General features: G+C 70.3%; 72 protein-coding genes and 1 pseudogene. 40 read left to right on the top strand and 33 right to left on the bottom strand.

Annotated elements, in window-relative coordinates; genetic code table 11:
- Positions 1–301: 301 nt before the first annotated feature.
- The 3 genes from HC031_RS32645 to HC031_RS25440 all read left to right on the top strand — a co-directional run bounded on the left by HC031_RS32645 (position 302) and on the right by HC031_RS25440 (position 3,008).
- Positions 302–1,102, top strand: coding sequence for a MarR family transcriptional regulator (locus HC031_RS32645; protein WP_205863235.1), 801 nt, complete (start codon positions 302–304; stop codon positions 1,100–1,102).
- A gap of 960 nt (positions 1,103–2,062) precedes the next feature.
- Complete coding sequence (locus HC031_RS25445) at positions 2,063–2,260, top strand: hypothetical protein (protein ID WP_167927933.1); 198 nt, start codon at positions 2,063–2,065, stop codon at positions 2,258–2,260.
- 79 nt (positions 2,261–2,339) lie between these two features.
- Entirely contained in the window at positions 2,340–3,008 is a 669-nt protein-coding gene (locus tag HC031_RS25440) for a hypothetical protein (protein WP_167927932.1), read from the top strand.
- Here the strand turns inward: HC031_RS25440 and HC031_RS25435 are convergent.
- The gene (locus HC031_RS25435; protein ID WP_167927931.1) at positions 2,974–3,672 is read right to left on the bottom strand and encodes a DivIVA domain-containing protein; all 699 of its coding nucleotides are present in this window, start codon (positions 3,670–3,672) and stop codon (positions 2,974–2,976) included. The two genes, HC031_RS25440 and HC031_RS25435, sit on opposite strands and share 35 nt — an antisense overlap.
- Positions 3,673–4,113: 441 nt before the next feature.
- Between HC031_RS25435 and HC031_RS25430 the strand changes: the two genes are divergently transcribed.
- Positions 4,114–5,190 (top strand): NAD-dependent epimerase/dehydratase family protein, encoded by a 1,077-nt coding sequence (locus HC031_RS25430; protein WP_167927930.1) that lies wholly within the window; start codon positions 4,114–4,116, stop codon positions 5,188–5,190.
- Here HC031_RS25430 and HC031_RS25425 read toward each other — a convergent pair.
- Together HC031_RS25425 and HC031_RS25420 are read right to left on the bottom strand one after the other, a co-directional pair.
- Positions 5,111–5,668, bottom strand: a complete 558-nt coding sequence (locus HC031_RS25425; RefSeq protein WP_167927929.1) for a GNAT family N-acetyltransferase — start codon at positions 5,666–5,668, stop codon at positions 5,111–5,113. The two genes, HC031_RS25430 and HC031_RS25425, sit on opposite strands and share 80 nt — an antisense overlap.
- Complete coding sequence (locus HC031_RS25420) at positions 5,665–7,083, bottom strand: NsdA family TPR-like regulatory protein (protein ID WP_167927928.1); 1,419 nt, start codon at positions 7,081–7,083, stop codon at positions 5,665–5,667. The genes HC031_RS25425 and HC031_RS25420 overlap by 4 nt, the downstream gene beginning before the upstream one ends.
- Positions 7,084–7,425: 342 nt before the next feature.
- On the opposite strand from HC031_RS25420, the gene HC031_RS25415 reads away from it, so the two are divergent.
- The 4 genes from HC031_RS25415 (at position 7,426) to fxlM (ending at position 13,187) form a co-directional block, all read left to right on the top strand.
- On the top strand, positions 7,426–7,587 hold the full coding sequence (locus tag HC031_RS25415; protein WP_167927927.1) for an FxLD family lanthipeptide: 162 nt from the start codon (positions 7,426–7,428) through the stop codon (positions 7,585–7,587).
- 72 nt (positions 7,588–7,659) lie between these two features.
- Entirely contained in the window at positions 7,660–10,716 is a 3,057-nt protein-coding gene (locus HC031_RS25410) for a lantibiotic dehydratase (RefSeq protein ID WP_205863234.1), read from the top strand.
- On the top strand, positions 10,713–11,891 hold the full coding sequence (locus tag HC031_RS25405) for a lanthionine synthetase LanC family protein (RefSeq protein WP_167927926.1): 1,179 nt from the start codon (positions 10,713–10,715) through the stop codon (positions 11,889–11,891). Before HC031_RS25410 ends, HC031_RS25405 begins: the two co-directional genes overlap by 4 nt.
- 87 nt (positions 11,892–11,978) lie before the next feature.
- Positions 11,979–13,187 (top strand): methyltransferase, FxLD system, encoded by a 1,209-nt coding sequence (gene fxlM / locus HC031_RS25400; RefSeq protein ID WP_167927925.1) that lies wholly within the window; start codon positions 11,979–11,981, stop codon positions 13,185–13,187.
- Positions 13,188–13,282: 95 nt separating this feature from the next.
- Here fxlM and HC031_RS25395 read toward each other — a convergent pair whose 3' ends face one another.
- Positions 13,283–14,764, bottom strand: coding sequence for a protein kinase domain-containing protein (locus HC031_RS25395; protein WP_205863233.1), 1,482 nt, complete (start codon positions 14,762–14,764; stop codon positions 13,283–13,285).
- A 363-nt stretch (positions 14,765–15,127) separates the two neighbouring features.
- On the opposite strand from HC031_RS25395, the gene HC031_RS25390 reads away from it, so the two are divergent.
- The 11 genes from HC031_RS25390 (at position 15,128) to HC031_RS25340 (ending at position 31,845) form a co-directional block, all read left to right on the top strand.
- Positions 15,128–15,805, top strand: coding sequence for an HAD family hydrolase (locus tag HC031_RS25390; protein ID WP_167927924.1), 678 nt, complete (start codon positions 15,128–15,130; stop codon positions 15,803–15,805).
- A gap of 4 nt (positions 15,806–15,809) precedes the next feature.
- Positions 15,810–16,643 (top strand): aminotransferase class IV family protein, encoded by an 834-nt coding sequence (locus tag HC031_RS25385; protein WP_338090830.1) that lies wholly within the window; start codon positions 15,810–15,812, stop codon positions 16,641–16,643.
- A 784-nt stretch (positions 16,644–17,427) separates the two neighbouring features.
- A complete protein-coding gene (locus HC031_RS25380) occupies positions 17,428–18,318 on the top strand; it encodes a replication-relaxation family protein (RefSeq protein ID WP_167927923.1) in 891 nt (296 codons plus the stop codon).
- Positions 18,319–18,708: 390 nt separating this feature from the next.
- Positions 18,709–19,704: a DUF2637 domain-containing protein gene (locus HC031_RS25375; RefSeq protein WP_167927922.1), complete on the top strand. Its 996-nt coding sequence runs from the start codon at positions 18,709–18,711 to the stop codon at positions 19,702–19,704.
- A gap of 1 nt (position 19,705) precedes the next feature.
- On the top strand, positions 19,706–20,032 hold the full coding sequence (locus HC031_RS25370) for a hypothetical protein (protein WP_240942950.1): 327 nt from the start codon (positions 19,706–19,708) through the stop codon (positions 20,030–20,032).
- The gene (locus tag HC031_RS25365; protein WP_167927921.1) at positions 20,029–21,504 is read left to right on the top strand and encodes a tyrosine-type recombinase/integrase; all 1,476 of its coding nucleotides are present in this window, start codon (positions 20,029–20,031) and stop codon (positions 21,502–21,504) included. Before HC031_RS25370 ends, HC031_RS25365 begins: the two co-directional genes overlap by 4 nt.
- Before the next feature lie 262 nt (positions 21,505–21,766).
- Positions 21,767–23,146 carry an AlbA family DNA-binding domain-containing protein gene (locus HC031_RS25360; protein ID WP_167927920.1) on the top strand — a complete coding sequence of 460 codons (1,380 nt, stop codon included), beginning with the start codon at positions 21,767–21,769 and terminating at the stop codon, positions 23,144–23,146.
- Between the two features lie 470 nt (positions 23,147–23,616).
- Positions 23,617–25,176 carry a DUF2397 domain-containing protein gene (locus tag HC031_RS25355; RefSeq protein WP_167927919.1) on the top strand — a complete coding sequence of 520 codons (1,560 nt, stop codon included), beginning with the start codon at positions 23,617–23,619 and terminating at the stop codon, positions 25,174–25,176.
- On the top strand, positions 25,173–26,393 hold the full coding sequence (locus HC031_RS25350; RefSeq protein ID WP_205863232.1) for a TIGR02678 family protein: 1,221 nt from the start codon (positions 25,173–25,175) through the stop codon (positions 26,391–26,393). Before HC031_RS25355 ends, HC031_RS25350 begins: the two co-directional genes overlap by 4 nt.
- The gene (locus HC031_RS25345) at positions 26,390–30,550 is read left to right on the top strand and encodes a TIGR02680 family protein (RefSeq protein WP_167927918.1); all 4,161 of its coding nucleotides are present in this window, start codon (positions 26,390–26,392) and stop codon (positions 30,548–30,550) included. Before HC031_RS25350 ends, HC031_RS25345 begins: the two co-directional genes overlap by 4 nt.
- 119 nt (positions 30,551–30,669) lie before the next feature.
- Entirely contained in the window at positions 30,670–31,845 is a 1,176-nt protein-coding gene (locus tag HC031_RS25340; RefSeq protein ID WP_205863231.1) for a TIGR02679 family protein, read from the top strand.
- A gap of 34 nt (positions 31,846–31,879) precedes the next feature.
- Here HC031_RS25340 and HC031_RS25335 read toward each other — a convergent pair whose 3' ends face one another.
- Complete coding sequence (locus HC031_RS25335; RefSeq protein ID WP_167927917.1) at positions 31,880–32,038, bottom strand: hypothetical protein; 159 nt, start codon at positions 32,036–32,038, stop codon at positions 31,880–31,882.
- Between HC031_RS25335 and HC031_RS25330 the strand changes: the two genes are divergently transcribed.
- From HC031_RS25330 to HC031_RS25320, 3 genes are all read left to right on the top strand, one after another.
- A complete protein-coding gene (locus tag HC031_RS25330; RefSeq protein WP_167927916.1) occupies positions 32,037–36,575 on the top strand; it encodes an AAA domain-containing protein in 4,539 nt (1,512 codons plus the stop codon). The genes HC031_RS25335 and HC031_RS25330 overlap by 2 nt on opposite strands.
- Positions 36,572–37,411, top strand: a complete 840-nt coding sequence (locus HC031_RS25325) for a phosphoheptose isomerase family protein (RefSeq protein ID WP_167927915.1) — start codon at positions 36,572–36,574, stop codon at positions 37,409–37,411. Before HC031_RS25330 ends, HC031_RS25325 begins: the two co-directional genes overlap by 4 nt.
- 94 nt (positions 37,412–37,505) lie before the next feature.
- The gene (locus HC031_RS25320) at positions 37,506–37,775 is read left to right on the top strand and encodes a hypothetical protein (protein ID WP_167927914.1); all 270 of its coding nucleotides are present in this window, start codon (positions 37,506–37,508) and stop codon (positions 37,773–37,775) included.
- A 525-nt stretch (positions 37,776–38,300) separates the two neighbouring features.
- Here HC031_RS25320 and HC031_RS25315 read toward each other — a convergent pair.
- The gene (locus HC031_RS25315; protein ID WP_167927913.1) at positions 38,301–38,693 is read right to left on the bottom strand and encodes a winged helix-turn-helix transcriptional regulator; all 393 of its coding nucleotides are present in this window, start codon (positions 38,691–38,693) and stop codon (positions 38,301–38,303) included.
- Between the two features lie 110 nt (positions 38,694–38,803).
- On the opposite strand from HC031_RS25315, the gene HC031_RS25310 reads away from it, so the two are divergent.
- Complete coding sequence (locus HC031_RS25310; protein WP_167927912.1) at positions 38,804–39,652, top strand: SDR family oxidoreductase; 849 nt, start codon at positions 38,804–38,806, stop codon at positions 39,650–39,652.
- 154 nt (positions 39,653–39,806) lie between these two features.
- Here the strand turns inward: HC031_RS25310 and HC031_RS25305 are convergent.
- Positions 39,807–40,226, bottom strand: a pseudogene (locus HC031_RS25305) (asparaginase domain-containing protein); the annotation flags it as partial.
- A gap of 650 nt (positions 40,227–40,876) precedes the next feature.
- Here HC031_RS25305 and HC031_RS25300 point away from each other — a divergent pair.
- On the top strand, positions 40,877–41,329 hold the full coding sequence (locus HC031_RS25300; RefSeq protein ID WP_167927911.1) for a hypothetical protein: 453 nt from the start codon (positions 40,877–40,879) through the stop codon (positions 41,327–41,329).
- Positions 41,330–41,995: 666 nt separating this feature from the next.
- On the opposite strand, the gene HC031_RS25295 is transcribed toward HC031_RS25300, so the two are convergent.
- From HC031_RS25295 to HC031_RS25275, 5 genes are all read right to left on the bottom strand, one after another.
- The gene (locus HC031_RS25295; RefSeq protein WP_205863230.1) at positions 41,996–42,973 is read right to left on the bottom strand and encodes a hypothetical protein; all 978 of its coding nucleotides are present in this window, start codon (positions 42,971–42,973) and stop codon (positions 41,996–41,998) included.
- 701 nt (positions 42,974–43,674) lie between these two features.
- Positions 43,675–44,457, bottom strand: a complete 783-nt coding sequence (atpB, locus tag HC031_RS25290; protein ID WP_167927909.1) for a F0F1 ATP synthase subunit A — start codon at positions 44,455–44,457, stop codon at positions 43,675–43,677.
- 159 nt (positions 44,458–44,616) lie between these two features.
- Entirely contained in the window at positions 44,617–46,077 is a 1,461-nt protein-coding gene (locus HC031_RS25285) for a sialidase family protein (RefSeq protein WP_240942949.1), read from the bottom strand.
- A 165-nt stretch (positions 46,078–46,242) separates the two neighbouring features.
- Positions 46,243–46,776, bottom strand: coding sequence for a hypothetical protein (locus tag HC031_RS25280; RefSeq protein WP_167927908.1), 534 nt, complete (start codon positions 46,774–46,776; stop codon positions 46,243–46,245).
- A gap of 81 nt (positions 46,777–46,857) precedes the next feature.
- Positions 46,858–47,532, bottom strand: a complete 675-nt coding sequence (locus tag HC031_RS25275) for a cyclase family protein (protein ID WP_205863229.1) — start codon at positions 47,530–47,532, stop codon at positions 46,858–46,860.
- Between the two features lie 310 nt (positions 47,533–47,842).
- On the opposite strand from HC031_RS25275, the gene HC031_RS25270 reads away from it, so the two are divergent.
- Positions 47,843–48,367, top strand: coding sequence for a DUF2269 family protein (locus HC031_RS25270; RefSeq protein WP_167927906.1), 525 nt, complete (start codon positions 47,843–47,845; stop codon positions 48,365–48,367).
- A gap of 120 nt (positions 48,368–48,487) precedes the next feature.
- Here the strand turns inward: HC031_RS25270 and HC031_RS25265 are convergent, their stop codons facing one another.
- Both HC031_RS25265 and HC031_RS25260 read right to left on the bottom strand, forming a co-directional pair.
- Positions 48,488–49,486: a hypothetical protein gene (locus HC031_RS25265; RefSeq protein ID WP_167927905.1), complete on the bottom strand. Its 999-nt coding sequence runs from the start codon at positions 49,484–49,486 to the stop codon at positions 48,488–48,490.
- Positions 49,487–49,544: 58 nt separating this feature from the next.
- On the bottom strand, positions 49,545–53,987 hold the full coding sequence (locus HC031_RS25260; protein WP_167927904.1) for a cation-translocating P-type ATPase: 4,443 nt from the start codon (positions 53,985–53,987) through the stop codon (positions 49,545–49,547).
- A 371-nt stretch (positions 53,988–54,358) separates the two neighbouring features.
- Here HC031_RS25260 and HC031_RS34550 point away from each other — a divergent pair, with 371 nt between their 5' ends.
- The gene (locus HC031_RS34550; RefSeq protein ID WP_167927903.1) at positions 54,359–55,174 is read left to right on the top strand and encodes a cellulose binding domain-containing protein; all 816 of its coding nucleotides are present in this window, start codon (positions 54,359–54,361) and stop codon (positions 55,172–55,174) included.
- Positions 55,175–55,211: 37 nt separating this feature from the next.
- Here the strand turns inward: HC031_RS34550 and HC031_RS25250 are convergent, their stop codons facing one another.
- On the bottom strand, positions 55,212–55,646 hold the full coding sequence (locus tag HC031_RS25250) for a hypothetical protein (RefSeq protein WP_167927902.1): 435 nt from the start codon (positions 55,644–55,646) through the stop codon (positions 55,212–55,214).
- A 74-nt stretch (positions 55,647–55,720) separates the two neighbouring features.
- The gene (locus tag HC031_RS25245) at positions 55,721–56,392 is read right to left on the bottom strand and encodes a class I SAM-dependent methyltransferase (RefSeq protein ID WP_167927901.1); all 672 of its coding nucleotides are present in this window, start codon (positions 56,390–56,392) and stop codon (positions 55,721–55,723) included.
- 147 nt (positions 56,393–56,539) lie between these two features.
- Between HC031_RS25245 and HC031_RS25240 the strand changes: the two genes are divergently transcribed.
- The 3 genes from HC031_RS25240 (at position 56,540) to HC031_RS25230 (ending at position 61,355) form a co-directional block, all read left to right on the top strand.
- On the top strand, positions 56,540–57,745 hold the full coding sequence (locus tag HC031_RS25240; RefSeq protein ID WP_167927900.1) for an ROK family transcriptional regulator: 1,206 nt from the start codon (positions 56,540–56,542) through the stop codon (positions 57,743–57,745).
- Between the two features lie 421 nt (positions 57,746–58,166).
- Positions 58,167–60,416 (top strand): glycoside hydrolase family 3 N-terminal domain-containing protein, encoded by a 2,250-nt coding sequence (locus HC031_RS25235; protein ID WP_205863228.1) that lies wholly within the window; start codon positions 58,167–58,169, stop codon positions 60,414–60,416.
- A gap of 135 nt (positions 60,417–60,551) precedes the next feature.
- On the top strand, positions 60,552–61,355 hold the full coding sequence (locus HC031_RS25230) for an acyl-CoA thioesterase domain-containing protein (RefSeq protein WP_205863227.1): 804 nt from the start codon (positions 60,552–60,554) through the stop codon (positions 61,353–61,355).
- Between the two features lie 3 nt (positions 61,356–61,358).
- Here HC031_RS25230 and HC031_RS25225 read toward each other — a convergent pair whose 3' ends face one another.
- Complete coding sequence (locus tag HC031_RS25225; RefSeq protein ID WP_167927899.1) at positions 61,359–61,688, bottom strand: DMT family transporter; 330 nt, start codon at positions 61,686–61,688, stop codon at positions 61,359–61,361.
- A 3-nt stretch (positions 61,689–61,691) separates the two neighbouring features.
- Positions 61,692–62,228: a TetR/AcrR family transcriptional regulator gene (locus HC031_RS25220; protein WP_167927898.1), complete on the bottom strand. Its 537-nt coding sequence runs from the start codon at positions 62,226–62,228 to the stop codon at positions 61,692–61,694.
- A 116-nt stretch (positions 62,229–62,344) separates the two neighbouring features.
- On the opposite strand from HC031_RS25220, the gene HC031_RS34075 reads away from it, so the two are divergent.
- Positions 62,345–62,479, top strand: coding sequence for a hypothetical protein (locus HC031_RS34075; RefSeq protein WP_277349798.1), 135 nt, complete (start codon positions 62,345–62,347; stop codon positions 62,477–62,479).
- Positions 62,480–62,481: 2 nt separating this feature from the next.
- On the opposite strand, the gene HC031_RS25215 is transcribed toward HC031_RS34075, so the two are convergent.
- The 6 genes from HC031_RS25215 to HC031_RS25190 all read right to left on the bottom strand — a co-directional run bounded on the left by HC031_RS25215 (position 62,482) and on the right by HC031_RS25190 (position 68,309).
- Positions 62,482–62,751: a hypothetical protein gene (locus HC031_RS25215; RefSeq protein WP_167927897.1), complete on the bottom strand. Its 270-nt coding sequence runs from the start codon at positions 62,749–62,751 to the stop codon at positions 62,482–62,484.
- Positions 62,752–62,798: 47 nt separating this feature from the next.
- On the bottom strand, positions 62,799–63,668 hold the full coding sequence (locus HC031_RS25210; RefSeq protein WP_167927896.1) for a pentapeptide repeat-containing protein: 870 nt from the start codon (positions 63,666–63,668) through the stop codon (positions 62,799–62,801).
- Positions 63,669–63,802: 134 nt separating this feature from the next.
- Complete coding sequence (locus tag HC031_RS25205; RefSeq protein ID WP_167927895.1) at positions 63,803–65,188, bottom strand: heterodisulfide reductase-related iron-sulfur binding cluster; 1,386 nt, start codon at positions 65,186–65,188, stop codon at positions 63,803–63,805.
- A 1-nt stretch (position 65,189) separates the two neighbouring features.
- Positions 65,190–66,404 (bottom strand): FAD-binding oxidoreductase, encoded by a 1,215-nt coding sequence (locus tag HC031_RS25200; protein WP_167927894.1) that lies wholly within the window; start codon positions 66,402–66,404, stop codon positions 65,190–65,192.
- Positions 66,405–66,425: 21 nt separating this feature from the next.
- The gene (locus tag HC031_RS25195) at positions 66,426–67,946 is read right to left on the bottom strand and encodes an FAD-linked oxidase C-terminal domain-containing protein (protein WP_240942947.1); all 1,521 of its coding nucleotides are present in this window, start codon (positions 67,944–67,946) and stop codon (positions 66,426–66,428) included.
- Between the two features lie 207 nt (positions 67,947–68,153).
- Positions 68,154–68,309 (bottom strand): DUF6131 family protein, encoded by a 156-nt coding sequence (locus HC031_RS25190; protein WP_167927893.1) that lies wholly within the window; start codon positions 68,307–68,309, stop codon positions 68,154–68,156.
- A 446-nt stretch (positions 68,310–68,755) separates the two neighbouring features.
- Here HC031_RS25190 and HC031_RS25185 point away from each other — a divergent pair, with 446 nt between their 5' ends.
- The gene (locus HC031_RS25185) at positions 68,756–69,163 is read left to right on the top strand and encodes a PadR family transcriptional regulator (RefSeq protein ID WP_167927892.1); all 408 of its coding nucleotides are present in this window, start codon (positions 68,756–68,758) and stop codon (positions 69,161–69,163) included.
- Here the strand turns inward: HC031_RS25185 and HC031_RS25180 are convergent.
- Together HC031_RS25180 and HC031_RS25175 are read right to left on the bottom strand one after the other, a co-directional pair.
- Positions 69,158–69,847 (bottom strand): YdcF family protein, encoded by a 690-nt coding sequence (locus HC031_RS25180; RefSeq protein WP_338090829.1) that lies wholly within the window; start codon positions 69,845–69,847, stop codon positions 69,158–69,160. The genes HC031_RS25185 and HC031_RS25180 overlap by 6 nt on opposite strands.
- 91 nt (positions 69,848–69,938) lie before the next feature.
- Positions 69,939–71,534, bottom strand: coding sequence for a tetratricopeptide repeat-containing diguanylate cyclase (locus HC031_RS25175; RefSeq protein ID WP_167927891.1), 1,596 nt, complete (start codon positions 71,532–71,534; stop codon positions 69,939–69,941).
- Between the two features lie 157 nt (positions 71,535–71,691).
- On the opposite strand from HC031_RS25175, the gene folP reads away from it, so the two are divergent.
- Positions 71,692–72,603 carry a dihydropteroate synthase gene (gene folP / locus HC031_RS25170; RefSeq protein WP_338090828.1) on the top strand — a complete coding sequence of 304 codons (912 nt, stop codon included), beginning with the start codon at positions 71,692–71,694 and terminating at the stop codon, positions 72,601–72,603.
- A 64-nt stretch (positions 72,604–72,667) separates the two neighbouring features.
- Here the strand turns inward: folP and HC031_RS25165 are convergent, their stop codons facing one another.
- Positions 72,668–73,573, bottom strand: coding sequence for a pyridoxal-phosphate dependent enzyme (locus HC031_RS25165; RefSeq protein WP_167927890.1), 906 nt, complete (start codon positions 73,571–73,573; stop codon positions 72,668–72,670).
- An 88-nt stretch (positions 73,574–73,661) separates the two neighbouring features.
- Here HC031_RS25165 and HC031_RS25160 point away from each other — a divergent pair, with 88 nt between their 5' ends.
- Positions 73,662–74,483: a hypothetical protein gene (locus HC031_RS25160; protein ID WP_205863225.1), complete on the top strand. Its 822-nt coding sequence runs from the start codon at positions 73,662–73,664 to the stop codon at positions 74,481–74,483.
- A 13-nt stretch (positions 74,484–74,496) separates the two neighbouring features.
- Entirely contained in the window at positions 74,497–76,983 is a 2,487-nt protein-coding gene (locus HC031_RS25155) for a RodZ family helix-turn-helix domain-containing protein (protein WP_205863224.1), read from the top strand.
- Here HC031_RS25155 and HC031_RS25150 read toward each other — a convergent pair.
- Complete coding sequence (locus tag HC031_RS25150; RefSeq protein WP_167927889.1) at positions 76,980–77,939, bottom strand: NAD-dependent epimerase/dehydratase family protein; 960 nt, start codon at positions 77,937–77,939, stop codon at positions 76,980–76,982. The two genes, HC031_RS25155 and HC031_RS25150, sit on opposite strands and share 4 nt — an antisense overlap.
- A gap of 167 nt (positions 77,940–78,106) precedes the next feature.
- Between HC031_RS25150 and HC031_RS25145 the strand changes: the two genes are divergently transcribed.
- Positions 78,107–81,307, top strand: a complete 3,201-nt coding sequence (locus HC031_RS25145) for a bifunctional diguanylate cyclase/phosphodiesterase (RefSeq protein ID WP_167927888.1) — start codon at positions 78,107–78,109, stop codon at positions 81,305–81,307.
- A 32-nt stretch (positions 81,308–81,339) separates the two neighbouring features.
- Here HC031_RS25145 and HC031_RS25140 read toward each other — a convergent pair whose 3' ends face one another.
- Positions 81,340–82,779 carry an NAD-dependent epimerase/dehydratase family protein gene (locus HC031_RS25140; protein WP_167927887.1) on the bottom strand — a complete coding sequence of 480 codons (1,440 nt, stop codon included), beginning with the start codon at positions 82,777–82,779 and terminating at the stop codon, positions 81,340–81,342.
- A gap of 323 nt (positions 82,780–83,102) precedes the next feature.
- Positions 83,103–83,651 (bottom strand): GNAT family N-acetyltransferase, encoded by a 549-nt coding sequence (locus tag HC031_RS25135; RefSeq protein WP_167927886.1) that lies wholly within the window; start codon positions 83,649–83,651, stop codon positions 83,103–83,105.
- A 482-nt stretch (positions 83,652–84,133) separates the two neighbouring features.
- On the opposite strand from HC031_RS25135, the gene HC031_RS25130 reads away from it, so the two are divergent.
- The gene (locus HC031_RS25130; protein WP_205863223.1) at positions 84,134–84,841 is read left to right on the top strand and encodes a hypothetical protein; all 708 of its coding nucleotides are present in this window, start codon (positions 84,134–84,136) and stop codon (positions 84,839–84,841) included.
- 91 nt (positions 84,842–84,932) lie between these two features.
- Positions 84,933–85,877 (top strand): pirin family protein, encoded by a 945-nt coding sequence (locus tag HC031_RS25125; RefSeq protein WP_167927885.1) that lies wholly within the window; start codon positions 84,933–84,935, stop codon positions 85,875–85,877.
- 98 nt (positions 85,878–85,975) lie between these two features.
- Here HC031_RS25125 and HC031_RS25120 read toward each other — a convergent pair whose 3' ends face one another.
- Together HC031_RS25120 and HC031_RS25115 are read right to left on the bottom strand one after the other, a co-directional pair.
- Entirely contained in the window at positions 85,976–87,445 is a 1,470-nt protein-coding gene (locus HC031_RS25120; RefSeq protein ID WP_338090827.1) for an MFS transporter, read from the bottom strand.
- Positions 87,446–87,918: 473 nt separating this feature from the next.
- Entirely contained in the window at positions 87,919–88,446 is a 528-nt protein-coding gene (locus HC031_RS25115; RefSeq protein ID WP_167927884.1) for a MarR family transcriptional regulator, read from the bottom strand.
- A 143-nt stretch (positions 88,447–88,589) separates the two neighbouring features.
- Here HC031_RS25115 and HC031_RS25110 point away from each other — a divergent pair, with 143 nt between their 5' ends.
- Positions 88,590–89,066 (top strand): RidA family protein, encoded by a 477-nt coding sequence (locus HC031_RS25110; protein ID WP_338090826.1) that lies wholly within the window; start codon positions 88,590–88,592, stop codon positions 89,064–89,066.
- Positions 89,067–89,181: 115 nt separating this feature from the next.
- On the top strand, positions 89,182–90,444 hold the full coding sequence (locus HC031_RS25105) for a serine hydrolase domain-containing protein (protein ID WP_167927883.1): 1,263 nt from the start codon (positions 89,182–89,184) through the stop codon (positions 90,442–90,444).
- Positions 90,445–90,654: 210 nt separating this feature from the next.
- On the opposite strand, the gene HC031_RS25100 is transcribed toward HC031_RS25105, so the two are convergent.
- Positions 90,655–90,930 (bottom strand): isoamylase early set domain-containing protein, encoded by a 276-nt coding sequence (locus HC031_RS25100; protein WP_167927882.1) that lies wholly within the window; start codon positions 90,928–90,930, stop codon positions 90,655–90,657.
- A gap of 836 nt (positions 90,931–91,766) precedes the next feature.
- Here HC031_RS25100 and HC031_RS25095 point away from each other — a divergent pair.
- On the top strand, positions 91,767–93,230 hold the full coding sequence (locus HC031_RS25095; protein WP_167927881.1) for an alpha-amylase: 1,464 nt from the start codon (positions 91,767–91,769) through the stop codon (positions 93,228–93,230).
- The last annotated feature ends 165 nt before the right edge of the window (positions 93,231–93,395 follow it).

Genomic DNA, 93,395 nt, shown 5'->3' with positions numbered 1-93,395 from the left:
GCCGCTCGCGTTGAGATCATCTTTCGGCGCGCCGCTTTGTCCGTGTTGCCGCGCTTGCGATCGGCTCTTCGACTGATCCTGTGAACAGTGATCACGAAAATCGGCCCTCAAACCCCGGTTTGTATATGTGGGCGGTTTACCGGAGCCCGAGGTAGCGCCGCCGGACGATTCGCCAGCCACCCGACATGGCTAGGTGATCTCTCGCGACGGGGAGCCTCCGCGCTCGCTGTGACTACGGTTCGTGACGGCCGCTGTCGATGCTGAGGTGTCGCGCATCGATCCCGGCGGAGACGATGGGTATATGGGGGAGCCCGCGGTCGACCGGCGGCTGTCGCCGCGGCGATGGCGGATCCTGTCGTTCCTGGCGCTGCACGGCGGGGCCGCCGTGCAGGACGTGGCACTGGTCCTCGGCGTGGCACGCCTGACCGCCCAGCGGGAGCTGGCCTGGCTGTACCAGGCCGGCCTGGTCGACCGGTTGCGGTCGAACGAGGACCGCACGCACACCTGGATCTACGACATCACGCCCGACGGCACCGAGCTACTCCGCGAGACGTTAATCGCCGCCGGGCGGCGAGTGCCGCTGCAGCTCGGTCACAGGACCTGGGGCGCCGCCGATCACCGGCTGTTCCTGCCGATGCTGGAGGTGTCCCGCCAACAGCCCGGCCGGTGTGAGTTATTCCAGTGGCTGACGACGATGGACACGTCGGTCTGGCTACGCGCACACGATCTAGCACACCTACGGGCCGATGGCTATGGCGTCTGGCTTGAGGACGGACGCGCGCTGCGGTTCCTGGTCCACGTCGATCCCGGCCTGTCCGGCGACGCGGTCACCGAACACGAGCGTCACATCTCCGGACTGGATGCCCTGCTGGCCGCCTACCGGCGTACCGATCGCGCGGTACCCGTCGGTGCGGTACTGGTCATCGCCGACACTCCGGAGCGCGAGGAGCATCTGCTGGCTGACCTGGTCGAGCAGCCGGTGCGCACCCCGATCGCCACCAGCAGCAAGGAGTTGCTGTACCGGCAATGGCCGAATGAGTCGCTGTGGCGAGTGGCGGGAGCGGGCGACGATCGCCGCCGGCTGATCGATCTCGCGCCCTGAACCAAGTGCTTCAATTGGCGCTCTTCGACGGTCGGAAGCCCGATCCAGCGCATCGCCGAACGTGCGCGTGGACACACCGACGAGGACCGTTCCGCGGTGAGCGGCGCGACCGAGAACCAGTCGTCGCGTGTCGACCGGATGGGCGGACATCCCTTGCCGGCCGACAGGGGTTGCGCTGGCGGTCGCCGGTCCCCCCTCGGGCTTACGTGCCGCGACCGCCAGCCCTCTGCTGGAGGACCCCAACGCTGGCCCAACGAGTCTCTGTGGCGGGTACGCGGCGAGAACGACCACAACCTTCGCTTAATGGACCTAGGGTCTCTGACTCCGTATCTGCAGGGAATACGGTGCAGCGTGAGTAGTTGTCGACCACGCGTGCGGCGTCTCGCCTGATCCTTGCGGCGGCATCCGTCCCATGCGGACGCACGTTCGAGCGGCCGGAGACGGGCTCCAAGAAGTGCTCGTCGCCGCTGAGGTTGCAGTTGTCGCTTGACGGACGACTAGCCCAAGGGCCCTCCCTTTACGGGCAGAACTTCTGGCAACCCACACAAACCTCTGCAGACGAGGTGCCGATCGGGACCATCGGTTTGACAATGAGGGTGTCGTGGTGGCCCAACAGATCTTTGAGGCGATGGCCCGGTTGTCATCCTCGTGGCCGGGAGCTACGGCGCAGCGGTGCGCCACATCCAGCCACAGCAGACACTGTGGTCGATTGAACCGGACTGTGTGGCTATGCGTAATCACTCAGATAGAGAGTTGCTGCAACCGGCAAGATGTCAGCTTTGGCCAATGAGAGGAGAAGACGCTGCCTAACAAATGATCAATTTCAGATGCTGAGATTATTTGGCAGAAAAGTCCGTTACGTTCCGCGCAATCATTAGTAACGGGGGGTAGCAAGAGTTGAATGGTATGCCTAGCATGGGGCATGACCAACCAGGCCCACATCCGCCCTGGGAGGATCCGATGACCATCGCGCCAACGCACGTGCCTGGACCGACCGTCACCGAGATGAGCCCTGCCGAATGGAAAGAAGCTGTGCAACACGAGCTCAGCAAGTTGCAGCTCACTTACGAACAGCTCGCCGATATGGCTCAACGGCGCCAGTTCAGTTCAATGGAGGCCCAGAAGTTGTGGGTGTCCATTGGTGACTCGAAGCCGTGACAGTCTTGCATCTGAGGCTCGCCGGTTTGCCGGCGTTATGCAGGATCTTCTAAACAAGACAGTATGCGACTATGCTCAGGTGGGAGGCAAGCTTTCGCCTGACAATCAGGCCATTGTTGGCACGCGACTCCAGGGGTTAAGGTCACAGCCGGTCCGAATGCGGTCGGCGGGCCGTACCGATATATGGGTCGACGTACATTGCCGGCTCGCGTTCGATGAGCACGAGGGAAAGTTCCTTGCCGTGCAAGGTTCGGTATGCGGTCTCTATATTGGATATGAGCCGCCCGAGCTTTTGCTGCACTATGACTTTGAGCGCGATAAGGAACGTTACGCCGAAGCCCACATCCAGGTTTGCGCGAGGCATTCAACCTTTGAGCGATACCTTGTTGAATTGGGTCGCAAAGAGGTTAATGGCCTACATAAGATACATTTGCCTGTCGGGGGACGTAGATTCCGCCCGTCGCTCGAAGATCTGCTCGAATGCCTAGCCGTTGAGGGTCTCGTTGATCCAAAACGTGGCTGGGAGGACGTCTTGGAGAAGTCCCGCCGCGAGTACAGACTAAGGCAAGTCGCCGCAGTTGTCCGCCGCAACGTAGGGACTGCTGTCCGCGAATTGGAACGGCTGGGTTACACGGTCAATCCGCCCAAGGAGAAGAACCTAGTTGCGCGGATCCGGAACTTAGTTGCCTCCCGGCAACGCGACGAGGAGGACATCAAGAAGGGTCGGCGTCCGGTGGCCAAGCGGTGATGCGAACCAGGGCTGGGGTCCCCGCTTGGCTCATCGCCACCGTTGGGGACATGGATGCGGTGGCCCGGCCAACATAGCTGGTAGCAGTCCAAGGGCCGGTGAGCGCAGCTAGTTCGGCGGCGAAGGCATCGGTGGTAGTGCGCACGCGGGCACTGGCAGCGTCCAGTTGGGTAGTGGCACCGTCAACGGTGGCGAGGATCGAACGGCTCAGCGCGGTGAGGCGTTCCGCCTGATCGCGGCTGGCGATGAAGGCGGCACCAGCGCGGACGCGGTCGGCCTCCTGCCGTGCGCTGGCGACGATCGCCTTAGCGTGGGCTTGGGCGTCGGCGATGAGCTGATCAGCGCGGGTTTGCGCGTGGGTCAGCACGGTGATCGCCTCGGTTGACTCCTGTCGGGCAGCGGTCGCTTCGGGATCGATGTGGTTGTCCCGGAAGTAGTTGCGCAACCGGGCGATCTCGTCGGCGGCCGCTGCGTACGCGCTGCCCCACCGTTCCACCTCGGCGGCGACCTGGTCGATGAACAGGTCCACTTCGTCCGGGCGGTAGCCGCGCCGGCCGAACCCGCTCTCGCCGAAGGCATGCTGACGGATCTGGTCAGGGGACAGCGGTCTCCAGAACCGGGCCGTGCTCGCTGCGCCGACGTGATCGCTGGTCTGTCCGCTCATCGCCTGGCCGCCTCCTTCGATGCTGGGTGTAGGTCGTGGTGGGAATCGCCGATGTCGTCCTTGCAACGGCACGCTTAGCGGGGAGCCCGGTGGATTGCAGCGCGTCGCGGTGACGATGGCCCTCGCTGTGGTGCCGCATGCCGCTCAACTCCTCTCGCTATCTGGCGTTGAAGGGCACCGAGGCGGGCGGGGACCTCGCCGTCCCGAGCTCTGGGAGGGATAGCCCGGGCGACGCCGCACCCGCCCCGGGCCGGCTCGTCCGTGCCACCGCTCGTCCGCATCGGGTGGGCGGTGGCGCTCGATCACCAGTCGACCAAGCCTCGGCCACAGACGGAACGGTGGCCAGCCGTGAACAGCGGGAACGTTCCAACGTCCCTGTGAACTCCGTGAACCTCGCCTGACGGGATCGGTGGCGGCCCCGCCGGGAGTGAGAATGATCGGATGCGGTTGCTGGTGCTGGGCGGCTCGTGGTTCGTCGGTCGCGTCCTGGTGGCCGAGGCCGTGCAGCGCGGCCACGACGTGACGGTGTTCAACCGAGGCGCGTCACCGGCACACCTGCCGTCGGCCGTCCGTCATGTGCGTGGAGACCGGGAGTTGATCGACGACGTGCGGGCCCTGGCTCGGTGCGGTCCGTGGGACGTGGTCGTCGATGTGGCGGGCAGCGTCCCTGCGGTGGTCCGCCGCTCGGTGGAGATCCTGGCTGATGTCGCGCAGCGCTGCGTGTTCGTGTCGACGATCTCGGCGTATCGGGACTGGCCGCACGCGCCGGTGGACGAGGATTCGGCGTTGTGGGATGGCGACCCGGATTTCGATCCCGGTACGCGCCGGTGGGATCCCGACGCCTACGGCCCGCTGAAGGTGGGATGCGAGATCGCCAGTCGGGACGCGTTCGGGCCGGAGCGCCTGCTGGTGCTCCGGCCGCATGTGGTGCTCGGCCCGCACGAGTACGTCGGGCGGCTGCCGTGGTGGCTGACGCGGATGCGGCGCGGCGGGCCGGTGCTGGCTCCGGCCCCGGACCGTGGCATCCAGCCGGTGGACGTGCGGGACCTGACCGGGTTCCTGCTCGATCAGGCCGAATGGCGGGGGACCGGCGTTTTCAATGTCGCTCCGCCGGCCACCCGCGCTACGTATGGCGACATGCTGCGCTCCTGTATCGAGGTCACCGCCGATGTCGCCGAGCGGTCGGCACGGTTGGTGTGGGTGGACGAGTGCTGGCTGGTCGAGCAGGGCGTGACGCAGTGGACCGAACTGCCGTTGTGGCGTAGCGCGGCGGCGCCGTGGGGCATGAACGCCGATCGAGCCCGTCGGGCGGGCCTGCGGTGCCGGCCGCTGGCCGAGACCGTCGCCGACACGTGGACGTGGCTGTGCGAGGGTGGCCGGCCCGTGACCCATGAACGGTTCGCCGAGCACGGCATCGCCCCAGAGAGGGAGGCGTCCCTCATCGCACGGTGGCTCGCCGAACATCCTCGGCAATCGGACGGGGCGTCGGAGCCAGCACCTTCGCGAACGCCCGGTTGATCGAGGGGTCGCGACCGGGGACATAGCGCGTCACCGGCTCGTAACCGTTGCTGGTGAACAGGCCCAGGGCGGCCGTGTTGCGGACTCCGGTCTCCAGGATGGCGTAGCGGGCACCCCATGCCAGCGCCTGGTCCTCCAGCCATGACAGCAGCGTCCGGCCGACCCCGTGCCCTCGTACCTTCGGCGCAAGGTAGGTCTTCTTGATCTCCACCGTGCCGTCGGCGTGGTCGAACCAGCGACAGGCGCCGCAGCCGACCGGTTCGCCGTGCTGGTAGATCACGACGAAGACCCCGTTCGGCGCGTCATAGGCATCCGGGTCCAGGTCGACCGATTCGGCGAAGCCGTACCGGTCGACCTGCTCGTCGTAGAACGCGCGCAGCAGCACGGCGGCGTCGGGGTGGTCGACCCGGCGCGGCACCAACTCGGTGTCGCCGGTGCGGTGAGCCGGCAGCGCCGGGCCGGGACGGTCGATGGTCATGGAGTCGATAATGCCGCATCGAACTCCGGCAGAAACTTGCGGACGATCGAGGAACGCGACCGGCGGGCCAAAGCCGGTCGGAGGGTGCGCAGGTAATGGCGCCCGCGTGGCGACTGCACCAGCGGAAGCAGCCCGAGCCCGGCCCGCATGGTCGCGACCGCCTCGCCCAGATCGCCACACAGCAGATGCGCGCGGGCGAGGAACGTGCTGTGGAGCAGACCCGAACGCGCGTAGAGGGGTTTACCGTCGTTGCTCGCGCCGAGCATGTCGGAGACCGCCGTGGCCAGCACGTCGATGCCTTCGCCGAGCAGCCGGTCACGGCTGGTCGTGGTGCGTTCGGCGAGCACCACGAGGGCTTGCCCGGTCTCGGCGGCGAGCTGTGCGGGGTTGAGGTAGTACAGGAAGGACGGCCTGTCCTGCGCGTGGCAGCTGTCGAGCAGCGCGTTGGCCTGGTCGGCGCACCGACGGAAGCGGGCCAGGTCGCCGTCGGCCGCGGCGGCGGTCGCCTCTCGGCCCATCAGCCTTGCCTGCAGGACCAGGTCGCTCGAGCGGCACTCGGCCTTCGCGGCGTCGGCAAGCCGCACCGCCTGCGGGCCGTGACCGGCGAAAGCCGAGACGTAGCTGAGCATGCCGATGACGTTCGCCGCGCGGTCGTAGTCCGCCAGTGCCCGGCACATGCCGACGCTGAGCAGCAGGTAGCGCTCGGCCGAGCCGTAGCGGCTGGAGTCGAAGTGCAGCCAGCCGAGCAGCTGGGCGAGGTCGGCCACGATCGTCATCAGGCGCCGGCCGGTCACCACGTCGTAGTTGGCGTACTCCACCAGGTCCATGACGCTTCTCAGCTCGGCGGTCACGTACCGCACGCTCAACGCACCGCCGCCGTGCCGATCGTCGAGTCGCCGCAGCGCGGCGACGTGTGAGGCGATCGCATCGACCTGCTCGGACAGGACGTACTCGTAGCCGGCGCGGGTGCGCGCGGCGAGCACCGCGCCGTGGAGCTGGTCGAGAACAGCCGCGGTGAGGTCGGCGCCGGAAGCATCGCGGATGGGGCTCTGCGGTGTGACGGCCGTGGTGGCGAGATGAGCAAGCTCCCGGACGAGGTCGTCGACGTGGGTCACGGCGTCCAGGCCGGTGGCGGCCGACCGTTGCTCGCTGGCGGGGCCGGTGCGGCCCGGCCAGAGCTGGTCGACCGTGACCGGGACGCCCAGCCGCTCGGTCAACACCGCCGCCACGAGATCGGGGATCGGGGGCCGAGGCCGGAACCCCCGCCGCACCCACGGGTAGGCGGCCGTCGGGTCGAGACGGAGCTTGTCTCGCCCCTGCCGCGACAGCCGCGCGTTGACCGCTGCCACCAGCTGTCGCGGCCCCCACTCGGCCAAGTCCAACAGGTCAGCCAACGAGGATGGCTTGTCGGTCATCGCCGCCTCCTCATCGATATAGGTCGCACAGTAGCTGCCAGGTGACAGCGCGGGGACCCAACGGTCGGGGGCGGTGGGAAGTTCACGGGGTTCACGGGAACCTGGTGGCAGTTCCCACAGTTCACGGCAGGAGCCCCTATTTCGGCGGCGCTGTCGCTGGTGCACTCGATGGGGACGGCCGGCTTCGACCGCCCGGGCCGCTGCAGGGTCCTGTCCGGCGACCCACCCGTCGCCGGAGTCCTTGCTGAATACGGCCGTTATCGCGAAGCTCCCGCCTCCTGGGCGATCCGGCCCGGCGTCCGGGGCGGGGCCGGAAAGTCCCCTCGGAAGGAAGGCAGAAGTATGCCCGCAACGTTGGAAGCGATCGACATCGAGGAGATCTTCGACCTCGACGTGGTGGTCATCCCCGATGCCGATCGGGTCGACGCGCCGGTGGCGTGCGGCACGAGTGACGGCTGCGCGGCGACCTGTGCGTCATCGTGCGTTAGCCGGGGTGCGAGCTGACAGGTCAACCGTGACGGGGGCCGGCCCGTCCGGCCCCCGCCCCATCCTGACGACGAAGAGCCGGAGGCTGTGATGCAGATGGTTGATCTCCAGTCGCCGTACCGACACGGCGGTGTCGCGCTCTTGCGGGCGGCAGCCGTGCCGCTGAGCGCAGGCCAGCGGTGGTGGCCCGATCTGGGCGACCGGCAGTCATGTGAGGCGTGGCTGCGGGAGATGTGGTCGTGGCCCGGGTTCGCCGACGCTGTGCGGCAGGCCAGCCCTATCCTCGCCACTCGGGTAGACGCCCTGTGCGCCGGCCGTGCGCTGTCGGACAAGCAGATTCGGCGTGCGGCCACCGCCACGGCCCGATATCTGATGCGTGCCACCGGCCGCCCAACACCGTTCGGCCTGTTCGCCGGCGTGGCGCCGGTGTCACTTCGATCGACGTCGGGCATGCGCTGGGGCGAGGGGCACCGCGCCACCGCCCGGGTCGACACCCAGTGGCTGGCCGATGTCATCGACCGGTTGGAGGCGCACCCGGAACTGCTGGAGCGTCTGGACGTGGTGTTCACCAACCTCGCCGTACAGCGTGGTAACCGCCTGGAGGCACCGTTCGGTCCGAACCGGGTCAGCGTCCGGTACACCGGCGCGGTGCGCGCTGCCCGGGAGGCGGCGGCCTCACCGGTGCGCTTCGGAGACCTGACGGACAAGATCGCCGAAACCTTCCCCGCCGCCAACGGTTCGATGGTGTGCGGCCTGCTCACCGACCTGGTGCGCCAGGGGCTCCTGATCACGTGCCTGCGCGCGCCGCTGACCGTCGTCGACCCCCTCGGCTACCTGATTGATCAGCTTCGGGCGGTGCAGGCGGACACCGTCGAGGCTGTCGGGGCGCTGTACCGCGGCGTGCTGGCCGTCCACCGCGATCTGGAGCAGCACAACCGCCAGGCCACGGCCGGCGCCGGGCAGGCCCGTGTCCGCACCGCTGTGATACAGCGGATGGCCGGGTTGTCGCGCGCCGGGCGCACCCCGTTGGCAGTGGACCTGCGCCTGGACTGCGAGGTACGGCTACCGGCCAGCATTGCCGACGAGCTGCAACGGGCGGCCTGGGCGTTGCTACGGATGACTCGCCGGCCGACGGGCGGAGCCGCCTGGCACGACTTCCACGCCGCATTCTGCGACCGGTACGGCACCGGCACCCTCGTTCCGCTCACCGAGGCCGTCGACCCGGACACCGGGATCGGCTTCCCAGCCGGCTATCCCGGCAGTCTGCTGCCGGCATCCGCCGAGGCGATGTCGGAGCGCGACGAGCGGCTGCTGGCCCTGGCCTGGCAGGCGCTGGCCGACGGTAGCCGGGAGATCGTGCTGACCGACGAGACCATCGCGGCGGTGACCGACGGCGACCGGTTCGACGCCCGCTACATCCCGCCGCACCTGGAGCTGGCCGCCCGCATCCACGCCGCCAGCGTCGCGGCGTTGCAGCACGGCGAGTACGGCCTCGTCGTGTCACCGGCCCGCTCCGCTGGGACGCTGACCTCACGGTTCACCCCGACCGCGAGCGGATCCGGCCTGCAGGACGTGTATCGGAAGGTGCCCACCATCGTCGAGGGCGCGCTGCCGGTGCAGCTGTCGATGCCGCCGGTCTACCCGCACTCGGAGAACATCAGCCGCATCCCGGCGTACCTGCCCCACGTGTTGTCGCTGGACGAGCACCGCAGTCCCGACGAGCACACCATCACCCTCGATGACCTGGCCCTCACCGCCACTCACGAGCGGCTGTACCTGGTCAGCGTCTCCCGGCAACGCGTCATCGAGCCGCAGGTGTTCCACGCGCTCGCGCTGGACAAGCAGCTTCCACCGCTGGGACGGTTCCTGGCCCACCTGCCGCGTGCCTTCACCGCCCGCTGGCACGAGTTCGACTGGGGGCCGCACACCCATCGCATGCCCTACCTGCCCCGGGTCCGCTACGGGCGCGCCGTGCTCGCCCCGGCCCGGTGGCGGCTGACCACCGACGACCTGCCTGCCGGCGACGCTGTCACCGACGAGTGGCGGCAGGCTCTGCACCGGTGGCGGCAGCAGTGGCGCTGCCCCGACACGGTCGAGCTCCGCGACGCCGACCGCACCCTGCGACTGACCTTCGCCGAGCCGGCCCACCTTACGATCCTGCACGCCCACCTGGGCCGCCACGGCGACGCCACCCTCACCGAAGCGGCACCGGCGGAGGCGTTCGGATGGATCGACGGTCGCGTCCATGAAGTCGCCGTGCCGCTGGCCATCACGCACCCTGCCGCACCGGCACCCCGTCTTGCCAGCGCACCGCAGCTCGCCAGCCGGGAGACCGGTCAGCTGCCCGGTGCGGCCGACGCCGCTTGGCTCTACGCCAAGATTCACACCCATCCCGAGCGGTTCGACGAGATCCTCGCCGACCAGCTGCCCCACCTGCTCGCCACCGTCGGTGCCGACCCGACGTACTGGTTCGTGCGCTACCGCAGCCCCCACGAAACCGATCACCTGCGGATGCGCATCCACATCCCGAGCGGTACGCCGGCTGGCGCACTCACCGTGGCGGTGGGGGAGTGGACGCACCGGCTACGCCGCGACGGCGTCGCCGGCCGACTGGTCTTCGACACGTACTATCCCGAGGTCGGCCGCTACGGCAACGGCCACGCCATGCGTGCCGCTGAGACGGTCTTCGCCGCCGACTCCCACGCCGTCGTCGCCGGGCTACGGCACCGGCTCACCGTCGACCCGACCGCCCTGGCCGCGCTCGGCCTGGTGGATCTCGTCTGCGGCTTCCTCGGCAACCGCGCCGACGGGATGCGATGGCTGACCAGCCCTGCCGACCCTGTCGCGCCCCCGGCCGACCGTGCCGTCGCCGAGCAGGCCATCACCCTCGTCAGAGACGACGTGCTGCCGAACGTGCCCGGGTGGCCGTCCGAGGTCGTCGAGGCGTGGCAGACCCGGGCCGCAGCCCTGGCCGCCTACCGCCGGCAGCTCCCCGCTGACGCCGATATCGACGCCGTCCTCGAATCGCTCCTGCACATGCACCACAATCGTGCCCTCGGCATCGACCCCGAGCGCGAAGCGACCTGCCGACGTTTGGCCCGCCACGCCGCCCTCGCCTGGCAGGCCCGGAACGGACACCACCGGTGACCCGGCCCGGCAACCCGCAAGGCTCGCGTCCTCCCGGCTGGGCGCACTGCCTGGGCACCGGCGCGGCAGGCATCGCCCTGCGGCACATCCATCGCGCCCGCGCAGGCAACGGATCGTGGCGCACCGTCCAGCACTGGGCGGTCACCATGACCGGTAACCCCATCACCACACCGCCGCATGCCAGCAGCCTGTACACCGGCGCGCCCGCCGTCGCGTTCGCCCTGCACAGCGCCGGCCAACCGGCCTACGCTGCCGCTCTCGAAACTCTCGACCACCACATCGCCGCAGCCACCCGCCAGCGCCTCGACCGGGCGCACGAGCGCATCGACCGCAGGTGCCTGCCCACGCTTCGCGAGTTCGACCTGATCGGCGGCCTTACCGGTCTTGGCGCCTACCTGCTGTACCGCCACGGCGGCGGTGAGCTACTGCGCGACGGGCTGTCCTACCTGGTGCGGCTGAGCAAACCCATCGAAGTCGGCGGCGAGACGCTGCCGGGGTGGTGGACCGGCAACGGGCCGGCCGACCAACGCTCTGCGCACTGGCCCGGCGGGCACGCCAACTTCGGCATAGCCCACGGCATCGCCGGCCCGCTGGCATTACTGTCCACCACGATGAGACGCGGCATCATGGTCAGCGGCCAAGCCGACGCGATCAGCGATCTGTGCACCTGGCTGGACCGCTGGCGTTGCGGCACCAACCACCGACCTTGGTGGCCGGAAATGATCTCCCTGCCCGAATGGCGCAGCGGCACGGTTCGCCAGCGTGGCCCGCACCGGCCGTCCTGGTGCTACGGCACCCCCGGCCTGGCCCGCGCCCAACAGTTGGCCGCCGTGGCCATGGCCGACCCGGCACGGCAGCGGCACGCCGAACGTGCCCTCGTCGCGTGCCTCACCGACGAACACCAACTCGCCCAACTCGGCGACGTCTCGCTGTGTCACGGCTGGGCCGGACTCGCGTTGACGACCTGGCGAGCCGCCACCGACAGCGACACCGACCTCGCCGCGCACATCCCGCGCGTGCTCGGCCGACTGGACCAGCACCTCGCCCGGCACGGGCTGCCACCCGGCGACGGGCTGCTGGAGGGCACAGCCGGCATCAACCTGGTTCGCGATACCACCACGGCCACCACACCACCCGCCTCGACGTGGGACGCCTGCCTACTGATAAGCGGCTAACCACGACCACCGACAGCCCGACACCCGCACATCAGGATCCGCCCTACGCGCCCCGCCCAGCCGGGCCGAACTCCACGGAAGGACACGATGGACACCACCACCGACTGCACACCCGAGGTGTTGCGCACCCGCATGGTCGACCAGATCGTCGGGGCCCGCGCCACGTCGGCACCCGTAGAGGCGGCCCTGCGGGCGGTCCCGCGGCACGCGTTCGTCCCCGAGGCAACCCTGGACCAGGCGTACGACGTCGACCTGGCGGTCATTACCAAACGCTCCAGCGACGGCACGCCACTCAGTTGCGCCTCGGTGCCCTCCCTGGTGGCCACCATGCTCGACCAACTCCAGGTCGCGTCCGGCGACCGCATCCTCGAAATCGGCGCCGGCACCGGCTACAACGCCGCCCTGCTGGCCCACCTGACCGGGCCGACCGGGCAGGTCACCACCGTCGACATCGACCCGGACGTAACCGCTGGAGCCCGGCGTACCCTCGACGCCACCGGCCACCGCGATGTCCACGTCATCACCCGCGACGGCGCGCTCGGCGATCCCGAGCGCGCCCCTTACGACCGCATCATCGTCACCGTCGGCGCCTGGGACATCCCCACCGCCTGGACCGACCAACTCGCCCCGGGCGGGCGCCTCGTGGTGCCGCTACGCTGGCGCGGCCAGACCCGCTCGGTTGCCTTCACCCACGACGACGGCCGGCTGGTGTCGGACTCCGTCGAGCTGTGCGGCTTCGTGCCCATGATCGGCCAGGACGGAGAACGCTCCGGCCCGATCGACGCGGACGGCCAGGTCATGCTGTACTGGGACGCCGATCAGCCCATCGATCCGGCTGTCTTGCAGGGCGTCCTCGACCAGCCCCAGCACAGCGTCTGGTCCGGCGTGACCGTGGTCGCCAACGAGCCCTTCGACGGGATCTGGCTACGCCTGACCAGCGTCGAGCCTGGCACCTGCCGCATCACCGCCACTCCGGCCGCCATAGAATCCGGCCGCTGCGACCCGGCCATTCCCAGTCGCAGCCCCGCCCTCGTCGAGGACGCCTCCCTGGCCTATCTCACGCTCCGCCGACACACCGACGACGGCGACGAACGCCGGTGGGAGCTGGGCGCGGCCGGCCACGGTCCCACCGGTCCGGAGCTCGCCGACCGCCTCTGCGACCAGATCCGCGCTTGGGCCCACGACCGTACCGCCCAGCCTCTCATCACCGCGTACTCAGCAGGCGACTCTGACGACCAGCTACCCAGCACAAACACGATCACGAAGCCGTGCGTCCGGCTGACCGTTGTTTACTGACCAACAACCGATGCACGACGGCATGAATCCGCTATGCAGCTACCCCGGCTCGGGTCACGTCCCGCGAGCGGGGTAGCTGCATAGCGAACGCGGTGCTATCGCCGCCAGCTTCCCTGTGGGTTCTGTTCGGGTATTTGGGTCGGATGCTGCAGCGCGCGCTGCGCGCCAGCGGCGAACCATCCTGCCCACCGGTTGATGAACTCGCCTAGATCATCTAGATGGACCTCCGTGAACGGCCATGCAACCTGGAACTCTGCGATCCCGTTCCAGATCGCCTTTGCAGCCTCAATACCGGGCGGTCGGGCAAACGGGACGCGCGCCGTGGTGCGTGCCTGAAACGGTGAAAGCATGAATGCGGTCTCGAACCAGTGGTAGCGGCCATCCTCTTGGGCATCGCAGTACCACAGGGAGTGGCTCCGGCCTTTGTAGCCGTACCTATCCATCGGAATCGTGACGCCGATGGCGGCGTGGGCGACAACGTCGAAGGCGGGCGGCTGCCAACCGCCCCACGGCTCAAGGGCAGTTTTCGTGGCCAGCGTGAACTCCAGCTCCGCTTCGTTCAAGGTCAGCGTCCAGCCGCCACTGGGCCAGACCTTGAGAGCGGCGCTTGGCGCTGCCTCCATGACCGCATCCTTCAGCGCGTCCCCGATCCGTGTGAGTATCCTGCCAGCCGCGTCGGCGAGATCCGCTCGCCGCTCTGCCGCAGATCGAGATGCGGAAGCGGCGCGATCGGTCGCCGACCGACGCGCGATCTCCGCCCGGTTGGCTTCCTGTAACGCCGCGATGCCGCTGTTGGAGGTGACGCTAACAGCACGCTCCAGTCGCACGAGGAGATTGGCAGCGCTCGGACGCGCCGCCGGCGCCTTGAACAGGCACTCCTCGACCAAGGCTGCCAAAGCCGTTGGATGCCCGGTGAGGGCGGGCGGTGCCGCGTGCAGATGCTGCTCGCGGAAGTCATGCCACTCCGGTCCCTGAAAGGGGCGGTGACTGGCGAGCATCTCAAAGGCGATGATCCCGAATGCGTACACATCGGTAGCCGAGGTGGCGCGCTCAGCGCGCCACTGTTCCGGTGCGGCGTAGGGGGCAGTCCAGGCGAGCTTTCGAGTATCGGGCGCCGTCGTCGCCTCGGCATACCGTGAGATGCCGAAGTCGGCCACGCACCAGCGACTATTGAGCAGCAGTATGTTGGCCGGTTTGAGATCGCGGTGCACCACTCGACCGTCGAGGTTCGCCAGAGCGGTTGCTACGTCGGACAAGACGGCGACCGCGTCTTCGATCGGTAGGGGAGCCCCGTACTCCCTGATGTGGGCGAGAAGCGACTTTTTGGCGCGCGGCATAATCAGGACCCAGTCATCCTGCGTCTCGCCGCTCTCGATGATCGGTACTACGTTGCCCACACCGTCTAGGCCATCAGCCAACAACAGTTCACGCTCGGCTCCAGGCATCTTGGGCACGAACTTCGCCACGGCGTCGGGGTAATCAGCCGAGCTGGCCCTGAAGACCCTGCCGAAGCCGGCCGCATCCCCGATCGGTTCACCGATCACCCATTCTCGTTGCAAGCTGAGGTGGTTCGTCACGTCGTCTCGGCGCCCTTCGCTACGGTGGAGGCATCGGAGATCAGTTTGATACCGCCGCTCTTCTGCGCCAACGGGGTACCACCTTGTCCGTGTCGCTGAACGCGATGGGCATGGCTGGGGCGTAGGGGTGGCGGCCCATCTTCATGGGTATGGGTCTCCGGCCCAGGCCAACTGCCGTCGGCGTCCCGACCGGCTTTCAACCTGGTGCCATAACCAACGAGTACGCCATCGCGGCTGACAGCCTCACACGCAGGCTATGCCACTGTGGGCGAGCGGCTGCGCGGGTTCCGCACCCCGGCTGCGGCCGTGGGACGATACCTCCGCCGTCCGCACCTTCGATGAGAGATTGGCCGAACTGACCGCATGAGCGACCATGCCGCCCAGCAGCCCATCCGCGCCGTCTACTTCGACGTCGGCGAAACCCTGATCGATGAGTCCACCGAGTACGGCACCTGGGCCGACTGGCTCGGCGTGCCCCGGCACACTTTCTCGGCCGTCTTCGGCCAGGTCATCGCCCAGGGCGAGGACTACCGGCAGGTCTTCCAGCACTTCCGGCCCGGCTTCGACCTCGCCGTCGAGCGCAGACGTCGCGCCGAAGCCGGCCTCGCTGAGCATTTCAACGCCCGCGACCTGTACCCGGACGTGCGCGAGTGCCTCGCGGCGCTCAAGGCCGACGGCTACTTCGTCGGCGTTGCCGGCAACCAGACCGCTCGTGCCGGTCGGCTGCTGCACGAGTTGAACCTCGGCGTTGACCTCATCGCTACCTCCGACGACTGGGGCGCCGAGAAGCCGACCCCGGCCTTCTTCGCCGCGCTCATCGAGTCGGCCGGATGCGAACCGGCCGAGATCGCGTACGTGGGGGACCGGCTCGACAACGACATCCTGCCCGCGCTCAACGCCGGTCTCACCACCGTGTTCATCAGGCGCGGCCCGTGGGGCTACTACTACGCCACCCGACCCGAGGTAGAGAAGGCGCACATACGCATAGACAGCCTGTCGGAACTACCCGAGCGGCTCCGCAAACTCAATAGCACACGCTGAGCACGTGGCCGGTCGTCGCAAGGTGACCGGTGTCAGGATGGCCGACATGATGGAGTTGGACGGCGTTCCGGTCACTCCCGATGACCTGAGCGTCTTGGCACTGGTCAACTACGGTCATTTCACCTCGATGCGGATCGACGGCACCCGGGTCCGCGGCCTGGAGCTACACCTCGACCGGCTGGTACGCGACTGCCGGACCGTCTTCGCCGCCGACCTCGACCCCGAACGGGTCCGGACGCTCGCCCGGCGGGTCGCCGAAGCCGCCCAGACACCCGCGATCATGCGCATCACGGTGTTCGACCCCGATCTCGGTCTCGGACATCCGGCCGGCCAGACGCATCCGCGGGTCCTGGTCACCCTGCGACCCGCCGCCGTCGACGTGCCACCACCGATCCGCCTGAAGTCGGTCCGCTACGCCCGCGACCTGCCCGGTGTGAAGCACACCGGACTGTTCGGCACCGTCTACCACCGGCGCGCGGCCCAGACCGACGGCTTCGACGACGTCCTGTTCGTCGGGCCTGACGGTCTCGTATCGGAGGGCGCGACCTGGAACATCGCGTTCGTTGAGGACGGGCGGGTGACCTGGCCGGCTGCCGAATGCCTGCCTGGGGTGACGATGAGGCTGCTGGATGCCGCGATGGGCCGCCTCGGGGTCGAGGTGCGGACCGCGTCAATCGCCATCAGCGGTCTGCGCGCTTCCTGCGCTGCCTTCATCACCAACGCCGCGGTCGGGTTGCGATCGGTCCGCAGCATCGATGACGTTGAGCTGGCAGGGGCAACAGGCCTTGTGGAGGCACTGCGCAAGGAGTACGACGCGATCGAGGGAGACCCATTGTGAGGTGTCAGCGTCGCGAGGGCGGAGCTTTCGTCCACGGGCTGCGCACGATCGCGCGATGGATCGACGCCATCGAAAAGTCTTGACATCGGCACTCCGGTCGAGCGGTACTGGAGTCACGTTCCCCGTGCGGCGGTCTCGTTCGCCGGGCCACATACGGTCGATGGGTGGGCGCTCCGTAGGGGCGCTCGCTGTCGTTATGGCTCGGTGTTTGGGCCGGGTCCGTCGGCCGGGTTCCGGAGCGAGCGACAGGAGGGCCGCGATGGAGGATCTTCTTCCAGCGGGTTGAGCCGACGCGTAGTCGTCCGCGTTGGCGGATGACCGCAGGGGAGCGCCCTGTCCTGGGCTTGGACAGACCCGGGTGCCGGTGCCGGGCACACTGCCCGCTGGTTCGCGTCGCCGTCGTCGTCCATCTCCGCCTGCGCGGCCGTGACCATCAACGGTCGTGGCGATGGCTGCTGTCCTTACCAGCCTCAACGCCGCTTCATCGCGGCAGCGTTCACGTCTTCGACAAGGAGTTCCGTTGTCTTCCCATCGCTTCACATCGCCGCCACGGTCACTGGCCGGTGGCGGTGACAGATTCCGGCTTGACCCCGGTTCGGGTGTCGGTCTTGGCGTCCGGGTTGGGGTCGGCCTTCAGCCTGACCCCCGAACTGACCCCCGATGTCGGCTCACACCGCAGGTGGTGGCGGCTGTCACGGCCTGCCGGTTGTCCTGCGAGAGACCCCTCCTGGTCTCGGGTCTCTCCCCAGGCGGCCCACATGAGAGAAAAGGGAGGTGACACCGGATGGATGATCCGGTCCTTCGCGTGCAGTACCAGCTCACCGATCGGGACCGGGTGCTGCTGGGCTGGTTGTATGACCACGGGGTGCTGACCTCGGTCCAGATCGCCCACGCGCTGTTCCCCACGCTGGACTTCTGCCAGCGCCGGCTGCGGAAGCTGTACCGGTTGGGGCTGGTGGGCCGGTTTCGGCCGCAGCGCGCCGAGGGTGGCTCGTACCCGTACCACTACGTCATCGACCAGCTCGGTGCCGAGGTCGTCGCCGCCGGCCGCGACGAGCGCCCACCGCGCCGCGATCACGCCCGGGCCGAGCGGCGGCGGTGGACCTCGAGCCGCACCCTGGCCCACCGGCTCGGGATCAACGGCTTCTTCACCGAGCTGGCCGGCTACGCCCGCACCCAACCCGGCGCGGAGCTGCGGGCGTGGCTGTCGGAGGCGGCCTGCGCCCGGGTTGGGTCGTTCACGACGGCGGACGATTCGGCACTGGTGCTGGCCTACCGGCCGCGGGTACGTCCGGACGGCTACGGCGTGTGGGCCGAGGACGGCGTCGCGGTGCCGGTGTTCGTGGAGTACGACACCGGGGGTGAGCAGTTGTCGGTCCTGGTCGACAAGCTGACCGGGTACCGCGAGCTGTTCGCCGCGATCGGGCGGGTGTGGCCGGTGCTGTTCTGGCTGCCGTCGGCCGCCCGGGAACGCCACCTGCGCCGCCTGTTCGCCGACACGCCGCCGCCGGTGCCGGTCGCCACGGGCAGCCGCGACTACGCGGCGTCGGCCGGCCTGTGCCCGGCGGAGGCGGTGTGGGCGGCCGGTCCCGGTGACGGTCAGCGGTATCGGCTGGTCGACGTCGCCGGCTACGTCGCCGATCTGCGCCATCCCGTCGACGGCGCGGCGGCATGAGCCGTCCGTTCCGTCGGAATGCGGGTGCTGTACCTCGCCGATCCGGCCGGACAGCACGAGGAACGGGCTGGCACCGGGCTGTCCCGGACCGATCTGTCAGCGCTGACAGAGCCGCGACAGATACCGATCCCTTCTCACAAGGCCGCTCGCGGGGTACCGTCCCGCGCTCCTCGCCGGACGGCACAACCTCATGTGCGCCTGTCCACGTGAACACCGCACCGAGAGGAACTGACATGACCCTTGTCCACGCACAGGCCATCCCGTCAACCGGCGGCGCCGACGCCCCTACGGTCCGGTCCGAGGAGGTGTTCGGTTACGACCACACCGCAGCCAGATACGGACGGTCCCCGGCGGACCGGCCGGGCTGAAAGCGCCGTCCAGATCCTCATCATGCTCGCCATCGGCGGGGCGGCCGGCGCGGCGAGCTTCACCCACGTCCACAACGTCGCCGCCGCCCACGGCCAACCCGGATGGCTCGCCTGGGCTGACGCCATCGTGCTCGAGCTCATGTCGATCGCCTCCGGCCTCGAGCTGCGCCGCCGCAAACGGACACGATTCTCGGTGCGGTTCCCGGCGGCCGTGCTGGGCTGCGCGGTCACGCTGTCCCTTGCGGCGCAGGTCGTCGAGGCCGAGCCGTCGCCGGTCGGGTGGATCGCCGCGGCCGTCCCGGCGCTCGGGTTCCTCGTCATGGTCAAGGTCGCCCTCGGCTACACCGGCACCGCGACCCGGACCAGCGCGACCCGGTCGGACGGCTGTGCCGCGGACCGGACCGCGCCGATCACGCACGAGGCCGGACCGACCAAGAGGGACGGACCGGCAGGGGAGCGGTCCGCCGCTCGCACCACCCGCCCGTCCGCCGCCGCGCACCAGCCCGGCGGGCCGGACCGCCGCACCAAGCTGGACCGTGGACGGCCCGCATACCGGTCCGCGGACGTCGACGAGCTGCTTCCCGCCGCGCGACGTGTCCGCGACCACCTGGCTGCCGAAGGACGGGCGCTGACCCGGGGAGCGCTCGCCGAGGCGCTCCGAGCCGCCGGGCACACCGTCTCCAACACCCGGGCATCGCAACTGCTCAAGACCCTCAAAGCCGAGTCGCCCTCGGCGGAGGCGCCGCACCACGACCAGCTTCCAGAGGTCGCGAGCCCGGCACTCTCGACGCAGCCGAGTCCGCAGCACGCGGCCGACACCGCCGCGTCGGCCGACCAGGCCCCAGCACCGCAGACCAGCACCACGGCGACCGCGCACCTCGATCCCCAGACACCACCAGCCCGATCAGGAGAACCCAATCATGAGCACCCACCCGAACCCGACAGAGCACACGTACGAGACCGCGGCGGCCACCGCACCCGCCGCTGCAACCGCCACATCCGCGTCGACCTTCGGTGAGGTGTGGACCGTCGACCGCGTCCGGGCCCTCGGCGTGACCACCACCCTCGCCACCGCCGCCTCGGTGCTGGGGATCAGCCGCTCCCAGGCGTACCGGCTCGCCGTGGCCGACGCGTTCCCCGCACCGCTGATTAGGGCCGGCAGCCGCATCATCGTCCCGGTCGCCGGCCTGCTGCGCCTTCTCCTGGTCGACACCGACCCGGTGCCCGGCGGGCGGCGACTTGATCCCGGCGGCGAGGTGAGCGTGGATGCAACGACCACGCCACCAGCGGACTACGCCCACCACCGCTGGCGGCACCACCCCGAGCACCCGGGAGACGATGAGTGAAGGGCACCACCTTCAAACGCTGCAGCTGCCGCGACACCGCCTCGGGCCGGCGACTGGGACGCTCCTGCCCCCAGCTTCGCCGGCCCGGCGGCGGCTGGTCACGCAGCCACGGCCAGTGGCACTGGCAGATCGAACTCCCCGCCCGCGCCGACGGCACCCGCCGGCCGCTGCGCCACGGCCCCTACCCGACCCAGGCCGACGCCGAGGCGGCGCTCGACCGCATCCGCGCCGCGCTCGCCGTCGTCGACCCCACCGACCCGCACGCAACTGTCAAGACCGGCGACCTGGTCGAGACGGCCATCAAAACGGGCGCTCCGATCCCGACCCCGGACCAGGTCCGCCGCGCGCTGCACCTCGACATCACCCCGACCGAGCTACCGACCGTGGGGGAGTACCTCACCGACTGGCTCGCCGGCCGCAAGACCATCAAGAAGGGCACCCTGCGCTCCTACGAAGGCCACATCCGGCTGTACCTGATCCCGTACCTCGGGCATCTGCGCATCGACCGGCTGCGCCCCGGGCACATCGACGCCATGTACGATGCCATCGACGAACGCAACATCACCATCACCACGCTGCGGGCCAGCCGGGACCCGGCCACCCGCGACCAGGTCACAGGCCAGCGCACCGTCGGGCCGGCCAGCCAGCACCGCATCCACGCCACCCTGCGCAAGGCCCTCAACGACGCGATGCGCCGCCACCGGCTCATCGACACCAACCCCGCCCTGATGGTCGAGCTACCTCCGGCCCGGCCACCCAAGCCGACCGTCTGGACCGACCAACGCGTCCGCACGTGGCGCGACACCGGCAAGATCCCCAGCCCTGTCATGATCTGGACCCCCGAGCAGACCGGACGCTTCCTCGACCACACCCACGACGCCGGCGACCGGCTCTACGCCCTCTACCACCTGATCACCTTCACCGGCCTGCGCCGCGGCGAGGCCTGCGGGCTGCACTGGGACGACCTCGACCTCGACGCCGCCACCCTCACCGTGCGGTGGCAGCTCGTCCAACACGGCTGGGCCACCGCCATCGACACCCCCAAAACCGCCGACAGCGAAGCCGCCGTCGCCCTCGACACCGAAACCGTCGCCGTCCTGCGCGCCCACCGCGCCCGCCAACACCGCGAACGCCTCGCCGCCGGCACCGCCTGGACCACCACCGGCCTCGTCTTCACCACCCCGACCGGCGGACGCCTGCACCCCGCAGACGTCACCGACCACTTCCACCACCTCGCCACCCAGACCGGCCTACCCCCGATCCGGCTGCACGACCTCCGCCACGGCGCCGCCACCATGGGGCTGGCCGCCGGCGTCCAGATGAAGGTCATCTCCAACCGGCTGCGGCACTCCAGCCCCCACTTCACCGCCAAGTTCTACGGCGACGTCCTCCCCGAGCTGTCCCACGCCGCCGCCGAAGCGACCGCCGCCGTAGTTCCGCGACGGCGGGGTAGCGGAGCGCAGTCGGCATAGGGCAACACGGCGTATGCGAACACTGACAGCGCTCATTCACGGCGCAATGCTTCTTCGTGCAGCGTAGACCCCTTGTGAGCCTCTATCCGCGGATGGTCGGCGAAAGTGCTTGCCGAACTACTCGGCATCCCACCGCCCACCACCCAACGACTCTTGTCTCTTGCCCGCACTGCCGTAGAGCGCCCGTGAACAGCGGCGACGCCGACCGCGCCGCCGCCTTCGCATGACCGTGAAGACGTACATGTGGCTCTATCGTGGACTCGTGGTCCTACAGATCGACACCTCCGAGCCATTACTACGCCCGAGCCAGCTCAGCGCCCTCGTCTGCGCCGTGCGCGACGCTGACCCCCACGATGAGCACCGCTGGATCGAGTGGAAGTCCAGCCTCGACCTCACCACGCCCGCCGGGCAGGGGCACATCGTCAAGCACGTCCTGGGGCTGGCCAATCGCGACCCCACAGGCGCATCCCGCTGGGCGGGCGGCTACGGCTACCTCCTCGTCGGCGTCGAGCCCGGCGCGGTCAACGGCGTGACGTCGGTGGACCCGGAGGTTCTGGTCGGTCAGGTCCGCGCCTTCGTCGGTAGCACGGTGCAGTGGACACCGGAACTCGTCTCGGTCGATGGGGCGCAGGTGCTCGTGGTGATCGTGGATCCGCCCCGACCCGGTGACCCGATCCACTGCCTACGTAAACAGCTCGACAAGTTTCCGCCCGGCACGATCTTCGTCCGGCACACCGGCCGCACTGACCCGCACACACCTGGAGACCTGGAAATGTTGCAGGCTCGGTTGCTGGAACGCACCCCGAGTCTGCAACTGACCGTGGCGCCCGTCTCGCAGACCATCGAGACGACGCCTGACATCATCGGCGCCGCCGACAAGTGGGTCAAGCAGCGCCGGCCCGAGCTGCTCGCCGCCCGTCACCAACCCACCTCCCACCCGCCGACACTAGGGGACATCAGGTTTCCGGTTCGGAGCGCACTCAACGCTTTTCCGCCAAAGGTCCGTCCCGACACGCGCACGGAGGAGCAGTACGCCGACCAGGTGGAGAAGTTCCTCACGAAGGCGAAGGGCACCCTTGTGGACCGGGGTATCTGGGACCTGTACCGGCACAGCGCCGCGCTGTTGCAGATGAGGGTGAGTAACCCAACTGATCTGGGATACACGGCAGTCCGGCTAGTCGTACACATCCCGGGGAGAGTGAAGGGCTATTCGGACGCGATGGTCGAGGTGGCCCAAGATGACCGGCCGAACTTTCCGCGTCCACCCAAGCCGCTCGGCACACCCACGGTCACCGACAACGAGTTACTCGCCCGGTTGGCCAGCGGATACGGCAGCCTAGTGCCGCCAGTCTCATTTCCGGACCTGGGCCGGAGCCTCGGTCCCGGCCCTGGGTACACGGTCAGGGACTCCGGCTCCGTTGACATCGAGTACCGCGAGTTCGAGCTGCGTCCCGGCGAAATAATGACCTTGGACTCGGTGCCGCTGCTCGTACGCGAAGATCCGGGCGTCACATTGACCGCCACTTGGCACGCCACCGCAGCTGGTGTCCGAGGCCGGCTGACCGGCGAGTTCGACCTCGTCATCGCCGAGAGCACGTTTGACCTCGCTAACCTCAATCGTGACGACGAGGCCGATCAGTAGGCGCAGCAGACAATCTGCCGGGGTCGTGAAGGCGTCGCTGGCTTGCGCGATCGGCGGCCCCTTCCGGCCCTACTCCGCGCCATCGTCAGGCACAGGTACTGCAGGACGCCGCTGATGTCGGTCCCATGGGTGGCGGGGGTACGCATTAAGACGTCGTATGTGTCGCCATCAACCATGACGGTGTATTTGCCTGCCATCATCTCCACGAGGGCGGCCCGCTGCTGTCACGGCAAATTATCTGACCGATCGGCGCGGGCTGCCTGCCCACAGCCGGACGAGATGACATTTGGGCTTTTGTCCTGGTATCGCGCGACCGCAGATTAGTACCTTGACCGAAACATAACGGATTTTCGGGCATAGGGCTCCTTGCGGGCTGGCACCTATCGTTACTCGACAAAGGTGCCGTCGCTCCCCAGATTGTCGGATGGTCCGGCTACCGTCGTTCTCCAGGCGACTTCAGGAGGAGGCGTATGACCGACGAGGAGGACGAAGGAACGCACGGTTTGGCCGCCGATGTCACCGTGCGCGATACGTCGTCCCAGCGCGCGCTCTTCTCGTATCTGACTGCCGACGTTGCGGACGAGTACATCGCAATCATGCGGCTGTTCACCAGTACGCTTCTTGCCGACCTGTCCGCAGCCGAGGTGGCCGCGCAGCTCGCCGAGCGAGGACTGACGCTGGACCCGGACACTGTGGAGAACCGTTGCCAGCAACTGGTCGACTGGGGCAATCTGGTCCGATCGGTACGCGAAACCCGGGTCCCAACCGTCGCCGCGTACCACCGGTCCCGCTCGCGGTATCAGGTCTCCAAGCTGGGTGGCCGGCTGCACCGAGAGGCTGAGGAGATCCTACGGGCGGCGGACGGCGCTCGTGAGGTGGCGCGTGAGCTGCTGGCTCGGATCGTCGAAAGTCTCAACCAGATCCTGCTGCAGGTGGGCAATGTCAACCGGTCCATCGATGGCGAGGCCCTTGCCGGCGCGGTGACGGGCGCCTTCAACGATCATCAGATGTTCACGGAGTCGGTTACGGACTTCTACGCGTACCTGGCTGGCGTGTTGAGCCGTTACGACCTGGCTGGGGAGGAGTACGCCCAGTTCAAGGGTTTGCTGCTCGATTACGTGGACCTCATCAGCGCGGATGTCAACCGAAACGCTCCGGAGATCCTGGAGCGGCTGCGCATTCTACTCAAGCTGATCGATCGTGTGCTGGACAATCTACCCGCCGTGCCTGTCCTCGCTGGCGAGATGATCGCAGTGGATAGGCTGCCCGGCCGTACTCGATCGGATTGGGAACAGCTTGCTGTCTGGTACGGGGCTGGCAATGTCCGTTCCGGTCCGGACCAGCTACGGGCGGCCGCCCGGCAGGCGCTGGGCCAGCTCATCACTAATGCGCGCAGGATGCTGGCCGCATCTGGTACTGGCCTGTCTCGGCGGGCCGATCTGCTCAAGCTTGCAGCGTGGTTCCACAATGCCGATAGCGACACCGCACACCGCCTGTACGACGCGGCATTCGGCTGCTATCCGGCCCGGCATCTGCTGATTGGACCTGACGAGCCGGACGTGTCGGCGGGACCGAGTACGTCTTGGTGGGATTCGGCACCGGTGGACGTTCCGGTGTCGCTGCGTGAGCGGGGCGACCGGGCGGCCCGCGGCCGTAGTTCGCGGGTACCGGATCCGGGCGCAGACGCCCAGCGTCTGCTGGCCCGGGCGCGCCGGCAGAGTGAGGCCCGGCATGCGGCTGCGGCCGAGCTTGTCGCCGTCGGTTCGCTGGACGGCAGTCGCCTCAGTCGGGCCGCACGGGACCTGCTGTTGGACAAGCTGTCTGCCGTGTTTGCTGCCGTCTCCATGGGAGGCATGATGGTGGAGCATCGCGACGCCGATCTCGGGCTCTTGCTTCGGGCGATATCCACCAGAGGCGAGGCGACGGTCGTGGCCGGCGATGACGGTGCGGTGACGATCCACGACGTCAGGCTGGTGGCCCTGCCGCTTGGTGCTGCCGGGCGGGACACCGGGTTGGCGGTGACGGCGTGAGCCCGCGAATCACGGGTACCGCATCGCAGACGGCCCGGGAACGTATGGACGCGGCTCGGGCGCTGCTGGCACGCCCGTTGCTCACCGCAGCCTATTCTGAGGAGTTGGCGCTCGTGCGGCTGCACGCACCGGCGCTGCGCAACATGTTCAAGACGATGCTCGGCTACAGCCTGATCGTCGAGTCAACGTTTGCCCGGCTGATCAAAGGTCCGGTGAGCCCGGACGGACCATCCCGACCGGCACGACGCCCCGACAACAGCACGTTCATCCCAGCGACCTACACGCATCTGGCACTGTTGTGTGCTGCGTTGCTCGCCCCTGGTACCGGTGAGCAGACGCTCATCTCCGCCCTGATCGACCAGGTGCGCTCCGATGCGGCGACTATCGGCGTGCAGATCGGCGACACGCTGCCGGAGCGCCGTGCGCTGGTGACCGCGATCGGCCACCTGATCGGCTGGGGCGTGTTGTCGGAGACCGACGGTACGGCGACCGGCTGGGGTGAGCGTCACGACGAGGCACTGCTGACCATCCACCGAGCCGCCTTGCCGCACCTGCTCGCCCGGCCGCTGTCCGGCATGAGCCACCCCGACGACCTGCTCGCGTCCGACCCACAGTTGGTCGACCAGCCACGCCGGTCGCTGCGACGCAAGCTGGTGGAAAACCCGCTCGTCCGAAGAGAGGACCTGACCGACGCCGAACGCGACGTACTGTCTCGCGAGCGTAGCGAGCTGACCCGGCTACTCGCGGAGAATTTCGGGCTCACCGTCGAGGTACGCGCTGAGGGGGCGCTCGCGTACGACGACACGGGGAGCCTCACCGACGTATCGTTCCCGGGTAGCGGCACTGTGAAGCAAGCGGCATTGCTCCTGCTGGCGGAGCTGATCGACCTCCGGCAACCTACCGCGGGCACCACCGCGGCGCTGGGTGACGGCCGCGTCGTTCCGGGCGCCACCGCCACGTGGGACGAGGTCGACGGCGCTCTGGCCAGACTTTCCGCGCAGCACGGTCGGGCGTGGGGCACCACGCTCGTCGACCAACCTGACCGACTACGGGAGGAGGTCGTCATGCTGCTCTCCGATCTCGGCCTGGCCACCGTTACCGCTGCTGGTCTGGTGATCCACCCAGCGGCTGCCCGGTACCGGGCGCAGCCACACGCGGCGCCGCTGACCCGCGCCGCCCGGCGTCTGGTCGACCAGCTCGAACTGGAGATGCCATGACCGACGCGTTCGACCACACGCCGCTACGGCAGCACCCGTACCGGTGGCGGCTGTCCCGGGCCGGATTCGTCAACGTCTGGCACTACTACGAGAACACCTTCGACATCTCCGGTGGTCGGCTGATCCTGCGCGGTACCAACGGATCGGGCAAGTCCCGCGCCTTGGAGATGCTGCTGCCCTTCTTGCTGGACGCCGATAGGCGCAACATGGGTACTGGCTCGTCGGTCCGGATGGAGGACCTCATGAGTGCGGGCGCAGGCGAGCAAGGCAACCGGCTCGGGTACATGTGGCTGGAAGTCCGCCGCGACGCTGACCCGGTCGAGACCGACGAACCGGGGCCGCGGTACCTCACCCTCGGCGCGTTGGTTCGCTTCGCGGTCAGCACCAAGGAAGCGAAGGTCTGGTACTTCACCACACCGCTACGCGTCGGCGCTGAACTTCCGCTGCTGGGCGTGGACCGGCAGCCGTTATCTCGCCGCGACCTGGCCGAGCTGATCACCGAGGAGCGCATCACCGACGTACCCGAGAAGCACCGCGAGCGTGTACGCAGTGAGGTGTTCGGACTCACCGGGCAGCTGGGTAAGGAACGCTTTGACGGCCTAGCCAAGCTGCTGCATACGCTGCGTTCCCCGGATGTCGGCAATCGGATCGAGGAAGGCCGGCTGCCGGCCATCCTCGCCGATGCCCTACCGCCGCTGTCCGAGGACGCGCTCACCGATGCTGGCCAGCAGCTCGACGGGCTCACCACGACGCGGGAGGACCAGCAGCGGCTCGAAGCGGCCCGGGAACAGGTACGGACGTTCCTGGATGTGTACCGCAAGTACGTAATCGGTGTACTCACCGGCTCCCTTCAGACGGTACGAACAGGTGCCACCACGGTTCAGGACGCTGTGCGGGAAGCCGAACGGCTGGCCGCGCACACGCAGGCGCTAGAGGCGGAACTCACCGGGAGACGTGGGCGCCTGAGCGAGTTGACCGACGAGGCCGAGCAGCTCGATGCGACACTCCAGGGACTACGCGAGTCCGAGGCGTACCGCAGCATCGAGGAGCTCCGCCAGCTAACCACCGTCGTACGGTCCCTGGCTACCGCGGCGGATGCAGCGTTGACGAGGGCCGCGGATCTGCGACGCGAGGAGGCTGGAAAGGTCGCCGATGCCGGACCATTGGCCGACGACGTCAGTCACGAGGCCGCCACGGTGTCCGAGGAGATCCGGAATACGCGTGATCTCCTGGTGGCGATCGGGCTGACCGAGCACGAGCTCCCGGCGCAGGTACGGGTCGACCGACGGGCGGGCCCGCGCTCCTCCGACGTGGTACGGACGTCCCGAGAGGGGGAGCCTGAGGAGCTAGCGCGGCCAGTCCCCGATGTCCTAATGCTGGTACCCGCGGACCTTTCCCTACTTACTGACGCGGCGCGGCGAGTGGAGGGCGCCGCTCGTACCCGATCAGCGCAGGCGGCCAACCGTGCGGCAGACGCCCGCCTGCTAAGCGAGGAGCGGCGCAAGGTCGACCGGGCTGCAGACGAGGCGGCCGGTGCGGAGACGCGGGCCGAGGAGGACGTGCAGGTGGCGCAGCAGGCCGCGGAGCAACGCGACGACGTCGCGCTCGGGCTGGTCGACCGGTGGCGTACCTGGATGGCCGATCCCGCCACCACCGACCTGCTTGGCATCGCAGACTGGTCCGCACACCCGATACTCGGGCTGCTTCTCACGGACCGGACTTCGCTCTGTGGTGACGGCGACGGCGGGATCGCGCTGCTCGATCTCGACGGCGCCGCCGACGATGCGGCAAGTACGGCGGCGGCGGCCTTGGCCGCCGCGCTGGGCCGGCTGGACGACGCCGATGCTGCCGACCGCAAGCGGCTGGAGGAGCTCGGCGCTGAGCAGGCCCGGCTCCAGGCGGCCCACGATCCGGATCCGGCCCCTCCCGCGTGGGTCGCGATTTCCGATGGAGTACCGCTGTGGCGGTGCCTGGATTTCGCCGACCACCTTGGCGGGGAGCACCGAGCGGGTATCGAAGCCGCGCTGCTAGCCTCGGGCCTGTTGACCGCGACCGTAGACGGCGGCGGTCGGCTCACCGCAGCGAACGGGCAGCTGCTGGTATCACCGACCGGCGACCCAGTACCGGCGCCACTGTCTGCCGTCGTCACGGTGGACCCGGCCAGTCCTGTGCCTGCCGATGCGGTGCTGGCCATCCTGGACCGGATCGGGCTCGACGACCGTACCGCCACCACCTGGATCGCCCGCGACGGCAGCTGGTGCAGCGGGCCGCTACGGGGTCGGTACAGCGTACCCGCGGCACGGCACATCGGTGCCGCCGCACGAGCAGCCGCACGAGCCGCCCGCCTCGCCGAGATCGAGGTCGAACTGGCTGCACTGGCCGACGCCGCGCAGTCCCGCCAGTGGGAACGGGAGCAACTCGAAGGACGCCAACGGGCATTGCGCGAACGCCAGCGATCGGCGCCGCGATCGATGGCGTTGGCCCAGGCGCGGACCCGGGCCACCGAGGCGGTACGGCAAGCGGCACGATCGTCGGCGGACGTCACGCGTTTGCGAGCTGAAGCCGACAAGCTGGCCCGTGCCTGGGCGGAGCACGACCGTGACCATCGTCGGGCGTGCTCAGAGTTCGGCCTCCCGACCGACGAGGATTCGCTACGGAGGCTGCAGGACAGCGCTGACCGCGCGGCGGCGGGATGCACCGCTCTGGGTGCCCGCGCCGATGCCGTCGATAGGGCGATGAACCGGTACGGGACCGCAGTCGAAAAGATCCGCGAGGTCGCCGGACGCCGAGCCGAGGCCGAGCACAGCGCCCTTGCCGGGTGGCGGGATTGGCAAACCGGCGCGACGAAACTGCAGACGCTGACTGAAACGGTGGGCGCGGCCGCAGCCGAGGTGCAGCGGCAGGTAACGACGACTGAGTCCCTGCTGACGCGAACCAAGGAGGCCATCGAGACCGGGTCCCAGGCTGTGGCGGAACTCTCGCGCGGCGCGGGCACGGCCGGGGCACAGGCGCAGGCGGCGATCAGCCGCGTCGCCGACCTGCGCAGCGAGCTGGCCGGGTACGTCAACACCGTACTCGATCAGCTCAGCCAGCCCGGCATCGCGGACACCGCCTTCCCCTCCCCGCCGGGACCGCTGTTCACCGACCCGGCACCTGAGGCCGTCATCGCCGAGGCAGACACCCTACTTGGCGCCATGCGCCGCGGCAGGTCCGACGAGAACGCCCTGCTCCGGGCCCAGCAGACATTCGAACAAGGCATCTCCAGCAGCTATGACGTGTCGGCCACCATCGCCGCCGGCGTACGTCTCTTCGAACTGGTCGACGCCGAGGGTCGTCGACCGCTCGCTCAGGCAGCCGTGGAGATCGACCGGCAGTGCGAGGTCGGCCGCGCCACCCTGACGGAACGGGAGCATCAAATCTTCAGCAAGTTCGTGCTCGGCGAGGTCGGCGAGGAACTGCGGCGACGGCTCAGCCAGGCGAACAGCTTGATCTCGGCTATGAACACCAGCCTGAAATCGATCCGGACTAGCCACGGCATCGGGGTACGGCTGACTTGGAGGCTCGCCGAGGACGCCAGTGGAGACGTCGCCCAGATCAAGAAACTGATCGCTACCGCCGCCGCTATGCGTACCCCCGCCCAGGACACCGAACTGACCGAACTGCTGTCGGCCCGGGTCGCCGCTGAAGCCGTCAAAGACCCGACCGCCGGGTACGCCGTCCATCTGCGCGGCGCGCTGGACTACCGGGCCTGGCACACCGTCGAGGTCATCATCACCGGACCAGAAGAAGGGCGGGAACGTCGGATCAGCCGCCGCGCCAAGCTGTCCCAAGGCGAGACCAGATTCGTGTCGTACGTGACGCTCTTCGCCGCCGTCGACGCCTACCTGTCCGGCCTGGACAGCACCGCGACGTCACTTCGGCTAATCCTGCTCGACGACGCGTTCGCGAAGGTCGATGAGCCGACGATCGCCGAGCTGCTCGGCCTGTTGGTACGCCTGGACGTGGATTTCGTCATGACCGGGCATGCGCTATGGGGCTGTGTACCCCAGGTACCGGCTCTGGACATCTACGAGATCTGTCGGGAGGACGGAACACCCGCAGCGACAGCGCACGTCCGCTGGGACGGCCGCAACCGGCACTTCCTGCACGCCACATGAACGGAATACCGCAACCGCTGCCACCGCGGCTACGCGCCTATCTGTCCACACCCGAGCTCGCTCAGGTTTGGGTTGCTGCCCGTACGCGCCTCGAACGCAACGGCCTGCACGTCACCGGCGTGCTTACCCTCGACCTGAACGAAGCCGCCGCCGAACACTTGTCCGGGCTGTTAGGTCGACCGCTGGAGCCGGGCGCCGCTCGTCGAGTGAAGCTGGCCGAGCTCGATATCGCCTTGCGCCGTTCCGCTGCCGGGCAGGGCCTGGTCTCAGTCCTGGAAATTCTCGACGAGCGCCCGGTGATCGACCGCGCTGCCGCCCGCCGGGACGCCCAAGCGCGGTGGGACGAGGTCTGGCAACGGCTGGACACCGCGCTGGCGGCGGCCAGCCTGGCCGACGCGGCGTGGGTACCCGAATGGATCGCCGGTCTGCGTCGGACGGGCGTACTCACTCGCGCCGGTACCGCCGCCGCGACCCGGGCGCTCGGCCACGCCGTCTCCGCCCTTGGGATCCTGCTCAAGCCAACGGAGGAACCACCCACCGGCTGGGAGCTAGCAGCCCTGGCAACCCGGGTCGCCGGGAACGCCCACGGCTTCGACGATACGTCGCTCGCATCCGTCGTTCTGCTCCGAGCTGCGGCGCACGCCTTCGGCCAGCCAGTACCGGAGTCCGCCGCCGACCGGCGGGCGTTGTGGCAGACCCTTGGCGTCGCCACCGACGCGGTTTCCGGCACCGTACTGGCGTCGCAGCTTCGCCCACCGGGTGCCGACGGATGGTCACGCATGATGCGTGACCGCGCAGACCTCGGGCTGGTCACTCACCTCACGCTGCACGAGCTTGACCGGGCGGGCTCAGTGGAGTTGACCATGCCCGGACAGACCGTGTCCGTCTGCGAAAACCCGCAGGTGCTCCAAGCCGCCGTACATGCCCGAACAGAGATGCCATTGCTGTGCCTGTCCGGCAACCCCGCCAGTGCCGGTACCCAGCTGCTGCGCTCGCTGATCGCCGCTGGAAACCCGATCCGATACCACGGAGACTTCGACTGGCCCGGCGTGGCAATCACCGGTCGGATGTGCGCACTTGGCGCGGCACCCTGGCGTATGTCCGCCGCAGACTACCGAACGGCCGTCGCTCACCTCGATGCCGACCATGCGGTTGCCCTCACGGGCAACCCAGTGCCGACCCACTGGGACCCGTCCTTGGCAGTGGCCATGTCAGCACACGGTTTGGCAGTGCACGAGGAGTTTGTGCTCCCCGAACTCCTCGCCGATCTCCGCGGACGGCACCACGACGCCTGATTCGACGCCTTGCAGGACACGGGCCCAACCAGTTCTACGGAACGGTGCGATCAGCGGCCCTATCGCGGTTGTACCCGACGATCGCCGCTGAGAGAAATTCATTCATGTCATCTATCGCGATCACCTCTTGTCCTTCACTCGCCGCATCGGCATTCTGTTCTGTTGCTTCCCGCCGAACGAGGAAGGTGTCCATGGTCGCGAACCGTGATGCTGAGGCCCTGCGCAAGACAACGAAGCTCATGGATTACCTTGCCGAGGTTACCGCCGCGGCCGAGCGCGATCCCGTTCGGGACATCCTTGCTGACGAGGCTGGGGTTCCTGATCCGATCATTTGGCTGGATGGAGTACCTGACGGCGTTCGACTGGTGCCAAACCCTCGCGATGACGTCTTGCTGCGCTTGCGGCCGCAGCGACCGGTTCCGGCGCCCAGCCCGGCGGCCCTGCTGAAGGGGTGGGTTGAGCCGGAGGTCTGGGACGGCGAGGGCCCTGCGCCTCAGTTGCTGGACTTAGGGCCGACGACGGAAGCGGTGGACTTGCGTACAGAGCCGCCGAGCGCGGTGGTGCGCGCCTTCGAGGCGTGGTCGTCGCAGTGCCGATCGTGGGCACGGGAGCAGGAGAAGACCCGGCGGCGTCGGGCACTATATGAGCAGTTGGAACAGGCCGCTAAGACGTTGGAACAGCAGGATGACGAGTTCGAGTTTGTGCTCGCCGTCGGCCTGCTGCGATGGGACGCTCCTGATGGGGAGCGCATCTGCCGCCACTTGGTGACCGAGACAGTGGTGCCAAAGCTTGATCGGGCGACCGCCGAGGTGAGCGTGTCCTTTGCGGGTGGCCGCCGCCGATTGGAGGAGCGAGAGGTCCTCGGCGATCAGGAGGGCTTTCAGCCGGATCGGGGACGCCCTGTGCGGCAGTCAGTCCTCGACGGTGATGTACCAATGCTCGATTCGGTTCTGATGACCCTCCTGCAGGAATGGGTGGGCTACAGCCTTGACGTGGCCGTCGAGTTTCGAGACGAGCGTGTGCCGCCTGGTAGGCGGTTGCCAGGCAAGCCGCTGTTGACGGCATCGCCAGCACTGATGGTGCGGCCTCGTAGCCGCGTTCTGCTCGCAGAGGCATACCAGAAGATCGCAGCCGCGTTGCGGCAACCTGATGCGCAGGTGCCGGTCGCGTTGGCCCAGTTGGTGGTCGACACCGAGCGCGACCAGCGTGACACGTGGTTGCGACAGCAGGGGGCGGTCGCCGGTGACGTACTCGGCGACGACCCGCTGTTTCCGCTGCCCACCAACGATGAGCAGCGACGGGTGATCGAACTGCTGCGGTCAGAAACCGGGGTGGTGGTGCAGGGTCCGCCAGGCACTGGGAAGACACACACCATCGCCAATCTCGTGTCTGCGCTACTGGCCCGCGGTCAGCGAGTCTTGGTGACGAGCCAAAAGGATCAGGCGCTCAGGGTGCTGCGGGACAAGATTCCGCCGCAGCTGCGGCAGCTCTGTGTCCTGCTGGCGGGCGGGAGCAAGGACGCGGCGAAAGAGTTGGAGCGCGGGTTGGACGCGCTGTCCGCGGCGGTGGCGGCGCCGGATACCGCCGGGCTCGGGCAGCGAATCACCGCCCTGATCCAGGAGCGGCACGCGTTGCGCTCACGGTCGGCGGAGCTCAACGAACGAATCCGTGAACTTCGTGATGTCGAGCATGCCGCCTATGAACCACTGGTGCCTGGCTTCAGCCCAGACCGGTACCGGGGCTCACTGGGTGAGATTGTGCGTGAGGTACGTCGCGACGCTGACGTGCACGGCTGGTTTCCGCGACTGGATGCTCAGGCACCCGACCAGCCGCCACTGTCCACGGCGGAGGCACTGGACCTGCTGCGGCTGCTACGCACAGACACACCAGTTCGGCAGGCACGAGCACGACAGAGCATTCCAGAGCCAGCGGATTTGCCGCTTCCTGCCGCGCTCGCGGACAGTTTCACTGCGGAACGCCAGGCCCGCGCGACAGCTAACGAGAACACCAGCGAGCTGATCCGCTGGCTGACCGGTACCGGCCGCGACGCCCTACGCACGATCGCGCCTCTGTCGGATCAGGTCACTCAGGTCCTCGCCAGGTTGGGATTCGACGAGCAGTGCCGGCTCCCGCAGGGACGGGAATGGGTTGGCCGTGCGGTCGAGCACCACCTGGCTGGTCGGCATGCGGGGCTGTGGGGTCATCTTGTAGAGGTCGGTGGGGAGGCGCGTCGCCTGCAGCAGGCGCTGCGGGTCCGCGGAGTCAGCTTCGTCGTCGAGCTTTCCCAGCCGGTGTCCGAACTGGGTGTAGGCGCGGCACGGGGAATGCTGGCTGCCGGTCGGGAGCTGCACGCGCACCTAGCTCGCGGTGGAAAGCTGCGAACCGGGCGGTTGTTGCCGCAACCGGCCGTACAGCAACGGGCCGCGGGGCTGTTGGCGACCATGCGGGTCGACGGACAACCGCCGAGCAACGCTGACCAGCTGGCCGCGGCCCTGGAATACCTGGAAGCAGAGGTAGCTGCGACCCAGCTCGTCCAGAAATGGGCCGACGCGCAGGTGGACGTGCCGCCCGGCCGGCTGACCGCGATCTTGTCCGAGCTGCAAGATCTTGACCGCATACTCGAAGATGTCCGCGCGCTAGCGGTACTGCACGGCCGGCTTCTGCAGGTACTCAGGCAGGCCGGGCGACCGGTCGAGCTGCCCACGCTCGCGGAGTTCCTCCGGGTCCTGCGGGCGGTGCCACCCGCACTGGATCACGCCGAGCTGGAACTCGCCCGCACTCAGGTCGATCAGCTGTACGCCCGGGTTCGGCAGTGGGCGTCGAACCCAGACGCCTGCCCCGAACTCGGCCTGCTTCTGGATGCGATCGGCAGCCGTGATCTCGATGCCTACCGGCGCGGACTGCAGGCCATCGAGGCCGTGCGTGCCGATCGCGCGGCGCAGCTGCGCCAGGGCGAGTTGGCCGGGAGGCTGGAGGCCGTTCATCCGCGGCTGCTCGCAATGCTGCGCGACACGGCGACCGACGCCGCTTGGGATGGGCGGCTGGGGAATCTGGCTGCAGCCTGGGCTTGGTCAAAGGCCGATCAGCTTATCCGCCAATGTCGTACCGCCGACGAGGAGCGTCGCCTGATCCACGAGTTCGACGAGGTCGAAGACCAGATCACTCGGGTGACTGCGCAGCTCGCCGGCTGCGAGGCGATGCGCGCCTGTATTACGCGGATGACCGATAACCACGTCCGAGCGCTGCGTACCTATCGCGAGCACATGGGCCATATCGGCGCGGGTACCGGCCGTAAGACCCGCGAGTTCCGTAAGGCTGCGCGCGCTGCCATGGAAAAGGCCAAAGGGGCCGTCCCTGCCTGGGTGGTCCCACTGCCGAACCTGCTGGACAACATTGCCGTCGAACGCGACGCCTTCGATGTGATCATCGTTGACGAGGCGAGCCAAGTTGGATTGGAGTACTTGTTTCTGCTCTGGATGGCGCCCCGCGTCATTGTGGTTGGCGACGACAAACAGTGCACGCCGGGGCAGAACCGGATGGGGCAGAACCTAGATGACCTATTTGCCAGCCTCCGGGAGCACCTTGACGACCTTGAGGCGGAGATCCGGCTCAGCTTCACGCCCAAGTCTCACCTCTACGGTCTATTGTCGGGGCGCTCGGGTAAGGGTGCGGTCGTGCGGCTGCGGGAGCACTTCCGCTGCATGCCGGAGATCATCAACTGGTCGTCGTGCCAGTTTTACGGCGAGGACGGCGCCGGGTTGGTGGCGTTGCGCGAGCGCCGCGCTGACGACCTGGAGCCGCTGCGAGTCGTAAACGTTGCCGGCGCGTACACAGACGGCCGCAACACTACGATCCGCAACCCGGTCGAGGCGAAGAGGATCGTCGCCCAGCTGCTGGACTGCCTCGCCGACCCCCGCTATGACGACAAGACATTCGGCATTGTGGTGTTGCAGGGTACCGGCCAGATCAAGCTGCTCGAACACGAGATCAACGCGGCGATCAGCCCCGAAGAGCGCGGTGCCCGAGCCATCCGCGTCGGGTCACCCCCAAACTTCCAAGGCGACGAACGCGACGTCATCTTCTTGTCTACCGTCGTCACCCAGGCGCCGGTCACCCGGGCGGATCCCCGCTCACAGCAGGCATACAACGTGGCAGCCAGCCGCGCCAAGGACCAGATGTGGCTGTTCACCTCGGTGCCGCCCGGCCAGTTCAAGCCCGGTGACCTGCGGGCCTCGCTGGTCGACTACATGCTCCACCCGCCATCGGTCTACGGCGAGTCGCCAGCCCTCACCGCCGTCAGCGCCACCGAGCGGGTAGATCCGTTTGAGTCCTTGTTCGAGCAGCGGGTGTTCCGTGAGATCAGGGCTCGCGGCTACCACGTTGTTCCGCAATTTTCAGTGGGACAGCGGCGGCTGGACCTCGTCATCGTCGGTGCCGGCGGCCGGATCGCGGTCGAGTGCGACGGCCACCGCTGGCACACCTCAACAGCCGACTCCGCTGCTGACGCGCGGCGTGACCGCGAACTGCGCCGAATGGGCTGGGAGGTACGCCGAATCCGCGAGAGTGAGTTCGAGTTCGACCCTGAGCGCGAGCTGGCGCCGCTTTGGCAGCGCCTGGCCGAACGTAGCATCCACCCAGCGTCCACGCCGACTCCAGCCCAGCCAACGGCGCAGAACTCCTGGCACCCGATCGACCTTCCTGCTGACGATGCCGAAGGAGATGACCTGTGACCGCGACCAACGACGTCCGCGTCGAACTTGACGACAACATCCTTAACCGGCTCGCCGACCTCATTTGCGGTGACGACAGCACCCCGGTCTATCGCACTGGACGTGAGATCGGCGCGTTCTTCGAGGCTGCCGGATGGCGCCGAGTCGGTGACGTCGACGGCCCTCGCCGACAGTGGGTGCTCGACCTTCTCAAACAGCGTCGACGCGACTCCGACGCGCTGCGCCGCCTTGTGCTTCGTTTAGCCGATCCCCGGGAGTACCTGGATAACGACGATGCTCGTCTGCACGTTGTCCAAGAACTCAACCAACTACTTGCCCTTGAGGGCTACCAAGTCGTCTACGTCGGTAGCCGACCCGACCTGATCTCACAGACGCCAACGATGAAGCGCCCCGCAATGCAGGCACCCGCACAACTCACCGCCAGTCTCACCGACATCGTTAGCGACCCCGAGTTCGGGAAGCAACTTAAGTCCCGCCTCGACGAAGCCCATACCTGCTGGAAGTCAGGGGCATGTACGGCCGCCATCATCATGCTCGGTAGCACCTTGGAAGGCGTCCTCTACGACGTCGCCCTAGCTCGACACGCTGGCGGTAGACCGCCCACCGACAATCTGCAGGAACTCATCAACCTCGCCAAGCGAAACGGCTGGATCGCCCAGGACGTTATTGACTACGTCGACGTCCTGCGTAACCACCGCAACCTCGTCCACCCCAAGAAACAGTACACTCAGCGCTACTCTCCCGAAGAAGACACCGTTCGGATCGCATGGAACGTGGTCGTAGCCGCCCTCAATGATCTACAGCAGCTGGTCAACGGCAGTGCTCCGGCAGGGTGACAGACGTACCCCTAATGAGTGATCGCCCAACAGAAATGTCACAGCCGCCACCTACCGTTCGCCTGAAGTGACAAGGCAACGATGGGAGTGGGACGTGGTGAGGATCGAGATGAATTCGGGCTGGGAAGATGAGCTTGGTCGATTGGCCTTCGAGGCGGTGCAGAGACAGCTTCAGCCGGCTCTTGATCGAGTGCATGAGCAGTACGCGGGCCGGCCAGTTGATGAGATCAAGCCAATCCTCGCGCGGGAGTGGGCGGCGAACACGGAGGGTGGTTCAATTACCGACCCGGAGTTGACTCAGTACGCCACTGTGATTAGCGAGGGGCGCCGCATCGTGCTCCAGCGTGGAGAGGCGGGCAGCTGATGACGTTTGCCGCATTCGGGCTCGGTCACTGGTGCAATGTGCGGGAAGGGGTCCAGCGTGGACACCCAATGGCATCTGCATCTCACGTTCCACGCCGAACATCGGCTTCGAGGTGATGACCTCCTGGCACCCACTCCGATTCTGCTGGCGCCCGCGATGCCGGGTGCTCCTCGGGTGCTCGGCCGCCATGGACTGATTCGGCTCCGGATGGACCATGCGGCACGCCCATGCAGTGGAGTCGGGTGAATTCCGGCAAACCGCGGACTGGTGGGACCCGTTGAGACAGGGGAGCGTTGATCAACGCTGGCTCTTAATCCGCGGGTTCGGGGTTCGAGTCCCTGGCGGCGCACCACAGGAAGCAGGCCCTGAGCTGGCGATACGTGCCAGACCGGGGCCTGTTTCGTATGTGCCGGCGGTGGGTGGGTGCTCGGGAGTGGTTGGACCAGCGGGTGGCTCGGCACTACCCGCCCGACCGGACGGCGAACATGCCGAGGGAGGCGGCTGACCTGCCGAGCCGCCCGAGGGTCAAGCGGCCGAGCCGCGGCGCTCCTGCTGGGCGTCGTAGCGGGACCGGGCGGCGAGCACGTCGCCGAGGTGGTCGGTCGCCCACGCTTCCAGTCCGGCGACCAGGTCGAGCACGCTGCGGCCCAGGTCGGTCAGGGCGTAGTCGACCCTCGGCGGCACCGAGGCGTGCACGGTCCGCGTCACCAGCCCGTCGCGCTCCAGCCCGCGCAGCGTCTGGGTGAGCATCTTCTGGCTCACCCCTTCGATGCGCTGCGCGAGTTCGCTGTACCGCTTCAGCCCGTCGGCGAGCATGAGGACGACGAGGACGCTCCACCGGTCGCCGATCCGGTCGAGGACCTGCCGGCTTCCACAATTCTTGGCGTACGGAGTGGGTTCCACCTGTTCACTTTCCATCAGAAAGTAACAAACTTCAAGGTGCCTACTCTCCAACGGGAAGTATCCGTCACCGCTCCTGGTTGGTGACCGTCGACAGATCAATTCGACAGTCCGTGAGGGAGTTCCCCATGCCCATCGTCGTCACCGGCGCGACCGGTCACCTCGGCCGCCTCATCGTGGAGTCGCTGTTGCACCGCGGCGTCCGGGCCGATCAAATCGTGGCGATCGGCCGGGACGTGGCCAAGACTTCCGACCTCGCCGAGCGCGGCGTGGTGGTGAAGCAGGCCGACTACAACGACATCGACTCGCTGCGGGCCGCGTTCGCCGGCGCCGACAAGCTGGCGTTCGTCTCCGGCAGCGAGGCCGGGCAGCGGGTGCCGCAGCACCGCAACGTCGTCGCCGCGGCCAAGGACGCCGGCGTCGAGCTGGTTGCCTACACCAGCATCGCCAAAGCCGACACCTCGAGCCTGATCCTCGCCGGCGAGCACAAGGCGACCGAGCAGGAGATCATCGCCTCCGGTCTGTCGTACGTGTTCCTGCGCAACAGCTGGTACATCGAGAACTACACCCCGCAGCTGCCGACCTACCTCGAGCACGGAATCGTCGGCGCGGCCGGCGATGGCAAGGTCAGCGCCGCCACCCGTGCCGACTACGCCGAGGCCGCCGCCGCAGTGCTCACCGCCGACGGCCACGCCGACAAGGTGTACGAGCTGGGCGGCGCGCCGTTCACCATGGCCGACCTGGCCGCCGAAGTGTCGAAGCAGAGCGGTAAGCAGGTCACCTACACCGACCTGCCGGTCGAGAAGTACACCGAGGTGTTGGTCGGCCTCGGTCTGCCCGAGCAGTTCGCGGCTGTCCTCGCCGACGGCGACCGCGGCCTCGCCCAGGGCGAACTGTACGTGGAGGACAACGACCTGGAGCAGCTCATCGGCCGCAAGCCGACCTCGCTCGCCGACGCCATCCGCGCCGCACTCTGATCTCCACCGCCCGTGCCCTCTCCATCTCCGGGAGGGCACGGGCGGGACCGGATTAGAAGCCGAACAGTTCGGCCGGGTTGGTGACCATCAGCTTGCGCCGGCGGTGCTCGTCCGGTGTGATCTCGGCGATCCGGTCCACGGGTACGCCGTCGTCCGGTACGTGGCCGGCGCCGTAGCCGGCCACGACGAGACCGTCGAGATGGTCGGCGCTGGCAAGGAGAGTGCCGTCATCGCCGAGGGCTGCGGCGTACAGCCCCACGTGCGGCGTCCGGGGGTGACCGCCTCGATGGGCACGGTCATGCGGTGGGGCGGCCGGCTGAGCAGCCGTACGGCACCTTCCACCATGTACCCGAGCGGGTCCGTGTTGGGCGGCTGGAAGGCACCGCCGCTGGTGGAGTGCGTCTTGCGGACATGACGGGCGGCGTGGATCTCGTCGGCGAACACGACCAGCGCGCCGAGGCCACCGGCTGGCGGCGGTGCGGATCGCGGCGAGCACGTTGGCGGGGCCGTCTGCGCCGGCCAGGGTGGGGTTGCGCATCGTGCCGGTGACCACGACGGGCGCCGGACCGGCGTGAGCCTCGACGGTACGGTGTCACTGAGCGCGCCGACCGACGCCGAGCGTCTGGTCGTCATCGGCGTTACCGGCGTACACCGTCCGGCAGGCGTAGGCCGGCTCACCGTGCGGCTCGCCGAGCTGGATGAACACCTCGCGCGGTGTCCGGTGCCGGCCCCGCCGTGGTGCTGGGGTCGCTGCGTGTGTCGGTCTGCGGTCTATCCACGCCTCGGTGCGGAAGGCTCTGGTGGGCCGCGCCGTCTAGTGGAGCGCGGGACCAGCACCTCGGGCCCAGCCCGGCTCGGCGCCTGCGGCGGGGGACGGGCGAACGACGTGCACCGGTTGGACCGATACTGATTGATGGTAACCAATGTGCTGGTCAAGACCACGCTCCTTATCCGAGGGGTCAGGGCTCGAGTCCCTGGCGGCGCACCACGAACGATCAGGGCGGACAGTCGACAGACTGCCCGCCCTGATCCATTTCCGGATTGTCCAGACATGCGCAATTGAGGGCGGGCTGACTCGTTCAGGAAGTGGCCACGGGCGTGCACGGCCTTGCGGATGTGAGTCGATCGTGCGGAGGGTCACCCGGACATGGCGCACTCGGTCGACCCATTGTAGAGACAGGGGTCGATGGAGATGGGATCCGCCGGCTAGGGCATAGTGAGCACATGGTCCGACGTATTGGTGCTCTTCTCGCCGTTGCTCTGCCACCCTGGGCAATTGCTTGCCTTCTCGCCGTCGTCGCATCCCCGTTGTTCGGTGACGGCACGGCCGCGGCGCGTCAGATGTTCCGGGACCTCTTCCTGACGCCAAATGCGCTGATACCGATCGTCGTGTTCGTGGCCTGCCTCGCTGTGATCGCCATTGTCGAGCGTGGGCGGTTCTTCTCCGCGAGCCAGCATTGGGCCGTCGGTGGACTCCTTGCGCTCGCCGCCACGACCGCCGTTGCCATCCTGGGTCTGGTGTGGGGCGGAGCTTACGTGTGCTACTGGTTGCTGTTCTGGTCCGTCTGCTCCGGATATTGGGCGTTGGTATGGCTCGCCGGGGCGTACGCATGGAGATCACTGGCTGTCGCCCGGCTGGAGAAGTCGCCGGTCCAGGCCTACGGGAACTCCCGTTGACAGCAACGTCGACGACTGCATCATCAGGATCCTGACCCTCGCTGGACCATCGTCTCCCACGGGAGCCGAGGCCGCGGATCACGAAGGGGCCCGTCGCCATGCCGTCCGCTGTCCAGGCCATCCACGGCGGTTGGGCGTTGCGCGGAACACGGTGGAGCAGGCGTTGGTAAGCGACGAGCCGCAGTTCCGACGTGTGCCGAATAACTCCATTGTGGATGCGGTAGAACCGCGGCCTGTCATGTAGGTGGCGTGTGCGCACAGACTGCCCGATGCCGAGCTGTTCGCCCGCAGGCGGCGCAGGCCCTGGTGGAAGGCGCTCGAAGGTGCCGCGGCTGCCGTCTGTGCTCCCGGTCTGTCAGGAGCATTTCCGTACCTGCCACGCTCGGTACCGAGCAGCGCCAATCACGCCGGAACCGCGACGCGCAGGTCAGAGTGGTTCCGCCCGGGGTATCGGTTTTCGCCCGTTGACGCGGTATCCACGCCGCGTTCCATTGATCGAACACCATACCCACGTGAGGTGGTTCGCCGGCGGGGGTGGCCCCGCCGGCGAACCACCTCGGCGTGCGAGTGGCGCCCCGGCTCGGTCAACTCGTCACGGGTGCTCAGGCTTTACGTATTCTCGCCCGGCCGGGACGGGGAGTTCGCCTGTGTGCCCGCGCATGAGACTCAGAACGACCCGCTGCCGTAGAAGTTCGCCAACTCGCACAGAATGGAGCCGGCCAGGCAGAGCGGACTCACGGCGTCGCGCTTGTAGACGTCTGTCACCCGGCCACCGTTGTAGATGTACACGTAGTGGTTCGGCATCTGCCGGTGGTTGCCGGAGAAGATCGAGTAGTTCCCGCCCTGGGTCAGGTGTATCGAGAACGCCCCGTCGATCGCGTTGAGGTGGCAGAACGGGTTGCCGGAGTGGGTCACCATCCGTACGTCCACGTAGTTGGACCCCGAACCCATCTTCTTCGCGCCCGAATCGTTGGCCGCCGCGGTCTTCTGTGCCACCAGCGCCCCGTTACGGTATACGTGGGTCGTGCCGATGCTCACGTTCCCGTTGACGGACTTCGAGCCCCAGTCGATGACCGCGCTCACCGCGGTCCGGTAGGACGGTGACGTCCAGTCGTAGCCGTGACCGTCCCCGCCGTACTGATATCCACTCCCGTAGTCGCAGCCCACCGGAGGCCCGTCGATGCGGGACTGAGGAATGAATGTGACCCAGGTGACCGTTGTGGTGGAGGCGGCCGCCATGACGCGGACCTCCGAAGCGGCCTGTGTCTGGAGGGAGCGCGCCGAGTCTTCACCCGTGGCGGGGGCGACGGGCACCCTCACGTTCATGCTCCACATGCGGGCCTTGGCGTCGGTGTCCGCGTCGAGGGGGACGACGTTGTAGCGATAGGATGTCCCGGCGACGACGGACGTGTCCCGGAAGTTCGAGACGCCGGCAGCGAGCGAGGCGATCACCTTACCGTCCCGGCTGATCCCGTACTGCGCGGTCTTGGCGTATGCCTCCCAGGAAAGGTCCACGAAGGACGTGTTCGCGGCGGACGTGATGCCCTGTGAAAGCATGGAGCGATCGAGAATCGCGAGCGTGCCGGTGGGGGACTTGGCGGCGGCAAGGCTCTGCGCCCCGGGCGCGCTCTCTTCGGTCTTCACGCTGAAGGTGGCGACGTCCGTAACCCGACCCGAACGAATGTCCGGGATTGAAAACTCCACGCCGCCGCCCGCCTGCGGCGAAGAGGGTTCCGCGTGAGCTGGTAGAGCAAGCATCGTCGTTGTCGCCAGCGCGAGACCAATCGCGCCAGTCGATCGGACCAACCTCATTCAACGCCCCGATCCGTCAAGGTATTCATTGATGACAATGAATGGACGCGCTAGCTAACCACGCGGCCGTGGAGTGGATCAAGGGCGATGTCGATTATCTTATTCACACTTGTCAATCGATGGTTTTCCTGGTTGCGGTGAGGGTCCTTTCGGTTGGGGTCGACGGCCGCGTTGGCCTCAACGCTCTGTCTGTGGCGACGGTTCGATCGTGGCGATGACCCGATGATCCCAAGCCACGGGAATCCATCCGGGTTTGTGACGATCTTCCGGTGGCTGGTCGCTCTCATGGGAGGGCGTTCGTGTAACGGGTGCTCCACGGTGCTCGCCGGCCATGGATAGTGCGGCTCAGGGGCGGACCGAGCGGCAGGTCCGTACGGCGTAGCTGGGAAAATCCGACAGGGCCTGGACTGTTGTGACGCCCTGGGGACCGCGGAGATTGGCTAGCGTCGGGTCTGGTAGCCGCGGCGGAGCTTGGTTCTTTCGTGCCGCGGCACCGATGCCGCTTGCGAGCGTTTCGAGCCGGCCCGCGTTGCCTAGTGCTCGTCGGACAGGGCTGCCTGCACGTAACTGGCGGTCAGCAGCACGAACACGTACGCCTGCAGCAGTGCGACACCGGCCTCGAACACGGTGAGCACGAGCGCCATCGCCCACGACACCAACGACACCGGCCGAAGCGCCACAGTCTGCGCGCCGACCAGCATGAAGCCGCCCAGGGTGAACACCAGCAGGATCAGGTGGCCGGCGAACATGTTGGAAAACAGCCGGATGGCCAGCGTGAACGGCTGGTTGATGAACTTCTGCAGGATCTCGAGCGGGACCAGCAGCGGGTACATCGCCTTCGGTGTGCCCGGCAGGATCACGGCCTGTCGGAGGTAGCGCCGCAACCCGAACCGGCGGATGCCGACGTAGTGGTACAACACGTACGAGATGAGCGCCAGGAACGCCGGAAACGCCATGTGAGAGTTGGGCGAGATCTGCGCCAGCGGTATGACGCCGAAGAGGTTGGTCACCGCGACGAAGCAGAACAGTGAGGTCAGGTAGGGGGCGAAACGCAGGCCCTCCGCGCCGATCACCTCGCGGGCCACACCGTCGCGGATGAGCCCGTAGAGGGACTCCGCGATCCACTGGCTGCGCGTCGGCACGATCGCCGGGCGGCGGTACGCGACGAGGAAGAAGACGATCACCGCGGCGATGCCGATCCACAGCAGTACGGTGATCTTGGAGATCCAGAACTGACCGCCCAGGCTGGGTGGGAAGAAGTCGTCGACGCTCGGTGGCCAGTGTTTCTGGGTGACGAAAGTGGCCGGTGCGGTCATGGAAGCCACCTTTCCTGCCGGTTCTGCGGGTGACCGTACGTAGGCTGCGGTACATCGGCTGTTATCGACGTCGCGCTATCACCGTACAGTGTCCGTAGTTTGGCCGGAAGGTGCGGGGCTGCCGGGGCGCCATCCGGGCGAGCGCCCCGACAGCCGGTGTCACCGGCGCACGGTTCCGCCGGTGACCGCCAGCCCGCCGGCCGGCGCGTACATCCCGAGGTCGTAGGTTGAACCGCTCGGCGCGTGCCCGATCGGGACGACCGGGTAGGCGTTGCCGCCGGCGCGCACCGAGGTCGAGATGTAGTCGCCGAACATGCGGCCCTGCGAGGTGTTCGGGAGCCACGCCAGGCTCATCGGACCGGCGAGCTGGGTGGCGGTGCTCCAGCTGGCGCCGCCGTTGACCGACGACACGTACCCGACGTCGAGCTGGCAGGTCGAGGCGGTGCAGTTCGCCGTCGGGTAGTAGTAGTACGTCAACGCCAGCCGGGCCGACGTGCCCGCCGACGACGGATCCACCCCCAGGCCGGGGACGAAATGATCGACCGCGCTGGTGGTCGCGTCGATCGGTACGCGGATCGGCGCCGACCAGGTCGTCTCGCTGGTGGACATGGCTACGACGATGTCGTTGCTCGCGCAGCCGGACCGGAACCGGCAGTCCGACCATGCCACGTACACTGTGCCGGCGCCGTCGACCTCGGCGGTGGGCAGCGCCTCCTCGCGCAGGTCGCCGGCTGCCGCGTGGTGGCTGACGCGCGACACCAGGACCGTGGAGCTCCAGTTCGCACCGCCGTCGGTGGACCGGAACGCGCGGATCTGGTCGTTGGTCGACAGGTACGGCACGACGACGGTGCCGTTGGGCCGCACCACCGGCTGGCCGCCCAGCCCGGTCGCGCTGCCGCCGGTGGCGCGCGCCGGACCCCAGGTCGCGCCGCCGTCCGACGAGGTCTTCATCCGCAGCGCGTCGAAGGAGCTGGTTACGTCGTACTCGGTGTAGCAGTTGCCGTAGTACGGGCTGGAGGCGGTGTTGTCACACACGATCCAGTTCTTGTCCAGCGAGCCGGTGGCCGTGGTCACCGGGTTGCTCCAGGTGCGCCCGCCGTCGGTGGAGCGGCTGGTCAGTACGTCCACAGAGGAGCTACGGATGCCGAGCGAGGAGATCAGCCAGACGTTGTGGCGGGCGTCGTAGGCGACCGATGCGTCGCTGGCCTGCCCGTACGGGCCACCGGCGTTACCGGTGATGCCGGGCAGGAAGCCGCGTGTCCAGGTGGCGCCGCCGTCGGACGAGGTCGCGAAGCCGATGTTGGACGAGCCGCCGCCGGACACCCGCCCGACCTGGAACGCCGACACGATCGTCGTGCCGAAGCTGAACGTGTCGGGCTCGACCTCGGTACGGTGCTGGGCCTGGCTGTCGGTGTACGGGTCGGCGCTGACCTGGGTCAGTGCGGCCCTCGGATGGGCGGCGTTGGTCTGGGTGGCGGCGTTGGTCTGGGTGGCGGCGTTGGCGTGCGCGGTTGTCGTGGTGAGCAGGAGCGTGGCGATGGCCGGGACGGTCACAGCGACCGCGCCCAGCGAGCGCGATCGTACGGGTCTGCCGGGCGCCGGCCGGATCGGTAGCAGCATGGGTGGCACCGCCTCTCGGGTTGGCGGGGTTCACGGTCGGCGCGGTGCCCGTCGCGGCGTGGGCGCCGACGCGCCGACCACGAAATTGCCACCTGTCTATCAATATGGAGGTCGAACAGTAACCCGGCCGGCACTGGAGTAGGGGCCGGCGCGGGTACCGGTGCCTTACCCGCGGTGTCGCAGCGTGCCGACCACCGGAGCGGGATGGCCCAGGCGCAGCTTCTCGGCGATCTCGTCTCTGGTGCGAAGCGCTCGCCGCCAGCCGACGACTTCGGCGACGAAGTAGTCCTCCCCGTCGTCCGGTGCCGCGGTCGCCGCCTCGACCGTCCATGGGCGACCGAGGAGCACCCGAGCCGGGATGGCGACGGCGAGCAGGACCACCACCACAACCATGTCGATGACCAGCAGCAACAGGGGAAGGAGGACCCACCAGAACAGGGCGCCGACCACGATGAGACAGACGATCACGGCGATGGCGACCACGATGTCATCGGCGAGGCCGTGCAGGAAGCCGTCCCCGCCACCCCCGCCACCCCCACCGGTGGGAATGTCGAAGCCGCCGAGGTCGCCACCCCTGCCGTTGCGGCGGGCGCTGCGCCAGCCCCCGAAGCGTCGGGCAAGCTTCCGCCAGCGCGGTTGCCACACGACGCGCACCCGCCATTGGGCGCCGCCCGGAGTGGCGGTCATGATCGTCCGCATCCGGGGAGTGTAGCCAGGTCCGATCGACGCAGGTGGACTCTCGTACGTCTATGCCTCGTACGTCGTCTCTGCCTCGTGCGTCTATGCCTCGTACGTCGTTTCTGCCTCGTACGTCGCCACGGCCCGTACGGGGAACGACGCCATCCCGCGAACCGGTGGAGGCAACGCGACGAGTCGGGCGCCGGTCACCGGTACCCGGTCCAGGTTGGTCAGGTGCTCGATGATCGGGATGTCGGCGCCGAGCAGTCCGTGGTGCGCGGGGCGGTCGGGATCCCGAGGGTCGTCGATGTTGAGCGAGTCGATGCCGACGACGGCAACATTGGCGTTGACGAGCACCTCGACCGCGTCGGCGGTGAGGTGCGGGCAGTCGAGGTCGAGGTAGCGCGGGGTCTGCCAGTACCGGGCCCAGCCGGTGTAGACGAGCACGGCCCTGCCCCACAGGGCGCCCGGGTCGCCGAGGTGGGCGGCGGTCACCGCCGGTACGTCGAACGCGTGCACCACCGCGATCGGCACGTTGACCAGCCGTTCGAGGGGTAGCTGCGCGACGTCGGCGCGCTCGCGGTGGTAGTGGTACGGCGCATCGACATAGGTTCCGGTATTGCCGACGAGGCTCGCCGATGCGATCTCGAACGACACCCCGGCGCTCAACCGGGCCGCCGAATCCTCACGTGACGTCGCCACCTGTACACGCGGTGGCGCCATGCCCGGATAGGTGGTCATGCCGGCGACGATCTCGTGTGACAGGTCGACGATCATCACCGGAGAGTACTCGGTGAGTCCGCCGTTCGCCGCGCGCCGTCGGCCGCGCCGCTAGCGTCTCTCGGGTGCGATGCCGGGCGCTGAGCTTCGTGTCGTTCTTCAGCATGGCGGCGGCCTGGTTGCCGGGGCGCGGCGTCGTCGGACCTGCCATCGGACCTGCCATCGGACCTGCCATCGGACCTGCCATCGGACCTGCCATCGGACCTGCCATCGGACCTGCTGTCGGATCGCACGTGCCCGGACGAGGGCTCGTCATGGACGAGCGTCTGTAACGAGCGAAGTCGGCTGGGAGGACTAGGGTTGACCCGTGTACGAGACTCTGGTGACGTTGCACGTGCTCACCGCGGTCCTGCTCATCGGACCGTTCGCGCTGGCGCCCTACATGGCCCATCGCGCCATCCGCCGGCACGACGCCAGCAACACCCACGCCGCCGCCCGCATCCTGGCCGTCTTCTCGACCGGTTCGCTGATCGTGGCGGCTTTCGGGTTCGGCGCGCTGTCGACGGCGAACAGGTACTCGTTCCGCACGCCATGGGTGATCATTTCGATCACCCTGTACGTGATCGCGATGGGTATCGCCACCGGGTACACCATGCCGTCGATACGTCGCGCGGCCGGGGTGATCGAGCAGGGTGTGCTCGAGCGACCGCCGGCGGCCGCCGAGGGCGACGGTGAAGCGCCACCGCCCACCCTCGCCGCCACCGCGACCGACCTGGCAGCCAAGGAGCGCCTGGACAATCTGGCCGGCCGCGTGGTGGCCTCCGGCACGGTCGTATTCGTGCTGATCGTACTGATCACGATCTTCATGATCGTCCGCCCGTTCGGCAGATAGCGTTCGGCAGCCAGCGCTCGGCAGCCAGCGCTCGACGTGCGCCGTGGCGATCTTGGACACCTGGGCCGGTTATAGGCGGCACAAGTGTCCAAGATCCCGGAGCGCGAGGCACGGGCGATCTCAGCCGCGGCCCGGCCGATGCTCCAACTCCTCGCGAACGGTGGCCTTGGCGAACCGTTCGAGGACCCAGGTGCCGGCCGCCAGCGCCGCCGCCACCGGCCACTCCAGCGCACCCAGAACCGCCGCGCCGATCAGGCCGCCGACCCAGAGCACGCGACTGGACGCGCCGACCGGCGACGGCATCGGGGGAAGGGGGATGCGGGCCCCGATGACGGGTACCGTGACGACGCGAGGGTATGGCGGACCCTCCGCCTCCGGCCGCGCCGGCGCCTCCCGTGTCCCGGCTTTCCGCTCGCGAACCTCCTGCCCGCCAGCCTCACGTGCTTCCTCTGTGGCCGGCGCCGGCCGGACCGGTACCGGCTGCGGTGGTGGCTCGCTGGGCGCTGCGGCCCTGGCTCGCCGCTCGGTCTCGCGCTGCTGCGGAATCGTGGCCCGCGCGGGCTCGGGTTCGCGGACGGGCGCCGCCGCCGGTGCCCGTCTCGGCGCGGCCGCCCGGCTCTCGGCGGCACGCCGCTCCGCGATGGTGCGCTTCTGGGCAGCCGTCTGCTTCCGGGCGGTGGTGCGCGCTTGTACGGCCGTCCGCTTCTGGGGGGCGGTCCGCTTCTCCGCGGGGGCTCGCTTCTGCGCGGTGGTGCGCTTCTGCGCGGTGGTGCGCTTCTCCGCGGGGGCTCGCTTCTCCGCGGTAGTGCGCTTCTGCGCGGTGGTGCGCTTCTGCGCGGGCGCGCGCTTCTCCGCGGCGGCGCGCTTCTGCGCCCCCGCGCGCTTTGTCGGTGCAGTGCGCTTCTGGGGGGCCGCGCGCTTGGTCGGTGCGGTGCGCTTCTGGGGCGCGGTGCGCGCGGCCGGTACCGCGCGCTCCTGCGCCGCGGCGCTCGCCGTGCGGGCCCGTCGAGCCGCCGGAGCGCGCTCGCCGGTAGCGGCGCCCGCCGCGGGTGGGCGCTTCTGGGCCGCCGCGCGCTTCTGAGGCGCTCGCGCGCCTCGTCCCGTCGGCTGTGTGGTCATGCCTGCTCCCTTCCGCGCCGAGTCCGGCTCGGCGACCAGTCCACGGTGGGCGATGCTGCTACTGCTCGGGCGTGCCGCCGCCGGGTTCGCTGCCGTCAGGCTGCCCTGGCTCCGGCCATACCCGTCCGGCGAGCCGCGATGCCACCATCGCGGCCGCAGTACCGATTCCGCTCGCCCACAGCCCGGTCGTCCAGGCGATCGGTCCCATCGGCCGGCAGCCGAAGAACTGGCTGACCCCGGGTGTCTGCACGATCGCGCCGAGCGCGGCCGCGGACACCGCGCTCGCCCCGACGACGAGCGGGCTGCGCCAGCCGGCGACCAGCGTCTGGCCGAGCTGGGTGCCGACCAGAGCCACGAGCGCCACGGTGCTGGCACGCGTCCGGGTACCCGTACCCCGGCCGATCAGCCACGCGCCCGTCGTCGCCCCGGCCGTCGCGAGGGCGCGTACCGCGACGTCGCGGGTCAGGGAGCGGCCCAGCGACGCCTCCGGGCCCTCGTGCAGCAGGTCCTCCGGGGTCTGTTTGGACGGCTCCCGCACCGACAGCGCCAGCGACGGCAGCAGGTCGGTGAGCAGGTTCACCAGGAGCAGTTGCCGGGCGTTGAGCGGCGAGCCGGCCGGGGCCAGCAGCCCGGTCCCGAGCGCGAAACCGATCTCGCCGAGGTTGCCGCCGACCAGTACGGATACCGCGTCGCGTACCGACGCCCACATCGCGCGGCCCTCCACGACGGCATGGATGATCGTCTCGATGCGGTCGTCGGTGACGATGAGGTCGGCCGACTCCCGGGCGGCGTCGGTGCCCCGCTGGCCCAGCGCGATACCCACGTCGGCGAGGCGGATCGCGGCGGCGTCGTTCGCGCCGTCACCGGTCATCGCGACGGTGTGCCCCTCGGTCTGCAGCGCCTGCACGATGCGGACCTTGTGGGTGGGGGTGACCCGGGCGAAGACCGACACCTCCGGCAACACCTCGGCGAGCTTGCCGTCGTCGAGCTCGTCGATCTCGGATCCGGTCATCACCCGGCCACCGTTGACGATGTCGAGCTCGGCGGCGATCGCCTCGGCGGTGGTCGGATGGTCTCCGGTCAGCATGATCACCTTGACGCCGGCGCGGCGCAGTCCGGCCACCGCGGCCGCCGCCTCCGGACGGGCCGAGTCGGCCAGCCCGAGCAGGCCGAGAAACTCGAGGTCCGCGACGAGCTCGGGGCGGATCTGCCGACGGGCGGCCACCGGACGCTGGGCCACGGCGAGGACCCGGTACCCCTGACGGGCCAGCCGGTCCACCTCCGTCTCGATCGACGCCACCGCCCGGGAGTCCAGCCGCTCGACCCGACCGTTACGGCGCCAGCCGGTACAGGCCGGCAGCACGGTCTCCGGTGCGCCCTTCACGCTGAGCAACAGGCCGCGGGAGGTCGCGCCGAGCGCCGCGTGGTAACCGCGGGCCGGTTCGAACGGCATGTCACCGACCACCCGCCAATGGCCGAGCCCGTCCGCAGGGGTGACCCCGGCCTCCTCGGCCCCGGTGATCACCGCCCGGTCGGTGGGGTGCGGTACCTCGTCGCGCGCCGCCGGGCTGGCCCGCAGACCGGCGGCGAGCACCGGTCGGGCGGTTGGCGACAGCTGGTCCACCGGCGCGGCGCGCAGCCCGTCGGACACCTGCTGAAGGCGCACCCGCCCCTCCGTCAGCGTCCCCGTCTTGTCGAAGCACAGCACGTCGACCCGGCCGAGCGCCTCGGTGGTCGACGGGTCGCGTACCAGCGCCCGGCGCTGCGACAGCCGGCGCGCCGCGGCGATCTGACCGACCGTCGCAACGAGGGGCAGCCCTTCGGGCACTGCCGCCACGGCGAGGCTGACCGCGGTGCCGAGGGTGGTGGACAACGGCCGGCCCCGCAACAGGCCACCGGCGATGAGCGCCGCGCCCGAGCCGAGCGCGATGGGTACGCTCGCGCCGGTCAGCCGCATCAGCCGCGCCTGCACGCCGCGCGTCGGTGGGCCCGTCTCGGCCGCCCGGCCGCTTCGGCCCATCTCGCTGCGCGGGCCGGTCGCCACCACCACACACGTCGCCTCCCCGGCGGCGACGATGGTGCCCTCGTACAGCATGCTGCGCCGCTCCGCCACGCTGGCGGCTGCCAACGGCATGGCGGTCTTGGTCACCAGCTGGGACTCTCCGGTGAGCGTGGACTCGTCCACCTCCACGTTGGCGGCCTCGAGGATCCGGCAGTCGGCGGGTACGGCGTCCCCGGCGCGCAGCACGATCACGTCACCCGGGACGATCTCGTCGGCGGCCAGATCCAGCTCGTGGCCGTTGCGCCGTACCTGGGCCCGCAGCGAGGTGTCCCGGGCGAGGCGCCGCAGCGCCCGGTCGGCGCTGACCCGCTGCGCGGCGCCGAGCAGCGCGTTCGCGCCCATCACCGAGCCGATGAGCGTCGCGTCGGTGACCGAGCCGGTGGCCGCCGACATCGCCGCGCCGGTCGCCAGCAGCGGGGTCAGGGGGTTGGCCAGCTCGTCGACCGTGGCGCGGAGGAAGCGCTCTTCGCGGTGCCCGTCCAGGGACGGCTGCTCCGCGAGACGGGCGGCGGCGTCCTCCGCCGTCAGCCCGTCGGGCGAGCTGTCGAGGCGGCGCAGGGCGGTCTCCGGGGCCAGTGCGTGCCACGGCGTCTCGTCGATCGGCACCGGATCGGGGCGCTCGTCGACCGACCGGGCGGCCAGGGCGCCGACCGTCATCCCCACCACAGCGGCGGCGGTGCCGGCGATCCGCGCGCGTCCGAACTGCCCGGCGGCGGGGCCGGACAGGGCCAGGAGCGCGGCGGCGACTGAACCGTACAGCGAGATGAGCGCACCGCGGCGGGCGACGGTGCGCGCCGCGGTCACGGCGTCCAGGATCCGGCAGGCCTGGGCCAGGCCCGGCCCGCAGAGCAGATCCGCGGCCCAGGGCACCGGCCCCGTCTCGTCCAGCACGCCGACGCCGCAGTCGGCCGCCGCCATTGCGGCGTTGCCGGCTCGCGCGTCGGCGACCAGGGCGACCATCCGCTGCTGTTGCTGCAGCTTACGGATCTCCGACGCCAGATGGGTGCCGGCGGGCACCACGGCATCCGCGGAGATCCGGGCGCCCAGGCCGCTGCCGACGCCGGCCAGGATGACGGTGCCGACCGAACGGGCCGCCGCGACCAGGTCGGTCGCGTTCGGGCGGAGCTCGGGTACGGCGGCGAGCACCGCGACGAGTGTGTCTCCGTGTACCAGCCCGAGCGTCACGCCGTCGGGAGCGCGCAGCTGGTCCGCCACCGTGCGGGCCAGCCGCTGGCCGCCGGGCACGACCTTGCTCAGCGGCCCGAGCGTCCAGTCGTCGATCGTGCGTACCGCGCCCGGTTCGCGCGCGTCCATCAGCGATCCGGCCCGGACCCGTAGGCTGCTTTCCTCCTCAGGGGACAGCTCGGATTCCGCGCCGCGCAGCTCTCCGATGGCGAACCGGCCGGTGGTCAACGCGCGGGAGTCGATGACGACGGTGTCGAGCCGGTCGAGCCGGCGCAGCGCCGTGGCGTCGAGCGGTACGACGCCACGGGCGCAGAGGGCACGGCCCAGCCGCGCGGCGAACACCTCCCGGCTCAGTCGGGCAGCCCTCGGCGCGATCACGGTCAGCGCGGTCCGGGCCCGGCCGCGGTCCCGGGTGACCGCGACGGCGCCTGCCGCCGCGGTCAGCGCGATGAACGAGGCGCGGTCGGCGTAGCGCTCGATCGGGCCCGGTGGCACCGGAACCGGCCGCCGCGACACGTCCACCGGCTCCGCCCGCTCGCCGTCCGGACGGGACTGCAGGTCCGGCTCCCTGCGCTGCCAGACGGTGCGACGGGCGTTGATCTCCGAGATCAGCACCGCCCGGTACGCCGCGTCGGTGAGCACACTGACCGGCGGCCCCGGCGTCAGCCCCGAAGCGATCGCGTGCGTCACGGCGAGGGTCAGGTCGGTGGCGGCCCGGCCGAACCGTTCGTACAGCGCGTGTCGCAGCCGGGGGGTGGAGTCCACCAGGGCGAGCACGGAGAGCACGTCGGAGGGGAACGTCCGCTGCCGGAGCACCGGCCGTACCGTCGACAGCGCGAGCCCGAGCGCGTCGCTGCCCAGCGCGACCAGTTGCCGGTGCAGCGGCTCGTCGTCGGCGGGATGCTCCGGACGGCTCTTCGGGAAGCCCGCCGTGTGCAGTTCGTGGGCTTCCTCCACGTCTTCGATCGCGTCGACGAGATCGTCGACATCGACCCGGTCACCGGTGAACGCCACCACCACGCGGCCGAGGACGGCGTTGACCTCGGCCCAGTGGACTCCGTGGAGCCGCTCAAGCTGCTCTTCCACCTGCTTGGCGAAGGCTTCGCTGCCGGGCCGGTCGAGGCCGCGCACCTCGATGTGGGCCCGCCCGTTGCCCACCCACGAGCGGCGCGACATCCGGCTGCGGCCGGGCACGGGAAGGGCCCGTGCGGTGGCGACTGGCAGCCGGCCGAGAGCTGTCAGCAGCTTATTCATGCCTGCCGCGGTGCTGCGGCAGCCGGCGGCGGGCGGCCGTCTTGTCGCAACGCTTCGGGCAGGAGCCAACGGTCGCGTTTGCGTCCACCGGCGAAGAATCGCATCGCCGCTCCGGCACCGGCATCACCCGGCCGGGGTGATTCACCGCCCGGCGCCCGCCTGTCGGTGCGGCGCGCAGCAGCGCCGCCCTACGGGCTCGCCGCCCGTGGTACCGGCATGTTTGGGGTGGCCGTAACCAGGTAGAGGCTCCCCGGGATCGCCGCGGCGGCGTTCAACTAAGTACCGGCGTTCAACCCGGTACCGAAGGTCAACCCAGTACCGAAGTTCAACCGGTATCGAAGTCCAACCGGTATCGAAAGGTGCGGATCGAGGTGGAGCGTCGGGCAGACGGTGGGCCGGAGGGCAGCGACCCGGACGACGGCCGCCGGGAGGACGGGCTACCGGAGGACAGCCACCGGCCGGAGAGCGACGGGCTGGAGAGCGACCGGCCGGAGAACGACCGACCGAATGCCGATCCGGACGGCGCGGGCGATGATGACCTGGCACCCGAGGCCGGCGCTGCGGCGGACGGGCTTCCGGGAGAGGCCGCCGCGGCCGGCGGCGACGAGACAGGCCACCGTACCGTCGGCAGCGGCATCTTCAGCAGTGGCCCGACGGCCGGGGGCGCACCGGCCGGTACCCGTAAGCGGGCGGTCGGCGGAGATCTGCGCGCGGCGGGCTGGGCGGTCGCCGCGATCGTCGTCGCGACGTTGTCGATCTTCCTGGCGCAGCGGCTGCACCCCAACCTCACCGGGCAGCGCAACCCCGGCCGGCCCAACCCCACCGCGCGCCACGCCGCGCCGCCGCCGAGTGAGCGTCCGGGCTGTGTCGCCTCGTTCGCGGTCAGCAGCACGTGGCAGTCGGGGTTCCGGGCCACGGTCACCGTACGCGCCACCGGGGCTGCGGCCATCGACGGCTGGACGGTGACCTGGACGTTCCCCGGCGACCAGGCCGTCATGCAGATGTGGAACGGCCAGTACACGCAGACCCACTCGAAGGTGACGGTGCAGAGCGAAGGCTGGAACGGATCGCCGTCGCCGAAGGGTGCCGCCAGGTTCGGGTTCATCGCCAGCGGGGATACCCCCACCGCGGTCCAGGACCTCGCGTGTACGGTCTCGCTCGCGACCGCGTCACCGTCACGACGGTGACCGGACTCGATGGACGGCTCGGGACGCCTGCCGGCGGTCAGTCCGGCTGGTGGTCCTTGCCGCTGAGCTCCTCGATGACGAGGCCCAGGCCGATCCCCAGCAGCCACACATCCTTGACGAGGGCGGTCCCCTGCTGGGTCGGGCGGAGCGTGCCCGGCTCCCGCATGCCCGGGGTCCGCAGGTACAGGCCGACCAGGCCGGCGGAGAAAGCCGTCAGCCCGATGCCGGCGAGCGCCGTGGGTACGACGGGTAGCAGCAGGGCCGCGCCGAGGGCGATCTCCGTGGCCGACAGCAGCCGCACGAACCGGTCCGGGGGGAGCCTGTGCAGGACGGGGTACGTGCCGGCGGCCATCCCGTGCAGCCCGGCGATCGTCGCGTCGTCGGCGTTGCGCTTGGCGAGGCCGGAGTTGAAGATGACGGCGCCGGCGGCCAGCCGGGCCGGCAACTGCCAGGGTCTGACGGGCAGCGACATGGCGGTCCTCCGAACTGTCGGCATCGACGTCGGGTCGTTGCCGCGATACCCCGATACCCCGTGTCCGGGGGAGTTCACCTCCCGGCGGTGGGGGCGGGCAGTTCCCAGATCGCGGTGCGCTTGACCGGTACGTCCTCCAGCGACGGGCGGGTCGGGACGTCGTACGCCGCCCGCTGCTGGAACTGCCGCTGCGGCAGGAACTCCCGACCGGGGTCGCCGACGAGCACCCGGGCGCCACCGCGCGCGGCGCGCCGCAGGAACGCGAGCATCCGTTCCGCCGTCGCCCTGCTGTAGAAGCCGTCCCCGACCAGCACCACGTCGGCGTCGCCGGCCATCCGGTCGAACAGTCCGCCGTCGTGGACGTCGCCGAGCACCGCCTCCACGGCGACGCCGTTGGCGGCGGCGTTGAGCCCGACGGCCCGTACCGCGTCGGCGGCCACGTCGACGGCTCGGACCCCTGCCGCGCCGGCCACCGCGGCCGCGATCGCGACCAGGCCGCTGCCGGTGGCGAGATCCAGTACCCGCAGCCCCCGGACGGTGTCGGGGTGGTCGAGCACGTAGCGGGCCAGGCCCTGCCCGCCGGCCCAGGCGAAGGCCCAGAACGGCGGTGGCCGGTCGCTGCTGTACGCACCGCCGATCAGGTCCCACAGGCCGATCCGCTCGTCGGCCTGCTGGATGCGGATCTCGGGGACGAACGGCACCGCCGCGAGGCGGGTCCGGGCGAAGATCGTGGAGGAGTCGGACATCGCCTGCGATTGTCCCAGCGGCCCGGCTCAACGGTTAAGCCGCAGCTAACCTAAGAATCGATCGCCACTAATTCAAGTGCTGAATTATCGGACCTACACTCCTGGCGTGCGGACTCTCGTGGCGGCCGGGCGCGTGGAAGCCGGGCGATGAACAGCCGGCGGACGACCGTGCGCGACGTGCGGCGTACCAACCGCTCGGCGCTGCTGTCCAGGCTCTTCCTGGACGGCCCGGTGAGCCGGCTCGAACTGAGCCGGCTCACCGGCCTGAGCGCCGGTACGGTCAGCAACGTCACCGGCGAGCTGATCGACGAGGGGGTCGTCGTCGAGGCGGGGCTGGTCGAATCCGACGGCGGACGACCGAGGGTCCTGCTGCGCGTCGACCCCGCGTACGGGTACGTCATCGGCGTCGACGTGGGCCCGACCCGGGTCAGGACCGAGCTGTTCGACCTGTCGATGCGGGCGCTCGCCACGGTGGATCGCCCCGTCGGCGCCGGGGACCCCGACCCGGGAACGGTCGCCGCGCTCGTGGCCGCCGGCGTGCGCGAGGCCGTCGCCGGCGCGGACGTCGCGGCTGAGCGCGTCCTCGGCGTCGGGATCGGCGTGTTCGGCACCGTCGAGCGGGGGCGGCTGGCGCTGGTACACGCGCCGACCGTCGGGTGGGACGCCGTGCCGCTCGAGGCGCTCATCCGCGCCGGCACGGATCTGCCGCTGTTCATCGACAACGGCGCGAAGACGCTGGGTCAGGCCGAGATGTGGTTCGGCGCGGGCCGGGGCGCGCGGCATGCGGTGTTCGCGCTGGTGGGCTCCGGCGTGGGTGCGGCCATCGTCACCGACGGCACCACCTACCAGGGCACGAGCAGCAGCGCCGGCGAGTGGGGTCACACCGCGATCGTGTACGGGGGCAGGCCGTGCCGGTGCGGTGGGCGCGGCTGCCTGGAGGCGTACGTGGGGGCCCAGAGCCTCCTCGATCGGTACGGTGCGGAGTTGCCCGGCGACGAGGAGGCGCGGCTCGCCGCGCTGATCGACGCGGCCGACCGGTCCGCGGCCGCGGACCGGCTGCTCGACGAGACGGCGGGCTATCTGGGCGTGGGCATCGCCAACCTCGTCAACCTGTTCAATCCCGAACGGATCGTGCTCGGTGGCTGGGCCGGGCTCGCACTCGGCACGCGGCTGCTGCCCCGGATCCGGGAGGTCGCGGCGGCGCAGGCGCTTGCGCATCCGTTCAGCGAGGCGGCGATCGAGCTGTCGCGGCTCGGCCCGGACGCGGTGGCGATGGGCGCCGCCACTCTGCCGATCGCCGAACTGGTCGCGCGCGGTGGTTCACGCCCGCCGGTCCAGGCGTCATCCCGGTAGCCGCTCCGAATCCGCTCGCGGCTGTTGCGCCAGCCCCACGCCACCGCTTGACAACAACCACTCACAGATCTTGGGGATTTTGACACCGTATTCGGTGTCAAAATCCCCAAGATCCGGGGAGGGACGCGGGGAGCAGGGCGGGGCGCCGCCGATCCCCTTGATCACGTGCTTTTTTTAAGCCTTATATTGACGGGCTCCCGAGTGTCGGCATAGCGTCCGATCAATGCGTGAGAGCGCTCCCCGAGGTTTGTCCCGCCCTGACGCCGCGATGGCCGGCGGCCGGTCGACTCCGCCCCATCCGGCGAGATCGGAGTCCACAATGTCATCGTGTCCACCCCACGGCCGATCCCACGGCCGATCCCACGGCCGATCCCATGGCCGACTCCATGAGCGACGCCGGCTGCGCCGGCTGACCGCCATCGTGCTCGCCGGCGCCTGCGCCGGCCTCACCGTGACCGTGCCCGCCTCCGCCGACCGGGCGTCCGCCGACGGCGGCGTGGTCTACCTGCGGGCCGGCGCGCCCGTCGCCGCCCGCGTACAGGACCTGCTCCGCCGCATGACCGTGGACGAGAAGGTCGGCCAACTGGAACAGATCGCCGTCGACCGCATGCTCGGCGACTGCAACTGGAGCGGTGGCGACTTCACCGAGGCGTGCATGAAGCAGGTGCTCGCCGACGAAGCGACCGGCTCGGTCCTGTCCGGCGGCGGCATGGGGCCCAGGACGAACACCCCACGGGACTGGGCCATCATGATCAACACGGTGCAGAAGTACGCGATCGGGCACTCCCGGCTACACGTACCCATCGTCTACGGCGTCGACGCGGTGCACGGGCACAACAACGTCCTCGGTGCGACGATCTTCCCGCAGCAGATCGGCCTCGGTTCCGCCTGGGACCCGACACTGGCCGGCAGGACAGCCGAGTCCACCCAGCGCGCGGTGGCCGCCACCGGCGCGGTATGGGACTTCGCCCCGGTCGCCGACCTCGCCCGTGACCAGCGCTGGGGCCGCTACTACGAGACCTTCTCGGAGGATCCGCTGCTGGCCGGCGCGAACGCGGCCAGCGTGGTGCGGGGCCTGCAGAACGCAGCGAGCGGGCGCAAGGTGGCGGCCACCGTCAAACACTTCGCCGGGTACTCCGAACCGTCCAACGGCCACGACCGGGTGCCGGCCGACCTGTCCCCGCGCTACCTGCGGGACACGATCCTGCCGTCGTACAAGGCGGCCGTGGACGCCGGGGCGCTCACCGTCATGGTGAACTCCGGCGCGGTCAACGGCGTGCCGGCGCACGCGTCGCACTACCTGCTCACCGACGTGCTGCGTAACCAGTGGCACTTCAAGGGCGTGGTGATCAGCGACTGGAACGACGTGTTGAACCTCAAGAACGCCTACCATGTCGCTGCCGACTACCCGGGCGCCATCGCGGCGGCCGTCAACGCCGGGGTCGACATGGCGATGGTGCCCCCGGACGATCGCAGCTTCCACGCCTCCGCCGTCGACGCCGTCAAGCGCGGCCTCATCTCGAAGAAGCGGTTGGACGAGGCGGTCGGTCGGGTGCTGTCGCTGAAGTTCACCCTCGGGCTGTTCGAGCATCCGTACGTCGACGAGTCCAAGGCCGACGCCGTCGTGCTCGGCGCCGACTCCGACCTGGCCCGCAAGGCCGCCACAGAGTCGATGGTGCTGCTGCGCAACGACAACGGCGTCCTGCCGCTGGCACCCGGCAAGCACATCGTGGTGACCGGGCCGAGCGCCGACTCGATGCCCAACCAGACCGGCGGCTGGACGATCGGGTGGCAGGGCATCCCGGACGGCGTCACAGTCCCCGGCACCACCATCGCCCAGGGGCTGAAGGCGGGTGCGCCGGCGGGCACGACCGTCGCGTACGTGCCCGACGGCGCCGCCGCCGTCGACCAGGCGAAGTCGGCGGACGCGGTCGTGGTCGTGGTCGGCGAGAAGCCGGGCGCCGAGGGGCCGGCCGACGCGCCCCGACCGGAGGTTCCGGCCGACCAGCAGTCGCTCGTCGCCTCGCTGCAGGCGACCGGGAAGCCGGTCATCGTCGTGGTCGTCGCTGGGCGGCCGCTGGTGCTCGGCGCCGCCGGGAACACCGCCGGCCTGCTCGCCGCCTGGCTGCCGGGCACCGAAGGTGGCAACGCCGTCGCCGACATCCTCTACGGCCGGGCCAACCCCAGCGGCCGGCTGTCGGTCTCCTGGCCTAAGGACCTCGGCAACGAGCCCGAGTACTACCAGCAGTTGCCGGGTACCAACGGCGGCCAGGACTCCGGCTACAGCCCGGCGTTCGCGTTCGGCGCGGGCCTGTCGTACACCAGCTACCGCATGAGCACGGTGACGGTGAACCGGCCGCGTGTGCGCGCCGGCGACACTCTCGGCGTCGACGTCACCGTGGCCAACACCGGCTCGCGCGCCGGTGACCTGGTCGTACCCGTGTACGTCAGCCAGCCCACCAGCCCGGTCCTGGTGCCGGCGAAGCGGCTGGTCGCCTTCACGAGGGTCGCGCTCGGGGCCGGGCAGATCCGTACGGTGCACCTGACCTTCCCGGTGTCGCGGCTGGGGGTGACCCCGGGCGACATCGACGGCTCCGGTCCGGCCCGTGTGGAGGCCGGGTCCTACGTGCTGTCCGCTGGGGACGCCACGGCGACCTTCACGGTCGGGTAGCGCATCCGGCGCGGGCTTGCGCCAGCGGCGGCGGTCGGCGGCGACTGTCGATGACAACCACTGCCGACCGCCGCCGCCAGCGTACGCGCGCGAGGACCCACCCGTCGGCCGTCCTTGCCGGCGTAGGGTGCCCTCGTGGGTTACGACGCCTTCTACGAGCCGGCGGGTCCGGACACCTTCATGTCGACACCGGCCACGGCCGGCCCCTGGGATGCCGGGTCACAGCATGCCGGCCCGCCGTCGGCCCTGTTCGCCCGAGCGTTCGAACGCCACGAGCCGATCGAGGGCCAGCGGTTGGCGCGGGTCGCGGTCGACATTCTCCGTCCGGTGCCGGTCGCGCCGCTGACGCTGCGGGTGCGCACCGTACGTCCGGGCCGGCGGATCACGCTCGTTGAAGGTGTCGCGGAGGCCGATGGTCAGGAGGTGCTCCACGCGCGGGGCTGGCGGCTGGCGCGCGGACCGCAGCAGCCGTCCGGGTCCGGCGCTGATCCTGGCAGCGAGGCCGGTGCCGGCGCCGTGCCCGCGCTGCCGCCGGTGAGCGCCGCCCGGCCCTGGCCAGGCGTGCACGCCGGCGGGTACATGGAGGCGATGGAGTGGCGCTTCGTCTCCGGCGACTTCGTGGAGCCGGGGCCGGCCAGGGTGTGGATGCGGCCGCGACTGCCGCTGGTGGCGGGGGAGGAGACGAGCCCGTTCTGCCGGACCATGATGATCGCTGACTCGGGCAACGGGGTGAGCGCCCGGCTCGACCCGGCCCGGTGGCTGTTCGTCAACGTCGACCTGACGGTGGTGCTGCACCGGGATCCGCGCGGGGAGTGGGTACTGATGGACGCGGTCACCACGATCGGCCCGGACGGCGCCGCGCTCGCCGCGAGCCGGCTGTCCGATCACGACGGCCCGGTCGGGCAGGGGATGCAGACCCTGGTGGTGACGCCCCGCTGATCCTCAGCCGTGGCGGGTGGCCCCGGACGCGGCGAGGATGACGACGCCGACGACGATGAGGGCCATGCCGCCCACCGCGGTCAGGTTCAGGCGTTCGCCGTACAGAAGCGCGGCTGCGATCGTCACTCCCGCGGTCCCGGCGCCGGCCCAGATCGCGTACACCACGCCGACGTTGAGGGTACGCAGCGCGAACGCCATCAGCGTGAACGAAGCGACGTAGCCGACGATCACGAGCAGCATCGGGAGCAGCCGGAACTCTCCGGCGGTGCCGCGCAGGCCCAGCGTCGCGGCGACCTCGGTGGCGATCGCGGCGGCGAGCATCAACCAGGCCATCGGTCAGCTCCCGTCGATGAGGTTCGTGAGCAACACGTACACCCGTTCGTGCAGCCCCGGTGCGGGCGGCGCCAGATCGACCAGGCGGGACAGCCACCACCCGTCGACGGCTAGCCGCACCGCCGTGGCGACGGCCGGGTCGATGCCGTCGTTCTCCAGCCGCCGTTGCCACGCCTGGTACACCTCGCGCAGCGGTCGGAGCGCGTCGGGGTCGACGATGGACGCGGCGAACAGCGCCGCGGTGGCACGGTCGGCGGCGGCGCCCGTGGCTGTGTTCCGCGGCTCGACCGAGGCCTGCAGGTACACGCGGGTGGCGGCGCCGGGCGTCTCGCCGGCGGCGGTGAGCGCCGCGTCGAAGTGGCCGACGAGCCGGTCGACCATGCCGGCGACGAGCGCCTGCTTGCTCGGGAAGTGGTAGAGCAGTCCGCCCTTGCTGACCTGTGCCTGCCTGGCGACCGCGTCGAGGGTCAGCGCCTGCGCGCCGTCGCGCAGCAGCACGTCGGTCGCGGCGTCCAGGAGTCGATCCCGCGTGTCCGTCACAGAGCTACTGTACCGTCTGGCCGGTACACTCCGCGAGGAGCTGCCGGACGTGTTCGGCGCGCGTACGATCACCGCTCGGCCGCAAGTGGCTCGGGCCGGCAGCCCTCGATGCCGACGTGTTGCCGGCGGCGACCGTGCCGATGGCGCTGCTGCTCGGGCCGCCGCTGACCTACCGGGTTCCGACCGACGGGGAGGAGTGCCCCGCGAGCCCGCGGCGGATCTTCCCGGCGCGCCCGTCACCGTCCAAGTAGGACTAGGTGGACGGCTTCCCCGTGTACGGCTTCTCCGTCGTCGGCCGTCCCTCCTCGTCGCGTACCGCGCCGGTCTCCGGGTCACCCGGGCCGGCCACCGCCGCGTCGGTGGGGATCGGCACGCTCTGGCCGAGCACCTGCCCGGTGCGGCTACCCGGATCGTCGCCGACGATGACGTCCTCCTCGGCCGTGTCCTCGGCGGCTACCGCGTCCGCCCGCACGTCGTCGGTCCGCCGCTGCGGGTCGCGTTCCGGTACGGCCTGCTCGCTCATGCCTGCCGGGTACCCGAAACTCGCAAGCGCCAATCGGCGGGGTCGGTTCACCAGTGCGCCGGACGGGTGAGTGCCGGTGGCACCCTCGTCGTGGCGTCGCCCTTGGCGGCGTTGAGCTGGGGCTGGGTCAGGAAGATGCTCCCGGTCAGGTCGGCGCCCCGCAGGTCGGCATCCCGCAGGTCCGCGCCGATCAGGTCGGCGGCGCGCAGATCGGCGCCCGTCAGGTCGGCCGCGATGAGATAGGCGCCGCGAAGATTCGCACCCCGCAGGTCGGCCCCACGAAGCCGGGCGCCGATGAGATCGGCGCCCCGGTGGTTGCGCTTGCGGCCCGGTACGCCGGCCCGCACCAGCTCGCTGGTACGCATCAGCAGCGGGTTGACGCCGTCGCGGACCGCGGCCGCGTCCAGGGCCGCAAGCTCGTCCGCGTCGCCGTGGGTGAGGCGCTCGGTGTCGGCCAGCGCGCGGCGAAGATCATCGTGGACGGGACCGGCCGCGGGCAGCGACAGCGCCTCGGCCAGGTACCACAGCAGTTCGTGCAGCTGCCGCATGACGGCGAACGCGTCGAACATCCGGCGGGCCAGGTCGGGGGAGCGCCGCCAGTCCCGGCCGGCGAAGGTGGTCTGCGAGATCTTCTGTCCCGCGCCGAAGCAGTCGAATGCGGTACATCCGGAGAAGCCGCGCTCGCGCAGGTGCGCGTGGATGCCGCAGTGGAAGTCCGCCCGTAGGTTCACGCACGGCTGGCCGGCCGCCTTGTCGATCGCGAAGTCGGCCGAGGCGGCGAAGGGAAGTGCGACGCAGCACAGCCCGAAGCAGCGTGCGCAGTCGGCCCGCAGCTCGGACCGGTCAGCGGCCGGGGAGTCGGCCGGCGAGTGTGCGGGCGAGCCGGCGGGGGAAGGGGCTGGACGCTCCCGGGACAATGGATCTGACCTCCTGACGCCCGGCGCGCCCTGCTTACCGTCGGCGCCCGGCGGGTTCCCATTCTCCCCGACGGGCAGTGCAACCCGACGGGCAGTGCAACCCGACGGGCAGTGCAACCCGACGGGTGGGGCGACTAGCCCAGTGCGTCGACCGGCAGGCCACGGATCGAGGCGTCCAGCACCTGAGCGGTGTGGGCGAGCCCGATCGCCACGCCGCCGGTTGCGGAGCTGTCGCCGGCTGCGGAGCAGCGGCCGGTGGTGCTGTCGCCGGTTGCGGAGCCCAGGCGCCGCACCGCGGCCGCGATCTGCATGAGGCATCCGGGGTTGGCGGTCACGAGCAGCCGCGCGCCGGTCGCCAGTACGTCGCGCGCCTTGCGCTCGCCGAGCTGGCGGGCGGGCTCCGGGTTGAGCAGGTTCCACACGCCGGCCGAACCGCAGCAGAGCTCCGGGTCGGCGATCTCGCGCAGCTCCAGGTCGGGGATGGCGCGCAGCAGTGCGCGCGGTTGCGCCCGGACCCCCTGGCCGTGCGCGAGGTGGCAGGCGTCGTGGTAGGCGACCGTCACCGGCAGCGGATGCCGGGGCGCCACCGGGCCCAGCTCGACGAGGAGCTCGGACAGGTCGCGGACCCGGGCGCTGAGCGCCGCCGCCCGCTCGGCGTACGCCGGGTCGTCGGCCAGCAGCTCGCCGTACTCCTTCAGCGACGACCCGCACCCCGCCGCGTTGACGACGAGGTAGTCCAGATCGCGGTGGTCCAGATCGCGGTGGCCCAGGTCGCCGCCGGAGAACGCGTCGATGAGCGCCCGCGCGAACGCCCGCGCCTCGGACCGGCGGCCGGCGTGGACGCTCAGCGCACCGCAACAGCCCTGCGTACGCGGGATCAGGACCTCGCAGCCCTCGGCCGCCAGGACGCGGGCGGTCGCGGCGTTGACGTCGGGGAAGAAGGCGCTCTGCACGCAGCCGGTGAGCATGCCCACCACCGCCCGGCGCGGCCCGCGCGGCGGTATCCGCTCCGGCAGTCGGACCGGTCGCGACAGCGTCGGCGCCAGTGACTCCATCATGGCCAGGGTCGGCGCGTGCCGCGCCAGCCCGGTGCGGCCGACCAGGCGGCGCAGCCCGCTGGCCTGGTAGGCCCGCAACGGCCCACGCAGCAGGCGCAGCCGCCGCGGGTACGGGAAGAGCGCGAAGATGGCCGCCCGCAGCGCCCGGTCGCGCAGCGGGCGGGGGTGGCGCCGCTCGACCTGCTGCCGGGTGTCGGCGATGAGCGTGTCGTACCGTACGCCGGACGGGCAGGCGGTGACGCACGCCAGACAGCCGAGGCAGCGGTCGAAGTGCGTGACCATGGAGTCGGACAGCGGTTCGCCGCCCAGGCCCTGGCTCATGAGGTGGATGCGCCCGCGCGGCGAGTCCATCTCCTCACCCCACAGCGCGTACGTGGGGCAGGTGGGCAGGCAGAAGCCGCAGTGCACGCAGTCGTTGATCAGGTCGGCCCGGGGCGGGTGGTCGTCATCGAAGGCAGCCACGTCAGATCCCTCCCACGAAGCGGCCCGGCGCGAACCGGCCCGCGGGGTCGAACTGCTCCTTGACCCGACGCATCAGGTGCAGGCCGTCGACCGGTCCCCACAGGTCGACGCGGTCACGTACGGCCGGCGGGGCGCACACGACGACGGCGTGACCGCCCGCGCGGGTGGCGGCCGCGCGCAGGTCGTCGAGGGCGCCGGCGACGGTCTCCGGTGCGCAGCTACCGGGCAGGCCGGCGTAGAGGACGCCGGTGCCGGCCGAGCCGCGCACCGCCAGGGGTACGCCGTGGCGCTGCCGGGCGGCGACGCCGGCGGCCAGCAGCGCCGGTACCCGCGACAGCGCCCCGGTCAGCTTGATCCCGACGTCGCCGGGGCCCCAGGGGTACGCCGACCACCCGTCCGGAGCGGTGCCGGACACGGTCGGATCCCCGCCGAGGAGCTGACGGGCCGTCGTGACGCGCGCCGCGACGCCCTCGGGTACGCCTTCGAGCCCGACCGTGACGACGATGCCCCCGTCCGGCGCGGCGTCGACCTCGAGGGCGCTCGGCACGACCTGCGAGCCGAGCACCGCGGCGGCCATCCGGCCGGCGTCGTCCACGCCGGTGGCCCGGCGCGACACGTACGCGGTGGCCGCGGGCAGGGGATGCAGCCGGAACACGCACTCGGTGATCAGCCCGAGCGTGCCGTACGAGCCCGTCAGAAGCTTGCCGAGGTCGTAGCCGGCGACGTTCTTGACGACCTTTCCCCCGGCCCGGGCGACGACGCCGTCTCCGCGTATCACGGTGGCGCCGATGAGCAGGTCGCGTGCGGTGCCGTAGCGCATGCGGCGCGGGCCGCTGGTGTTCACCGCGACCGTGCCGCCGACCGTCGCGCCGGGCAGCGGGGCGTCGAGGGCGAGCTGCTGCCCGGCGGGGGCCAGCGCGTCGGCCAGGTCGGACAGCGGCGTGCCGGCGCGGACGACCGTGATGAGATCGCCGGCGGCGTGCTCCACGACGCCGGCCAGGCGCCGGGTGTCGAGGATCAGGTCGAGCCGGCGCGGCGGGGCGGCCCAGTCCTGTTTGGTGCCCGCGCCGCGCACGACGACGGTGAGGTCGTGGGCGGCGGCGCCGCGCAGGATCGCGGCGGCCTCGTCGGTGGAGGCCGGCGCGGCGACCCAGCGGGCCGGCACGCCGGCGATCGCGTCATCGTCGGTGGCGGGGACGACCCCTTCAAAAGGCATGACGACCCCTTCAAAAGGCATTCAGAAGACCTCCGCCACGCCGGCCTCCTGCAGCGGGTGAGCACCCTTGTGCCGGCCGGGCACCTCGCCGCACAGGCGCGGGGTGGGGAAGACCTTGCCCGGGTTGGACAGGCCCCGCGGGTCGAACGCGCACCGGACCAGCTGCATCGTGTCCAGGTCGTCGGCGGTGAACATGCGCGGCATGTGCTTCGCCTTGTCCACCCCCACGCCGTGCTCGCCGGTGATCGAGCCGCCGTACTCGATACACAGGTCGAGGATCGCGCCGGAGGCCGCCTCGGCCCGCGCGGCCTGCCCGTCGGCGGCGTCGTCGAACAGTACGAGCGGGTGCAGGTTGCCGTCGCCGGCGTGGAAGACGTTGGCGATGCGTACCCCGTGCTCGGCCGCGATCTCGCCGATGCGGCGGAGCACGTCGGGCAGCGCCGTGCGCGGGATGACGCCGTCCTGGACGATGTAGTCCGGGCTGATCCGCCCGACGGCGGCGAAGGCCGACTTGCGGCCCTTCCAGAACAGGGCCCGTTCGGCGTCGTCGGCCGCGATGCGGATCTCGAACGCGCCGTTGTCGCGGCACAGCCGCTCGACCGCGACGAACTGGGCCTCGACGTCGGCGGCCGGCCCGTCTAGCTCGACGATGAGCACCGCCCCGGCGCCGGCCGGGTAGTCGCAGTGCACGGCCGCCTCGGCGGCCTCGATCGCGAGGGCGTCCATCATCTCGATCGCGGCGGGCACGACGCCCGCCCCGATGATGGCCGAGGTCGCCGCGCCGGCCGCGTCGGTGGTGTCGAACGCGGCCAGCAGCGTGCGGACGGTCTCGGGCAGCCGGACGAGGCGTACCGTCACCTCGGTGGCGATGCCCAACGTGCCCTCGGACCCGACGAACGCGCCGAGCAGGTCGTAGCCGGGCGCGTCGGGGGCCCGCCCGCCGAGGCGTACCAGGTCACCGTCGGGCGTGACGATCTCGACACCGGTCACGTGGTTGGTGGTGAATCCGTACTTGAGGCAGTGCGCGCCGCCGGAGTTCTCGGCGACGTTGCCGCCGATGGAGCAGATCTGCTGGCTGGACGGGTCGGGTGCGTAGTAGTATCCGGCCGGCGTCGCTGCCCGGGTCACCTGGAGGTTGATGACGCCGGGTTCGACGACGGCCCGCTCGTCGGCGGGGGCGAGCTCGAGGATGCGCCGCATCTGCGCGGTGACGATCAGGACGCCGTCGGCGTGCGGCAGCGCGCCGCCGGACAGGCCCGTCCCCGACCCGCGCGCCACGAACGGAACGCCCGCCGCCGCGCACGCCTTGACCACGGCCGCGCACTCGGCCGCGGTGTGCGGGAAGACCACCAGCGCCGGGACGACCCGGTACTGGGCCAACCCGTCGCATTCGTACGTGCGCAGCTCCTGCCGATCGCTGATGACCCGGTCGGTCCCCAGCACCGTTCGCAGGCGCGCCGCGAGGGTGCCGATGGCCGTCGTGGAGGTGGCGGTCATGGAGGTGGCGGTCATGGAGGTGGCTGGCGTGGAACTGGTTGTCATGGCATCCGTTCGTACGCGGGCAACGGGCGGGGTGAGGAGCTCAACGACATCGTCGACCACGGCGGCCTCCATGAACAGCGCCCGCGCGTCGGCGTACCCGCTCGGGTCGTCGCCGCACGCAGGCCCCGCGGTGGACGCCGGCCGTGGTCGATCGGCCGACCCGCCGCGGGGCCCGCGTTTCTCGATGCCTGGCAGACGGCCGGCCGACTACCAGTAATGGCGCCTGCCGGCGACCGGGTGGCCGGTTGTCCCCAGCAGGAACAGGACCGCGCCGATCACGAGCAGGATGATGCCGATCGTCCACAGGACCGAAATCTTGAGGAACAGGCCGAGCAGTAGAAGGATCACTCCGAGGATCAACATCGGTTGCTCCGCTCTCGAGTGGGATCGCCCGAGTCGCCATGCACCTGCCCGACCCGGCGCCCCTTCCAGTATCGCGCGGGCGGGTCGGACCGTCATCGGCATCGACGCCACCGCCGCGGAGCGCGGGCGGGGCAGTTTCGATGGCCGCCGTGTCATCGTTTCTGCGGGTTTCGATGTGGTGCGCCTGTGAGTGGCGTGCCGGCCGTCGGGCTTGTCTATATCCACGGTGATCGCGCCGGCAGCGGCGGACAAGCGCAAGTGGCGAGAACGTTCCGGCTACGGAAGAACCGACAAAGGGGGCGCGGTGGCCGACGCGGTCAACGCCCTGGCCGCCCGGATGCCGTGACGCCGGAGGGGACGCCGGAGGGGACGCCGGAGGGGACGCCGGAGGAGAGGACGGCCGCCACGAACGGCTCCACGGCGGCGCGCCAGCCGGCGGGGTTGTCGTGGTGCACGACGTGCCCGGCGCGGGGCACCTCGGCGTAGAGCGGCGCACCGAGGCCGGGGCCGCCGCCGCGCCCCGGCACACGTTGTCCCTCACCGCCGAGGGGTGCGCCGAGCTGCGCCGACGGCTCGCGGCGCCGACCGACGTCGACATCAGGGACGGCAGCCGGTTCTTCGTGCTGCTGGCGTTCCTCGCACACCTCGCAGACCCGGCGGCGCAGGCGACCGTGCTCCAGCGGCGCCTCGACTTCCTCAGCGGGCCGGCGAGCTTCTTCCACGCGGGGAACCGGCCGCTGCGCGCCGAGGACCAGCCCGATCCGTTCCGTCGGGGCATGCTCACCATCGCCCGGGCCCAGAGCCGCGCGGAGAAGCGGTGGCTCACCGACACGATCGCCGAGCTGCGGTCATGAGATCAGCCGGCCCGTGTACCCCGCCGCGACCAGCCGTTCGTACGCGGCCCGCACCTCGGCGGGCACCTCCTGGGGGACGGCGAACCCGCGCTGCGCGTACAGCTCGATGCGCTGGGTGTCGCCGACGACCGAGTCGATGACGCGCTTGGCGTCACCCGCGCCGGACACGTACTCGGCCAGCGACTGCCGGGACGCCGCGCACACCACGTCGACCTCGGGCCACTGCTTGCGGCAGGTGGCGTACGCGCGGCGCTGCTGGTACGGCCGGGACACCAGCAGGACCGACCGGGGTCGCACCCCGTGGGCGGCGAGCACCCGCCGGGAGAAGACGATGTTCTCGTACGTGTTGGTGGCGCGCTCCTCCAGGAGGATCGACTCCGGCGCGACCCCGGCCGCCACCGCGTACTCGTGGTAGGCGACGGCCTCCCCGTGCGGAAACCGGTCGGCCGAGCGGGGTGTCCGCGCGCCGGTGAAGACCAGGATTGGGAACATGCCCCGGTGGAACAGCTCCACCGCCACCCGGGCCGCGCCGAGGTCGCGCCCGCCGAGCCCGATGCCGGTGTCGCACCGACGCGGCTCGTGCCCCAGGTCGTGGTAGCGCCACAGCGTTTCCGCGGCGGAGCGGAGGTCTTCCCGGAGGGTCGGGTCTGGCACCGTCGTGTCTGGCACCGTCGGGTCTGGCACCGTCGGACCTCCTCGTTCGCGGACCGGTCCCGGCTGCCAGCGGCGGAATACCCCGGCGGCGGGCGGCGAACCTCCCCGGGGCCGGTGGTGGTCAGCCGGCGACGCTGTTCCGCCCGGACCGCTTGGCCTGGTACAGGCGGGCGTCCGCGGCGGCGAGCAGGTCGGCGGCGGTCATCTGCGCTCGCAGCTCCGCGACGCCGGTGCTGATCGTGACCTTCAGGCCGGGAGCGACGGCGGACCAGTCGCGGCCGTCGATGATGCGCCGGATGCGTTCGCCGACCGCCATGGCGTGCCTGAGGTCGGTGCGCAGGAACAGGGCGAACTCATCGCCGCCGTAGCGGGTGGCCACGTCCTGGTCGCGGCAGTTGGCCCGCAGGACGGACGCGACCTCGACCAGGACACGGTCGCCCACGGCGTGCGAGTACGTGTCGTTGATCGGTTTGAACTCGTCGACGTCGATGAGCAGCAGGCTGAGCGCGCCGGCCGGCCGGTCCGTGGGGCTGGCGAGGCCGGCCATGACCTGCTCGTAGTGGCGCCGGTTACCGATGCCGGTCAGCTCGTCGCGGAGCAGGGCGGCGGCGGCCTGCTGGCGCTCGGTCTCCAGCTCGAGACGGTGCTGGATCTGGCGCACCATGCCGACGCGCGCCAGCCGGAGCTCCCACAGGCGTTGGGCCTGGCCGGCGATGACATCGAGCAGGCCCGCGGCGGCGTGCGGCCCGGCGTCGAGCATGGCCAGCTCCCGTCGTACCTGCAGGCGGTCGGTCCACGTGCCGCCGTAGCCGCTCAACTGGTCGGCGGCGACCAGCTCGCGTCGCGCGCCGGCCAGGTCACCCCGGGCCCGCAGCGCCAGGCCGTAGCCGAGGTGGCCCAGCAGCGCGTCCACCGACTCCCCGGTCGTCCGCAGCGGCACCACCACCTGCTCGGCGAGCGCGATCGCCTCGTCGTACTCGCCCAGCTTGGCCAGGCTCACCAGGTACGGGCCTTTGAGCAGCAACGAGTACCCCGGGCCCTGGGTGGCCAGGTCGGCGATCGCCTCGGCGGCGATGGCGCGGCAGCGCCGGAACCGCGCCGTCGCCTCCTCGACGCGGCCGATCTGCTCCAGGCGCAGACCCCACTCCAGCAGGACCCGCACGTAGCAGTCCTGGATGGGGCAGGCCAGGTTGAAGCCGCTCACCAGGGGCAGTACCCGTTCGCACACCTCCGCGGCCAGCTCGTACAGCTCGGCCATCATGGCGGCGATGGCGAGCGAGTTCAGGGCGCTGAGGTAGCGGAGGTCGGCGCGGTCGTACCGGAACAGCGCGGCGTGGGCGCGGGCCAGCCCGTCGAGCCCCTCGTCCACCTGGCCCAGCCGGAACTGGATGCCCGCCAGATCCGCCCGGGTCTTGGCCTCGGCCACCGGGTTGCCCAGCCGCTCGCGCAACAGCAGCAACTGCTGCGCGACCTCGACCGCCTCGTGGTCGTGGCCCGTGGCGATGAGGGCGGCGACCCGGGCCTGCAGCAGGAACCCGACGGTGACCTCGTCGCCGGCCAGGCGGGCGAGGGGCGTGTAGTGGTCGATCGCCGTCAGCGCCTCGGCGATCTGGCCCCGGTTGACCAGGGTGTGCGCGCGGACCGCCCAGGGCATGAAGGGGCCGTCGGTGGAGACGGGTACCGGCAGGTACGCGCCCGCCGCGCCGCGGGGCTCCATGGTCGACTCCCTTGCCTGATTTGCCTTTCCATCGGCATTTGTCTTTTCATCGGTGGACAGGTGACGATCATGAGACGTTTTGCCGGTCGCCGGCTGGTACGCTTCGCGGTTGCGAGTGCCCGAGTGACCCGCGCCAGCTGCGAAGAGAGGTTCGGCAGTGGACAGCCCCCGCCCCACGGGCGTCTTCATCCCGGAGTTGATCAGCCCGCGGCGGACCTTCGGTAACCGGACCTTCGACTTCTCCCGCCAGGTGGCGGTCATGGCGATCGTCAACCGGACGCCGGACTCGTTCCACGACCGCGGTCGTACCTTCGCCCTGGACAAGGCGGCCGAGGCGGTCGACACCGCCGTCGCCGACGGCGCCGACTGGGTCGACGTCGGGGGAGTCCCGTTCAGCCCGGACGTACCCCCGGTGGGCGAGGCCGAAGAGGCCGACCGGGTGCTACCGCTGGTGGAGGCGGCCCGCAAGCACCCGGAGCTGATCATCTCCGTCGACACCTACCGGACCGGGGTGGCCCGCCAGGCGATCGAGGCCGGCGCGAACGTGATCAACGATACGTCCGGCCTCCACGACCTCGGCCTGGCCGAGCTGGTGGCGGGCACCGACGCGAGCCTCATCATCACGCACAGCCTCGCGTCGCCCCCTGGTACGCGGGTCGTGCGACCGACCTACGGCGATGTCACCGCCGAGGTGGGCGCCTTCCTCGCCGGCCGCGTCGAGTTGGCGCGACGCCACGGAGTCCCGGCCGACCGGATCGTCATCGATCCCGGCCATGACCTCAACAAGAACACCCACCACTCGCTGGAGCTCACCCGCCGGCTGGCCGAGATCGCCGCGCTCGGCTACCCGACGCTCGCCGCCGTGTCGAACAAGGACTTCATCGGCGAGACCCTCGACGCGCCGCAGGACCGGCGGCTGGAGGGCACGATCGCGGCGCTGGTGACGTGCGTCCTGCAGGGCGCACGCATCGTCCGGGTCCACGACGTCCGGGCGGCGGTGGCGGCCACGACGATGACCGAGGCGATTCTCGGCTGGCGCGAGCCGGCGTACACCCGCCACAACATGTGATCGGCCCGGCGACCTGATCGACTGGAGACCTGATCGACTGGGACCTGATCGCCTGGGGACCTGATCAGCCGGTCACCACGGCCACGACCGTGGAGCCCGGCGGAAACCAGCCGGCTTCGGCGCGCGCGACGATCCCGTACATCATCTTTGCCACGTAGATCCGGTCCAGCACGTCGCCGTGGCGCCGCGCCCAGTCCGCGATGAATGCGTCCAGCTCCGGGGTGCGCTTGGCGTACCCGCCGAAGTGGAAGTCGTACGCCAGCTCCCAGTTTCCCGACACCGACCCGAACGCCGCCCGCTGCAGCCGCGCCACCTCGGCTTCGAGAAACTGCGCGCCTTTGAGCACGCAGAACCCGACGGCGCGGGGCCCGGCAGCGGGGCTGCCCGCGATACCACCCGCGATGCCGCCTGCGATACCACCCGCGATGCCGGCAAGGGTGCCGCCGGTGCCGACGGGGCAACAGATCACGTCGTACGGTTCGGTGATCTCGGCCGGCAGCTCGGCGCAGCCGCGTACCGCAAGCTCGTTGCTGGCGCCCTCGGGCAGCAGGTAGAACTCGCCGAACTCCCGGTGCAACGCGTCGACCACCTCGGCGGAGTGCTTGCGACGGTAGGTGGAGCGGTCGAGGTAGGCCAGCCGCATGCCCCGGCTCGTCGCGTACGCGAGGCTCGGGTTGAGCGGCAGGTGCTCCTCGCCGCGGATGACGCCGATCGTGTCGAAGCCGAAGTAGTGCCCGGCCGCGGCGGTGGCGCGGATGGCGTTGGAGTAGGCGCCGCCGAAGGTCAGGATCGTCGAGTGGCCCTGTTGACGGGCCCGCTCCAGGTTGTACTTCAGCTTGCGCCACTTGTTGCCGGGCAGCTCCGGGTGGATCAGGTCGTCGCGCTTGACCAGCAGCCGTACGTCCCGGCGCGCCAGGCGATCGTCGCGCAGCTGGGTGAGCGGGGACGGTAGCCGAAGCCGCGGCTGCACGGACGCCCCCTTTCCCGCTGCTGCGCTGCGCGATCCCCGCGAAGGGTACGCCGATCTTGGACACGTGGCGGTGCCATAGGCCCGCCACGTGTCCAAGATCTGGGTTCTCGCGGGTGACGACGTTTCCCGGGGCGCGGCGCGGGAATCAATGCCGATGGATCACTTCGTACGGGCCGTCCGGGCCGGATTGGAGCGAGAGATGAACGAAGCCGAGCCGACCCCGCTGTCGCCGGAGGAACTCGCCGCGGAGGCGGCCACGCCGCTGCCGCGCAAGGAGGTCATGTCACTGCTCGATCTCAACGCCGACATCAACGCGGCGCTCGATCTGGCCGCGCCGATCGATCTCGCGGTGGCCGCGAACGCCAACGTGGCGGCACCGATCGAGGCGGCGGTGGGCGCCAACGTGCTGTCCATCGACTCCAAGGTCGGCTCGCTGGCCGACCAGGCCGTGGCAATCCACCAGGACCTGTCCGGTACCTCGGTCGCGCACTCGCCGCAGCACAGCACCATCGACCAGGCGGGCAGTGCCGCCGGCGATGGGACGACCGCCGGCACCAGCACGGACGCCACCCCGACCACGGGTACCCACGCCGGCACTGGCGTCGGCTCGACCGTGGGCTCGACCGTGGGCTCGACCGTGGGCTCGACCGATCCCGCGCAGATGCTCAACGGCAACCTGCTCAACGTCAACGTGAACGCGGCGATCGACGCCAAGCTCGCCGCGCCGGTCGACGGTGCGGTGGCCGCCAACGCCAACGCCGCGGCGCCGATCGACGCGTCCGTCGGCGCGAACATCGCGTCGGTCGGCTCCGAAGCGACCTCGGTGGCGAGCCAGCAGGCCATCATCGATCAGCACCTCGACGGCACCGCGCAGGCCACAGCGGACCAGACGTCCAGCATTCAGCAGTGACGTCACGGCCCCGATGAGTACGTTCACCACTTCCGCATCACCCGCCGCGCCGGAACCGGCTGAGCCGACCGGGGTCGAGCCCACCGGGCCCGAGCCGACCGGGTCCGAGCCGACCGGGGTCGAGCCGACCGGGTCACGCGGGCGCGGCGCGAGCCCGGACGGGCGGCCGGACGCCGTGCCCGTCCGGGCCCGCGGGGTCGAACTGCTCGGCGAGCAGCGCGGCTCGGGGTACCGGCAGGCCCCGGCACTGGTGCGGCGCGCCGACGGGCAGACGATCCAGCTGACCCCGCTGCTGTACCTGGTGCTGGCGGCCGTCGACGGGCGGCGGGACCTGGCCGGGATCGCGGAGATGGTGGGGGGCGAGATCGGGCGACTGGTGAGCCCGGACGACGTCCGCCTGCTCATCGAGTCCAAGCTGCGCCCCTTGGGGCTGCTGCGCTCGGCGGACGGGGCCGAGCCCCGGGTGCGGCCGGTGAATCCGCTGTTGGCGCTGCGACTGCGGTACGTGGTGAGCGATCCGGCGGTGACGCGCCGGATCACCGCGCCGTTCGCCGCGCTGTTCCGCCCGCTGCTCCTCGTACCCGTCGTCGCCGCGTTCGCGGCCGTCGCCGGCTGGCTGCTGTCCACCAAGGGGCTGGCCTCGGCGACCTGGCAGGCGTTCGACAAGCCGGGCCTGTTGCTGCTCGTGGTCGCGGTCAGCATCCTGTCCGCCGGGTTCCACGAGTTCGGCCACGCCGCCGCCTGTCGGTACGGCGGTGCCACCCCGGGGGCGATGGGCGCCGGCATCTACGTCGCCTGGCCCGCGTTCTACACCGACGTCAGCGACAGCTACTCGCTCGGGCGCGCCGGCCGGGTCCGGGTTGACCTGGGTGGGCTCTACTTCAACGCGATCGTCGCGGTCGCTGCGTTCGCGGTCTGGGCGGTGACCGGCTGGGACGCTGTCCTCCTGGTCATCGCGGCGCAGTTGCTGCAGATGGTGCGCCAGTTGGCGCCCTACGTGCGCGCGGACGGGTACCACATCCTCGCCGATCTCACCGGAGTACCGGACCTGTACTCGCGGATCAAGCCCACGCTGCTCGGCCTGCTGCCGAACCGCTGGGGCAGCCCGGAGTCGAGGACGCTCAAGCCGTGGGCGCGGCTGCTCGTGACCCTGTGGGTGCTGACCGTCGTACCGCTGCTGCTGACGACCAGCGCGCTCATGGTGCTGTCCCTGCCGCGGGTCGCCGCGACCGCCTGGGCGAACCTCGTACGACAGTGGCGCACACTGGGCGTCAACCTCGATCACGGTGACGTCGCCGCGGTGGGGCTGCGGCTGGTGTCGATCGTCGCGATCGTGCTTCCGCTGCTCGGCATGTCGCTGATGGTGGTGCGGATGGTACGGCGCGGGTCGCTGCGGGTGTGGCGGGCCACCGAGGGGCGCCCGGTGCGACGCGCCCTCGCCGTTGTGCTCGCGGCGGCCGTGGCGGCGGCGCTGGCGTGGGTGTGGTGGCCGAACGGGGACAGGTACGCGCCCATCCAGCCGCACGAGCGGGGGACGGTGTTCGACGCGCTACCGGCCGCGCACCACACGGTCGGGCTGCGCGACGGTGAGGTGGTCAGCAACCGGACCAGCGTCTGGGCCGCCACGTCCGCGCCACCCACCCGGGAGCACCCGCGCCTGGCGCTGGTGCTGGCACCGCGAGCGGCGAACGGGGACGCGTCCGGGTCGACTCGGGCGACCACTCCGGCCTGGGTGTTCCCCTTCAACCCGCCCGCTCCGCCGGGCGCCGGCGACAACCAGGCGCTCGCCGTCAACACCGAGGACGGCACGACCCGTTACGACGTGGCGTTCGCGCTGGTGTGGGTCACCGATGGGACCGCGCTGAACCGCAACGAGGCGTACGCGCTGGCGAGCTGCCGCGGGTGCCGCACGGTGGCGGTGGCGTTCCAGGTGGTTCTCGTCGTCGGCCAGGCGAACATCGTGGTTCCGCAGAACATCTCGGCGGCCGTCAACTACTCCTGCGTCGAGTGCGTCACCGACGCGCTCGCCCAGCAGCTGGTGCTGACGATCCCGCACGCGCTCAGCGCCGATGCGATGGCGAAGCTGACGGCGCTGTGGCAGCAGATCGAGGCGTTCGCGGCGAACATCGAGACGGTCCCGGTCGCACAGCTCCGGACCGAACTGCAGAAGTACGAGCAGGCCATCCTCGCCGTCGTCCGGGCCGACCTCGGCGCGAACCCGCAGAGCGGCCCCGGTGCGTCGGCGAGCCCGTCGGAGGGTTCGCCCGGCGACACCGGTGGCCGGAACGGGGCCTCGCCGGCACCACCGGACGCGACGGCGACACCGATTCCTGCCCCCGCGCCGAACACTCAACCGGGCCAGGCGCCCTCCGGGTCGTCGAACACCTCCAGGCCGTCCAATACCGATGGGCCGTCCAGCACCGATGCGCCGTCGAATCCGGCGTCCCCGGCGACGGGCACCGGCTCGGCGACCGGCGCTTCGGCTTCCCCACCCGGTTAGGCAGCCGGCGACCGTGACAGCCAGGCGGTCCAGGCGTCCGACAGGATGCGGCGCAGCCCGGAGCGCTCCGGACGCCAGCCGAGCTCGTGGGTGATCCGGCTGTTGTCGGCGACCAGCCGCTGCGGCTCGGGGCTGGGCGGCAGGTGCTCCACGGCGACCGGACGGCCCGCCACCTCCCCGGCCACCCGTACGACCTCCGCCATGCTGCTGCCGATGCCACTGCCCACGTGGTACAGCCGGTGCCGGCCGGGGCGGGCGGCGGCCAGCGCCAGGCGTACGGCCACCGCGACGTCGCGGACGTGGACGAAATCGCGTACGGCCGAGCCGTCGCCGTTCAGTGTGACGTGGGGCAGCTCTCCGGTCAGCGCGCGGAAGACGTTGGGGATGATGCGGGAGGTGTCGGCGTCGACGTAGCCGTCGGTCGCCCCGGCGAGGTTGAAGCACCGCAGCGTCACCGCTCCGATCGACCCGGTCGCGGTGTGCGCGGCGACGAGCTGTTCCGCGCTGAGCTTCGATGCCGCGTACGGGCTCTCCGGACGCGCCGGCACCTCCTCGTGCAGGGCGCCGGCGTGCTGCGAGCCGCACACGGCGTTGGTCGAGGCGAACACGAGCCGCGGCCCCGGCGCCGGCACCCGGTCCCGGACGGCGTCCAGCGCCATCAGGACGTTGAGCGTGCCCCCGACGTTCACGTCGTAGTAGCTCAGCGGGTCGGCGAACGAGTCCCGGACCCTGATGAGGGCGGCGAGATGGCAGACCGCGTCGTAGCCGCCGGCGCTGATGATCTCGCCGATCCGGGCCCGGTCCCGGATGTCGCCCTCGACGAGGCCCGCGCCCTCGGGCGGCCGGGCGCCCGGCCGGCCCCGGGACAGGACGGTGACCTGGTGGCCCGTGGCGAGAAGGTCGGCGGTCACGGCGTGTCCCAGGAATCCGAGTCCTCCGGTGACCAGAATGTGCACATTAGTTCCTTTCCGGACGTGCCATCGCAGCCTGGATCACCGGAGGTGGGGAGTTGCAGGTCCGTTGCCGGGAGGTTCGTGGCGCTTGATGAAAACCCTCAGGGTGTCGGCCGGTCAACCGATGTGGCAGTCCGACGTCCACGTACAGAGCCGGATCGGATTGGTTGATGCCCATCTCTTCTCCCCTGCCGGCTAGCTTCTACGACCGGGCGTTGGCCGCGGTCGGCCAGGCGGTGATCGCCGCCGACCTGGACGGGCGCGTGCTGTACTGGAACGCGTTCGCCGAGCAACTGTACGGATACCGGTCGGCCGAGGCGGTCGGCCGGACGGTGGCCGACCTCATCGTTCCCGCGCACGACCGTTTCGACGCCGCGGACCGCTGGGCGCTGTTGTCGGCCGGCGTGCCCTTCGCCGCCGACCGGGAGGTGCGCGACAAGTCCGGTCGGCTGTTCACCGTGTACGCGACGTCCACCCCGATCGTCGACGAGAACGGCGAGATCGTCGCCGTGCTGGGCGTCTCCTCCGACGTCACCGCCCGCCGGCAGGCCGAGGCGCACGCCCGTCACCTCGCGGCCATCGTCGAGAACTCCGCCGACGCCATCATGGAGGTCGACCTGGATGGCCGCGTCCGCACCGCCAACCGGACGGTCACCGCCATCACCGGGTACGAGTGCGAAGAGCTGATCGGCCGGAGCCCGGACCTGCTGCTCCCCCCGGAGGTCCGCCCCCGGTTCCACGCGGCCCTGACCGCCGTGCGCGAGAGCCGGTCGCCGGTTGCCCTCGCGATCCCGAACGTGTGCAAGGACGGCTCCCTCATCGACATCTCGCTGCGCCTGTCACCGGTGCGCGACGAGACCGGGGAGATCGTGGGGATCAGCAGCGTCGCGCGGGACGTCACGGCCGAGACGCGTACCCGCGAGGAGCTCGCGGCCAGCGAACGCGCGTACCGGTCCCGCTTCGAGCAGGCGCTCGTCCCCCAGGCGGAGCTCTCCCTGTCCGGGCACTACCTCCGCGCCAACGACGCACTGTGTCGGCTGCTCGGCCGGCGGCGCGACGAGATCGAGGGCGCGCCGCTGCACGCGTTCCACCACCCCAGCGACACGGGCGTGGGCGACGAGCGCATCGCGGAGCTACAGCGCGGCGAGGTCGAAGCCGCGAGCTGGGAGCGGGTCTTCATGGCCAGCGACGGCTCGGCCATCCCGATCCTGGCCGATGCCGCGGTGCTCAGGGACGGCCACGGCACGCCGTACGGCCTCGCCACGTTCCTGCACGACCTGCGCGAGCTGCGCGCCGCCGAGCGGGCGCTCACCCATCGGGAGGCGCTGTTCGAGGCGCTGGTCAGGCGCGCCAGCGACGTCGCATTGGTGGTGTCTCCCGACGCGCGGCTGACGTACGTCTCCCCGGCCGCGACCGCCCTGCTCGGCTACGACCCGCACGCGATGACCGGCCGCCTGGCCTGGGACTTCGTCCATGCCGACGACGTCGCCGAGGTCAAACGGGTGCTTCACGATGTCGCCGGCGCGGGCGGCCGGTCCGAGGTGCTCGTGTTCCGGGTACGTCACGCCGACGGCACCTGGCGGTGGATCGAGGATGTCATCACCAACTGCCTGCACGACCCGAACATCGCCGGGCTGGTCTCCAACCTGCGCGACGTCACCGCCCGGCTGGAGGCCGAACGGTCGCTGCGGGAGTCGGAAGCCCGGTACCGGGCCATCGCCGAGACGGCGCAGGAGGGCATCTGGACCATGGACACGACCGGGCGCACCCTGTACGCCAACGACAAGCTGGCGGCGATTCTCGGTGTGCCCCGTGAGGAGATCTACCGGCGGCCGGTGCCGGAGCTGGTCGGCGCGGCGAACGCCCGCATGATCGCCGACCGGATACGCACCCGCGCCGCGCGGGGCGCCGAGGAGTACGAGTTGTCCTACCCGCACCCCGACGGCGGGGCGCGGATGCTGCGGGTGAGCGCCAGTCCGCTGCGTGACGACACCGGCCACGCCGGGTCGCTGGCGATGATCGCCGATGTGACCGGCGCCCGCCGGGCCGAGCGCGAGCTGCAGCGCCGGGCGCTGCGCGACGAGCTGACCGGCCTGGCCAACCGCGCGCTGCTGACCGACCGGCTGGACCGGGCCGTGTCGCGCAGCGCGCGGACCGGCTCGCCGCTCGCCGTCATGATGATCGACCTCGACCAGTTCAAGCTCATCAACGACACCTGGGGCCACGAGGCCGGCGACCAGCTGCTCAAGCGGGTCGCGGAGCGGCTGCTGGCGGTCCTGGGGGCCGAGGACAGCGTCGCCCGGTTCAGCGGCGACGGGTTCGTGGTGGTCTGCGAGGACACCGACCAGCACCGCGCGCGCGAGGTCGCCGATCGGCTCGTGGCGGCGTTTTCGGAGCCGTTCGCGCTGGACGGGCAGCGGCTGCACGTACGCGCGTCCGTCGGCATCGCGGTGTGCCCGCCGCACTCGGCGCCGGACCTGGTCCGGTTCGCCGAGGCCGCCATGTACGACGCCAAGGCGCGCGGCCGCAACCGGGTCCAGCTCTTCGACGGCGCGCTCGCCATGGAGTCCGCCGACCGGCTGGCGCTGAGCAACGACCTGCGTGACGCCCTCGTCGGTGACGAGCTGGTCCTGCACTACCAGCCCGTGATCGACCTGGCCACGGGCCGGGTACGCGGCGTGGAGGCGCTCGCCCGCTGGCACCATCCGGGCCGCGGTTCGGTGTCCCCGGCCAGGTTCGTCGCCGTGGCGGAGGCGACCGGCCTCGCGCCGGCGCTCGACCGGTGGGCGCTCGACCGGGTCCGCCGCGACGCCGCCGCGCTGCGGGCGGCGATGCCCACCCTGCACGTCGCGGTGAACGTGTCCGCGACCCATCTCGGCGATACCGACCTGGAGGAGGCGGTGTTCTCCGCGCTGGGCACCGGGGAGCTTTCGGCCCGGGAACTGCGGCTGGAGGTCACCGAGAGCGCCATGATGGACAACCTCGACCAGGCGCGGGCCGCGCTCGAGCGACTGAAGGCGCACGGCATCGAGGTGGCCATCGACGACTTCGGCACCGGCTACAGCTCGCTGAGCTACCTCAGCCGGCTGCCTGCCTCCACCGTCAAGATCGACCGTAGCTTCGTCGAGCACATCACCGAGGACGCCGACGCACGGGCGATCGTGTCGTCGGTGATCCGGCTGGCCGGCAGATTGCGGCTGACCACGGTCGCCGAAGGCGTGGAGACGCCGGAGCAGCTGGCCATCCTGCGCCGCCTCGGCTGCACCGCGGCGCAGGGCTTCCTGTTCAGCCCGGCGGTCGCGGTGGCCGACCTGCCGGATGTCGTCACCCGCCTGACCGACGAACGCTGGGAGCTCGGTCTGGCCGGCTGACCGCCCCGCACGGGGCGTGCCGGGGCGGTCCGTCAGACCTCCGCGACGGTCGGGGTACGCAGGGGACGGACCACGGGGACAAGGTCCGACCGGCGGTCGGCGGCCCTGTGGTCGGTGGCACTGTGGTCGGTGGCCCTGTCGGCGTGCCGGCGAATCAGGTCGTCGATGCGCCGATGCTCGTCGCTCATCGTGGGTCGGTACTCCTCGGTCAGCCGCGCCATCCGGTCGAGCACGGCGGGCGGGGTGGCCCGTACGCCCGCCACCAGGAGGTCCCAGCCCAGCTCGCCGAGTACCCGCCTGGCCTGCCGGTCCGCGGTGACCCGGCACCACCGTTGCAGCTCGGGAAGCCGGCCCACGACCTCGGGCGCGTCGTACGCGGCGACCGCCGCGCCGTCGATGCCGGCGCAGGCGCTCGCCTCCACCTGATGCGCCTCCATGGCGTTCAGCAGCGGGCTCACGTCACCGGAGAGGGCCGGGTCGTAGAGGCCCGGGTACGGCGCCTCCTCGTACCCCGGTTCGTGGCCGGCGAGGTAGATGGGCGCGATGCGAGGACCGTCGGCGATGACGCCGAGCGCCACGTCGAGCAGGCTCACCGGCCAGCCCAGGTCGCGGATCGCGTACAGCCGGAAGACGTCGTCGGCGGGCGAGAGCGCGGCGGTCAGCAGAAGCTGGGCCGACTCGATCGCCGACTGCGCGTAGAAGACGGTGTCGGGCGCGTGCAGGCGCACCACCTCGCCGGTGTCGCACCAGCGGCGCAGGCGGTCGTGGAGGATGGAGTTGTCGACCACGTGGGTGAATCGCACGCCGGTGCACGTCATGCGGCCACGCCGGGCGGCATCGGCCACCAGCCACTCCCCGACCCGCTTCGAGGCGGTGTACACGCACCGCGAGTACGGTCGTAGCGCCTTGCCGGTGGAGGCGTACACGAACCGGCGGGCGCCGTGCCGTTCGGCTGCCCGGACGACCTGGACGGTGCCGAGGACGTTCGTCTCGACGGTGTACCCGAGGTGCCGCTCGGCCAGGCCGGGATCGCGCTGGGCGGCCAGGTGGAACACGATGTCGGGCCGGTAGCGGGCGAAGAGCCGGTCCAACACGCCCGGCGATCGGACGTCCACGGTGGCGTACTCGACGCCCGGCACCGGCCGCCGGGGCTGCGCGATGTCGGCGCTGACGAAGCGGGCCGGGCACAGCCGCCGAACCTGCCTGAGCAGCGCGGTGCCGATGCAGCCGCAGCCACCGGTGACGAGCACGGTGCGGCCGCGCAGCGCGGCGGCGACCCGCTGTTCGGGGAGCGCGGCCGTGCGCGTGGTGATCGAGCGGTACCGCTGGAGCTCGGCGGCGCCGTCGGGCCGGGCCGCGAGCAGTTCGGTGGTCAGTCCGGCCAGCCGCTGCCGGGTCGGCTCGTCGACCGAGTCCTGGTGCGGTGGCGCCGCCGACCGGATGTCGTCCACTATCGCCGGGAAACCGCGCATGTTCGCCCCCAGAGCCTCGTGTCCACATCAGACAGTGAAGATCGGCGACATTTCGGCCGGGCCGGCGCCTGCCGGCGGTGTCGCGGTGGAGCGGTGGAGCGGTGTGGTGGTGTGGCGGTGGAGCGTGCCGGGCGGTGAGCCCGCGGCCGTCAGGTGCCGCGCTGCCGGCCCGTCCGGGCCGGCGCGCCGGGTGCGGGAGCCGTAGCACCTGTCGTCACGCCACCGCCATGCCCCGAAGGAGGGGAGTGGCGACTAGACCGAGGGGCTCGTTCCGGTGCGACGTTGGAGCTAGTACCGCAGCGGTACGCCGTTGCGGTGCCGGCTCATCCGCCGCTCGGGGGAAGCACCAGCCGCATCGCGGGGTCGCGGGTGCGTTCGAAACCGAGGGAGCGGTACATCGGCTCACCGTCCGTCGAGGCCCGCAGGTCGATCTGGGTGACGCCGCGGTGGGAGAACCAGGCGAGCAGCCGCTGCATGCACGCCCGGGCGTACCCGCGGCGGCGGTGGTCGGGGTCGGTAGCGACGCTGAACACGTAGCCCACCTCACCGGTGGGGTTGGCCGGCGAGGGCAGACGCTGTTCGACGAGGCCGACGACGCAGGCGGCCAGGGACGCCGGCCGGCCCTGGCCGTCGCCGTCCGGTGCGTCGCGGTCCGGGGCGTCGCGGTCCGGGGCGTCGCGGTCCGGGGCGTCCACGACGAAGGCGGCCAGCGCCCCGTCCGGGTCGACCAGCCGTGTGCGCAGGATCTGGACGGCAGTGTCTCGCCAGGGCCCGGGCGCCGGCTCCGTGCCGCCCAGGGAGCTGAGCATGACGGCTCGCAGCCGGACCAGTTCGGGAGCGTCGGGGGGCGTCGCCTGGCGTACTGAGATCACCCGCCGCACGATAGCCGCCGCCGAACCGACCCGGCCACGAACTATCGTCCCGCGTGGCGTCGGCGACTCCGCCACCCGGAGGGCCGTGCCACCCGGAGTGCCCTGCCACCCGGAGGGCCGTGCCACCCGGAGGGCCCTGCCACCCGGAGTGCCCTGCCACCCGGAGGGCCCTGCCACCCGGAGAGGCCCGCCACCCGGAGGGGCCCGCCGATCGCCCGGGCCGCAGCCGGCTCACCCGGCCGCGGCCACCCGGGCGTCCCCGCCGGCTCACCCGTTCCCGTGTGATGGCAGCCGGCCTCGCACGCGTGGCGTGCCCGGGATCTCTTGTTTCACAACCGATGCGGCGTTTTCCGGCGTCGGGATCGGGGAGGGCTGCCGGGCGAGGCTGCCCCTGAATGCCGACCGCGCAGCGCTCCGGATCCTCTCGTCACGCGACGCACGCGCACCACCACGTCTTCAACGGGTACAGACAGGGAGAAGGAATGACCGAAATACAGGCGCGCCACGAGAAGCTGCCGGCACTGTCGAAGACCGGGTTCGTCGTGCTTCGCCCCTTCGCGCAGCAGATCGATCCGGCCGAGTGGGAAAGCCTCGCCTACCTGGACTGGAAGTCCGGTGGGGACACCAACTTCGCGGTGCTCGCCTCCGCCAACGGCGAGGACGACCCGCGCGGTTTCTGGGAGCACGGCAAGCCCGACAAGGACGGCATCTGGACCGCGAACGCCCTGCGCGCACCGACCCTGCGCAAGTGGGTGACGTCGGTGGGCGCCCGTTTCGGCCGGGTCCGCATCATCAAGCTGCAACCGTCCACAAGCGAGGACGAGGTAACGGGTCAGCACATGCACCTCGACGACAACAACCGGCTCAACCCCGAGGGCGAGGGCTGGGTGGTACGCGCTTGGGTGAACCTGACCGACGACCCGGACAGCTACATGATCCTGCGCGAAGACCGCGACGACCCCACCACCGAGCATCGCATTCCGCTGCCCCTGGGCGCCCAGTTCGTCGTCGACACCGAGCGGCTCTGGCACGCGGTCTACCACACGGGGTCGGCTCCCCGGTACGCGATGATCGCCAGCTTCGAGTCGGGCCCCGCGCTCCAGGCGTGGATGGACGCCAACTCCGCGGAGCGGCGTCCGGGTCGCCGGTCCGGCACCGCCCGGACGCCCTCGGCCGAAATCGCGGGGTGAGGCGCGGCCCGGTGGGAGCCGTGGCGTCGCGGCTCCCACCGGGCCGGGCCGGCCGCGCCGATGTGCGCCGCCCGGCCGTACAGTCGAGCGCATGACCAACCCGCCGCCCCCCGCGGTCACCGGTGAGCCGACGAGCCTGCTGCTGCCCGGGCACGACGTGCCGCTCGGCCGCTACACGACGGTCCGCCGGCTGCTACCGCAGCGAACGCGTCGCATGGTCGGCGCGTGGTGCTTCGTCGACCACTTCGGTCCCGACGACGTCGCGGGCCGGCCGGGGATGCGGGTCCCGCCGCACCCGCACACCGGCCTGCAGACGGTCAGCTGGCTGGTCGAGGGGGAGATCCTGCACCGCGACAGCCTCGGTAACCGGCAGTCGATCGTCCCCGGCCAGGTGAACCTGATGACGGCCGGCCACGGCATCGCGCACTCCGAAGAGTCGCCCTCCGCGCATCCGCCGGCGATGCATGGACTGCAGCTGTGGATCGCGATGCCCGACGCGGCGCGCCACGGGCCGGCGCGCTTCGAGCATCACCCGAGCGTGCCTGTACTGCGGGACGGTGCCGCCGAGATCACCGTCGTGGTCGGCGACCTCGCGGGCGCGCGCTCGCCGGCACTGGTGCACACGCCGCTGCTGGGTGCCGAGATCGCCCTGCCGGCCGGTGCCGCCACCCGGCTGCCGCTCCAGCCCGCCTTCGAATACGCGGTGCTCGTGCTGACCGGCATCGCCGAGGTCGACGGCGCGACGCTCACGCCGGGGTCGGTGCTGTACCTCGGCGACGGCCGGTCGGAGCTGGCGATCCGCGGCGGTGGCGCACGGCTGTTCCTGCTCGGCGGCGAACCGTTCGACGAGCCCCTCGTGATGTGGTGGAACTTCGTCGCCCGCAGCCACGACGAGATCGTCGAAGCGCGTGAGGACTGGCGTTCCGGCCGCCGGTTCGGCACTGTCACCGGCTACGACGGTGGTCCGCTGCCGGCGCCGGCCATGCCGACGACGAGGTTGAAACCGCGCGATCGCCACGGCCGTACCTTCGGGTGACGCCGGTCGGGTGGCGCTCACCGTCGGGTGCCGCGGGGCTGGTGGACCGGTCAGCCTGCCGACCGGTCAGCCTGCCGGCCGGTCAGCTTGCCGGCCGGTCAGCCTTCCGTGCGCTGCCCGGCCAGCACCGGCGGGGCAGCCTCGGCGGCCGGCGTCGGCACACCGGCCCGGCCGGCTACGAGGACGCCCAGCAGGGCCAGCGCCTCGGCGATCGCGAAGCCGGACAGGTACGCCGTCCGGGGCGACGACGAGACCCAGGCGGCGAACAGCGTGCCGCCGACCGCGAGCACCGTCGTGGAGAACAGCGAGTCCGACAGCTGTAGGGCCGAGCTGTTGGCACCCTGCTCCGCGGGCGGGGACAGCCGCAGCGTCAGCCCGGCCATCGCCGGGTACGACAGCCCCATGCCGAAGCCGGCGAACGTCCAGCCGACGACGCACACGACGACCGGCACGGCCGGGGCGACGCACGCGGCGGCGGTGACGATGCCGGCGGCGATGAGCACCAGGCCGGTACGGAGGTGGCGGGTGGGTGCGAGCGGCTCACCCCGGCGATCGCGGTACCGGGACCGGTTGTACCGGGAGCCGTGGTACCGGGAGCCGTGGTACCAGGAGCCGAGAAACCAGGACACGCCACCGATTGTCAGCGTCAGCCCGGCCGAGGCTGGCGAGAAGCCGCGCTCCCGGGACAGCAGCAGCGGCAGGAAGACGTCCGCCTGGATGAAGGCCGCCCCGGCGAGACCGCGCAGCAGCACGATGCTGGGTAGGCCGGGTCGCGCGGCGAACGTGCCACGTGGGAGCAGCCGGGGCGCGAACCCGACCAGTCCGGCCAGTGCCACGGCGATCAGTACGAGCGCACCCGGACCGCGCTGCTGGCCGCCCACGTACAACAGCCCCAGGCTCACCGCGGCGCCGACCGCCCACACCATGCGTGCCGTCCGTCCGCGTGGTTCGTCGCCTCCGGCGCGCCCACCCTCGGCGTGGCGGTCGCCGTCGGGTTCGGCCGGCGCGCGCAGTCCGCGCCGTACCAGCAGGACAGCCGGCGCGGTCAGGAGGACGATGCCGAGGAAGACCCACCGCCAACCCGCACGCTCGACGATGAGGCCGGCGAGCGTCGGCCCGGCAACCGACGGCACCACCCACGCCGCCGCGAACGCGGAGAACACGCGGGCGTGCAGGTGCGAAGGGTACGCGCGGCCGACGACCACGTACAGCGCAACCGTGATCAGGCCGCCGCCGAAGCCCTGGGTGACCCGGCCGACGACGAGCAGCCACATGGTCGGCGCCGACCCGGCGATCACCAGGCCGGCGCAGAACGCCGCGACGCCGGTCCAGGTCGGGGCGGCCGGGCCCTTCGCGTCGCTCCAGCCACCGGAGACGACCATCGCGACCACCCCGGCCGCGAGTGCGCCACCGAACGCGAGGGCGTACAGCGGGAGTCCGTGCAGCGCCCGCGCGACGGTCGGCATGGCGGTGGTCACGGCGACGGCCTCGAAGGCGACCAGCGACACCAGCGTGACGATCCCGATGGTGAGCGCGCGGTACGGTGCCGCGAGTGGGCTGCTTTTCACATGTCGCCTCTCTCGACGTCGGATCTATGTCGAGAGTGCAATATCAAGCGGGATTGAGGTCAAGCGGCGCGCGGTGAGCAGGCTGACGCGACGTGACCCGGCGCGGGTGCGTCATTCGCCGACCCGACTCTCCACCACCGTGGTGATCCGGGAGCGCCGGTACGGTGAAGGCGGGCACCGGAGCGGTGCCGGATACTCCATCTCCCGGCGCGCGGTCAGCGGTCACCGCGCCGCTGCCGGCCGGCGGGAGCGTGCGGGTTGCTGATTCCGGCCACGAGGTACGGTTTCGGTCTTGTCCGCACACTTGGTACGGCCGGCGCCGCCCGTCCCTGTCGCCGTCGGCGCGGCGGAGTAGCGCGAGACCGCCCTGGAGCTCCGCTTCTGATCCGGGCCTCGCCTGATCCGGGCCTCGCCTGATCCGGGCCTTGGCCGACTCGGGCCTCACCTGACTCGGGCCTCACCTGACTCGGGCCTCATCTGATCCGCGCGCGCGGCTCGTCGCCGAGCGCGAGCAGCACCTCCCGCAGGGCGTCGATCGCCGCCCTGGCCGTGTCTTCCGGCACCGAGCGCAGGAGCGCCGCCTGGGCGCCGCTCGCCGCGCGTACCGCCATCTCGGCGATCTCTCGTCCGCCGGACGTGAGCCGTACCCACGAGCTCCGGGCGTCGCGGGCGTCGGCCTCCCGCTCGACCAGGCCGATATCCGTCAGGCGACGCAGCAGGTTGCTGGTGCCGCCCGAGGACAGCAGCAGGCGGCTGGTGAGGTCGGTCGGCCGCAGCTGGTACGGCGGGCCTTCCGCGCGCAGAATGGCCAGCACCTCGTACTCGGCCCGGGTCAGACCGAAGCGGCTCAACTGCGCGTTGGTGGCCTCGTCGAGCAGCGCGGTGAGGCGGGCGGCCCGCTTACCCAGCTCCAGTTCCAGGCCGGCCGCCGCCGGAAGTTCGGCACGCCACGCGTCGACCAGTTCGTCGACGGTGTCACGCCCGGAGACGCTCCTATTCACAACTCGACCATATCGGGCGGTGTACCCGTGCGATCACCACTGCGCCCATCACCACAGTTGCGCGTTCGAGGATCCTCGCAATTTCATGCCTGTCACGCGGACTCCCTGTCACGCGGTCTCCCCGTCATGCAGTCTCATGACCGGTGGCTCACGTGATCGGGGCCGAGCGGGACCCCGTGCGCGTGCGCGATGCCGGGCACGGCAAGATCGCACCCATGGCGCACATCGAATTGAGCAGCCCCGCGACGCTGCCCGCGACGAACGGGTACAGCCACGTGGCGAGCATTCCGCCGGGCTGCCGGCTGGTGTGGACCTCGGGTCAGGTGCCGATCGACGCCGACGGCGCGCCGGCCGCAGCCGATTGGGAGGCCCAGACGCGCCTGGCGATGCAGAACGTCGGGCGTGCGCTCGAGGCGGCCGGTGCCACCTGGGACGACGTGTTCAAGTTGACGATCTTCGTCGTCGACACCTCGGCGCTGGGCACCGTCCGTGCCGTACGCGACCAGTTCGTCAACACCACGCGGCCGCCGACGAGTTCGCTCGTGCAGGTGGCAGGCCTTTTCCGGCCCGACATGCTCATCGAGATCGAAGCCGTCGCGGCCGTGGCCGCCTCCAGCTAGCGACAGCACGCTTCGAGCTGGCGACAGTACGCCTCGAGCTGGCGACACGCGGTGCGCCCGACCCGCTCGGTGGAGCACGCCTGGCACCGGTTTCGCGCCGCAATAGGCTTTCGGGATGGAACGCAGCGTCGCGCCCCTGCCCGCTACCGCGATCGAGCGCACCGCTGACCCCGACCGGCTCGGCTTCGATTCGAATCGGCTGGAGCGCATCGACCGCCATTTCGCCCGGTACGTCGATTCCGGCAAGCTGGCCGGCTGGCAGATCGTGGTGACCCGGCGCGGCGCGGTCGTGCACGCGTCGACCTGCGGGTACCGCAAGCGGGAGGAGCAGATCCCGGTCGAGCCCGACACGCTGTGGCGTATCTATTCGATGACCAAACCGATCACCTCGGTCGCGGCGATGATGCTGTGGGAGACCGGGCTGTTCGAGCTCACCGACGAGATCAGCCGGTGGCTGCCGGAGTTCGCCGATGTGCGGGTCTACGACAAGGGTTCGGCGCTGCGCCCGTACACGGTGCCGGCGACGGAACCGATCCGGGTGTGGCACCTGCTCACCCACACCTCGGGGCTGACGTACGGCTTCATGAACAACTCGGTGGTGGACCGGCTCTACCGCGATGAGGGCTACGACCTGTACCCGCCGGAGAACGTCAACCTGCCCGACGCGTGTGAGGTCTGGGCCCGGCTACCGCTGCTGTTCGATCCCGGCACCGCCTGGGGTTACTCGGTCGCCACCGACGTCCTCGGCCGGCTCATCGAGGTGGTCAGCGGGTTCAGCCTGGACACCTTCTTCGATGAGCGCATCCTCGAGCCGCTGGGCATGACCGATACCCGCTGGTGGGTGGCGGGCGACGACGTGGAGCGGCTGGCCGGGCTGTACTCACCGCACCCGATCGACGGCCATGCGACGCACGCTGACGATCTCGGTCGGCTGGCGCTGCGGAAGCCGGCGCTGCTGTCCGGCGGTTCCGGGCTGATCTCGACGGCAGCCGACTACCACCGGTTCAGCCAGATGCTGCTGCGCGGCGGAGAGCTGGCCGGCGTACGGCTGCTCAGCCCCCGTACCGTCCGCTTCATGACCCGCAACCACCTTCCGCACGGGCACGATCTCGGGGAACTGTCGACCGGCGGCTTCGCCGAGACCACGCTCGACGGCATGGGCTTCGGGCTCGGCTTCGCGGTCGTCGAGGACCCGATCCCGAGCCGGGTACCCAGTAGCGTGGGGGAGTACTACTGGGGCGGCATGGCGAGCACCGCGTTCTGGGTCGACCCGGTCGAGGAGCTGACCGCGCTGCTGTTCACCCAGTTGATCCCGTCGAGCACGTACCCGCTGCGCTCGCAGCTTCGACAACTGGTCTACTCGGCGCTCATCGAGTGACCGGCGCCTGTCGGGCGGCGCCCGTCGGGAACCATGCACCGGTTCCAGTCTCGACCGTCAACCGGCTTCTTTCCCGACTCCGCCGGTGGTTGCTCCCTCGGCGCAGGTTCAGCCGGCGCGATGCCGCCCGCAAGCTGGCCGACCGTACGGGCACGCTGAGGTGATTCGATCCGGGCGGAGCCAGGCCCCCGATCCTGGAGTTCGGTGACCCTAGAGTTCGATGACGGACGCGCTGTCCTCGACCCGGTCGGCGCTCTGGTCATCGAGCCAGACGTCGCCGGTTGCGAGGTAGCGAAACCGGTACTCGCCGGGCCCGAGCGTCACCGACACGCTACGCGTGCCGTTGCGCCGGGCGACGAGCTGGTGCCGGCCGGGCGTCCAGTCGTTGAAGGTGCCGACCACGCTCACGTCGCCGGCCGGCTCGTCCGCCGGCAGGGTGAAGGTGACGCGGGTCTTCCCGCCGAACAGACGGGAGCGCTTGATCATTGTCGATCTCCTTCGAGAGGGGGAGTATCCAGCATTGCGCGGCTGGCGTTGGGGGATTGGCCGCGACACGCCGTTAAGACTACGACACAGCGCTCGAGAACCGACATCTTGGGAGCGGTCGGGAGGGATCGGGCGACCTCCTGGCTGCGATCGCGTCCGGACAGGTGTCGTCGCCGTGTGTCGACACCTCTCGCGCGCCGAATATCTGCCATACGTCAATATCTAACGTCGCCCACCCGTGAGGGCTACGGCTCCTGGCGGCTACGGCAGGCGCGGTACGTCACACCCGATACCAGTGGGCGTACCGGTGGCCGGTCGCTCGCGGCCGGGCGCTCGTCGACCAGCGGGTCGGGAGCGTGGGGTTCCCGGACATACCGGCTTCTGCTGCCGGGTACGCCGGCCAGCAGTTGCGGCACGGCGAGCGGTAGGGGCAGCGTCAGCCGCGGGCTCCACGATCCGGCGGCGCCGGATCGACGGCCCCTGGTCGGTCGTGGTCGGCTGTGCCGTCGCTCCGTGTGCCGTCGCTCCGTGTGCCGTGCCTCCGTGTGCCGTCGCTCCAGCGTGATCGATTACCTCGGGTGCGTTCAGTAGTCCCGCCGTACGTCAGAGCCGGGCGGTCGTGACCATGTCTGCTGTCGGTGACGGGTGCCTGTCGGACCGGCGCTGACCTCGGCTTACCCTCGCCGGTCACCTCCCCGCACCCTCGCTGCAATGTAGATTCCCATCAATCTATTGACACCCTTGAAAGTTCTTTCTAACTTTGCGTCAACGTTGCGGTCATGTTTCCGGCCGCGCCCGGCGTTTCTCCTCATTCGTGTCGCCTCTCGGGAGGTCCGATGCATCGCCGCCGGTCGCCCTCAGGGCTCCTCACCGTCCTCGTCCTGGCCGCGTTCGCCGCGGTCACCGTGTTCACGGCGGTCGGTCCGACCGCCCCGCCCGCAGCTGCCTCGCTGACAGGCAGCAAGAAGGTCATCGCGGATCTGTTCGAGTGGAACTGGAACTCGGTGGCGAACGAGTGTCAGAGCTTCCTCGGCCCCCGTGGCTACGGATACGTGCAGGTATCGCCGCCGCAGGAGCACGTGCGGGGGCAGCAGTGGTGGGTGGCGTACCAACCGGTGAGCTACCGGATCGAGTCCCGCAAGGGTAACCGGGCGGAGTTCCAGTCGATGGTCAACGCCTGCCATGGCGCCGGCGTCAAGATCATCATCGACGCGGTCATCAACCACATGTCCGGCCAGGAAACCGCTGGTTTCGGCTGGGCCGGCGGCTCCTACAGCCACTACAGCTACACCAACATCTACCAGTACCAGGACTTCCACCACTGCGGCCGCAACGGCAACGACGACATCGTCAACTACCAGGACCGGTACGAGATCCAGAACTGCGAACTGGTCAACCTGGCCGATCTCGCCACCGAATCCGAGTACGTGCGCGGCCGGATCGCCGGCTACCTCAACGACCTACTGTCGCTCGGAGTCGACGGGTTCCGCATCGACGCGGCCAAGCACATCCCGTCCACGGACATCGCCGCGATCGAGGCGAAGCTGACCCGCTCCGTCTACATTGTCCAGGAGGTCATCTACGGTGCGGGCGAGCCGGTGCAGCCGGGCGAGTACGTCGGCAACGGTGACGTCCACGAGTTCCGCTACGGCCGGGACCTCGGCCGGATCTTCCGCACCGGCAAGCTCTCCTACCTGTCGAGCTTCGGTGAGGCCTGGGGCTACCTGCCCAGCGACAAGGCCAACGTCTTCATTGACAACCACGACACCCAACGGCAGGGCGGCGACATCCTGACGTACAAGGACAACGGCCTGTACGCGCTCGCGAACGCGTTCATGCTGGCCTGGCCGTACGGCTCGCCGACGGTCATGTCCAGCTACGACTTCAGCAACAATGACCAGGGGCCGCCCTCGGACAATATTGGCCGGACCCTCGACACGACGTGCTTCTCCGGTTGGCGCTGTGAGCATCGGTGGCAGGTGATCGCGAATATGGTCGGGTTCCACAACGCGGTCGACGGCACCCCGGTCGTCAACTGGTACGACAACGGCAACAACCAGATCGCTTTCGGCCGGGGCAGTGCCGGGTACCTCACCATCAACAACGAGGGGTACGCCGTGACCGGCCGGCGGTACCACTCCAACCTGCCAGCGGGCCGGTACTGCGATGTCATCCACGGCGACTTCACGGGCGGGTCGTGCACCGGTCCCGTGATCACCGTCGACACCGGCGGCTGGTTCGGCGCCGACGTTCCCGCTCACGATGCGGTGGCGATCCACGCCGGGGCGAAGGTTGGCTAGCCGGTACGAGTGGCCAGGGTCCGTCGGGGTTGGCGGGCGGGCGCAGACGTTCGCCGCTCCGGTCATCATCGACGCTCGCTGCTGTCACTGCCGTCGGTGGTAGCGGTTGCGTCGGGGGCGTTGGGTCGGGTCGATGTATGTGGGTGGGATGAACTCCGGGAGCCG

Origin of the sequence: Planosporangium thailandense (assembly GCF_011947195.1) — a bacterium.
Taxonomy (GTDB): Bacteria; Actinomycetota; Actinomycetes; order Mycobacteriales; family Micromonosporaceae; genus Planosporangium; species Planosporangium thailandense.
This window is presented reverse-complemented; position numbering and strand designations above follow the sequence as displayed.

Excerpts from the sequence above, each read along its gene's own strand:
- HC031_RS32645 (WP_205863235.1), top strand. The coding sequence starts at position 302 with ATGGGGGAGCCCGCGGTCGACCGGCGGCTGTCGCCGCGGCGATGGCGG.
- HC031_RS25445 (WP_167927933.1), top strand. The coding sequence starts at position 2,063 with ATGACCATCGCGCCAACGCACGTGCCTGGACCGACCGTCACCGAGATG.
- HC031_RS25435 (WP_167927931.1), bottom strand. The coding sequence starts at position 3,672 with ATGAGCGGACAGACCAGCGATCACGTCGGCGCAGCGAGCACGGCCCGG.
- HC031_RS25430 (WP_167927930.1), top strand. The coding sequence starts at position 4,114 with ATGCGGTTGCTGGTGCTGGGCGGCTCGTGGTTCGTCGGTCGCGTCCTG.
- HC031_RS25425 (WP_167927929.1), bottom strand. The coding sequence starts at position 5,668 with ATGACCATCGACCGTCCCGGCCCGGCGCTGCCGGCTCACCGCACCGGC.
- HC031_RS25420 (WP_167927928.1), bottom strand. The coding sequence starts at position 7,083 with ATGACCGACAAGCCATCCTCGTTGGCTGACCTGTTGGACTTGGCCGAG.
- HC031_RS25415 (WP_167927927.1), top strand. The coding sequence starts at position 7,426 with ATGCCCGCAACGTTGGAAGCGATCGACATCGAGGAGATCTTCGACCTC.
- HC031_RS25410 (WP_205863234.1), top strand. The coding sequence starts at position 7,660 with ATGCAGATGGTTGATCTCCAGTCGCCGTACCGACACGGCGGTGTCGCG.
- fxlM (WP_167927925.1), top strand. The coding sequence starts at position 11,979 with ATGGACACCACCACCGACTGCACACCCGAGGTGTTGCGCACCCGCATG.
- HC031_RS25390 (WP_167927924.1), top strand. The coding sequence starts at position 15,128 with ATGAGCGACCATGCCGCCCAGCAGCCCATCCGCGCCGTCTACTTCGAC.
- HC031_RS25380 (WP_167927923.1), top strand. The coding sequence starts at position 17,428 with ATGGATGATCCGGTCCTTCGCGTGCAGTACCAGCTCACCGATCGGGAC.
- HC031_RS25375 (WP_167927922.1), top strand. The coding sequence starts at position 18,709 with ATGCTCGCCATCGGCGGGGCGGCCGGCGCGGCGAGCTTCACCCACGTC.
- HC031_RS25355 (WP_167927919.1), top strand. The coding sequence starts at position 23,617 with ATGACCGACGAGGAGGACGAAGGAACGCACGGTTTGGCCGCCGATGTC.
- HC031_RS25345 (WP_167927918.1), top strand. The coding sequence starts at position 26,390 with ATGACCGACGCGTTCGACCACACGCCGCTACGGCAGCACCCGTACCGG.
- HC031_RS25330 (WP_167927916.1), top strand. The coding sequence starts at position 32,037 with ATGGTCGCGAACCGTGATGCTGAGGCCCTGCGCAAGACAACGAAGCTC.
- HC031_RS25335 (WP_167927917.1), bottom strand. The coding sequence starts at position 32,038 with ATGGACACCTTCCTCGTTCGGCGGGAAGCAACAGAACAGAATGCCGAT.
- HC031_RS25315 (WP_167927913.1), bottom strand. The coding sequence starts at position 38,693 with ATGGAAAGTGAACAGGTGGAACCCACTCCGTACGCCAAGAATTGTGGA.
- HC031_RS25310 (WP_167927912.1), top strand. The coding sequence starts at position 38,804 with ATGCCCATCGTCGTCACCGGCGCGACCGGTCACCTCGGCCGCCTCATC.
- HC031_RS25300 (WP_167927911.1), top strand. The coding sequence starts at position 40,877 with ATGGTCCGACGTATTGGTGCTCTTCTCGCCGTTGCTCTGCCACCCTGG.
- atpB (WP_167927909.1), bottom strand. The coding sequence starts at position 44,457 with ATGACCGCACCGGCCACTTTCGTCACCCAGAAACACTGGCCACCGAGC.
- HC031_RS25285 (WP_240942949.1), bottom strand. The coding sequence starts at position 46,077 with ATGCTGCTACCGATCCGGCCGGCGCCCGGCAGACCCGTACGATCGCGC.
- HC031_RS25280 (WP_167927908.1), bottom strand. The coding sequence starts at position 46,776 with ATGCGGACGATCATGACCGCCACTCCGGGCGGCGCCCAATGGCGGGTG.
- HC031_RS25275 (WP_205863229.1), bottom strand. The coding sequence starts at position 47,532 with ATGATCGTCGACCTGTCACACGAGATCGTCGCCGGCATGACCACCTAT.
- HC031_RS25265 (WP_167927905.1), bottom strand. The coding sequence starts at position 49,486 with ATGACCACACAGCCGACGGGACGAGGCGCGCGAGCGCCTCAGAAGCGC.
- HC031_RS25260 (WP_167927904.1), bottom strand. The coding sequence starts at position 53,987 with ATGAATAAGCTGCTGACAGCTCTCGGCCGGCTGCCAGTCGCCACCGCA.
- HC031_RS25250 (WP_167927902.1), bottom strand. The coding sequence starts at position 55,646 with ATGTCGCTGCCCGTCAGACCCTGGCAGTTGCCGGCCCGGCTGGCCGCC.
- HC031_RS25245 (WP_167927901.1), bottom strand. The coding sequence starts at position 56,392 with ATGTCCGACTCCTCCACGATCTTCGCCCGGACCCGCCTCGCGGCGGTG.
- HC031_RS25240 (WP_167927900.1), top strand. The coding sequence starts at position 56,540 with ATGAACAGCCGGCGGACGACCGTGCGCGACGTGCGGCGTACCAACCGC.
- HC031_RS25225 (WP_167927899.1), bottom strand. The coding sequence starts at position 61,688 with ATGGCCTGGTTGATGCTCGCCGCCGCGATCGCCACCGAGGTCGCCGCG.
- HC031_RS25215 (WP_167927897.1), bottom strand. The coding sequence starts at position 62,751 with ATGAGCGAGCAGGCCGTACCGGAACGCGACCCGCAGCGGCGGACCGAC.
- HC031_RS25200 (WP_167927894.1), bottom strand. The coding sequence starts at position 66,404 with ATGCCTTTTGAAGGGGTCGTCCCCGCCACCGACGATGACGCGATCGCC.
- HC031_RS25195 (WP_240942947.1), bottom strand. The coding sequence starts at position 67,946 with ATGACAACCAGTTCCACGCCAGCCACCTCCATGACCGCCACCTCCATG.
- HC031_RS25190 (WP_167927893.1), bottom strand. The coding sequence starts at position 68,309 with ATGTTGATCCTCGGAGTGATCCTTCTACTGCTCGGCCTGTTCCTCAAG.
- HC031_RS25175 (WP_167927891.1), bottom strand. The coding sequence starts at position 71,534 with ATGGAGCCCCGCGGCGCGGCGGGCGCGTACCTGCCGGTACCCGTCTCC.
- HC031_RS25155 (WP_205863224.1), top strand. The coding sequence starts at position 74,497 with ATGAGTACGTTCACCACTTCCGCATCACCCGCCGCGCCGGAACCGGCT.
- HC031_RS25145 (WP_167927888.1), top strand. The coding sequence starts at position 78,107 with ATGCCCATCTCTTCTCCCCTGCCGGCTAGCTTCTACGACCGGGCGTTG.
- HC031_RS25140 (WP_167927887.1), bottom strand. The coding sequence starts at position 82,779 with ATGCGCGGTTTCCCGGCGATAGTGGACGACATCCGGTCGGCGGCGCCA.
- HC031_RS25130 (WP_205863223.1), top strand. The coding sequence starts at position 84,134 with ATGACCGAAATACAGGCGCGCCACGAGAAGCTGCCGGCACTGTCGAAG.
- HC031_RS25125 (WP_167927885.1), top strand. The coding sequence starts at position 84,933 with ATGACCAACCCGCCGCCCCCCGCGGTCACCGGTGAGCCGACGAGCCTG.
- HC031_RS25105 (WP_167927883.1), top strand. The coding sequence starts at position 89,182 with ATGGAACGCAGCGTCGCGCCCCTGCCCGCTACCGCGATCGAGCGCACC.
- HC031_RS25100 (WP_167927882.1), bottom strand. The coding sequence starts at position 90,930 with ATGATCAAGCGCTCCCGTCTGTTCGGCGGGAAGACCCGCGTCACCTTC.
- HC031_RS25095 (WP_167927881.1), top strand. The coding sequence starts at position 91,767 with ATGCATCGCCGCCGGTCGCCCTCAGGGCTCCTCACCGTCCTCGTCCTG.